Raw genomic sequence first — 115,343 nt, 5'->3', positions numbered from 1 at the left:
AGATTTCAATCTCACAAATAGCATTGTAAATACCATAAATTTAAAAATAAAAGCTACCGAAATTTCTTCCCTAACTGGCTTTTATTGCCAAAAGCTCCAAAACCTATGGCGATTCCATATGTTAAAATTTAATTACCCTATTTACCTTTGAGAGGTGAGCGCGTAATTTCTTAAAATATTTTCCAAACTTATGATACAAAGGAATTTATATTTAGTAATTTCGCGTTTTGAAAAAATATTGGCATTTTTTTGGGATTTGAATTACGAATCTAATTTTCAATAAATGTTAAGAAAAGTTACCGTTCATCGGATGGATTAGCTCCTTGGCGATGAAAATTTACTAAACAACGAATAGTTCATAATTTGCTGTTAACTTAAAAAGAAGTTTGTTTTTTGACCGAACCAAATTCACTTGAAAAGAAAGACACATACATGAAAATTCCTGATTACAAAAAAAGGGCAGCCTTAGCTGCAGAAAATTGGAAACGTCTACAGGCTCAAAAAAATCAAAAATCAACTGATTTTAAAGATTCTCCTAAGACTAGTACAGAAATGGAAGATCAAAGTATCGAGCGAACAATGGCTGATCTTATTGACAAACTAGCAATACCAAAAACCAAGGTTAAAGGCATTAGTATAGTTAAAGAACAAAAGACGAATCAAGAGCTTCGTGATAGCGCTTAATTTTAACTGACCAACACAAATTTGCTTTAATAATTGGTAGCTGAATTATATCAAGTAGCCCAATTTGCTTCAAAGTAATACCCACAAAAAAAGCCTTCCAACTAGGAAAGCCTTTCATTGGCCCACACCTACTTAAGGTAAGGGTTACAACACAACGCTACAAAGATAACAAAGCTTTTTAGATATTTAGCAAGCAAGTGATGCTAAATAAATCGAATCCTACATTTTTAGGTTCTTCAGTTTTTGGTAAACCATACTTTTCTATAAACTCAAAATTTCTGTACCTTACTTGACGTATTTGCTACACAAATTAAATTTTATATGGAACCAAAAAAAAACTCTAGCTCAAGGCGTAAATTTCTTAAAAAAGCAACTTTAAGCACAACAGCAATAACTATTGCACCTACGATTTTCGCAAATTCGAAAAATCAAAAACTACAATTAAAGAGAGTCTACGATAATTCTTCTTATGTAATTAACGACCAAATTAATTTAGGCTTAATTGGATCAGGCATACAAGGTATTAATGACACCAATACCGCAATAAAGGTGGCCGGCGTTAAAATAGTTGCCGTTTGTGATTTATATACTGGCCGATTGGATCGAGCAAAAGAACTTTGGGGCGGCGATATTTTTACTACTAGAGATTATAGAAAATTATTAAATCGAAATGATATTGACGCTGTAATTGTGGCCACACCAGATCATTGGCATAAAAAAATCGCCATAGATGCACTTAAGGCGGGTAAACATGTTTATTGTGAAAAACCTATGGTTCATAAATGGGAAGATGGTCAGGCTATTATTTCTGCACATAAAGCTTCAGGTAAAATTTGCCAAATTGGTAGTCAAGGCATGGCTTCATTGGGAAATGAAAAAGCGAAACAATTGTATGAAGATGGTGCAATTGGTGATATAGTGATGGTAGATTTTTATAGTGACCGATTTTCTTCTGAAGGTTCATGGCAATATCCTATTCCACCTGATGCTACTGCTGACTCTGTTGATTTCGACACCTTTCTTGGCAATGCGCCTAAGACCCCATTTGAATTAAAACGATTTTTTAGATGGCGTAACTACCAAGATTATGGGACCGGAATTGCTGGAGACTTATTTGTACATGCGTTTTCAACTTTAAACCATGTTATCAGTTCACATGGACCAAATAGAGCTCAAGCAACTGGCGGCTTACGTTATTGGAAAGATGGCCGTGATGTTCCTGATGTAAGTTTAACACTTTATGATTATCCAAAAACCGATACTCATGCCGCTTTTAATGCGGCCTTTAGGATCAACTTTATTGCTGGAAATGGTGGAGGTGGTGGCTTTAAGCTAACTGGAACCGAAGGAGAATTACATGTAGGCCAAAATTCAGTTAAATTAAAAAGAGCAAAATTAGGTTTGGTACCACAAGCCTATTCGCTGGTAGCTTATACTGAAGAAACGCAGAAAAAAATTATTGCCGATTACGATGCACAAAATTTAGGCAGCAGAAATTCACAGCTCAATACAGGTGAAACTTCATGGAAAGCATCAAACGATTACAAGGGAGGTCATTACGATCATTTTTATAATTTTTTCCAAGCCATCCGAGGTAAAGGTAAAATTATTCAAGACCCAACATTCGGACTTAGAGCCGGAGGTGCTTCGCTATTGGCGAACTATAGTTATTTTGGCAAAAAAGCCGTTATCTGGGACCCAACAGCCATGAAGATGATTTAATAATTGTTTCATTCGATTCACACCTAGTAATACTTAAATATTCGGGTATGATATACTAACCAAATGAGAATTCTGTTATAATTCAAACTAATTGCTGATTGGATGCCTTCAGGGTTTACATTTCGCATTCTATATCTTATTTTTACAATTCATAAAAACACATACATGACCTTACTTTTAATGGCTGCAGGAAGTGGTAGCCGATATGGAAAACTAAAACAATTTGATGATTTAGGCCCTAATGGTGAATTCTTAATGGAATTTGGCATATATGATTCTATCAAAAATGGATTTGAACATATTGTGGTAATTACAAAAAAAGAACATGTTGCGTTTTTAGAAGAACATCTTAGACCTCGTTTACCTGAAAATATTGAGCTTGATGTATTAGCACAAGAAGTTACAGATTTACCGCACGGATGCACTTTTGACGGTGAACGTCCAAAACCTTGGGGAACTGCTCATGCAGTTTGGACAGCTAGAAACGTTATTGACGGACCATTTGCTGTTCTTAATGCTGATGACTTTTACGGGCAACCAGCATATGAAAATGCCGCCAATTTCATGAGAGCACATCATGATGACAATTGCTATGCACTTGTTGGTTACACTTTAAAAGATACACTTTCTGAACACGGATCGGTTTCAAGAGGTGTTTGCGAGGTAAATGGTGATGATTTAGTATCTGTTAATGAACGCTTGAAGTTAGTACCAAAAGATGGTAGTGTTTATGATGAAGATTCAAAAAATACTTATACTGGCGAAGAGCATGTAAGTATGAATTTCTGGGTTTGCAAGCCTTCTATTTTTGAAAAAATTGAAAGTGATTTTAGAACCTTTCTTGCTGATGACAAATTAGCAAAAACTAGCGAACTCTATATTCCGAAAACTATTCAAGAAATGTTGCAAGCTGGTGAGATAGAAGTAAAAGTTGTTCCTTCGGGTGGTGAATGGTTTGGTGTTACTTATGCTAGTGATCGCGAAGTAGCCGTAGCTAGCTTACAGCAGAAAACAGATGCCGGAAAATACGTTGCTCCCCTTTGGCCATAAGGATGAGTAATTTCACAGATAACATATTAATTGGTTTGTTGGCTAATTTCTCAATAGCCAACAAAGAGTACACTTTTAAGCCATTAACTGATGGTTTTATAAATGATACTTTTTTGGTTTTAACTGATGATAAACCTTTGTATATTTTACAGCGGGTAAATCACCTTGTTTTTAAAAATATTGACGGCCTAATGAATAATATTCATAATGCCCTTGAGAATTTAGACGATGTTGATTACCATAAAATCACGCTCGTAAAGACACAAGACGGAAAGAGTTTTTACGAAAACAATGAAGACGACAAAGCGTATTGGCGCCTAATGACTTACATCAACGAAAGCACTACTTACAATACAACTGAAAACCAAGAAATAGCTTTTGAAGCTGGCCGAGTTATTGGAAAATTTCATGTTCTTTTAAACGACATTAAGGTTGACAACTATATCGATACCATACCTAGATTTCATGATTTAGAGCTTCGAAAATCTCAATTTGAAGAAGCTTTGCAGAATGCACAACAGCATAAAAAAGAGGTTGCAGCAATAGATATTGATTTTGCAATTGAAACGTTGTCAAAGTTATCCGCAATGCGTCAAGTTGAATTACCAACTAGAATTTGCCATAATGATACCAAACTAAACAATATTCTCTTTTCTCAAAAGGACAGTAAAGCACTTTGTCTTATCGATTTAGACACAATTATGAAAGGTAAGTTTCATTATGATTTTGGCGATGCCGTGCGCACCATTGTCAATACAGCACCTGAAGACGAACAACAACATGATAAAATCACTTTCAAAAAATCACTTTTTGAATCTTTTGTTAGTGGCATAGCTTCAAATGGAGCCTTTCTCTCTAAGGAAGAAATAGACGCATTGCCTTATGGTGCAATATTACTTCCATTTTTACACGGATTACGAGCACTTACTGACTATCTAAATAATAATATATATTACAAAGTAGCCTACGAAAATCAAAACTTAGACCGAAGCAGAAGCCTTTTTGACTTTACCAAAAAGGCCATAAATAATCTTGACTTCATGAAAGAAGTTACAACTGAGAAGCTTCTTAGTTAGTAGTTCCAAATTTATAGATACATACTGAATGATAATTCTCACCCGGTTCTAAAACAGTACTCGGAAATTCAGGGTGATTTGGTGAATCAGGATAATGTTGCGTCTCTAAACAAAAGCTACCCCTAGACTCATATGCTTTTTTTGATTTCCCTATAAAAGTGCCATTTAAAAAATTGCCAGAATAAAACTGCACGCCAGGTTCATTGGTGTAAACTTCTAGCGTACGACCACTTTCAGGCTCTACTACTTTGGCAGCTAAAACATGGCCGTCTGCATTTACAGGAAGACTATTCAGTACAAAATTATGATCATAACCTTTACCGTAATTTAATTGCTCGTTTTCAGCATCTATATCTTGACCAATTGGTTTCGGATTTCTAAAATCAAAGGCCGTACCTTCTACTTTTCTAATTTCACCTGTAGGTATTAAACCATCACCTACTGGTGTATATGCATCGGCATTAATCATCATTACGTGCTTATTAACATTGCCTGAAGATTCGCCAGCTAAATTAAAAAATGAATGATGTGTTAAATTGATAACCGTTGCTTTATCAGTTGTAGCCTTATAATCTATTTCTAATTCATTATCATCAGTTAATTGATAACTGACAATTACTTTAAGATTACCAGGGTAACCTTCTTCCATATCAGGTGATACTCTTGAAAAGACAATAGAATTATCCGAATGCTCATCTACATCCCAAACAACCGCATTAAAACCTTTTGTTCCGCCATGCAAGTGATTACCATTGTTATTGCCAACAAGTGAATATTTTGTTCCTTTTAATTCAAATTCACCATTGGCTATTCTGTTTCCATACCGACCAATAGTTGCACCAAAAAATGCTCCACCTGGCGCCATAAATCCTTCGAGTTTATCAGGCCCTAAAACAACATCAGCAAAATCACCATTCTTATCAGGCACATAAAGTGAAATTAATCGTTGTCCGAAATTGGTAAAAGTGACTTCCAATCCGTTGGCATTTGTCAATGTGTAAAACTTAGTTTTCACCCCATCAATATCTTTTTCAAAATCAGAAGGGTTTAATGAATGTAAGCTCTTTTTAGATGTAGCCTCAGTATTATCTTGCATAGTTGTTGATTTCTTATTTTGTTTACAAGAAGAAAATAGTACTGCAATTAATAGTATGGTAACGACTTTCTTCATTTTAGTTGTTTTAGTTGAATTACGAATGAACATTGTCATTCAATTATTTTAGCGGTTTTATCTGATACAAATTTTACTAACATAGGTATGGCAGGATACACCATATTATGTCCATAGCCATCCATCTCATATAGTGTAATATCTTCATGCCCCACCACCTTCATCATTCTATAAAAATAAGCAACCTCTTCATATCTTCCTAAAAGTTCACGCTCTCTATCACCAGTTATTAAAAGTGTGGCCGGTGCATCTTTTCGTACATGAAATAATGGCGCATATTTATCAATTGTTGGTTGCGTGCCCTCAATACCTTGTTCTTTTCGTACAGTAAAATGAGTTATTGTATGTCCGCTAAAAGGTATTAACCCAGCAATATCATTAGCATCAATATTAAATGCTGCTAAGTAACTTTTATCAAGACTAACCATACTTGCTAAATATCCCCCGGCTGAATGTCCTGAAACGAAAATAGCATCTTTTCTGCCTCCATATTTTTCAATAGTATTGAAGGTCCACGCAACGGCAGCAGCGGCATCTTTTATATATTCAGGTTGTTTTACCTTCGGATATAATCTATAATTTACAGTTACTACTATTACATTCTGTTTTAAAAGACCTTCAGGTATGTTTTTATTCCCAGCAGTAATTCCGCCGCCATGAAACCAAACTACAGTCGCCACATTTGTACCGTCTTTTGGGTAGTAAACATCTAACTTGCATCTTTCTGAAATATATGTATCAGTTTTAATGATATCATCTGCATAATACGGAATGTCTTTTTCAAGTGCATATTCAGTCTCTTGCGCAACAAGATTGGTTGCACCAATTACAAAACATAGGAAAAGTAAAATATTCTTTAACATCAAAAATTGCTTTGCTTTAAAAATAGTGACAATTTGGTTATCAAAATTGAACTAACTAATAATTCAACAGAATTGTTTGCTCTATATAATTTTTATACTTTGATACACTAATTAAAGTCGCCATTATGACAAAAAACATCAAAACGCTCTGCACCTTAGTATTATATTGTCTATTTCTCAGTCCAATTTTCGCACAAGACCACCCGAATAATGAAGGTTGGATTTCTTTGTTCAATGGAAAAAATTTTGATGGCTGGCAAGTTGGCGAAAATGCTGCTACCTTTTCAATTGTTGATGGCACTATAAAAGTAGCCGGACCTAAAGCGCATTTATTTTATGTTGGCGATGTTGAAAACCACGATTTTAAAAATTTTGAATTCAAAGCTTCAGTAAAAACCAAACCTGGCGCCAATTCAGGCATCTATATACACACGAAATACCAAGAAGCAAGTTGGCCTCTTCATGGTTATGAAGTGCAAGTAAACAACTCACAAGGAGATTGGAGACGTACAGGTAGTTTATATAGCATTGTTGATGTAAAAGAAACGTATGTAAAAGATGATGAATGGTATACTGAATATATTAAAGTGGAAGGAAAACGGATAATTATTAAAATAAATGATATTGTAGTAGTTGATTACACAGAACCCGAAAAGCCATTACGAGAAGGAAATGGCGTATACCGAGTACTGACAAGCGGCACTTTTGCCCTGCAGGGGCACGATCCAAACAGTGTTATTTACTATAAAGACATTATGGTAAAACCCCTTTAAGACGAATTTTTAATATTTTAATCTGATTTTAAAGAAAAATGTTTGCGCAATTGAATAAGCAATGTATATTTGCACACGCTTTGCAAAAAGCATTTGAACAAGATTTGAATCTGACTGTTGTCAGAGTTAGCCTTAGGCAAATAAAATCATTGGTCTGGTAGTTCAGTTGGTTAGAATACCTGCCTGTCACGCAGGGGGTCGCGGGTTCGAGTCCCGTCCAGACCGCAAAAGCCTTCAACACAAGTTGAAGGCTTTTTTTATTCACCGTATTTACATATTTCTAAAGTAGTCATCCATTTAAAATATTAATATATTTTACCGATTAGTTGTTATTGTAATAACCTAATACAAAGACCTCTAAAGGGCAAATTAATTCAAAAAAACTAATGGTGAAAAATAGACAAATAGAATAGCACGTACAACACTAAGCACATGCATAAATTTCGCAATACCTTCTCTTATAAATCTTTACAATACACCTATGATATTTAGCTATAGCATATGTTCCTTCATAACTGACAAATAAAAATAAAATAGGTTTATTATATATAAAGCAATGTGTATAATATTCTAATTGCTCAAGGTTTATGCAATTTAAAACAAATTGTAGTTATTTAAGACCACATTATTTATAGCAAATTTGTCATAGTATATTATATTGTTTTTCTACTTACTCCAAAAGCACAAAATTCCATTAAAAAGCATATTGCTTAATGGTAATAATTCCGATTACAAATATGGCCGCAAGCATTTAATTCAAGGTTCAAAGTATTCCCTAATTGCTTGAAAAATTATTGAGACTGCTTTTTTTCCTACAATTCTTACAAAATTATTATATTTAACGCGTCATATTTAGAAGAATCCTCTGACGCAAATATTGAACTAAACAAATAATATGAATCAGAATGACCTAAAAACGGTTAAATATTAATATGTAATTATATTAAATAAATAAAAACCTCTAAAAACCCAATCAATGAAATCAATGTTTATTAACAAATACGGTCTTATTTTAGTAATAATATTTTATTTTTTTTCCAATGTACAGGTTTTTGCTCAAGGAAAAAGCCCCTATATTTCAGGAAATAGCTACCCAGTCATGCATGTAGTTGAAGTATCATTTACAAGCCAGGCACAATACAATAGTAATTTTAGCGCCTATCTGGATGTAGATGTTTGGGTAAATTTAACGGGGCCTGGAGGCACCTATAAGATTCCTGTATTCTGGGATGGTGGCAATGTCTTTCGAGCCCGTTTAGTCGCTACTTCAACTGGAACTTGGAATTGGAGCATAGACGAGAGCAGCGTCACCAATTCAGATCAGGGTTTTATAGGGAATAATGTGAAAAGTGGTTCATTTAATGCCACTCCTGCGGGAAATACAAGTGCAAATCCTAATAACCACGGGTTTATAAGAGTTGCGGCCAACAACCGAACTTTAGAGTATGCCGATGGCGCGCCATTCTTTTATACGGCAGATACTTCTTGGTCTGCATTGACCGCGGTGTTTGGTTTTAATCAGGCAAATACCATAACCGATATATCTTTTCAAGACTATATTTTGGCAAGAAAAAACCAGGGTTTTAATGGACTTAATGTAATTGCCAGTTTTCCGGATGACACCTACTTGGATGAACTGGGAAGAAACCGAGACCAACCAGGGACTGAATCGGGATTGTGGTCAAATGCTACTGACAGGATGAAGGTAGGTCCTAACGGAGAAACACCGTTCGAGATGAAAGCCCCTCCAGAATCATTTACCCATTGGAATGATGAGGTCAACTACAAAAAAATCAATCCAACCTATTGGCAATCTGTTGACGAACGAATGCAGTTTTTGGCTGACCAAGGATTTGTGACCTTATTCGAAACAATACGACGGCATGAGCGTTGGCCCTTTCGCACCCAGCAGAGTGAAAAAGATGCCTTTTATAATTATGTCCGCTATCTATGGGCACGATATGGCTGTTACAACATGATTTTTAGCTGGGTGCACCATGATACGAATGCTTTTAATGTCTATCCCCAGTGGCGAGATGAATTGGTAAAACCTGCACACCTTAAATTAAGCGCAAGGCTAGGAAATCGGATGCCTTATGGACAACCTAGAACTGCAATGTCTTTTAACACATCTTTAAATAATTGGGAAAGAGATATACCTGATGCGCTTGACATTCAAAATGTTAGTAATGCTGAAAGGGATGAAGATATGCATAGATGGTTGGCAGACATATATTATTATCGACCTGACCAACCTAATCAACCGACAACGGTGAAACCTGCCCTTAATTTGGAGCCGTTTTACCCAGGTTGGGGTCTACATTCAAATAATGAGATAAACAATGGTCTAAATGATGCTACCATGGCGCAAATGCAGATGTATGGCTCGGTACTTAGTGGTGGCTTGGCAGGCCATGCATGGGGAGATGTATGGTATGCAGGTGCAGCATCTTCAACTTCGAATAGAATCGTTAGAGAAGACAATCCCCAGGTGAACGCATTGGGTGCATTCGTATCAGAAATTACTGGCCAGACAACAAATTTTGAATCACAGGCCATGGGCCATTTAAAAAGTTTTATATTGGATGCTGGCCATGAGTATGAGCGATTGATTCCGGCAGCAGAATCTAATCTAAACAACAACCAGAACTACGTTCAGACCTTATCCATATCTGATGATAAGGCATTTGCATTAGGATTTTTGACTACTAGTTATAGCATACCTACTTTAACAAATCTATTAACGTCAGAACCCTATCGGTTTGAATGGTGGGATGTAACCAATGGGGGTTGGACAAATGCAGGTGATCTAACAACTACTTCTGGAGGTCAACTTACAATTCCTAATCGACCAGATAACACGAAAAACTGGGCGTATCGTATTCGATCATTAGATTATATAAATGGAAATCCGACTCCAAATAGCACAGCAATTCGAATAAATACTGGAGGAACGGGAGTTAATTATAATGGAGACAACTATCTACCCGATAACCATTACGATACTGGCACTTCATTAGACAGACCTGAGACAGGCCTTCCAGAACCCTTTCAGTCCATCCGTTACAGCTCATCTGAAGTTATGAGTTATGATATTCCGTTGGACAATGGAGACTATACTGTGCACTTACATTTTGCTGAAATTTGGTTCGGAGCTACTGGTGGCGGAAGTGGAGGAACCGGTAGCCGAATTTTTGACGTAAGCATCGAAGGTCAATTAGCCGAAGACAATTTAGATGTGTTTGCAGAGGTGGGAGCTGAAACCTTACTAACTAGGACTCACACTGTAAGCATAACAGATGGAGTTCTAAATATCGATTTCGATTCAAGGAACGCCGTAGGTGGTGAAAGGCACCCCATTATTAACGCCATTGAAATTTTGGAAATTGAAGCTGGAGACCCTCCCATTGCAAATGCAGGATCCGACCAAACGACTACACTACCAAATAATAGTCTGCAACTTACAGGCTCAGGTAGTGATCCAGATGGCGGTAACATTACTTATTCTTGGTCCCAAAATTCAGGTCCATCTACGGCTACTATCACTGGAGCAACTTCGGCCACACCAACAATTTCGAATTTACAAGAAGGCTCATATATATTTGAACTTATCGTAACTGATGATGAAACTGAAACCACTTCAGATACGGTTACAATTTCGGTAAATCCAGAACCAAACACCAATAGTTTCGCGTTGCGCATCAACACTGGTGGAGCTGTGACTACCTATAATGGAAACAACTATATGGCTGATAACTATTTCGACACGGGAAGTACCTTAGATAGACCGCAAACAGGACTTCCAGCACCCATGAAATCCATACGATACAGCACATCTGAGATTATGGGCTATGATATTCCACTAAGCAATGGGGATTATACCGTTAACTTACACTTTGCTGAAATTTGGTTTGGTGCTACTGGTGGCGGTAGTGGCGGTATAGGCAGTCGTGTATTCGATGTGAACTTAGAAAGCACATTAGTTGAAGACAATTTAGATGTTTTCGCCCAAGTTGGAGCAGAGGCTGTGCTCACCAAGTCATACACTGTAACTATTACCGATGGGCAACTGAACATCGATTTTGATTCAAGAACCGCAGTAGGTGGGAATAGACACCCTATCATTAATGCCATTGAGATTTTAGGAATCGAAGATAATGGTACAGCTGGCGACCTAGTTGGTCACTGGCCATTAGATGAACAAAACGGCGCAATTGCGAGTGATATGAGTGGTGAAGACAATGACGGAACACTTGTAAATGGTGTAAATTTCACTAATGATAGTACAAATGGCCAAATAGGTGATGCCTTGTCTTTTGATGGATTTAACGATCATATTACTTTACCTAATATCGATGATGGAATGCAAACTGGCTTTTCAGTTTCCGCTTGGATTAATCCATCGAATACTAATGGTTACCAAGGAATTACTGGAACTAATTCTAGTCAAGGTTTCATGACATTTGTCCATAACGGCAAACTTGGTTTTGCCTTAAAAACCAATACAGGTCGTAAACTAATGAGTCATGGTACAATTGTTGCAAGTCAGTGGCAGCATATCGCAGTCACTTACGACGGCAATACCATGTCTTGGTTTGTTAATGGATTACCAGTAGGAACCTTAAACCACACAGGCACTCTTTTAGATCAAAACACAGGCTATATCGGCTATTCAGGTTATGCTCAAGAATATTTTAATGGAAAACTTGATGATGTTAGAATCTTTGAAAGCGCTCTATCGAATAATCAAATCAATGATATTTATTCAGAAAGCTTAACACCGCTTCCTGATAGTGTTGGCTATTGGCCATTTGACGAACAAAATGGTACAACTGCAAACGATATAAGTGGAGAAGGAAATGACGGACTACTTATAAATGGTTTTAATTTTAATAACAATAGTGCAAATGGCCAAATAGCAGGTGCGTTGACATTTGATGGATTAGACGACCAGATTAACTTACCAGATATTGATAATGACTTGAATGAAGGTTTTTCTCTGTCTGCCTGGATTAATCCAACTAATACAAATGGTTATCATGCAATTGCTGGCACCGATACATCATCAGGATTTATGACATTTGTTCATAACGGTAAGCTTACATTTGTTTTACGTACGGATACTGGTCGTGAGATTAAGGACTTTGGCTCAATTGTTTCAAACCAATGGCAACATATTGCTGTAACGTACGACGGAAGTACCATGTCATGGTATATTGATGGAATATTAGTTGGCACTCACGCTCATGATGGACAGGTATCAGATCGTAGTAATGGATATATTGGTTGGTCAGGTTATAGTAATGAATTTTTCGAAGGTATTATTGATGAAGTTAAACTATATAACGATGAACTATCACAAACACAGGTATCTGTTTTATATAATGAGAGTAATACAACATCAAGTAATTTAAAGGCAAGAATATGGCAAACATCCATAATAAATAATGGTTACCTTTCCGCTTTTGTTCATCCCAACCCTACCACAGGTAAATTTAGAATAACGGGTATTCCCATTGGAGATAAAGAGATAATAGTTACAGATTTCTCTAATCGTGTAATAATAACTCTAAAAACTGATGAACATGAACCCGAAATAGACCTTTCCATTTATCCTAAAGGTATTTACATAATTAAATCGTTGCAAAACAAATCAGAACAAATTTTAAAAGTTATTAAGGAATAAAGGAATATTTTTCTTATCAAGAATATGAACAAATGGTGACAAAGGTGTCGCGGGTTCGAGTCCCGTCCAGACCGCAAAAGCCTTCAACGCAAGTTGAAGGCTTTTTCTTTTTACATTCTAAATCTTTTTTGAAATTTCGATACTTGAATAAACTGATAAATAGACAATAGTAGATTCTCCACTATATTACCATCCTAACACATATAACTATTTGTTGGATATATTCACTTCTCCCATTGAATACCAACCTTCATCATTAATTCCCTCAATTGCTAATTTTACACGAGATTCAAACATCACTGGATCAACAATTGCTACCTCTATTTGATAATCTCCGAGTGGCATATCATTGGGTATGTATAGCTTATCCTCTAAATAAACATCACCAGGTAACCAATCTCTAATATCTACATTAAAAGAAAATACTTTTGTTGTTGTTTTATTCTTTAATCGAACTGCAAATTTATAGTCTTTATAAATTGGTGCTACACCTTTGTTTTCTATCCAGCCTTTAATTAATAACTGACCGTGAGGCTTTATCTTGGATGGATAAGAAAATTTTCTTAAAACAAATCGATATCCCATTTTCTTTAACCAATCGTTAACCAGCGGACTCCATCTTTCGGGAACAGGAGAGCTTTTAGCATTGAAGGAAGACACATGCCATTTTAATGCTTGTTCAAAAATATAATTAACGTCTTTTTCATCATATTTCTCATTTTCTAACCACCTTAAAAAGGTGTGACATATTTCCATTGTAATGGGTGCTTTTTTCCATGCTTCACTCATTCCACTTCTAATAATATCTTGAGGATATATATCTCCCATATGACTAAATGTAGGCTTATAACCTAAATCACCTAAACAATCTATTCGCCAACCTAAATTTCTCATATTTGAACCCTCCCCATTATTAGTTCCATCAGGCCAATACGCAGCTATATTAGTGCCTTTCACCAATCGTTCTGGACGGGGAGCGTCGCCATTTAAAGGCTGAAAAATTAAATGTGTTTTCTTGAAATTATCTAAATAAGAATTAATAAGAGATAATCTTGTTTTATCTGCTAGCAAATACATACCTGACCCTTCACCACACAATCCAACAATAGAAACATCAACAGCTTCTAGGTCTGGATGTCCATCATATCGTTGCCCAAGCGCCGCAATCATACCTCCAAAATAACGGATGTACTCAGGACTTTCAGGGTCAACTCTCCAGCTTTTAATTTTAAGATTTTCTTTACCTACTATTTCTTTATACCAAATAGGGGCATCTTTGACACCTTCACCATCATAGGGTGAAATACGAAGCATTAAAGTTTGCCCTCTTTCTGCTGACGTCTTTAGAGCCTTATCGATCAGATCCCAATTATAGACCCCTGGCCCCGTTTCAAGGAAATTCCACACAACACGATAATAGGCAATACTTGTATTCGGGTAGTCTTTATTTGATAAATCTCCATTAAATTCTTGATATTCTATAGGATATCCTTCGGTCCATCCATTTCCGGAATTTAATTCATCACCATTAAATCGTTGAAATGTTGTAAAACCAATTCCTGGATTATTTAAAACATCATTTATTTCTTTAGGATAAACCTTTACTACTTTCGAAGTAGTACTTTGTCCGAAAAGTGAAGTTCCGTTTGCTAAAAAAAGTAATAAACAAATAATTGGTAAAATCTTGTATTCCTTCATTTTTAAAGTCATAGTATTTATTTTTCGCGCAGAGCTTACCCTAAAAATCATCAAGTTGCGAAATTTTAGTATTTAACAAAAATAGAGTAGTACAAAAAGGGAAAGGAAAATTAATTCCTTTCCCCTCTTTCAATCAACTCAACACTCAATTTTCATATTGCTAATGTTTACCTTACGACAGCAATACTATTTATTATCCCACCATACTTTTGTGGTGTAACTATCACCATTACTCAAAGTAGACACAGCGGCTTCATAATTATCTTTATTTACCAATTGTTCTTCAGAAGAATAAATTAATCTTCTAGGAATCTGTTGAGCACCTCCTGCAAAGGGCCCAGGGTTCAAAACAGGGTAACCGGTTCTTCTCCATTCTGACCAAGCCTCTTGATTTCTTCCAAACAAATGAATCCACTTCTGCGTCATTATTTTTTCCAATTTCTGCTCTTTGGTCCCCGTCAGTGAAAATTCAGATGTGGCATAAGCTGTAGGTATGTCGGCTTCTAAAATATTAAAAGGCTCCATAGACATTGCTGCAAGCACGCCTTGTTTGTAAAAATTTTCAGCATCTACTTCTGTAAAGCCTGCCCAATTTTCAAGTGCCGCCTCTGCTTTAAAGAAACAAACTTCAGCATAACTAAATGCATACACTGGAATTTCATAACTATCATCAAAATAAATTGATGGTGTTGAAAACTGATTACGTATAATACCAGAATAGTAGTCATCAGTTTCTGCCACTTTTATGCCTTGATATTCAGGCAATAGACCAGCAACATTTGGCGCTACCAATAATGGTAATCTTGGATCGTCTGTCGCTACTAGCACATCAACAAACTTTTCAGCCAAATAAAACAAATCAGGACTACCCGACGAAAATTGACGTAGGTTAGGATTTCTATTACTTGTGATATCATTACTTGTTGGCACTTTTGCGTTCTCAGAATTATTGTCGATTAATAATCCAGACAAAGCACTTTCTACAGTAGCTTTTGCCAATGCTGCGTCTGCATATTTAATTCGCATACCTAATCTTAATTTGAGTGAATTTGCAAACTTTGTCCAAAGTGCAACATCACCATTATAAAAGAGATCTGCATTACCAAAAGATTCATCAGATGCATTTAACTGGGCCTTAGCAGCATCAAGCTCAACAATTAATGATTGATAGATACTTTCTTGCGAATCATACTTTGGCTGCGTTATTATATCTTCAATAGGTCTTGAAGATTCAGTATAAGGTATTGGGCCAAATTTATCAGTCAGATTCTGCCAAGTATATATCTCCATTATTTTCGCGATTGCGAGCTTTGTTCTACCTTTTGGATCATCTTCTAAGCCTTCAAGTAGTTCATGTTTAATTAGAGCTAAACTTCTTAATTTATCATAACTATCAAAATCAAATGGTTGTGCTATATACCTTGATTGGCCTAAGATTTGACCTCCTGCCCAATGCTGAACCCATGACCCTTGAATATTATTAGGCAACTCTCCTAGCTCAGACAAAATAATATTCTTTTGCACATCTGAAAGCAACAAACCAGGGTCTACAGAAACTACCGATTTTGGTGGTGTATTAAGTTCTTCAAAGTCATCAGTACAACCAGACTGCAAGAAAACAAAAGCTAAAAACACTGCAATTTGCAAGGTACTACTTACTATATTTTTATTATTCTTCATAATTTATGTGTTTTTAAAATCCTAAATTCAAATTAATTCCAAAGGTTCTCAATAATGGAAGTGCGGTAGATTCTAGACCTACTGAAGAATTATTCACGTTAAACGCACTTGCTTCAGGAGCAAAACCGTCAGTATGCCTTTCAAAATAGAAAAGGTTTCTGCCATAAATTGAGATTCCTATATTTTCAAAAGGAGTTTTTGAAAGAATCTTTTGTGGTAGCTGGTATGCAATGGTCATTTCTCGCATAGAAATATAACTAGCATCTTGTAACATTTCCTCAGAAATAACATCTTCTTTGGTACTTGCCACTACATTCCAATAATCTTGGGCGTTTACTTGTTGCGCATTTCTCACTCCTGTACTTACCCATTCACCGGCAACATTCTTTTCTGCAATCACACCATCGGCAACATAAGTTCCATCTCTACCTTCAACAGTTTTATTGGTGGTACCATAAATAATTTCTTCACGTAAACTTTGTGAATATATTTGCCCTCCTTGTCTTATATCTACAAGCGCCGATAATGACAAGTTTTTATATCTGAAAGTATTAGAGAATCCGCCAGTCCAATCTGGCAAAGCATTTCCAATACGGTGTGGAGATTTATCATCTGTTTTCAGTGGTAGACCACTTAAAGGGTCAATTAATATATTACCTGCATCGTCTTTCAACCAAGCAAAGCTTGTACCGTACAATTCGCCAAATGCCTCACCTGGTATTGCCAGAACGCTGACACCTCTATCATCACCAAGCAAAAAAGACTCAACCCCATCAGCCAAAGTGACCACCTGATTTTTATTTTTGGCAAAACTAAAAGATGTTTCCCAGCTAAATCCACTTTCTAATTCTATGGGCGTGGCAGTCACTAATGCTTCCAGTCCCTTATTCGTAATTTCTCCAGAATTGAACCTGTAATTATTATAATTAGTCGTTTCAGAAACAGGTACACTAACAATTTGATTTTCAGTACTAGCAGAATAATAGGTAAAATTAAACCCTAAACGATTTTGAAACAGATTAAGATCTGCACCAAACTCATAAGAGGTAGTCAGCTCATTTTTTAAATTTGGATCCACAATCGTTTGCGAAAAAGTAGCTGTCGGACGACCCACAAAACTATTGCTAGCAACAGAATAAGCGCCAGTTAGTTGATATGGATCACCAGAATTACCTGCCTGCGCAACAGACCCTCTTAATTTCAGAAAAGTCAAAAAAGGACTTGAAATATTTAAGGCATCACTTACTACTACACTAGCACTAACAGATGGGTAAAAGAACGAATTATTATCTTTTGCCAAAGTTGATGACCAATCGTTTCTTCCGGTAATGTCAACATATAGATAATTCTTATATGACATTTGTGCTAAACCATAAACCGATTGAATCTCTGATTCAACAAGATCGTATATTGGGGTAACCTGCTCTGTGTTCTGAATTATATAAAGGTCTGGCACTTTAAAGCGCTGCCCTGTACTGCCTACGCGTCTGAAGAATTTGCTCTGAAGACTTGTACCTGCGCTAAATTCAATATTAAAATCACTTATAGGATTTAGTTTAAAAGTAGCCAAAGCCTCAAAATTATTATCATTTACCCTATCAACAACTTCTACGATATCACCTCTTTGGTCTGAAGTTATACGGGTACCGATAGCTCGGTATTCATGCCTTTGAAATGTATAACTATCTGTACCACCTCTTAAATTTAAACTGATATTTTTAGCAAAATCATAGTTCAAATTTAAAGATGCCAGAATACGATCTCTTTTGTCAGAGTTTCTCGTATTATTGATAGTCCAATATTGATTCGCAGTAGAGCCATTAGTTGCATAGGTTTTTTCATTCCCCGGTATTGCTCTACTTCCTACACCTAACGCACCAGTCAACTGCTCGGCTGTCCATGTATAATCTGCAAGCGATTCTGCGGCAATACTTCTTGGCTGACTTACTAGCAAATATGCTGGGTTCGCTGCAGCATCACTCAATTGCGGTCTATTGACCCCCGTTTGAATAGAATAGTTAATTTTTGCATCAAGTTTTAACTTCGGTGTCACTTGAGCGTTCACCCTCAAATTAAAAGTATTCCTTTTAATTTCATTGGTCGGCACATAACCGTCAACTTTAAAATTTGAAAAAGAAGAAAAATAAGTTACATCTTCATTACCACCTGTTAAGCTAACCGTATTATTTTGTGTAATTTGAGTCTCAAAGTACTCTTGAAAAGTATTGGGTTGAGCTACATATGGTAGCACATTACCAAATTGGTCTTCATATAATTCATTATTAAATGGGGCTCCCCAACTACCTCTGGTTAGCCTATTTCTACCAGCACTAGCTTTAGGAATTCCAGTAAAACCTCCTGCGATAGCATCTGTCATACTATAAATAGTACCATCATCAGCTCTTAAGTGTGTGAAATCACCATTTAAACCTTGACCATATGTGTTTTGAAAATCTGGCAATATAGCCGCGTCTCCTACCGAGAAAGCACTATTTATAGAAACGCCTATACCTCTTCTTGCCTTACCTGATTTTGTCGTAATCAAAATAACCCCGTTGCTTCCTCTTTGACCATATAATGAGGCTGCATTTGGCCCTTTTAATACCGAAATACTTTTTATATCATCTTGATTGATACTTGATATACCATCACCATAATCAGTTCCACCCCATTTAATGGCCTCGTCTCTTACGTCATTATTCAACGGAATACCATCAACCACATATAAAGGTTGACCATTACCTACCAAGGAATTATTACCACGAATAATTACTTTTGAAGAACCTCCTACTCCAGATGCCGATTGCGAAATATTAACACCTGCAACCTTTCCTGAAAGTGCATTTGCAACATTATAAGCTCCTGTTTTTTCTAGTTCACCCACCTGAGTAACCGAATAACCTACTGATTTCTCATCACGAGATATACCTAAAGCTGTTACAACAACTTCATCTAGCTTAGCAGAATCTTCTAATAAAGTTATTTGAACATTTGACTGACCATTTAACTGTAGTTCTTTTGTTGCAAAACCTACATAAGAAATAACAAGTATCGCATCTGTATCGGAAACTGAAATTGAAAAATTACCATCAAAATCAGTTGTAACACCATTAGTTGTGGCTTTTTCCACAATACTTGCACCTATTAACGGAAGACCGTTCTCATCTGTGACAGTACCTTCTACAGCATGTTCAACAACCACCTCATCTAGTTCTTTTTGAAGTTTTGGAGTTTTTGAAGCCTGTTGCGTATTCTTCGTTAAATGAATTAGCTTATCTCCGCCTACTACAGAAAAAACTGTTTTCGTATTTTTAAATACGCGTCTTAGAATATCATTAATTGTTTCTTTCTCTGCCTTAACAGTAATTGAACGACCTAAATCAACATCCTTGGTTTTATAAACAAATCTAAACTCGGTAGTATGTTCTATTTCATCAAGAAACCGTTCTACAGAAACGTTTTCCATTTCAAGGGTAATTTTTGTTAGCTGTGAATACGAATTAGCTTGCATGTTAAACATGGCGATAAAAATAAACAGCGTACTAATTTTCATCTTTAGGTCATATTGGAACAAAGGAGGTGTACCTCCTAAATTCGTAAGAAGATTTTTCATACTTTTATAGTGTTTTTGTGGTTTATCATTTGCGATTAATCACTTTATAGTCGGGAAATGTTACAGCATTTTCCGATTTTTTTTCTCTTATACAATTGAGAAATCAAAGTGTCATTGATTGATGATTTAAAAGTTTATTCCATTGGCAATTAGTTTTAGTTTATTAATTAATTGTAATTATATCTTTGTTGATTGTATACTTTATACCATGATAGATTTTTAAATTTTCTAGTACTCTATCTAAGCTTACTTTACCAAAACTGGCATTGAACTTCACTTTTGATAGTTTTTGATTTTCATTAATGATAGTAACTGCATAATGGCGTTCCAGTTTTTTGAGAATGTTATCAAAAGACATATCTCTAAATACTAATTCTCCGTCCATCCAAGATGTATACGTATTTGTGACTACAGCCTCTTTTGTGAATTTTTTATTTATGGGGTTAAAACTTGCCTTAAAACCTGGGGCTAACATAGTAGCCGTATCTTCTTGATAAATTTTTCCTCTTTCATATAAGCCTACTGAACCTTCAACAAGTACTATCGCTGTTACACTATCTTCAGGATAAGCTTGAACATTAAATTGTGTACCTAATACCCGAATATTAATATCATTTACATTGACAATAAATGGGTTCAATGAATCTTTAGCAACGTCTAAAAAAACTTCACCTTCAACATAAACCTCTCTATTTTTACCTTCTAAGAATTGAATCGGATATCTTAATGAAGATCCTGCATTAAGATGTGCTATAGTACCATCAGAAAGTAGAATTTCAAAAGTTTTACCATGTGGAATATTAAGGGTATTGTACACCAATTTTTCTACAGGAGCCTCTGTACCTTCATAAATCAACTTACTTTTATTTTGTCTACCCAGCACAGCCCCTGATTTATCAAACACATCAACAACACTACCCTCATTTAAAACTTTTACCGTGCCATCATCAAGCTCTAATGTGATAGCATTTTCGTCAATTGAATTTAGTTTACCGCCGGTTGGAGACCAATAGATATAACTAACAGTAATAACTCCCAAAAAAACCGCCGCTACCGCGCTAACAAGTTTCCAGTTTTTTACTTTTTGTGTAGAATTTAAATGTTTTGAAATATCAGCCCATGTTGAATCTTTCAAATATTTTTTTTGCGACTCACTTTCAAAATGTGGTTGATTAGATTTGGCTGCAAGTCTGACTTGAAACTCATTAAGAAGCTGCTGCTCATCATCTGTCAGCGTACCTTCAATGGATTTCTCCATCAATTTTCTAAACTTTTTTTCCTGCATATAAGTATGACCCCAAAATGAGTTAATACTCACATTGATTATTCGTATTTAACATTTTATTAACAATTTTATTTTTAAAAAACCAATGAGAATAGCACTTCCCATTCTATATGATATGCAGCAGCAACTATGACTAAGGGATGAAAAAAATAAGAATTGTGGCAAGACTATGGCGTAGATACTTAATTGCCAATGAAATTTGATTTTCAACAGACCTTTTTGAGATTCCTAGTTTTGAAGCTATTTCATCATTACTATAGTCTTCAAATCTGCTCAACTCAAAAATTTCTTTACAACGTTGTGGTAGTTCATTCAAAGAATGCCCTATTAGACTTTGTGTGGCCTCTAAATCATACTGCCTACTAATATCGGATTCTGTAATGGGTTGTAGTTTTTCAATTATTTCTAATTGTACACTATCAAACTTTCTATTTCTATAATATTTAAAGCACCCGTTCTGTACAGCCTTAAAAATATAAGCTTCAAAGTTCTTAATTTCTATCTCTTCTCTTTTCTGCCACAATTTTATCCAAATATCTTGTACAAGATCTTTAGCAACACTTTCATCACCAACAATAATTTTTGCCTTAACAATCATTGGCTCCCAATATATTTCAAACAATTTTCGGAAAGCTTTTTTGTTACTTTCTTTAAATGCTCTTAAAAGCAATTTATTTGTTTGAACCTTTTCCAACGACATCTGAATGCTGACTTTAACTCTTTAAATGTAACGTTAAGTTGTCAATATTCAAAAGTGATAGATGCCCTTTCTTTATAATTATTATAATTTCTTAAAAAGAAATAAACATTATGATTAGAAAGTTATTTTTGAAGCTTAAAATGATTGTACTATTTAAGGAAGTTTGTTCGTAAAATTCATCATTCGTAGACAAAAAAAAATTCAAGTAAAAATTTTCATAACACTACTCTTTAATTCCAAAAACTAAAAAGAAATAACTATCTAATTTTCCATCAAAAGTTTTACGCAAAATATTGAATGCTTTGCTCAAGTGGCCTTCAACAGCTTTAATAGAAACCTTCTTGTACTCTGCAATTTCAACGTTACTTAACCCATCTTGTTTGCTCAGCAAAAAAACCTCTTTACACTTTGGTGGAAGATTTTGAATTTCTCGTTTTACTAATGTAATAACGCGTTCAAGTGAGCGCTCATCATCCTCTTTTACGGTATCTGTAATGGCATCAATATATTTTTTTTCTAATGGAAAAAATGGTTTTTGTTTTCGATATTGATCAATAAACTCATTATATACAGATTTGTACAAAAAACTATTAATCGAAAAATCAGTCTTTAATTTTTCCCGTTTGCGCCAAGTACGTACAAAAACATTTTGAACTATATCTTCTGCAAAATCTTGATCATGAATAAGGGTAAATGCATAAACACAAAGCTTATGGTGGTACGTATCAACTAAATAATTGTACGCCTTTGAATCACCACTTTTTAAAGCATTAATTAATAACGTGTTGTCAGAATAATCTTCAATCATATGATAATATAGCAGTAATACGCATTATTTATTACGAAAATAAAAAAAAATTACACAAATGAGTAGGGTATTGAAAAAATCGCACGTATTACAGAAAACAAGCATATTTAATGATTGCCCCTAAAACAGAAATTTTAATTGTAAAATTCATCACTAATCAGGCCTCTATTTCTGAATTAGATGAATTGGAGAAATGGTTACTAGATTCTGATAATGAAAAAGTTTTCAAAGCTTATGTTAAAACAAATTACGCCATTGATTACAACATGAAAAAGTTCGATTCAAAAAAGGTAAAGAACAAATTATCAGAAGAAATGGCTAATGAAATAAAAGTCATTAAACTGAAAAGAAGGCGCAAAACTATATACTATTATGCAGCTGCTGCTTGTATATTAGGGATTATAGCCTCAGCATATTTGTACAAATCAAATGCACCAATCAAAGCTATTGAAAGTGCCCCAACCACTGTTACAATAAACGATATTATTGAGCCGGGTACAGATAAAGCGGTATTAACACTTGAAGACGGGTCTAAAGTAGAATTAGGAAAATCAAGCTATTATGATACGCAAGATGCAAAAAGCAATGGTGAACAAATTGTTTACAATAAAGCTAAACTCAATCAAGCTGAAGTTAAATACAATTATTTGACAATACCTCGTGGCGGTCAATTTCACATTAAATTATCAGATGGAACACAGGTTTGGCTTAACTCTGAATCGAGATTAAAATATCCTGTAAACTTTATTGCAAACAAAACTCGAGAAGTTGAACTTATTTATGGTGAAGCCTATTTTGATGTATCACCCAGCACTGAGAATAATGGGTCAAAATTTAAAGTCCTTAATAAAAGCCAAGAAATTGAGGTTTTAGGAACCGAATTTAACATCAAAGCTTATAAAGATGAGCACAAAATATATACCACACTGGTTGAAGGTTCTGTAGCTGTGGGCAATGGAAATGAACAGCAGAAACTCTTGCCTAATCAACAGGCAAAATTAAATATTGAAGAACGCACCTTTAAAGTCTACAAGGTAAATGTATACAATGAAGTATCATGGAAAAACGGCATTTTTAGCTTTAGAGACAAACCCTTAAAAGACATTATGAAAGTAATATCACGCTGGTATGATGTTGATGTTGTTTTTGAAACGAAAGGATTAGAAGAAGTAACTTTTAAAGGAGTGCTTGGTAAAAATCAAAACCTTGAAGAAATATTATCTGCTATAAAAACCTTAAGTATAATCCAAAACTATGAAATACATGAAAAGAAAATAATTCTAAAATAAGAACTTATAGTATGACATAAAAGAAAGGGGACCGAGTAAACACCGGGAAAGTATTTATCTCTCAATCCCCTTGTATTGATTACTAATTAATTAAAATGTTTAACTAACTAATAACTACCAAATTTATGAAAATTAATTTGCACAATGTCTTATCCTATTTTAGGAGAGGATTATTAATAAACATTATGAGAACCTTTATTTTTCTAACACTTACCACGGTATTTAGTTTTGCACCTAATTCTATATTATCACAGAACTCAAAAGTCAAAATAGATGCCAACAAAACTATTAGTGTTGATGAGGTATTTGACATCATAATGAACCAGACAGACTACAAGTTTATTTATCAAGAAGGTATTTTTGATACATACCCTAAAGTTCATGTCAAAAAAGGAACCATTCTAGCTAATAAACTATTAAAAAAGAGTTTATCAAGCGGTGATTTTAACGTTGTTGTTACTGAGAATAATACTATTCTAATAGAACAGTCAGTAGTAAAACAGGTGAAAATTGTTCAGCAACAAGAAGTTACTGGCACCGTCTTAGATCAAGACAATCAACCACTACCTGGTGCAAACGTTATTGAGAAAGGCACAACTAATGGAACACAAACCGACTTTGATGGTAATTTTACTATTAACCTAACAGATGAAAACGCTGTTTTAGTTATTTCATACATAGGTTTTGCTGCCAAAGAAGTAGTTGTAGGAGACCAAACTGATTTTTCTATTACGTTAGAAGAAGATGCGGCTAGTTTAGATGAGGTAATCATAGTTGGATATGGTGCCCAGAAAAAAGTGAATTTAACAGGTGCTGTAGATGATGTCTCTGGTGATGTACTTATTCAAAGACCAGCAACAAATTCTGCAAACTTACTTCAAGGGCGTATTTCAGGTGTTGACGTAATTCAACCTAGTGCAGAACCGGGTCAAAATAACCCAATAATACAAATTAGAGGACAAGGTTCATACGGCGGCAGCAACGACCCATTAATTTTAATTGACGGAGCTGCTGGATCACTTGCTAATTTAGCACCTGACATGATTGAAAATGTTACTGTTTTAAAGGATGCAGCTTCTTCTGCTATTTATGGCGCACGTGCTGCGAACGGTGTTATACTTGTTACAACTAAAAAAGGTGAAAAAGGAAAACCTGTTGTCAGCTATAGAGGTAATCTTTCCATACAATCACCAACTGCGCTACCTGATTTTGTAGATAATTCTGCTGAATATATGCAAATGTTTAATACAGCATATTCTCGATCTTTCCCAGGAGAAACCTACTATCCGCAATCAGAAATAAGCAAATACCAAGATGGTACTTACCCATGGAACTTTAATTCAGTAGATTATTGGTTCAAAGATGCTACTGTACATAATCACAATCTGTCTATATCAGGTGGTGGTGAAAAAAGTTTATACAATTTTTCAGTATCTGCTCTAACCCAAGATGCAATGGCACCGGGGTATAAATTCGATCGTTATAATGGATTATTTAACTATTCTATAGATGTTAGTGATTGGTTAACCATGAGTACTTCATTTAACCTGACTACCACTGAAGATACGCGGCCACCTATGATGAACTTATTTGTACCAATGTACATTTATGCAACTTCACCTCTTAGCCCTCCTTATCTTCCTGATGGGCGTGTTGCAGGTGAAGCTTATGTAGGCGAACAACAGATTCAATACAGACAGTCGCCTCAAGAAGTATTTGATTTAATAGGAAACCAGTATTTCAACACCAACAATTTAAATGCACATTTAAATTTTGAAATCAAACCTTTTAAAGGATTGACTTGGAATACAAAGTTTGCGATGAACTATCAATACAGATATTTCAAAATGCATCAGAAATCATACAAAACATATTTTTGGCATAACGTAGATATTTTTCCAGATGACGGAATAGATGTTCTTCCAAACAATCAAAACTTTGATGCATTAAGTGCTGAAGTACCTGGCTTAACTGATGAGCATATGACCGAGTCTACTCCTACTATATTCTCAACATTAGCATATGACACTAAATTGGGTGCAAACCATAATTTATCTGCTATGGCTGGTTATGAACAAGTTAGTTTCAAACGTAGAATATTAAGAGCCAACAGACCAAACACGGTTGCGCCTCACTTAACAGAAATTCAAGCGTATTCATCAGATGGTGAAAAATTATTCAATTCACATTTTCGACTGGCAGGATTAGAACGACCTGAAGAATGGGCTATTCGATCATATTTCGGTAGAGTTGCATATAACTTCAAAGAAAAATATCTTTTTGAAGCGAATTTAAGATATGATGGTACTTCAAAAGTTTCTCCTGATTACAGATGGGGATTATTTCCTTCTGCTTCCGCAGGATGGGTAATATCCGAAGAAAATTTCATTAAAGAAGGTGCAGATTGGTTAGACCAATTTAAAATTAGAGCATCATACGGTAGACTAGGTAACCAAAATATTGGCTCATATCTATATCACAACAACCTGTCTATTAATTCTGTTTATGCTTTTGATGAAGACAATGAAGTTTTGCAAGGTGCAAATTTAACTTCGTTTAGAGATCAGAGTTTACAATGGGAAACTACAGAGGTGACTGATATTGGTGTTGATATTAAAATTAAGAATTCATTGTTAGGTGTCTCTTTTGATTATTTCAACAAGAATACTTACGACATTCTCGCTTCTGTTCAAATACCAAGAAGTACTGGGCTTGAAAACCCAACAGTAAATAATGGTGAAATGAACAATAAGGGTTTTGAACTTGAGTTGACACATGCAAATCATATTGGCGAACTTTATTATAATGCGAATTTTTTACTTACCAAGTACAAAAATGAAGTAGTTTCTATTTATACACCTAGCACTGGTAGTACAATTAGAGATGTTGGTTTTCCGTATGATGAATTCAATTTATATGTGTGGGATGGAATTTTCCAAGAGTCAGATATAGCTAGTGGTAATTACCCTATTCATGAAGGCAACCAAACCCCAAGAGCAGGTGATTTAAAAATGAAAGATGTAGATGGCGATGGCGATATTGATGCTGACGACCGAGTTCCGATTAGTGGTAGGTATCCAGATTTTACATATTCGTTTGGATTAAATTTCGAGTACAAACGTTTCGGACTTAATCTATTTTTTCAGGGAGTTCAGGGTAGAAAAGCGCTTTTACAATATTGGACACCTAATTCACCTTTTGGTTCAGGAATTCCACCAACGAAAGATTGGCGTAATGCATGGACACCACAGAACCCTACCAATGAAATGCCTGCATTACATATGGATGGTTATACAGGTGTGTCTGCATATGGTAGTTCTACCTATAATTTACATGACACTTCATATTTAAGATTGAAAAACGTGATGTTTTCTTATAATCTACCACAAGAAGTTACGCAAAAATTTCACGTGAAAGATTTGCTACTATATGTTTCTGCTGACAATCTCGTCACGTGGACAGGCTTTAAAAATCAAGACCCTGAAAGACACCTATCAAGTTTTTCTACAGTGTTTTTGAGTTGGCCTCAGGCGAGAATACTTAACCTTGGTTTAAATGTTAAATTTTAGTTTGAAATGATGATTATGAGAAAATATAATAATATACCAAAATGGATAATTAGTGCTGCCTTAGTGGTTACCACATTCTCTTGTGATAAAGATTTTCTAGAGAAAAATCCGTTAGATAGTTTGTCAAGCGAAACTTTTTGGCAAAATGAAGATCATGTAATTACTGGATTAGCTGGTGTTTATGCCACCTTAACAGACAATTACTTAGGCTATGAAAGGGTTTATTTTGAATGCCTTTCTGATAATGCTGCAAATGCTTTACCAAATTTTGAGCAAGCCAATTTATATGAAATGACCATAGGTGCGCTTAGCGCTGCATCGGGCGGGGCTTTAAATAATATGTTTTCACAACCCTATAAAGCAATAACGGCAAGCAACTATTTTCTTGCTAATGCAGATAAGGCTCTTGTTGATCCGCTGCTTACTGAAGCAGAATTAGATGTTTATAAAGCTGAAGTTCGGTTTGTACGGGCATTGGCCTATTTTGATGTAGTTCAGTTATGGGGTGAAGCACCGCTTTATACTGAATTTCCCGAAAATTTAGAAGAAATGTCTGTTCCTAAAAGTTCATCTGCTGATATTTATCAATTAATTGAAGATGATTTGAATTTTGCAATAGCAACCTTACCAGACGCCGCTTATTCAGGCCATGCTGTCAAAGGAAGTGCTCAAGGATTATTGGGTAAAGTTTTATTGACCCAAGAAAAATGGGCTGAAGCAGCTGATGTTCTAAAAATATTAATTGATGGTGGCAAATTTCAAATAGCTGATAGTTATAATGATATCTTTTTAAAAGCAGGGCAAGCAAACCCTAGTGTTAAGCGAGAGATTCTCTTTTCAACTAAATACAGCGCCAATGATGTACATAGAATTGATCCGGTACCGGCTGGTTTGTATCTTGAGTTAGGTCAGCAATATTATTTGCAACCATTTGCAGATTTAGCTGACGCCTACCAAATGTCAAATGGCGATGATCCAAGTTCAACGACTCTACCTTCAGAAAATTATGAAAATAGAGATCCGCGTTTAGATATGACGATAAAGTTGCCTAACGAATCTTGGCCTAACCATGTTCCTATTTTTTCTTCAACCACAGGTTTTGTCATGGAAAAATACGTTGACCTTAGTACAATGCCATTAACCTCTGAAGATGCATTTGAATCTGACAATGACTTTGTGCATTTGCGATACGCAGACATTCTTTTGATGTATGCTGAAGCCAAGAATGAAGCAACTGGCCCTGATGGAAATGTATATGACGCTTTAGATGAAGTACGTGGTAGAACAGGAGTAGACATGCCTGCTGTTGATCGCACAGTTAACGCCGACCAAAGTGTTTTACGCGAATTTATCAGAAATGAAAGAAGGGTAGAACTTGCTTTAGAAGGGCATCGATATTTTGACATTAAACGTTGGAGAATTGCGCAAGCCAATTTAGATGGCAAACCAACAACCAATGGCAATACCATGGTATTTAAAGAGAATAATTACAAATTACCCTTCCCGCAATCAGAACTTGATTCAAATCCTGAATTGGTTCAAAATGAGGGTTATTAAAAGTTAAAATGAAGTATGTAAAAGAAAACTAGTAAGCACACACATTACTATTTTTCTTTATAAAGAGAGTTGTTTTGAGTTAGTTTGGAAAGGACGTCCGGAATTGCATATAGCAAAATCCGGACGTATCTTTCTAACACTAAGAAATTTACCACAAACAAAATAAACCTACTTTATACTTAAGTTATATTAATGACCAAATAAATACATAATTTAAAGGCAACCTAAGTACTAAAAAACAAAGAACAATGATAAAATACATAGCAGCTACTTTTATAGTATTGATTTGCACCACATTTGTTTTTGCCCAAGAAAATGGCTTGGTCGCAAATACGAATAGCCCCTATTCAAAGCTAAAAAGTGTAAATCTTGAAGATGTAAAATGGACCAATGGTTTTTGGAAAGAACAGTTTGATATTGAAACCCAAAACACCTTGCCATACATGTGGAATTTATATCAAAACGATTCTATAACCCACGCTTATGCAAATTTTAAAATTGCTGCTGGCCAAATGGAAGGCAAACATAAAGGGCCATCTTTTCATGATGGTGATTTCTACAAAATACTTGAAGGCATGGCCACTGCGTATGCCATAACAAAAGATCCAGAACTCGATAAAGAAATGGATATTGCAATTGCATTGTTCGCAGAAGTGCAACGCAAAGATGGCTATATAAACACACCTGTTTTAATTGGCGAACGTTCGGGTAATATGAGTCCAGAGCAATTGGCAAAACAACTTGGTTTTGAAAAATATAATATGGGTCATTTAATGACCGCAGCATGCGTACATTATAGAGCTACGGGAAAGGATAATTTTTTAAATATAGCAAAAGGAGTGGCTGATTTTTTATATGATTTTTATAAAAAAGCATCACCTGAATTGGCCCGTAATGCGATATGCCCATCACATTATATGGGAGTTGTAGAAATGTACCGCACCACAAACGATCCACGCTACTTAGAATTAGCTAATAATCTTATTGATATTAGAGGCACTACCAATGATGGTACAGATGACAACCAAGATAGAATTCCCTTTAGAGAACAAACCTCAGCTATGGGGCATGCCGTTAGAGCCAATTATCTCTATGCAGGTATTGCTGATTTATATGCTGAAACTGGCGAAGAAATTTTACTGAACAATCTAAAATCTATTTGGGAAGATGTAGCGTATAGAAAGATGTACATAACAGGTGCCTGCGGTTCATTATATGATGGGGTGTCACCAGACGGAACGGTTTACAAACCATCAATCGTTCAGAAAGTACACCAAGCTTATGGCCGACCCTTCCAGTTACCCAATGCTACTGCACATACTGAAACCTGTGCCAATATCGGAAACGTATTGTGGAATTGGAGAATGCTACAGCTCACCGCCGATGCTAAGTATGCCGACATTGTTGAACTGGCTTTATATAATAGTGTACTATCCGGCATTAGCCTTGATGGAGATGAATTCTGTTATAACAATCCACTAAATGTTTCTGAAAAACTTCCTTTTGAACAACGCTGGGGAGATTTTCGTGAAGGTTATATTTCCAAATCAAATTGCTGCGCCCCTAATGTTACCCGCACAATGGCACAGGTTGGTAATTACGCCTACAATCTTTCCGATGAAGGGCTTTATGTAAATTTATATGGAAGCAACACCTTAAAATCTAAAACCCTAAATGGTGAGACAATAGAAATTGAACAACAAACTAATTATCCGTGGGATGGTAAGGTTGTTTTAAAAATTGTAAAAGCACCTAAGAAAGCGTTTGCTTTTAACTTAAGAATACCAGGTTGGAGCGAAGGCGCAACCATAAATGTTAACAATGAAAATATTGAAGCATCAATAGTTACTGGAAGCTATTCAAAACTGAATAGAAAATGGAAAAAAGGTGACACTATTGAACTCAATATTCCAATGCCTGTTCAATTAATGCAGGCAAATCCGTTAGTAGAAGAAACCAAAAATCAAATAGCTGTAAAACGCGGACCTATAGTTTATTGTTTAGAGTCTGAAGACATTTCAACATCCGTAGACATCAATAAAATTTTATTAGATGTAGATTCTGAGTTTACTACTAAAACCATCAATATTAGCAATAGAAATATCGTTGGTATTTCTGCAAAAGCTTTTGTTCAAAGTGACGATTGGACTAACAAATTATATCAACCAATTTCAAAATCAAATGAAGCAGTTGACATAACATTGGTACCGTATTATAGTTGGGGAAATCGTTCGCAAAAAGAAATGACCGTATGGATGGGTCATTGATTGAGAACTAATTATCACAAGATTGATGGAAAGAATTTTAGCAGAATATTATATCGAAACACCCTATGATGTTGAAAAAGCAGCAGCTGTATTGGCAGGTGAGCAATCTTCAGGAACCTTTGTTAATGTGCCCGGAGAAACAGCCGAATTAAAAGAACGTTTTGCAGCAAGAGTAGAAGATATTCAATTATTAGATAGTACCCCTGAACCCTCTATTCCAGGCAATGTTATTCCAAATAAAGCATACCAACGAGCTAAGGTAAAAGTGAGTTGGTCTGTTGAAAATTTCGGTTATAATCTGCCCGTTTTAATCAGCACACTTCAAGGTAACTTATATGAAATTAGTCAATTTACTGGGCTAAAATTAATGGATATGGAGCTTCCAGATTCATTTAAAGAACATTACAAGGGCCCAAAATTTGGCATTAAAGGTTCTAAAAAATCTTGTAATGTAACAGCAAGACCCATCATCGGAACTATTATAAAACCTAGTATTGGCTTATCTGTTGAAGATACTGTTACACTCGTAAAATCTTTGATTGCTGCTGGAATCGATTTTATTAAGGATGATGAATTGATGGGGTCTTCAGCAAATTCTTTTTTTGATGATAGAGTTAAGGCAATTATGAAAGTCATCAGAGAAAATGAGCAGCGCACGGGTAAAAAAGTTATGTATGCATTTAACATCAGTGACGAAATTGATGAGATGCAACGCAAGTACGACTTAATTGTGCAAGAAAAAGGTAGTTGCGCCATGGTTAGTATTAACAGTGTTGGGTTAGCTGGTACTAAGAAAATTTGTGACCAAGGCAAATTGGTTATACATGGCCATCGGAATGGATGGGGCATGTTAAACAGACATCCATTATTGGGAATCGAATTTCCGGCATACCAAAAAATTCAACGCTTAATTGGGGTAGACCAACTGCACGTAAATGGAATTGAAAATAAATTTTGGGAGTCTGATGCCTCGGTTGTTACTTCAATTAAAAGTTGCCTAAAGCCATTTTTAGGTGGTTATGAAATAGCTCCAGTAGTATCTTCTGGCCAATGGGGTGGGCAGGCATTTGAGACCTATAAAAGAACACAAACTACCGATTTGCTCTATATGGCTGGCGGTGGAATTTTGGCACATCCAATGGGGCCTGAATCAGGAGTAACTGCTTTAAAGCACGCCTGGAAAGGTGCTGTAGAAGGTTTATCTATTGAAGAAGTTGCACAAAAATCTGCTGAATTTAAGGCTTCGGTTCATAAATTTTCAAAACAATGAATCTAAAGAAACCATTATTACTATTATTCTACGGCGATGACTTTACCGGTTCTACAGATGCTTTGGAATTTTTGACCCTTGCTAGGGTAAAAACCGCTCTTTTTCTTAGAACACCAGAACCAAAAGATTTAGATCGATTTCCAGGTATACAAGCAATTGGATTAGCAGGAAAAAGCCGGTCAATGTCACCCTCAGAAATGGAAGATGAACTCACGCCTTCTTTTGAAAACATAAAACGTTTGAATCCGATGCACTTTCACTACAAAGTATGCTCAACATTTGATTCTGCACCACATGTTGGAAATATTGGTAAAGCTATAGAAATAGGTAGCACCGTATTTAATCAAAAAACGGTAATGGTTTTACCTGCAGCTCCGCATTTAGGTAGGTACTGCATTTTCGGAAATCTATTTGCTAAAATGGGGACTATAGGAGATGGTGAAATTTATCGCATTGATAGACATCCTTCTATGAGTAATCATCCAGTTACACCGGCTGATGAATCAGACTTAACATTACATTTAGCCAAGCAAACTTCTAAATCTATTAAACTCGTCAATATAAATACTATTGAGAATGGTTCTGATGCAATTCTCGATGCTGTTTCAAAAAACAAACAAACAGAAATTCTATTCTTTGACGGATTAAATAATTCACATTTAAGCACTATTGGTACTGCCCTTAATGAATTAGCAAAAGAGCAAACTTTGTTTTCAGTTGGGTCATCTGGCATAGAAATGGCACTAGGCTTAGCATGGAAATCTCAAAATATAATAGAAACAAATGCTTCTTTTAAAACGCTAGGCGAAGCAGGCCCCATTTTGGTCTTATCAGGTAGCTGCTCGCCTGTGACAGCTAATCAAATAACTTATGCTTTGGATAATGGATTTGAAGAAGTTTCTCTTACCAGTGATGCGGTTAATCAAGAGTATCATGCCAAAATAATTGAAGCAACAGCCAATCAATTAATTGCGAATTTAAATAATGGTAAAAGTTGTATTCTTCACACTAGTATTGGGCCGAATGATTCGCGAATAGCAGAAACAGAATTATATTTTAAAAAGCAAGGTTTAGAAAAAGATGACATACAAAAAGCATGTAGCAAAATGTACGGACGCATCTTAGGCCAGATTGCAAAAAAGGTGATATTCGAAACAAAGTTGAAGAGAATTCTTTTTGCTGGCGGTGACACATCGAGCTACGCGGCTTCAGAATTGAACATAACAGCTTTACAGATGATTGCGCCTTTGGCACCAGGCGCACCACTATGCAAAGCTACTTCAGATGATTTAAAAATAGATGGATTAGAATTAAATTTCAAAGGGGGGCAAGTAGGCACCCAAGATTATTTTTTAAAAGTTTTTAAAGGGAAAAAATTATGAAGAAAAGAACATTAGGATTTGTACATACCTCGGCAACATTAGTGCCTTTATTTCAGCAATTAACAAACGAGTATTTATCAGATGTAGACACGTTCAATATTGCTGATGATAGTATTATTAAAGATGTCATAAAAAAAGGAGAACTAACTCCAAATACAGCCGCAAGAGTCGTTAATCATATTCAAGCAGCTGAGGCAGCTGGTGCAGATGTAATTTTAGCCACTTGCTCATCTATTGGTTCAGCCATAGAAACTGCAGCAACATTATGTAACATTCCTGTTATAAGAGTGGATCAGGCTATGGCGGATGAAGCTGTACAAATAAGTGATAAAATTGGAGTAATAGCTACCTTACCCACTACTCTTGGACCTACTAGTGATTTGGTAAAAAGAAGAGCTGAAGCTGCTGGAAAAAAGGTAACAATTACATCAATTTTATGCGAAGGTGCTTTTGAAGCTCTAATGAGTGGAGATGCTGCAAAACATGATGAAACGGTTGCAACTGCACTAAAATCATTAATAAAAGAAGTAGATGTTATTGTTCTAGCTCAGGCATCTATGGCTCGTGTTGTAGACACCTTAACAGAAGATGAAAAGTCTATTCCTATTTTGGCAAGCCCTGCCATTGCGATGAAAAAACTTGCAGAAACACACCTAAAATAGGACTGACTTATGCAGAAGTACTTTCTTTGGGCTGCCTTACTATTATTTGCAATCTCTGGTTTTGGCGCTTTACAGGAAATTGAAACACTCTGGAAAGCAGCCTTAATTTTAGGCTTCTCAAGTTTAGCTATTGGGGTTGGACATATAAAATCTTTAGCAGGTTATCAATATACCTTCTGGATAATCACCGCAGTAATTGCAGGAATGTTACTTCCCAATTTCTTTTTAAATATGGGTGGTATTGATTTGCGAAACAAATGGTTAATTCTCATCATTATACAATTGGTAATGTTCGGTATGGGAACCCAAATGAGTATCAAAGACTTTATAGGTATCCGTAAATCGGGAAAGGGTGTATTAATTGCTTTAATAGGCCAGTTCACCATTATGCCAGTAATAGGTTTTATTATTGCCAAAACATTTGGGTTCGATGCAGAGATAGCGGCAGGTATTGTATTAATTGGCTCATGTAGTAGCGGTTTGGCGTCAAATGTTATGACCTATATCGCTAAAGGTGATTTAGTTTTATCCGTAACAGTAACCGCCATTTCTACCTTAACGGCCCCAATAATGACGACTTTTTTAATGAAACTATTTGCAGGGACATTTATTGAGATAGACTTTCTTAATATGATGATGCAAATAGTTAAAATTGTTTTAGTGCCATTGTTTGCAGCAATGATACATGATATTTTAAAAAATTATGGAGCCAAAACAAGAAAATTAATCACCTTTTCGGCTGCAATAGCAGGCATATGGCTACTCATAGCATTCATTTTTAGAAATGCCTCAGCATTATTAGAATCAAGTTCCCTTAGTTCTGCATTCGAAATAACAAACTTCATATGTGGATCATTAGTTGCAGGCTATTTATATAATCTGCTTTATAAAACGCTACCTAATTTAGACAAGTTCATGCCCTACCTCTCTATGTTTGGTATTGTATATTTTACCTTGGTAACCACAGCAGCTGGAAGAGATAATTTAATTGAAATTGGCGCTCTGCTGTTTGTTGCCGCTGTTTTACACAATGGTTTTGGATATTTCTTAGGATATTGGTTAAGTAGAGTAAGTGGTTTAAATAAAAAACAAAGTCAAACCATTGCGTTTGAAGTAGGTTTACAAAACGGGGGCATGGCATCCGGTTTGGCAGGAGCCATGGGTAAACTAGCAACGCTTGGATTAGCCGCAGCGGTTTTTAGTCCTTGGATGAATATATCAGGATCCTTGTTGGCAAATTATTGGCGAAAGAAGGATAATAGGTAATTCTGTCTACAAAAAGGGATAAACACAATTTCAATAAAACAAACTCGGTTTCCTATATTAAAAAAACATGGCCACTTTTTAATTGTTAAAATTATGAATCATTTCGGCGCGTAAATTGCCGACGAATTCAAAATATCATTCTAAATAATTACCAGTACTGAACATTACTATTTTTAGAACAATTATCAACTACAACGCTAAAAGCCCCTAAAATTAACATATTGACAAAATTGTCCATGTTTTTGAAGCAAATGTCCATTTCAAAAGATTTAAGTCAGATTAGGTTTGACAAAACTTATAATCAACTTAAAGAAAATGAAAAAACTCAAACTTTTAATGGCACTCCTAGCCATAGGTGTTTCATCTGTTTCATGGGCGCAAACACAAATTACCGGTGTTGTTCTTGATGAAGCCAACACACCTCTACCAGGCGCCAGCGTAATTGAAAAAGGAACAACCAACGGTGTTGTATCTGATTTTGACGGAAATTTTACCATCTCAATAAATGATGGCAAAACATTAGTAGTTTCTTACATAGGGTATGAAACTAAAGAAATACAATTAGATGGTTCTTCTAATTACAACATTCAACTTGGTGAATCTTCAACAAGCTTAGAAGAAGTTGTAGTTATTGGATATGGATCTGTAAAGAAAACCGATTTAACTGGGGCAGTTGCTTCAATTGGTTCAGAACAATTAACAGAACAACGCAAAACCGATCTTGGTCAAGCTGTTCGTGGTACAGTTGCTGGTGTTGATGTCAGAAGACTAAACTCTAAACCAGGATCTCCTTTATCTATTAGAATTAGAGGTAATACAGTAATTACCAACAGTAATCAAGCAAATGCAGATGGACAAAGTGATGATGTAACTGAAGATTTATCGAGACCATTATATGTTGTTGACGGAATCTTTTTAGATAATATCAACATATTAAACCCTGCTGACATTAAGCAAATGGATATCTTAAAGGATGCCTCTGCAACTGCAATTTATGGATCAAGAGGTGCAAACGGTGTTGTAATTATTACAACCAAAAATGGAATTGAAGGCAAAACTCAATTTTCTTATGATGCCTCATTTGGTGTAACCACTGCTACCAACCTTGCAGATACAATGACTGGTGATGAATATGTAGCATTTATCGATAATAATTTACGAGCGGAACAATGGAAAGCAGAATGGCTTAACAGTTCTACTCCGAATCCAACTGCAGCCGACTTTAATAATTATTCAATCAATAGAAACCAAGCGTTTTTCGATAATGGAGAAACAGACAATCTTGCAAATGGAAATTATTTTGATTGGATAGATTATATCACAAGAACTGCAATTCAGTCAAGTCACACAGTGTCTATGTCAGGTGGGCAAAATGGATTAGTATATAGTGGTTCAATAGGCTATTTAAAAGATGAAGGTGTTGTAGGTAATGACCAAGCATATGAACGTTATACTGCATCGACATCGTTATCTAAAAAAATGAATCGATTCACAATTGGTTTAAGAGCTTATTTATCATATTCTGAACAAGAAAGAGGTAGTAGAGAACTTTTTAGAAGTGCTTATAGATTGCCTGTAACTGCAGATCCTTATGAAGATAATGGTGAATTAATATTTTATCCTGATAATGAAGACCAACGTTTCGTAAATCCATACTATGAAGTAAACGGTGCATGGAAGGTTAACCAAAGAATATTAAATGTAATCTCAAATTTCTATGTGCAGTATGAGGCTAGTGATTGGTTAAATTTAAAAACTACTTTCTCGCCAAATTTAACATCATCAAGAAATGGAGAACATAGAGGCTTACTTACCAAGTCTGCAAGAAATGACCCTTCTAGAACAAGAGCATATTACGGTGTTGATTTAAGAAACTCTTACACCTGGGATAATACAGCTGATTTCAATTTTAATATCACCGAGAAACAAAAATTAGGTGCTACTTTAATTGCTTCTGTCTACTCAAATCAGTTAGAGGGCAACAATATTGAAACTAGAAATGTTCCTGATTTTCATGGTTTCTATAATACGAGTGCAGGTACAGATGTACGTGAATACAGTTCATATTATGAAAAAGAAACAACTGCATCAGTTGCAGGTCGTTTAAACTATAATATCAATGACAAATACCTATTCACTTTTACAGGAAGGTATGACGGAGCTTCTAAACTTGCAGAAGGCAACAAATGGAATTTCTTTCCATCGGCGGCTTTTGCATGGCGTGCAAGTGAAGAACAATTTTTGCAGAATGCTGATTGGCTAACTAACCTAAAATTCAGATTAAGTTATGGTAGATCAGGAAACTACAATACGGTATCTCCATACAAATCTTTTGCATTTTTAAATAACGCAAACTATTTATTTGGTGATGACTTAACCAATGGTAATGTAGTAAATGGCCTGTCTAACCCTGAATTAACGTGGGAGGTTTCAGATGAAATAAATTTAGGTCTTGATTTTGGCATGCTAAACAACAGAGTTAATTTCTCTTTAGAACTGTATGACAAAACTACCGAAGGTGCTATTTTCTCAAGAAACCTATTAAACTTAACTGGATATGAGAGTGCTGTTGGAAACTTTGGTTCTATGAAAAATAGTGGGGTTGAATTTACCTTAAACACCAAGAATATTCAAACGGATAACTTTAGCTGGAATACCAATATAAATTTCGCCAAAAACAAAAATGAGATTTTAAAATTAGAAGGCGATTTAGATTTACAAGTTTTTGGTAGACACAGCGCATTAATTGTTGGGCAACCTTCTGATGCAATATATTCTTATGAAAAACTTGGTATTTGGCAAATTGATGAAGCTGCAGAAGCTGCAGTTTACAATGCTGTGCCGGGTGAGTATAAATTTAAAGATCAAAATAATGACGGTACTCTTGATGCTGCTAATGACAAAGTAGTAATTGGGACAACCGCACCAGATTGGACAGGTGGTATGACGAATACCTTTAAATACAAAAACATCGATATGTCAGTTATGATGTACACGAGACAAGGGGTATTTGGGCACTCAGAATTTCATCAACATCATGATACAAACGGTGAAACAAGATTTAATAAAATAGATACCTCTTACTGGACACCAGATACGCCAAATGCTGAAAACCCACTACCTGGCATCGGCCCAACCGTAGGTGAGTATTTTTTCGAGGATATGTCTTTTGTTAAAATTGGCAATATCGGAATGGGTTATAATTTTCCAGATAGTGTTTTAGACAAACTTAAAATGACTAGTGCTAGGCTATCGGTTGATGTACAAAACCCATTTACGTTTTCAGATTTTAACGGACCGGACCCAGAAACTGGATTGCAAAACTCATATGATATGAGCTTTCAAACTAGAACTACATTGATCGGTTTAAAATTAGCATTCTAATAATAAAATTTAAGAAAATGAATACATATAAAAAAAATATAGGGCGGTTGCTTTTAGTTGCAACACTAGCTGTCACCACCTATTCCTGTAATAAATATATTGAGGAAGTAAATTATACCAATCTAACTGGTGAAGATTTTATTACTGAAGACAATGCAGACAGATTAGTTGTTGGTACGTACAGCGCACTACGTAATGTATACAAATACAAAGACGCAGGCTATGACCATACAATGTTGGGTACCGATATTTTCACTACTCAAGGAAATTTAAGTACAGACTTAAATGCTTTAAATGTTTATTTAAACCTGAATAGTAGCAACGGAAGTTTTGCTAATGTTTGGAAGAACAATTATAATGTTATTAGTAAAGCTAACATCGTTTTAAACAGATTTGCTAACGAAATTGTTTGGACCCCTTCAAACACAGCAGCTAGAGATAACGGCATGGCACAGGCAAAAGCGCTACGTGCTATGGCTTACTTTAACTTGGTTCAAGAATTTGGCGGCGTTGTTTTAATTTCAGATGAGATAGAAGGCATAAGTTCTGAATACTTTAGATCCTCAGAACAAGAAACCTATGCGCAAATTATCACTGATTTAGAAGAAGCAATTCCTGCATTAGAAGCTAGTCCCGAAACAGGAAGATTTTCAATAAGAGCGGCACAACACTTGTTAGCTAAAGTTTATTTAACAAGAGGTTACACAGCATTTGGTGATACAGGCGATTTTAATCAAGCAGCAGCATTGGCAGAAAGTGCAATTGGTGGTTATGACATCAAGTCGCAAACATATGCTCAGGTTTTTGATTATGACAATCAGGTAAATGATGAAATTCTATTTGCCATTCAGTACGGTGCAGGTGGTGATTACGAAGACAGAAACAATACCAAACATTCTACATTAATGTTTAGTGTTAATGAGCTACCAGGTATGACTAGACAAAACCCTTACGGTTTTCGTGAAGGAAGCGTTATGCCAACTGAATTTTTCTATTCATTATTTGATGAAAACGACACTAGAGATGATGCTACTTTCTATAGAGCTTTGCTAGCAGATGCAATTGACACGGTTGGCACTGATAACATTGCAGTTGGTGACACAGTTATTTACTTTCCAAAGCAAGCGCTTACAGCAGATAAATTGGCTGAAAAATTAGATAATTACTTTGTGTACCAACCAGATCAATACTATTACAATGAATCACCTGTAAATGTATCTGGGGTAAATTACCAATATACTAATAATACCGTTTTTGCCAACTTCCCAATTTTCAAAAAATTTGATGATGTCGGCTTTGATGAAGCAGAAGGTGGCTACAGAGATACTTTTGTATTTAGAATTGCTGAATCGCATTTAATTGCAGCTGAAGCATATCTTGGTGCAGGTAGTCCAGCACAAGCAGCAGCACATGTCAATATAGTTAGAGAACGTGCAACAGGTATTGCTAATCAATACCCAACTGTAACTATAGATGATATTTTAAATGAAAGAGCGTTAGAACTTGCCGGAGAAACAAATAGATGGTATGATTTAAAGCGTACAGGACAACTTCAAGAGCGCATTAATCTTTATAATCCACATGTAATTGATCATGGTGCTTTTGATCCATCAGTTCACTTATTAAGACCAATTCCTGCAACTGAAATTATATTATCTAATAATAATATAGAACAAAACCCAGGATACTAAGATTCATAGTACTAGTTGAGTTAGTATGTTTTCTGAAATGGGCAGATTATTTAAAATCTGTCCATTTTAATTTAAAAGAAGTACAGCATATTTAACAATCAAAACAACTATTAGAGCTAATGATTATATTTACCTTCTAACTCTTTAAATTCTAAACCACTTTCTCTAAGAAGTGATTAGTATAGTAATAGAAGTGAAATAAAGACCCAAAAACGGCTTACTAATTTTTTAAATAACTGAAGTCGCTAAAGAAAATTAAAGAAGTAAAATCATAAGTACTCGAATGAAACCGACCGCAAATTCCTTTTTCAAAATAATTCTCGCAGCAGTAATTTTATCATTTTATAGTTCTTGTAAAGAAACTAATTCAAACGCAGAGCCTATTAATGAAGCTGCAATGGATAGCCCTGTTGACAAAGTATATCCGCAATTAGATTCGGAAAACTCTAGATGGTTTTTCTTCTCATCAGCCAGCCGCCCATTTGGCATGGTTAATTTGAGTCCAGACACTGAAGTTGATGGTGCATGGGGAAGTGGATACCGTTACAAAGTAGATACAATTCAAGGTTTTAGCCACATTCATGCCTGGCAACTTTCCGGACTTTCTGTACTACCTGTTACAACATCCGAAGAAAATAAAGCTGAAATCTTTAAAGATTATAAATCAAAGTTCAGTCATGAAACGGAAAAGGTTTCTCCGGGGTATCATTATGTTGAATTAGATCGCTATGGAATAACCGCAGAACTTACAAGTACCAAACGCGTAGGCCTTCATAAGTACAACTTCCCAAAAGATAAAAATGCAGCAGTACTTTTTAATTTAAATGGCATGTTAGGCCCTAATGCTAATTTAGAAGGGCAATTAAATAAAACAAGTGACAATAGCCTTACGGGTGAATTAGTTATCGCGCCAACACATCGAAGACCTAAGTCAATAAAGTTGTTTTTTAGTATCGATTTAAACACTGAAATAACAGCAGTTGAAAAAGATTCAGAAACAGGAAATTACTTAGTTTCTCTTGCCAATAAAAACGAATCAGTATTAATGAAAGTAAGCATTTCATACACCTCAATTGAAAATGCTACGAACAATAAGCAAACTGAACTACCCGATTGGGATTTTAACCAAATAGTTTCTGACTCAAAAAAGGAGTGGAATGCAATGTTAGGTAGAATTACAATTGAAGGTGGTGATGAAAAAGCACAAAGAAGATTCTACACCGATTTATGGCATGCTTTGCAAGGGCGAAGAGTTATAAGTGACGTAAATGGTGCATACCCAGATAATACAGGTGACAGCTTCAGAATTGGCCAGTTACCACTTGATGCTGCAGGAAAACCAAAGTTTAATCATTACAATTCGGATTCATTTTGGGGCGCTCAATGGACTATAAACACTCTTTGGGGATTAGTTTACCCTGAAATAATGGATGAATTTGTGCATTCCCTTATGCAATATTATAAAGATGGGGGCTTAATTCCTCGTGGCCCTTCTGGTGGCAATTATACCTACGTGATGACGGGGTCTTCGTCTACTCCATTTATTGTAAGCGCCATACAAAAAGGAATTATTAAAGATAATTTAGAAGAAATATACCAAGCATTGAAAAAGAATCATATGCCTGGAGGCATCATGGAAAAAGCTGGTTACGAGCACAATACTGCACTAGGTGGTGGACTCAAATATTATATAAAAGATGGTTATGTACCACACCCAATACCTGAAGGTAAATTCGGCGGCCATCAAGATGGTGCTAGTCTTACCATGGAATATGCCTACCAAGATTGGACCTTAGCGCAATTGGCAAAAAAATTAGGCCACAGTGAAGATTATGACTATTTCACTAATCGATCTAACAATTATAAAAATGTATTTGACACAAAAATTGGCTGGATGCATCCAAAAGATGTTAATGGTAATTGGTCAGACAATTACAGCCCATACGAGCATGAACATGGTTTTATAGAATCGAACGGAGCTCAATCTACATGGTTTGTACCTCATAATATTGAAGGATTGGCAAATTTGATGGGCGGAAAAGAAAAAGCTGTTGAGAAATTAAATACTCAATTTGAAAAAGCTGAAAAATTAGGATTTACTGCTGGTAGTTCACATTCGCAAGAATTGCACCCAGAATATCGTGAAATACCTATTAACTATGGCAATCAACCATCAATGCAGACAGCATATGTTTTCAACAAATTAGACCGGCCTGATTTAACTCAATATTGGTCTAGAAAGGTTGTTGACAAAGCATTTAGCGGACTAGGCACTGCTACAGGTTACAATGGAGATGAAGACCAAGGTCTTATGGGAAGCTTGGCTGTATTATTAAAAATCGGACTTTTTCAGATGAACGGTGGCACCGAAGAAAATACGAAATACGAATTAGGTAGCCCTATTTTTGACCGCGCTACTATACAACTTAATAAAGATTATTACACTGGTGATTCAATTCAAATTAATACCATAAATAATAGTAGTAAAAATGTTTTTCTCAGTAAAATGAAATGGGATAATAAGCCATTAGAAGAATTTTATTTAAATCACAATCAACTTATCAATGGTGGAACATTGGAGCTACATATGTCTTCAGAAAGCGTAATAAAATAAACGGAGATTGATTTTCCATCTAAAATTGAATAGAATCTGCAATCAAATATAATATCAAGATACGTTTGGTTATAAAACTGTAAATTGTAAAATGCAATATAAGCGCGTTTTAAAATATATTTTTCTAAGTATACCGCTGCTATTTATTGGTATTCAACTTCATGCGCAAAATATCAAATTTGAGCATTACACAGATAATGACGGACTTTCTCATAACGCGGTGCGCCATATCATACAAGATGAAAATGGCTTCTTATGGCTAGGAACCTTTTCAGGACTCAACCGTTTTGATGGGTTCGAATTTAAAAGTTACACAACTTCATCAGAAACTTCAAATGCTATACAAAATGATGATATTACAGCATTAGAACTAGATACTGAAACAAATACGTTATGGATAGGTACACGTAATGGGCTTACTAGGTTTGATATGACGACCAATACTTTTAAAACTTTTTTGCCAAACCAAGCCAACCCTAACAGCATACAAGATCATGAAATACGTTCTGTTCATGTTGATCGATTCAAACGAGTTTGGGTGGGCACAAAAAATAAGGGAGTTTTTGTTTATTACCCTAAGCTGAACACATTTGAAAAAATTGATTTACCTGAATTTTATTACATCAAAGATATATTTGAAGATTCTAAGGGTCAAATTTGGATAGGCAGTTACAAGGATAACGGAATTGCAAAAATTACTTTAGACGAACAAGGAAATATTATATCAAAAGTAGAATTCAATTTAACCATTCCCAATTCATCCGAACTTAACCCCTATGTGAATTTTATTTATGAGAATAACAGCGCAGATATATTTATAGGTACTCGAGAAGGCCTTTATAAGTTAAACACTGCTAGTAACAAATTCGAAAATCTATTCATTGAAGATGTTTCAATGAGAGATAAAATTGGCCCCCATATAACGTCAATTGCACAAGCTTCAGATGGTAAATATTGGCTTGGCACTTTAGGTGGAATTCTAGTTACTGAATCGCTTGAAAATATTGCTAAACAAGAATTCACTTTACACTATTCTGAACTATCGGATGATAATTCTCTAGTAGATGATCTTGTCTCTTCTTTATACTTTGATGCTTCAGGAGTATTATGGATTGGCACTGAAGATGGTTTAGATAAATATGACCCGTTTGAAAACCAATTCAAAACCAACAAAGAAATTTCAAAATATATTCAAAATCAAATTCCACGAATTCGAGGCTTTGCAAAGACTTATGATGATAAAATAATTGTTGCCACAAGGCATAACGGACTATTTATATATCAAAACGGCCATTATGCGCCTCTCTACAACAAGCAAAAAGATATTGCAAGTATTTATTCATTTGATGGCCAAACGTTCTATTGCGGCCTCTGGAACGGAGAGGTATTGGTCTACGACTACGCAAAAAACACATCTAAAAAACACAATGTTGGTTTTCAAAAATCACCTGTTTTAGCAATTGCTAAAATTGGAGAAAATAAACTGCTAATTGGATCTCATGGCGAAGGTGTTTTAGCAGTACATATGAATTCATTTGAAAACTTTGAATTTGCAGGAACCACTATCGTAGACAATGAAATAAATAAAATAATTGTAGACGGCATTGACAAAATTTGGTTTGCAACACAAGCCGGAGTATATCTATACGACCCATTTTCAGAACAAACCAAAACATACGAAACTAACCCAGATAAGAATATCGGTTTATCGCATAGTAATGTAAGTGACTTAACAATTGATCCTGAAGGAAACATATGGGCTGCCACTAGAAACGGTTTAAATTATTTTGATAGACAAAATGATAATTTTACCGCCACTGAAGTACCCTTAGAATTACAAAACAAATGGATCACAGATTTATTTGCCGACACTAAAGGAGACCTTTGGTTAAATGTTAACAACAACCAAGTTGCTCGTTATAATACCGCTTCAAAAACTGTAAAAACATACCATACCAACAGTGGTAATCGATTAGACGTATTTAGCTTAAGTGGGTTTTATTATTCAGATGATAATAATGTTTTCTTAGGAGGAAAAAATGGTATCATATCATTTTCACCACAGGCTTTACTGGATAATAATTATGCGCCACCACCTATAATAACCAACATTAGAATTCAGAATAAAGAAATTGAAATAGGCAGCCGTTTAAATGGCCAACAAATACTTCAAGAAGACATTAATAAAAGTCGATTGCTTGAATTAAATAATGAGAATAAAAACTTCGCTTTTACTTTTTCTAGTCCCTCATATATTAATGAACGTTTTAATAAGTACAGTTACATCTTAGAGGGTTTTGATGAAACATGGAATACTGTTGATGTTAAACAACGTACTGTACAATACACAAATCTATTTTTTGGCGATTACATTTTTAAAGTAAAAGCAATGAACAGTAATGGTGTTTGGAGCGAAACTGCTTCTTATGATATTAAGATTTCACCGCCATTCTGGCTTACTTATAAAGCATTCGCATTACTATTACTATTGCTAGCAGTAATTTTCTATTTAGTTAGAAGGCAAATAAAAATTAGAATTAGGCTGAAAGAACAATTACTGATGGAAAAGGTAAAGCGTGAACGAGATGAAAAATTAAGCAATGAAAAAATTCGATTCTTTACCAATATCTCGCACGAACTGAGAACACCGTTAACACTTATACTAGGACCTGTAAAACAGTTAATTGAAGAAGGACGAGAAACCAACAACACCTTTCAAAATTCGAAATTTGAGCTCATCAATCGAAATGCAAACAGACTTCTAAACCTGGTAAACCAAGTACTAGATTTTAGAAAATCACAAGCAGACGAACTGAATCTTAAGGTCTCAAAAACAGATATTTTAGCACGTACAAAAGTGACCTATGATTCTTTTCAAGAATTGGCAGAGAACAAAAAAATTCAATTCAACTTTATCTCTGAAAATAAAAAATTAGAAGGCTATCTAGATTGTGATAAATATGACAAAATACTTTACAACCTATTGTCTAATGCGTTTAAGTTCACACACAAATATGGTAATGTAGATGTTTTTCTTTCTATGAACACATTTGAAAATCAAACATTCTTAGAATTAGAAGTGAGTGACAACGGAATTGGTATTCCTTTAGCTAGTCAAGAAAAAATATTCAACCGTTTTTATCAAGCAAAAAACAGCAAAGAGAATAACACAGGATCCGGTATTGGCTTATCATTAGTTAATGCCCTTGTAGAACTTCATAAAGGTTCAATAACCGTACAGAGCACAACAGATCAAGGCAGTGTTTTCATTGTTAAAATACCAATTGACCGAAATAATTATCAAGACAATGAGGTTTTTGAATATGAGAAAAATCAAGAGTTCGAAGAATCTCCACAATTAATAACCGCCAAAAAAATAATTCAAAGTACAGAAATTAAAGAGCGTATTTTAATTATTGAAGATAATACAGAATTAAGAAATTACTTGGTTGACTTTTTATCCGATTATTACAAAGTCTTTGAGGCAGAAAATGGTCAAAAGGCACTTCAAATTTGTAGCCAAATAAAACCAATAGTTTGTGTTGCAGATATAATGATGCCTGTAATGAACGGTTTGGAATTTTGCAATAAACTAAAAAATGATGCTTCAATAAGTCATATTCCGGTCATCTTATTAACCGCGTTGGCTGAAAGCGATGATAAAATAAAAGGTTATAATTCTGGAGCGGACGCATATCTTGTAAAACCCTTTGACCCCTCATTATTAAAAACGCGTATAGACAATATTATAAAATCAAGAACTGCGCTAAAAAGAAAGTTCTCGGCTGATATTGAAAGTAATGTTAAAGTACTAACGCATTCACCTATTGATGAAGAATTTATGCTAAATATCAATAGATTAATTGAAGAAAATATTGGCAATTTAGAGCTTAATTCAGGATTTTTATGCGCTGAACTCGGTATGAGTTCTTCCAAGTTATATCGAAAAATTAAAGAATTAACTGACCTTGCGCCCAATGAATTTATCAGAACAATTCGCCTTAAAAAATCAGCACAATTATTAAAAACTAAAAAATACAATGTATCTGAAGTTACAGATTATATTGGCTTCAATGACCCCCTTTACTTTAGCCGATGTTTTAAAAAACAATTTGGCTACCCACCTAGTCACTTGATTAAATAATTAAGAATTACATATTCACACAAACTAAAAGACCTCAATTTACATTGAGGTCTTTTAACTTAGTACTTCTAAATAAACAGCACAAACAATCTATTGCTTATAGATAAGATGGCGTTCTGAAGTAGCACCTATTTGTACCAATGCTATATAATAACCAGAAGGCAAATCACTTAAATCGATTTGATAATCTGTATTACTTACCTTTTTTCGTTTCATAAAATTCCCATCCATTCCAAAAATATTGACCATTCCAATAGTTGCTAATGGTAATACTTCTGGATCAACATTCAAAACATCAATCACCGGATTCGGATATAGTACAATAGTACTATTTTCAGTCGCTGTATCAGCCAAATCCGTTTCCTCTTGCACTTCTTCTTCCACTACAAGTTCACCGCCTTGAGCCGCCCAAAGTATAGCCTCTTTCATCATGGTTCTAAAGTTAACATCACTTTTAAAATCTTTAGAACTATGTCCTAATGCTGTATAAAAAGAACGTCCACCATCATACTCTTTATACCATGTAACTGGTCTAGCGGCGTCATAGCTATTTGCGCCAGTTGAACGTACTTGCAATAAATCTATATTTCCATTATATAAATAACCGCCATTACGCTCCCAATAGTAATATTCATCATTCTTATTCCATTCATTCGCACCCAAATGGGCAACAGAAGCATGTTCACCAACCACATCAATTATTCCACTGAAATTACTTGAGGTATGGTACGGTGAAACCTGTACAATTGCCCCTACCAAATCATTATACCATGACCAACTTCCATTCCTATACGTATCTGTTGCTGAATGCACCCCAACATAACCGCCACCGTTCTGAATAAAAGACTCGAATGCCTTCTCTTCTGAAGGGGTTAGAATATTTTCTCCTGTGGTGCTCATCCAAATCACAACATCATAATTGGCCAAATTTTCAACTGTGAAGACATCACTTGTTTGCGAATCAGCAACCACCCAATCATTATCTTTTCCGAATTCATTAACCATATCAATACCAGCCTGTATTGAAGAATGCCTATACCCCCCCGTCTCATGATATACCAAAATACTAACTTCTTGTTCTTCTTCAATTACCACTTCTGGTTCAATAGCCGTAGAAATTGTACTTGTTCCGTTAACCACTATTAATTTATCACCAAATACTTCGGCAATAGGTGCTACTATCTGCAAAGGCAACTTACAACGTTGTGACCAAACATCAGTTGCAACATCATATTCTGAAATATCATTATGAACTAGGTCTTCTCTGTTTCCACCAACTATAATTATTTTATTATTATGAACTATTGTTCCCGTTTGAAAATTTGAACGAGCGGCGGGTAAGTCTGCTTTTCGAATCCAGGCATCACTAACAGGATTATATTCATCTAAAAAATTGTGGTTTTGCACACTATCTGTAAGTACATTTTGACCACCTAAAGCATAGATTTTCCCATCAACAACAGCTGCACTTATATGGCTTCTAGGATTCGGCAGATTAGAAGCAATTTGCCACCCAGCAGTAATATCACTTATATCTAAAACAAGATGCTCATCTAAATTAGTCACCCCATCAGACATTAACCCTCCGAAATAATGAATTTTATCATTTTCAAAAGCGGCTGCACCTGCTGAACGAGCACTAGGTAATTGTGGCCCTACAGACCACGTATTCGTAATCGTATTATATACCTGCACCAAATTTGTTGTAATAGCAAGCGAATCGTTTTTAATACCTGCAATAAGCCAAATTTCGTCATTTACAGTTACAGCTGCCATATCTGAAACTGCAGTTGGCATTGGGGCACCAATTGACCATGTATCAGTAGCGGTATCGTACACCTCAGTTACAGATGAGGGAATTGAATCTGATAAAACGCCTGTAAAAACAAATAATTTATTTTCTACTTTAACACGCTGCGCATCCTCTTTACTATATGTAGAATTTGTAAGTTCACTCCAAACACAATCCTTTGGAGAAACAACTGTTTCTTCACGAAATATTTCTATAGCCGAAATTTTTGGCTGATTTACTGTTGCTCCAAAATCAATATTTAACACACTATCTATAACCGTTGCTGTGAACGTTTTAATAAGCGCAGACATTGGAACAGCTTCGGCACTTATATCAAAATCCGTAATTACCTCTTCTCCCTCTATTGTTGCGTTAAAAACACGTTTTCCTAAACCTGCAGTACCACCTCGAGTTGCACCCCAATAAATCTCCGCAAAATGTAATCTTATTTCATATTCTCCATTAATTACTGGAATCGTATAACCAAAAGCCTTTAGACTATTACTTGATGTTCGCTCAGTTTTATAAATTGAATCTTGTGTGGTTTCAAGAACATCCAAGATGTTATTATTTGCATATGGCTTACTACTTCCAACAAATAAAGTATCCGCAATAAATTGTATTGAATCATTTAATACAACAGCAGGCCCACCACTATTAATTCGCATTTCAAAAGCAGGAATAACCACAAGTGCTCTTTCAAGTATCTCAAAATTTACCGTTAAAAAATTACCAGATCTACCCGTACCTCCATCTTGATCAAAAGCTGTTGCTGTTAAGGTATTAGCTCCTAATTCAGGTGTCCACGGACGGTAGTCATCATCGTCATTTGCACCAATAGCATATAGGGGTAGATTTTCAGTATGATAATTTTTCACTAACTGGTAGTCAAACACAACACTTTCAGTCAATGAATCAACTTCTGCTCTAACATTTAAATTTGTAGTGCCAATTTCTTCAAGAATAAAAACTGATCCTTCGGAAATTTCAGCTATATCTTCATCTGTATCCGCATTTACCAATACTAATGAGAGCACATTCGGTGCTTCAAATTCAACAATACTATCTTGTTCTAAAGGAATTTCTTGTGCAACAACAATTTGACACAAACAAAATATGGCAAGTGCCATAGTATACTTTAAAAGTGCATTTTTCATACTAAAATAATTAAGTTCAATTCTTTGGGTAAAACAAAATTAGAACGAAAATATTTAATATGGAAATAAAAAAAACATAAGAACCTTTAAATTAAATATTTAAACCACTTCACCTACAGTGTTTATAGTACCGCAAGACACTTTTATAATGAAAAAAAATAGTGATTTACTTTTTTGAGATAAAATTAACCCGTCAATATGAGAGGAACCTTAGAATTATCCAAATTTTTGACGCTCCACCATAAAGGTATTTAGCACTTTTGAAAAATCAGACCGCACATCGACACCAACATACTTAATACGGTATTGCGCACATTTAAGTTTAAGCTTATCAAAATATGCTTCTACGTTTTTTTCATAAACATCTTTAACAGATTCAGCATATAAATCAATATGCTCACCTGTTTCTACATCAATAAACCGTTTGGGAGTATTCTCGAAATTAAAATTAATTTCTTTTTCATTATCTAGCAGATGAAAGAGTACTACTTCATGTTTATTATACTTTAAATGCCGTAGAGCTTCAAAAATCTTATCGTCATCTACAGTGGTTTGAAACATATCAGTAAATAAAAATATGAGACTTCTGCGTTTTATTTTTTCGGCAATTAAATGCAAATTATCATAGGTGGCTGTTTGCTTAGAAGGTGACGCATCAAGACTAATCTCATTTAATTTAGCCAATAACATTTGATGATGACGCTCACTACCTTTTTCCGCAGAATAATAATTATAACCGTCAGAATAAACACTCAAACCAACAGCATCTCGTTGCCGTTTAAGCACATTCATTAAGGCAGCAATTGCTAATACGCCGAAACCTATTTTATTCAAATTTTCTACACCAAGTTTTTCAACTTTAGGAAAATACATCGATGCCGAATTGTCTAATATCATATGACATCTTAAATTCGTCTCCTCTTCATATCGCTTGGTATAAAGCTTATCTGTTTTAGCAAAAAGTTTCCAATCAATATGCTTTGTACTTTCCCCCGAATTATAAATTTTATGTTCCGCAAATTCTGCTGAAAATCCATGAAACGGACTCTTATGAATTCCACTTATAAAACCTTCAACTACTTGATTAGCCAAAAGCTCTAAGTTTTGAAATAAAGTTGCTTTGTTTAATTCGGATTGTAGATTCATACCTCTAAGATAAGAAAGAGCATTTTACAACATTACTATTAGGGTAGAATTATCTGAGAGAAATTCATAAAAAAAGGTTCAATCATGACTTTTCATAATTGAACCTTCTTGAATTAAAAATAATTTTAATTCTTACAATGCAGCTTCTATAGCATCTGCATAAACTTGTTTAGGAGAAACACCAACTTGTCTAGTTACAATTTCACCATCTTTAAATACCAAAACCGTAGGTATATTTCGTACACCATATTTGCCAGCAAATTCTTGATTTGCATCTACGTCTACTTTTCCTACAACGGCTTTACCCTCGTATTCAGTACTTAATTCATCAATTACTGGACCTACCATTCTACATGGTCCGCACCATGCTGCCCAAAAATCAACTACTACTGGTTTATCACTTTTTAATACTACTTCTTCAAAAGTAGCATCTGTTATCTCTAATGCCATTTGATTTATTTTTTTAATTACACAAAGTTAGTCAAATATTGTGCTCAATACTTACTAACGTAGTATACCTTATATCTATTGCTATATTGGCGAAATTTATGACGCTATTACTATTGAAGCTGGAGTGATCTTTAAACTTAATTTAACTTGTATAAAACATCTGCTTCTTCTAATGTAGTAAGCAATTCACTACTTATCTGAACTTTTTGCTTTCTACTTATCAAATTAACTTTGATTTCATCTGTCATTTCATACACTACAAAATTCAATGCATGATCACCTTTATGTGCAGTCATTGTTTCTTTTAATTGACGAATACGGTCTTCTCGTAAATTATCGATGTTGAGATTTATGGTCAACTTTCTTGCATAGGCATCCATTACATCTTGCAATAACATAAAACTATTGAACTGCATTCTTGGATCTCCTTTCTTTCCCGTTTCACGATTAACCCATCCGTCTTTGACAAAAACCTTTATGTAGGCAAAAGAATTAATCATAAGAAAATGTCTGAATTTCAAATATTCTTCTCCAAATATTCTGAAATCAAAAGTATCTGTATAGTCTTCTAATGTAAATGAAGCCCAACCTTTGCCATTCTTTGAAATTCGGTGTTGCACATCAGAAATAACACCTGCAAAAGAAAGCTCTCTGTTTACATAATCAGGAAGATGGCTTACACAAGATACGCTAGCATTGCAAAAAGCTTTAATCTCCTTTTTAAAATCATCTAAAGGGTGCCCCGAAATATAAATTCCTACCACTTCTTTTTCTCTACGAAGCTTTTCCATTGTAGCCCATTCTTCACAATGCGGAACTTCGGGTTCAGGTATTTGTACTTCACTTGCTTCACCAAATAAACTTACCTGCGATGAATTTTTATTTTCTTGAAACTTTGAGCCATATTTAACAACCTTCTCTAAAAAAGTAATTCCATCATTTTCAGTAAGAAAATATTGCGCTCTGTTAACCCCGAAGGAATCAAAACCACCTGCAACTGCAAGGTTTTCAAAAGCCTTCTTATTTGCGGCACGTAAGTCTAGACGTTTGGTCATATCAAAAACCGACTTATAGGGCCCATCTTCATTTCTATTTTTAACAATTGTCTCAACAGCTGATCTACCTACGCCTTTTATTGCACCCATACCAAAACGAACTGCACCTTCTTTGTTGACGGCAAATTTGTAATACGATTCATTAACATCTGGACCCAAAACAACAAGACCCATACGCTTACATTCTTCCATAAAGAAAGTAACCTGTTTAATGTCATTCATATTATTTGAAAGTACTGCCGCCATATATTCAGCAGGATAATGCGCTTTCAAATAAGCGGTTTGATATGCTATATAAGCGTAACATGTAGAGTGACTCTTGTTAAATGCATAAGCTGCAAATGCTTCCCAGTCTTTCCAAATCTTTTCAAGTATATCTCTTGGGTGCCCATTCTTTTCACCACCATCTAAGAACTGCGGTTTTAATTTTTGCAGTAAAGCAAATATCTTTTTACCCATTGCCTTACGCAAAACATCAGCATCACCCTTAGAGAATCCTGCAAGTTTCTGAGAAAGTAACATTACCTGCTCTTGATATACAGTAATACCATAGGTTTCTTTTAAGTATTCTTCCATATCTGGCAAGTCATACTTAATTTCTGCTATTCCATTTTTACGTTCTATAAATGCTGGAATATAATCCATTGGTCCAGGACGATATAATGCATTCATTGCAATTAAATCATCAAAAACAGAAGGCTTCAAATCCTTCATATGTTTTTGCATTCCTGGTGATTCATATTGAAATATGCCTACTGTATCACCCTTTTGAAAAAGCTCATAGGTTTTTTCATCGTCTAACGGAAAATCATCTGGAACCAAATCTATACCGTGCTTGGCCTTTACGATTTTGACGGTATCCTTAATTAAGGTTAGCGTTTTTAATCCAAGGAAATCCATCTTCAACAGACCAGCGCTTTCAACAACCGAGTTGTCAAATTGTGTCACATATAAGTCTGAATCTTTTGCAGTTGCAACTGGAACAAAATTAGTAATATCACTAGGTGTAATGATAACACCGCAAGCATGTATACCTGTATTACGAACCGAACCTTCAAGCATACGAGCCATATTCACCGTACGCGACTCGAGATCACTACCTTCCGAAATATTTAGTAATTCATTGATTTTCTCTAAATCATCTGAACGGAATTTCTTCTTTAAATCTGCTTCTGAAACACCAAATATTTTACCCAGCTTAGACATGGTTGGTATTAACTTAGCAATTCTATCAGCATCTCCCAAAGGCAAATCAAGAACTCTAGCTGTATCTCTGATGGAAGATTTTGCGGCCATAGTACCGTATGTAATAATTTGAGCTACTTGATTGGCGCCGTATTTATTTATTACATAATCCATTACTCTACCCCGACCCTCATCATCAAAATCTATATCAATATCAGGCATTGATACACGATCCGGATTCAAAAATCGCTCAAAAAGCAGATCATACTTTAACGGATCAATATTAGTAATTGTCAGGCAATAAGCTACAACAGAGCCTGCCGCAGAACCCCTACCAGGCCCTACAGAAACATCCATATTACGCGCTTCACGAATGAAATCTTCCGTAATCAAAAAGTAACCAGGATAACCAGAATTCTTAATAGTATCTAACTCAAAATCGATACGATCTCTAATTTCTGAAGTAATTTCTGTGTAACGTTTTTTGGCACCTTCATATGTAATGTGACGTAGATATGCGTTTTCACCCCTATTACCACCATCTATATCTTCGGCATCTTTAAATTCTTCAGGAATATCGAATTTTGGAAGCAATACATCTCGTGCCAATTCATATGCTTCAACCTTATCAACTACTTCTTTAACATTTAAAATAGCCTCTGGCAAATCTTTAAAAAGCGCCTTCATTTCATCTGAAGACTTAAAGTAATATTCTTGATTAGGCAAACCATATCGATAACCTCTACCTCTACCAATAGGTGTAGCTTGTTTTTCACCATCTTTTACACAAAGCAAAATATCGTGTGCTTCTGCATCTTCTTTAGCGCAGTAATACGTATTGTTGGTCGCAATCAATTTTACCTTGTGCTTTTTGGCCAATGGCACTAACACCTGATTCACCCGATCTTCATCTTCCTGTCCGTGGCGCATCATTTCAACATAAAGATCATCGCCAAATTGTTCCTTCCACCAAATCAAAGCTTCTTCTGCTTGATTTTCACCTACATTTAGAATTTTACCAGGTACCTCACCATATAAATTCCCGGTAAGCACAATAATGTCTTCTTTGTATTGCTGAATAACCTTCCTATCTATTCTTGGCACGTAGTAAAAACCATCTGTATAAGCTATAGAAGACATTTTACATAGGTTCTGATAACCATTTTTATTCTTAGCCATCAATACTATTTGATAGCCATAATCCTTTACATTTTTATTTGTATGATCATCACAAACAAAGAACTCGCAACCAATAATTGGTTTTAATAGTTGACCATCCGCAGGCTCACCATGTTCTTCAGCTATTTTATTTTTCTCCTGAACTGTCTTGTTATGTGCTTTTACCTCCTTTACAAAATGGAAGGCACCCATCATATTTGCATGATCCGTTAAAGCCACAGCAGGCATATCATTATCCGCAGCAGATTTCACCAAACTTTTTATATTAATGGTGCTCTGTAAAACTGAAAATTGAGAATGGTTATGTAAATGAGAAAATGGTGCATCTGCCAAGTTCTCAAGATTTTCTTCTATTTCTTCGGATGAAACACTGCCCGTATCCTTTTTCCAAAGTGCATCTGCAATTTTTTTAGATGCTTTTTTAAGGTTAATATGCTTAAGACCTATTAACTCAATTTCTTTAGGATTAGCCTCAGAGAAATTTTTAAAATAATCAGGAGCTGCGTCAAGCTGTTCTAAAGTAAATTGTTCTTTTCTGATTAGCTCTAAAAAACATCGAGTAGTTGCCTCAACATCAGCAGTAGCATTGTGCGCCTCAGAAAAAGGTTCACCGAAAAGAAATTCATGCAACTCAGTTAGGGTCGGCAATTTAAACTTACCACCTCTACCACCGGGTATTTGACAAAGCTTTGCAGTGTGCTCTGTACATGTATCTAAAACAGGAAGTTCTTGAAGTGGATTCTCAACACCTAATCGGTGAAATTCTGCCCCCATGATATTCAAATCAAAGCCTACGTTTTGTCCAACAACAAATTTTGTTTCGGCCATTGCCGCATTGAACAACTCTAAAACCTCAGCCAAAGGAATACCATCACGCTGAGCCAAAGCAGTAGAAATACCATGAATCTGTTCTGCGTCGTAAGGTATATTGAAACCAACAGGCTTTATTAAATAATCTTGGCTATCTACCAAATTACCCATTTCGTCATGCAATTGCCATGCAATTTGAATACAACGTGGCCAGTTGTCGGTGTCAGTTATTGGAGCATTCCAGCGTTTAGGAAGTCCGGTAGTTTCAGTATCAAAAATCAGGTACATAAAAAATATTCTATCTATTAGAGAACTACCGAATCATCGGAAGAGCACCGCAAAAAAAAGTACCTGTAAAAATAGGAAAAATGATTAGTTAGAAAAAAGGTTATTGTCATGAGTTATTAACCCCAAACTATCAATCAGTTTTTCGTGCTTTATATTTAATTGGTATCTTCCATTTTTATAAAAATATGACCATGAAAAATCTATTTACCAGCCTTATACTAATATTCTTTTTCACCAATCTAAAGAGTCAAGACACTAAAAATCAACAACCTAATTTCATTATCATATTTGCTGATGATTTAGGATATGGAGATCTCGGGGTTTATGGGCATCCTACTATAAAAACACCCCATCTAGATCAAATGGCTTATGAAGGACAAAAATGGACAAACTTCTATGTTGGCGCCAGTGTTTGCACTCCAAGTAGGGCCGCAATTTTAACGGGTAGATTACCCATTCGAAGCGGCATGACAAGTAAAAAACAACGTGTGCTTTTTCCTGATTCTAAAAACGGACTACCTGCTAGTGAAATCACTTTAGCTGAACAATTAAAGGGGGTTGGCTACAATACTGCCGCAATTGGAAAATGGCATCTAGGCCATAAAAAGCAATTTCTTCCTACTAATAATGGTTTTGATTATTATTTCGGCATACCTTACTCAAACGACATGGATCATGTTGGAAAGGCTAATTATAAAGACAACGCTGAAATTGGGCCTGAAGCAATTTCTATTGAAGATTTTAATGTTCCTCTGATGCGAAATACAGAAATTATCGAACGCCCTGCCGATCAAAATACTATAACCAAAAGATATTCTGAAGAAACGGTTTCATTTATCAAAAAGAATAAGGATACGCCCTTCTTTGTCTATTTAGCACACAATCTACCGCATATTCCACTTTTTGCATCTAAAGAATTTTCAGGTAAAAGCGAACGTGGTTTATATGGTGATGTTTTAGAGGAAATTGATAACGGCGTTGGTAAAATCTTAAAAACATTAAAAGAAGAAGGTCTAGCGGAAAATACCATTGTTGTTTTTACTTCAGATAATGGTCCTTGGTTACCATTCAAAACGCACGGAGGTAGCGCTGGATTACTTAGAGCTGGAAAAGGATCTACTTGGGAAGGTGGAATGCGAGAACCCGGAATTTTTTGGGCTCCTGGAAAAATCAAACCGGGCGTCATTTCTGACATTGGATCAACAATGGACCTCTTCACAACATTTAGCAAACTAGCCGGAGCAAAAATTCCTAATGACCGCATTTTAGATAGTCATGATTTAGGACCTGTATTATTTGAACAAAAAGCTAGTCCTAGAAATAGTATTATCTATTATCGAGGTAACGAGATTTATGCCATACGACTGGACAATTACAAAGCACATTACATTACACAAGGCGTATATGGTCAATTTGGTGAAAGAAAAGAACACGACACTCCGATACTATATAATTTAGGCGAAGACCCATCTGAACAATTTGACATTGCAAGTAAACACCCTGAAATTCTTCTAAAAATACAAGCACTTAAAGATGAACATAAGGCCAAATTAGTAGCTGGCAAAGATCAATTAGCGGAACGCGAATAAGTATTAAATATCAATTACAACCGCAATACTTTAAAAACAATACAACTCATCCAATAATAGTAATACACTTATTTTATTCAATTATCTTGAAATTGGTTGTCCTTTTCAAGAAATGAAGTATATTTGCAGCCCTTTTACAAGGAATATTTTCTGCTTTGTCAGAAATGCAAAAAAATAATGAATTAATAACCAAGGGTCGGGCACCCTACAAATTAATGTGATATGCCAGTAAAAATTAGACTTCAAAGACACGGTAAAAAAGGAAAACCATTTTATTGGATCGTAGCAGCTGATGCACGTTCAAAAAGAGATGGTAAATACCTAGAAAAATTAGGAACTTACAATCCTAATACCAATCCTGCAACTATTGACCTTAGCGTAGACAACTCAGTAAAGTGGCTACAAAATGGTGCACAACCAACTGACACTGCAAGAGCTATTTTATCATACAAAGGTGTTATGATGAAAAAACACTTACTAGGCGGTGTTGCTAAAGGTGCGTTTTCAGAAGAACAAGCTGAAGAAAAATTCAATGCTTGGTTAGAAGAAAAAGGAAAATTGGTTGGCGCTAAAGTAGATGGTTTAGAAAAAGCTAAGGATCAAGCTAAAGCCGAAGCTTTAAAAGCTGAGAAAGAAGTTAACGATAAACGTGCCGCAGCAGCAGTTGAAGCTGCAGCACCAGAAGTTGAAGAAACAGCTGAAGCGGTTGCTGAAGAAGCGCCTGCAGCTGTAGAAGAAGTAAAAGAAGAAGCTGCTACTGAAGAGACAGCTGCTGAAGACAATTCTTCAAAAGAAGCATAATTATTAAAACGATATGCGCAAAGAAGATTGTTTCTATCTAGGCAAAATCGTTTCAAAATATAGTTTTAAGGGTGAAATTCTTGTCAAATTAGACACCGATGAACCCGAAGTTTACGAAAACATGGAATCAGTATTTGTTAACCTTTCAGGTGACAATCTGGTTCCATTTTTTATTAAAAACTGTCGCCTTCACAAATCAGCGTTACTACGAATAGATTTTGAAGATATAAACGATGAATCAGGCGCAGACCGCATAATGGGTACTAAATTGTATCTGCCTTTAGAATTTTTACCTAAACTTTCTGGCACTAAATTCTATTTTCATGAAGTAATTGGTTTCGAACTTCTTGACTCGGTTCACGGTAATATCGGCACTATCACCGCTGTCAATGACAACACTTCACAAGCCTTATTTGAAGTATTAAAAGGTGATACAGAATTATTGATTCCAATAAACGATGATATCATCACAAAGGTTGATCGTGAAAACAAAACAATTCATGTAACCACCCCCGAAGGATTGGTATCACTATATCTTGGTGATACCATATAATTTCATCTCTCTCATTGACCAAGGATATTTTTCATGTTTTTCATTCTTCAAATCAGAAGTTTGAATAATCTTCAAATATTTAGCCTCCATTGCATCAAAGGCCATAACAATATTTGATTGACTACATACACCTTTATCTACAGTGGTCCAATTTTTACCATCCTGAGAAATTTGCAATTCATACGCTCTAGGATAGGTAGGCAAGGGCGGTGGAGAACCTTCTCGCCAGCCTTGAGATATTCCTGGTGAAACATAGCGTAATTCTGAAACCATAGCAGGTTCAGGCAATTCTATTTGAAACCACATTCCTTTTTTCTGATTCTCTCCTGTAGACCAGCCTTCAAAATTAAACGCTCCAGCTGGCGCGGCCGATCCCCCCACGCGAGTTTGCACGGCATGACTAGCAGAAATTTTCCAACTTTCATTGGGCACCATTAGATGAGGTACAGAATTAACTAATTCTTCATACTTATAAAAACCATCTTGCCCGCTTGTTTTAGAACGTATTTTAATAACTTCTTCTTCACTTACAACGGTTGCTTCATTTGAAAGATTAGTTCTTATATACGAAGCTATTGAAGCAATCCAATCATCAGACTGCTCTTTATTACCTACCATTATTCCTGCCGGATAAGTCTTACCTTCTAACGGCCCTTGCAAACCATGCAGCAAAGTTTTTATAACATATTCTGGATGCCCTTGCACACGATTTGAACCTGCTAGTGGTGGTGCCATAATCAATCCTTCACCTACAGGGGCACCTAACCCATCATTACCATGACACTGTACACAAAGCTCATTAAATATCACCTGACCTTTATTTAGTTGATTCTTTTGTCTATCGGTAACACTTGCTCTAGAATCGTCCCACCAATTTTTAACTTCTTCCGGCTTCAAAATTTGAGATCCAATTGTTTGCACTCCCTTTGCTTTATTTGATTTAAGCAATATCTCTATCGCCGGTTTCAAATCTGCAACCTCCAACACTTTACCTGTTAACATGGCCTGTATAGCCACATCAACGTTTTCATCTTGCAACAAATTCAAATAAAGCTTTTCAAAAGACTTATTTCCCGCTTTATACAATGTTTCACTAGCGCGTAATGCTTGAATACGCATTCTAGGATTTTCATCTTGCAACAATTCAACTATTAATTCAGGTTTCATAGACCCCAAACCTTCTAAACTCCAAAGCGCATGAAAACGCCCTAGTAGATTATCACTTTGCTTTACCAATTTTTCCAATGCCGGAGCAACACTTTTATCCTTAGACAAAACAATAAGTTGCTGTGCTTTATCTCGCCACCAACCATTCTTATGTTCTAAATACTGAACAAGTTCTGCTGCTGTTTTATTAAGCATTGATGGTTTAGTTTTATCTCGTGTAAAATCATCATGAGTAATCCTCCAAATACGACCAAGACCTATAACCTTATCTAATTGATATTGCTTAATTTTTGCTCTTAAATAAGTTCCTTCTTGTGCCCAATTACCTTCTTGAATTATGCCGTGATACATATCAGTAACATATAAGGTTCCATCAGGAGCAGTTGTTAAATCTACTGGCCGAAAAAGTGGATCTGTAGATTTTAAAAATTCTGATTTTTCATCTTGATATGCATTATGTAAGGTTGTAAGCCCTTCGGTTACAACAGGATTTACTTGACGCACAATTCTTGCAACAGGCTCACCATAAAAAAGCTGACCATACATCTCTTTTGGCAATCGATCACCACGAAAAATATCATTGCCTGCTGCACCAGTTACTCTTGTTGGACCTCCAGTTCTTTCGCTTACACGATCCATACCTTCTTGCAAATCGGCAACTTCAACTACAGCTCCCCAAGGCTCTTCGAAACCTTCAGCATAATTCTCTTCGTATTTAAAATTACCATAATGCACTGGCAATTGAAATTGTGAAGGCAAACCACTTGCTCCTCCTAAAAATGATAGCTTTCCGTCATCATCATGTGTAACACCCCATTGCGCTCTATTAAAACCAGTGTTCTCACGAATAATTCCGTTGTCAGTCTCTCTAATTCTAAAAGCATTGTACGTACTATATAACCAGTTATCCATATTATAATACATAAAGGCTTGTTGATGTTCAACATTACCAGAACGACCATAATTGTCCGTAAAAAATTCCTTTTTATCAGCTTTGCCATCACCATCTGTATCTGAAAATTTGTAAACAATATCTTCGTCAGAATTCATAGTTAACACAGCATCTTTACCATAAGGCAATACAAATCGAGGGAAAATTAATCCGTCAACAAAAACAGTTCCTGTTTCATAAATACCGTCATCATCTTTGTCTTCCCATCTTGATATTATACTAGAAGGTTCTAAGGTTTTATCTGAATCTACAGTTAACATGTACGTTCTTAACTCTAAAACATACATTCTACCATCGCCATCAAATGCGATAGCCCCAGGTTGTTCAATTTCCGGCTCTGTTAGAATAGGCTCAATATGATACCCTTTTGGTAAAATAAATTTTTTAGCCTCTTCTTCAGGATGCAATGGAAGAATAGGAGCTTTTGGCTCTAAATCGATACCAGCCCAATCATCAGAAGTAACATCTACCCCTTCAGGTATTGTTATTTTTGGAAATGAATCTGACATTACACCAATTACTTTGTCTACAGGATGAGTTTGTTTCTCTTTAGGCACACAACTGCAAATCAATAAAATAGCAGAAAACACGCAAAAATTCTTAGAGGTAAATAAATTCTTTAGCATTAAGAGGAGATAAATAAATTGATAAAATACTGTTTGGTCTTGTTTTTCAACGGTTGAAAATAAGTATATTCAGTACAACTAACAAGCTTAAATTATTGAAATGGCATTGATGGGTACTCATAAAACAAATGCATTTTTTCTTTACGCTTTTATAACCTTATTATTTATTTCTTACTTCACATAATATAAAAAGGCAGTTTTTAAAAAAGGAAAAAATAAATATTGTAAAAATTAAAACTTTAAGCTAATGATAAGCGCGATAAATTAGTGTGATTCGTTATTAGACCTTCAGTGATTGAGAACAGAGAAAAAGGTAAATTATAAAAATTTTAAAATAAAAAAACCTGTTGCATAGCAACAGGTTTAGAGCTTTTATTTTTCATAGAAAACTTAATCAATAATAACCAAAGTACCTGTCATAACTGAATGAAACTGACAATTGTAGAATAAGGTATCAGGCGCATCCAAGGGCACCTCAAAAGTTACAGTACCGTCTTGTGTTCCGTTATTAGTCACCCCATTACTATAGGCATTACCATTCGTATTTCCTTGAACAGATTTAATAAAAAATGGATGTCCTGAGGCAGTTACAGCAAACGTATATGTCTCACCACGTTTTAGGGTTAAATCTGGATTTTCAAGATCTGTGACATCATCTGAATTAAAAACATATGAGGAAGCTCCATTGTTTGTAACCACAAAATCTTTTGACGCTTCTTCTTCCTCTTCTATTCCGTCATTGCTACCAATATTTCCTTGAGCAACCAATGTTCCCAAATCTTCAGCACTTGCATGAATATTTATATACCCGTCAACCGTTAGCACATCTGAATATCCAAAGACAGAATCATCGTCTAATACTGCTAAATTGGTATTACTAATACCTGTAGCACCATTTACCGGATTTAATGTAAATAAAATATCTCCGCCTTCTGCAGCACTATTAGCATGAATATGACCTGGATGTTCGCCATCTTCAGGTGTATTATTCAATTGAATTACAACAAGAGCTTCACCGTTCACTCTTTCAAAGAATGTAGCAGCTCCATCAATTCCTGGAACATCTACACCTCCAAGAACATAAGCTTTTGATGTACCTGTTAATTCATTTTGACCTATATCACCTTGTGCAACTAATGTCCCTAAATCTTCAGTACTTTGGTGAACATTAATATATCCATCATACTGCAAAAGCTGCTCATATGTTATGGCTGTACCATCATTAAGCATCGTTACAGGTGTAGAACTTTCTCCGTCACCACCATCAACAATTGCTAATGTTATTGCAATATCACCGCCTTCAGCAGCTGTATTGAAATGTATATGTGCTGGATGCATATCGCCATCAACAGTATTATCCAATTTCAACTCCACCACAGTAGAATCATTACTGAATAAAATAAATTTAGCAGCACCTGAAATATCAGGATTATCAACTGAGCCTAAATTGAAAGTTTTAGAATCTACGACAGTAATGACTTCTTCCATTTCCATCATTTCCTCTTCCATTTTTTCAACTTGTACTGCAGGTTCATCTTCGTCATCACTACAAGATCCAAAAAGAAAGAACGCAGTCAATAATGGTAATACAAAAAAAGGTTTTAGATTTAATTTCATAATTAGTGTTTTATTTGAATATTAGATAGTAAACTTTATATACGATGCATTTTAATAAAGGTTTGTTTTTTACGACATTAAACTCAATTATTAATTCATTTACATAAATCACAAGCACTTGAAAGACAATTTTTCATTTAAAGAATTTAACGTCAACCAACTTGGCAGCGCCATGAAAGTAGGCACAGATGGTGTACTACTCGGCGCATGGGCATCAATTTCAACCAAACCAAACACTATATTAGATATTGGAGCCGGTACCGGGCTTCTCTCTTTAATGCTTGCTCAAAGAAGTGAGGCAATGACTATTGAAGCATTAGAAATTGTTGAAGATGCATACGAACAATGTGTTGAGAATTTTGAATCTTCTCAATGGGCTAACCGATTGTTTTGCTACCACGCAGGACTGGATGAATTTGTTACAGAAATTGAAGAACCATATGACATGATTATTTCTAATCCTCCTTTTTACTCAGAAGAAGTATCTAGCGGAAACACTGCCAGGGACACAGCCAGACAAAATCAATCTTTACCTTTCGATGAATTAATAGAAGGTGTTTCAAAATTACTTTCTTCAGATGGCCATTTCGCAACGATAATCCCCTTCAAAGAAGAAGATAACTTTATAAAATTAGCAGCTTCTTTCGGTCTTTATCCTAAAAACATTATGAGGGTAAGAGGAAATCAATTAGCTGAAATAAAAAGAAGCCTTTTAGAATTTACTTTTACGAATCAAAAAACTGATTTTAGCGAATTGACAATTGAACTAGACAGACATGTATACACCGAGGCATATATCGATTTGACAAAAGACTTTTATCTGAAAATGTAACATTTATTAAATTTTAAGTTGCGTTTCATAATTAAATTACACAAAAAATTAACAATATGAAACCTGATTCTTTTAAAGCACCCGACTACTATAACCTTGACGACCTACTCTCAGAAGAACATTTACTCGTGCGAAGTACTGCAAGGCAATGGGTAAAACACCACATATCGCCCATCATTGAAGCGTATGCACAGAAAGCTGAATTTCCAAAACAAATCATTAAAGGTTTGGCAGAAATTGGCGCCTTTGGCTCATACATTCCAACAGAATACGGCGGCGCAGGATTAGACCAAATCAGCTATGGAATTATCATGCAAGAAATTGAGCGTGGTGATAGCGGAATTCGTTCTACTGCATCAGTACAATCATCATTAGTCATGTATCCTATTTACAACTACGGAACTGAAGAACAGCGTAAAAAATACTTACCAAAATTGGCTTCTGGTGAATGGATAGGTTGTTTTGGTTTGACTGAACCCAATCATGGTTCAAACCCAAACGGAATGGAAACCAAATTCAAAGATATGGGTGACCACTATTTATTAAATGGTGCTAAACTTTGGATTTCAAATGCACCATTTGCAGATATTGCGGTTATCTGGGCTAAAAATGAAGAAGGAAGAATACACGGGCTATTAGTTGAACGTGGCATGGAAGGCTTTTCAACTCCAGAAACACACAATAAATGGTCTTTACGAGCCTCAGCGACTGGTGAGTTAATTTTTGATAATGTAAAAGTGCCAAAAGAGAACTTGTTATCTGGAAAAAATGGCCTTGGCGCTCCATTAGGATGTTTAGATTCCGCCCGTTACGGGATTGCGTGGGGAGCTATCGGTGTAGCAATGGATTGTTATGATACTGCTTTACGTTACGCTAAAGAACGTGTTCAATTTGGGAAACCAATAGCCGCATTTCAACTACAACAAAAGAAATTAGCTGAAATGATTACTGAAATTACCAAAGCACAATTGCTAGCCTTTAGATTAGGACAATTAAAAAATGAAAGCAAAGCAACATCCGCTCAAATATCAATGGCAAAAAGAAACAATGTTGAAATGGCACTAAAAATTGCTAGAGAAGCACGGCAAATATTAGGAGCTATGGGTATTTCTGGCGAGTATTCAATTATGCGCCACATGATGAATTTAGAAAGTGTAATTACTTATGAAGGCACACACGATATTCATTTATTGATTACAGGTGCTGATATTACTGGCATTTCTGCTTTTCAGTAAATAATCGAATAATCAATATTTTTCATACGTCAATAGCAATTCATCATCTGCTATATCAGGGTTATCAACAAAGGTTAATTCTAAAGTTTTATCCTTTATAACATATTTGTATTGCGCCCCATTTTTTAGTGTAATCACATTTCCGTCAACACTGTAAGAACCAGCCGTATCTTTTAAGAATTGAAACTCTCCTGAGTTCTGAACAATTAATACGCTGCCCTTAAAGTTGATTTCATGGGTGCTAAAGTCAGGATTTTCACCAAAAGCACAAAAACAAGAGGCATTTGCCAACACCCAACTTCCTTCCAATTCTGTATGTACCACATCATCATTATCCTTTGTGCAAGAATTCAATGCAATGAATAATACAAATATGGCAGCTACTCGCTTCATTATTAAAAGATGGTGGTTTTAAATAGAACGTAAAAAAGCGAGGATAAATTATACTTAACAGCGTCTTTTTACCTAAAAAAAACTCCTAAAAATCATTTATGGCTCATTTCACAACACAATTAGCCTGTTTCACATCATTTTCTTTACAGAAATCAATGATGTACGTAAGTTTGACATGTAATTAAAAACGAAATAAAATTTTTTCATTTTCATATAGTGTTCTCGTAAAAGAGCTCCCATCGAAAGACGGAGCTCTTTTTAGTTAATACCTATTTGAAACGCTTTTTTAGAGTACTAGAACAGCTTCAAACTTTCGTTACAGTTACTTTTATAGATTTACTGATTGGAGTTTTACTTTTTTCTGCAAAATGATTGTAAGGCACCAAAACATTGGTTTCAGGAAAATATGCCGCCAAATTTCCAGAGGGAATATTATAGGGAATAATAAGAAACTTTGGTGCAGTTCTAATTTTACCATCATAATCGCTACTAATATCTACAACATCAAACTTTTTTAAGTTCATAGTTGCCATATCATCTATATTCATAAAAAGTACTCTGCGTTCATTATACACGCCTCTATACCTATCATCTAAACCATAAATAGTAGTATTGAATTGATCGTGTGACCGAATAGTCATTAACATGAATTCATTTTGTTTTAAATCATGCTGCGGCAACCTATTTATAGTAATCTGAGCTTTGCCGTTAGACAGCATGCTGAAATCTAAAGTGCGTACATTATTAGGCAAATAGTATCCTGCACCTTTTGAACGTTCTTCTGTACCTTCAAAACCTTTTACTACTTTATCAATATAACTACGCGTCAATTCGTAATCCTCACCAAGTGATTTCCAATCAACCGAATGATTTCCTTGAAAATAAGCATGTGCCAATTGTCCGATAATTTCAGGCTCACTCATTAAATTATCCGAAGCAGGTTTTAGCACCCCTTTTGATTGTGTGACCCGCCCCATACTATTCTCAACTGTAAAATGACGTTGTTTACCATTTTTAATGTCTTTTTCAGACCGGCCAATAGTTGGCAGAATCAATGCAGATTTACCGGTAACCAAATGAGTTCTATTCAACTTAGTACTTACCTGCACAGTCAATTCACATTGCTCTAGAGCCTCAGCAGTATAGGTTGTATCTGAAGCCGCCATTAGAAAATTACCACCAAGGCACATGAAAACTTTACCTTTTCCTTCATGCATAGCTTTCATGGCATCTACGGTATCAAAACCTTCTTTTTCAGGCGCTTTAAAACCCAAATGCTCTTCTATTCGTTTGTTTAAATCTTTATTTACAAAATGCATGATACCTACACTACGATCACCTTGTACATTACTGTGTCCGCGTACAGGGCAAGTGCCTGCATTTGGCTTTCCTATTGCCCCTTTAAGTAGCAATAAATTTATATACTCTCGAATATTTTCAACGCCATTTTTATGCTGCGTTAATCCCATGGCCCAGCAGACTACTATTTTAGATTTACTAGCTAAAAGTTGTACTAAGTCTTCAACTTGTTCAAGATTCACTCCGCTTAACCGTAGCAACTCGTCTTCGTCATATTGGGCTATGTCCTCAATTAAATCGTCATACCCTTCAGTATATTCTTTAAGAAAAGTATGATCAAAAACAGTTTTACTTTTAGCATCTAAGGCTGCTAACTTTTTCAATATTAATTTAATCAAAGCAATATCTTGGTTGATATTTACAGCTAGATGTATATCTGCAATTGAAACACCAGGTCTTACCCAACCACTTAAGTACTGCGGATTCTTAAATTCAACCAAACCAGATTCTTCAAGCGGGTTTATACTAATAACCTTGCCGCCGTTATTTTTGCATTTTTCAAGTGCTGATAACATTCTTGGATGATTTGTACCAGGATTCTGACCTGCAACTATAACAACTTCTGCTTCATACAAATCTTCAAGTTTTATTGACCCTTTTCCTATACCTAAAGTTTCACCAAGAGCTACACCACTTGATTCATGGCACATATTTGAACAATCAGGCATGTTATTTGTGCCTAATGCACGAGCAAACATTCCATATAAAAAAGCAGCCTCATTACTAGATCTTCCTGATGTATAAAAAATAGCTTCATCAGGCGAATTAAGTTTATGCAACTCATCAGCAATTAACTCAAATGCATTTTCCCACGAAATGGGCTCATAATAAATACTACCTGGTTTCAAAACCAAAGGCTCAACAAGCCTACCGAATTTATTTAATTGATAATCAGTGAGCTGAGAAAGCTCTTCTACTGAATATTTCTTAAAAAAAGCTGCATCAATCTTTTTAGTTGTAGCCTCATCAGCTAAAGCTTTTGCCCCATTTTCACAGTACTCAGCTACTCTAGAAGGCTCATCAGGATCTGGCCAAGCACAACTTGGACAGTCAAAACCATCTTTCTGATTCATTTCAAGCAATGCAGTCATTGAGCGAACAATACCCATTTCTTTAAATCCGTGCCGTAATGCTTCTTTTACCCCAAGTACTCCAGCAGCTATACGTACTGGGTTTTTAAGTGAAATACCCGTAAATTCTTGAGAACCACTTATTGATACATTTCTTCGAAATTCTTGCATTTGTTAAAGGTAATTATTTTGAAAAAAATTATACTTAATTGTGTTTGTGTATATGTTTGCTAACTTTAGTACTTTTAGCATGACTACCAACCTTAAAAATAGCACATGATTACGTTCACAAAACAATTTAAAAGAGTTTCAAATTCAATAACAATTTGTCTTTGTCTAATTATCAGCCTACAATCTTGTAAAGAAAAACAGCAGAAAGAAAATACTGAAGCGGAGGCTGAAGACGTGGTGGTTTCACCTGAATTTGAATCCATTTTTGATGGAAAAACACTCAACGGATGGGATGGCGATGCTACCTATTGGAGTGTAGTAGATGGTAATTTGGTAGGCGAAATTACTCCTGAAACACTATTAAAAACGAATACTTTTATTATTTATCAGGATAAGCATCCAGCCGATTTTGAGCTGAAATTAGAATTCAAAATTTCAGAAAATGGAAATAGTGGCATTAATTATCGCAGTGACCAATTAGACACTATACCTTTTGCACTGCGTGGTTATCAAGCAGATATTGATGGAAAAATTAGATATACTGGTCAAAATTACGAAGAGCGCAAAAGAGCTACTTTAGCATACAGGGGTGAAAAAGCAGAAATTTTCACGCAAGATAACGCTGATGAAAAAGGTTCTTTACGTGCCAATGTTGCAAAGAATTGTTGGCAAAGTCGTGAAGTGTTAGAACAGATTGGGAATATAGACTCGTTAAAGACCAAAATCAAAAGTGACGATTGGAACGAAGCTCACTTAATAATTAAAGAAAATCGCCTTCAACACTATATTAATGGTGTTTTAATGAGTGAAGTGATTGATAATGATAGCATCAATAGAATGTCTGCCGGAAAGTTAGGTGTTCAAGTGCACGTTGGGCCACCAATGAAAGTGGAGTATCGTAATATTATGCTGAAAGAATTATAAACCAACTATTATTTTACTTTAAGGTTTATTGAAGAGAGTTATTTTTAATTCTTTTCCTCAACTTTAGATGCAAGCATATCTTTCTCTTTTTGCTGAAAATGTTTAACGCTCGTTTTCACTTCAGCATATCTTGGGTCTTGTATATAGTCTTGTTTTATCATTTTAACGACCTCTATGCTCAGAAAACCAAATTCACTAACCACTTTACCATAAAAACGGTAAATGCCTTTACCCCTAAAATAATACTGCGCAGCCACGGGCGGAAAAAGCACCGCATCAAACACTTTACCCTGCTGATCAATCATTGTAGCAAAATGCATTCGTTTTCCATTATGAGTTTTCGTATTCTTAACGGTAACCAAATAGCCATAAATATCAATATGGTGGCCTAAAAAACGCTCTAAATCCTTTACGCATCTATTATTTTTTGGGGATTCCACTAATAATTCAAACGGACTACATAAACAAAAACCTATCAGCTCTAACTGTGTAAAAGCCATTTCAAGATCTGTGGTATGTAATTGTGGAATCTTAAAATCTTGATGTTTGGGCGGAAACAATTTAGGGTGATCAATTTTCACGTTTTTAGTAAGAAAAAGATGGGCTTTCCAGAGTAATTCATGCTTATTGACTTTTGTGAACCGAAAAGCATCAATACGAATTAGAATACTTACCTGATCAATGGTTATAAAAACTCGGTCTAAAAAATCTTCTAAAGAAGCATAGCTTCCGTTGGCTGTTCTATCTTTTATGATACGTTCTGATACGCGGTTCTCTAACTCATGTAAATACCCGAAACCAAGATAAATAGCCTTACCATAAATTACATTGGCATTAAAACTCTTATTAATACATGGTGGATTAATTGCAGCACCCAACATACGAGCTTCATGCACATAAAACTCTGAGCGGTAAAAACCACCACCATTGTTAAGTACAGCTACCATATACTCTAACGGATAATAAGCGCGTAAAAACAAGGTTTGATAACTTTCTACCGCATAAGAAGCAGAATGGCCCTTTGCAAAAGCATAGCCAGCAAAACTAGCAATCTGCTCCCAAACCTCTGAAATAAGCTTTTCTTGATATGACTTACTTCGGCAGTTCTCAAAAAATTTCTCTTTTACTTTTTGAAATTCTTCGCGCGAACGAAACTTTCCGCTCATACCACGGCGTAACACATCTGCCTCACCAAGATCAAGATTAGCAAAATGATGTGCTACTTTAATTACATCTTCTTGATACACCATTACCCCATACGTATCTGGCATAATTTCTAGCATAACAGGATGCGCTCTTTCTTTATCTCTACCCGGATTTCGATGCCGAAGAATATACTCTCGCATCATACCACTTTTTGCAACTCCGGGTCTAATTATAGAACTCGCTGCCACCAAACCTAGGTAATTATCAACCTCTAATTTCTTTAAAAGCATACGCATAGCTGGTGATTCTATATAAAAACAACCCATACACTGTGCACTCTTGATTAATGCGTTAACCGACTGATCAGTCTTAAACCTACGCACATCATGAATGTCAAATTTGTTGATTTCTTGCGGTTGATTATAGGCTATAATATCTAGCGATTCCCGTATTTTCGACAATCCGCGCTGCCCAAGAATATCAAATTTAAAGAGCCCCACATCTTCAGCAATTACCATATCAAACTGAACAGTCGGAAAACCTTTGGGCGGAAGATGGGTAGCAGCAAACCAGTGCAGTGGTTTTTCACAAATTAATATACCCCCAGCATGAATACTTAAGTAATTTGGCATGTCTATTATTAAACGACCGTACTTAATAACCAAACGCGATACCTCATCAAGTTGTGAGAGGTCATATTTTCCACCAGAGAGCATGTCAATTTCACTTTTCGGAAGTCCAAACACTTTTCCAAGTTCGCGAATAACACCCCGCTCTTTAAAAGTCACATACGTACCTAAGAGTGCCACATGTTCAAATCGATCAAAAATATATTGGGTAATAGTAGGCCGATCTCGATGTGAAAAATCAATATCAAAATCAGGCGGATTGGCTCGATACAAATTCATGAAGCGTTCAAAATACAAATCGAGCTCCATTGGATCTACATCAGTAATACGCAAAAGGTAGGCTACAATACTATTTGCGCCACTGCCTCTACCTACATAGAAAAAATTTTGTTTGCGAGCATAGCTGATAATATCCCAATTGATAAGAAAATAAGAGACAAAACCCATGCTTTTGATAAGTTGCAGCTCTTTTTCTACACGCTCAAGAACGCCATCTCCCCCATCAGGATACCGATAAGACAACCCTTCTTGGCACAATCGCTCAATCATCACCTCATCTTCTTGCTTAGTAGCATTATAGGTTTTAAGGTTTTGTGGCTCTCGTTCTTTAGAGAAATCAAAATGAATTGAACAAGAGTTCAGCAAACGCTCTGTATTCTCTAAAATAAAGGGGAATTCTGAAAAGGCAGCCGCTAAGTTCATTATCGGAAACATTTTCTCGTTTTCATTGGCTTCTTCCGATTTTTCCAACTTACTCAATAGTATATTGTTATCAATAGCACGAAGCAATCGATGTGCATTAAAATCAGCTTTATTGCGAAATGTAACAGGTTGCTGTACCACCAATTTATCTTTCAACTTTGCCAAGCGTGAAAAAGGAAGCTTTCGCAAATCGGCTATTGAAATTCCGATATACTCGTTTTCAGCAAATGTTATTTGCTCATTCTCAAGCACCTTCTCAAAAGGATAAACCACATAAACACCTTCTAATTTTGGGGCAATTAGCGGTAGTTTTTTTGTTTCATGTAAATGTTCTGAAAGAAAATTATTCAGCACCAAATACCCTTCATTATTCTTGGCAATACCTACAAAACACTGATCTACTCCATTTCTAAAATCGATTCCGAGTATAGGTGTCACATTATATTCAGCTGCTTTACGCACAAAATTGAGTGCCCCCGAAGTATTATTAATATCAGTCATCACCAATTGCGTTACATGATTCTCTTGAGCAAGCCTCAAAAGTTCAAGCTCAGAAAAAGTTCCGAAGCGAAGGCTGTAATATGTATGACAGTTTAAATACAAATTGGTTATTTATTAATGATGATTGAATGATGGTTGTTGGCTGAACTTAAATACTACAAACAGACAACTATCAAATTGTCTTTACTGCTTTCGATGTGCCAATATAGTTGGCGGCTGCCCGTTAAACGGATTATGCATTCGCTCTATGGTACGCGCATCCATAGCTGCTGCCCGTATCACACTTTTATCACCATATTTTTTTCGAATATGATCCATAGCCTGATAAAGATTCAAAGCCTCTTCAGTATCTTCAAATAAATTTATTTGGTAGTTACCACTGACTAAATGCGTAAACCGGACACCTATTAAGCGCACCAATAATCTTCGGTTATATAGCGTCTTAAATAGCTCTAATATCTTTGGAATTAAAATATGATCGGCACTAGTGTACGGTATTCGCATTTGCTTTGAATAGGTATTAAAATCAGAATACCGAATACGCACTGCAATACAGGCGGTCAACTTTTCACCTCGTCTTAACTGATAAGCCAAGTTTTCAGTCATTGCAATTAAAATACCGTTCAGTTTTACTGTATCAATAGTGTCTTTATCAAAAGTACGTTCGGTAGAAATAGACTTTCGCTCCCAAAACGGAATAACAGGCGTATGGTCAATACCATTGGCGCGTTTCCAAATTACAGCTCCGTTTTTACCCAATACGCGCTGCATAACATCCATAGGCATCTCTTGTATAGTGCCTACTTTTCGTAAACCTAGATTTCGGAGTATTTGATAGGTTTTATCACCCACCATGGGTATTTTTTTAATAGATAATGGTGCCAAAAAAGGCTTTTCAAATCCGTAGTCTATTTTAAGCTGATTGTTTGGCTTAGCTTCGTTTGTAGCTACTTTTGAAACTACTTTATTACCAGACAAGCCAAAAGAAATAGGCAAGCCTGTTTCTTTTATGATTTTTTGTCGTAATTCAGATGCGTATTTATACGAACCGAAAAAACGGTCCATTCCTGTGAGATCTGCATAAAACTCATCAATGCTTGATTTTTCAAAGAGCGGCACATGTTCTTTAACAATTTCTGTAACAAGATTAGAATGTGTACTATACGTACCTGCATTACCTTTAATTCGTATAGCCTCAGGGCATAGTTCTTTTGCCATCTTCATGGGCATACCTGAATGAATACCATATCCACGAGTTTCGTAGCTACAAGCTGCTACTACACCACGATCACTCAGACCGCCAACAAGAATGGGTTTATTCTTTAATCGACTATCTAAAAGGCGTTCAACAGACACAAAAAATGTGTCTAAATCAAGATGCAAAATGGTTTTATTCATGCGCTTCAAAACAGGAAGCTAATATATGGATTATTTCCAATTTTTTGGATTATTTCCATATATTTCAATCTAAAAAAGCACCTCGCATTTTGCAAGGTGCTTTTTATCCTTAATTTGTAAATTGTTCTACGCCTTGGTATTAATCAAATGCAAAGCCTGTAGAAATTCTAAAAATTAATGCATAAAGGCTTATTAAAATCAAAAAGAAACTAAACCATGCAAGAACCTTCATATAGTTCTTTTGGATAAAACTTCCCAAATTTCTAAATCCTTCTAAATAAATCTCCTTAATAAACACTGCTTAGATTAGTAAAAGGCATATTCTAATTTTCATATTCAAGAGTACAATTTTCTACTAGTTTACAGGTATTTTTTGCTCTAAATCACAATGATACTCTAGCAATTGAATATATTGTAATAAAATATTGTTAGGTGAATTTAAGAATTATCAAATTATTTATGTTGCTATATTGTTGGATACTTAGCCCGTCATTTGGACAGGAAAGTTCATTAGCTACAATAGACAGTCTTGAGAATTTATTAGGATTATATGATACTGAATTTCAAAGAGCGTACACACAACTTGATATTGCAAGAGCTGCTTCTGGACTCGACTCAGTAAAAGCATACGATAGTGCTCATAAAGCGCTTTCCTTCTTTAAAAAAAGTAAAGATTCTTTTGGTTTAGCTAGAGCTTACGCCACAATAGGATATATAGAGTTTGACTATAGTGAAATGAGCATTTCAGAAAATTATTATAAGAAAGCAAAAATCCTTTTTGAAAACCAAATGAAAATTGATTCTTCAAAAAAGCTAATAGACCTTTGGGCAAATACTGTTTTAAACCTTGCTGCTAGTATTGGAAATCAAGGAAGAAATGATGAAGAGTTCACCTATCTGACAGATTTAGCTCCTATTGTAAAAAAATATGAAAATCATAAAGTGTTAGCTTTAATCAATTCTAACATTGCAATTACGTTTTTTAATAATGGTGATTTCGAAAAAGCATATCAATATTTTAAAGGAAATGAAAAAAATTATGAACGAACTGAGGCCTATTCTCAATTTGCAACAGATCGATTAATTTTTTCTAGCAGTCTTATGAGCATGGACTCATTAGAAGCAGCTAAAAAGGAACTAGATAATGCTAAGAAAATACTTAAAAAGACACCCGACTCTCCTAGGTGGCATTTACTCCACCAACAACTAGGTGAATACTATTTAGAAAAAGAAGACTATAAAGCGGCACTCAACGAATATGATATTTCAACCGCACTAATTAAAGAAAAAAAATTTTACGGTGCCCTACCACAACAATATTTAGAATATACAGAACTATATAAAAAAATGGGGGATACTGCCAAAGAAAAGGCATATATGCTTAAATTCTATAAAGCCACTTCAGGCAAAAATGAACCCGACGCTTTATATGCATTGAAAGAGCTTGCTAAATATGAATACCAAGATAAAAACTATAAAAAAGGCATGGAGTATGCTGTTTCATTTTTTAACACCAATGATAGTATCAAAAGAGACGAAATCATTCAAGAGACAGCGCGCTTAGAACAGTTATATCAAAAAGAAAAAAAAGACCGTGAAATTGCGGAACTACAAATACTAAATGATAAAACAGATTTAGACCTTGAGAAAAAAAAATCACAAAACTACCTACTTTTTATACTACTTGGTACTATGCTTTTTTTACTAGTTTCGGGTTATTTAACTTATCGAAATCGACAAAAAAAGAATTTATTAAAACAAAAAGAGCAAGAACAAGTAATTCAAAATTTAAAATCAGAACAAGATCGGAATTTATTTGGTATAATGATGGAAGGTGCAGAACAAGAACGAAAGCGACTTGCTGCGGATCTTCATGATGGTCTTGGTGGAAGATTATCTGGTATCAGCATCAAATTATCAAAGCTTTCGGAAATCGCAAAAACAACAAAAAAACTGCCTGAATTAGATGACATTCTTGAGAACATTAACGATTCTTTACAAGAATTACGAGGAGTAGCTCAAAATCTAATGCCAGAAACACTGTTAAAATATGGTCTTAAAGCAGCCTTAGAGGATTATTGCAGCACTCTAAAGGATAAAGACACGAATATTATACTTCAATTTTACAACACGGAAGAAATTAAAGAACAAAATACAAAATTGACTATTTATAGAATTATTCAAGAACTAATTAACAATGCTTTAAAACATGCCCAGGCTACCGAAATATTAGTACAATTTATTCATGACAAAGACAAAATAGATATTACTGTTGAAGATGATGGAATAGGGTTTAAACAAAACAAACTCAATAAAACAGGAGGCATGGGACTTACAAACCTCAAAAATCGTGTTCATTTTTTAAATGGAAAAATGGATATTCATTCATCAACTAATGAGGGCACATCTGTTAACGTACTAATCGAAAAAATATGAAATCAGAAAAAATAAAGGTAATAGTCGTTGATGACCACCCGTTAGTGATAGAAGGATTGCGTACTTCTTTAGGTGAAGACGATTCTATTGAGGTTATCAAATGTTTTAATAATGCAGCCGATTTATTTTCTTCTTTAAAAATAATTATTACCAATGTAATAGTGCTAGATGTTAATTTGCCAGACATGAACGGCGTAGAAGTTTGTAAAAAAATCACAAAAAAACACCCTCACATTAAAATTATTGGTCTTAGCACTTACAACAACCCTAGTATTGTAAAACAAATGATTAAAAATGGTGCTAAGGGTTATCTATTAAAAAATGTCACATCCAAAGAACTGGTTACCGCAATACATCAAATTCATAAGGGTCAATCATATTTTAGCGGTGAAATCCATACTATCTTGGCCGATTCAATTTTTAATACTAATGCAATTCCAAAATTGACTCGCCGTGAAAAAGAGATTTTAATTTTAGTATCAGAGGGTATCACTACACCACAAATCGCAAAAAAATTAGTTATTAGTCCGCTAACCGTTGAAACCCATCGTCGTAACTTAATTCAAAAAATGGGAGTAACTAATGCTGCGCAATTAGTGAAAATTGCAATTGAACAAAAATTAATATAATACTGACTTACTCATTCTCAAGTATTTTTTTCTACTGGTTTTCGAGTATTTTTTTGCTCTTTTTTTCTTGTAATCTCATAATGCTACATATTGTATATAGAAAACTATAAGAGAATAGCTATGAGAAATCGATTGTTGATATTTTTACTTTTAACCTTTTTAACAACAGGCTGTCAAAAAGATAGTCCAATATCAGAACCGCATAAACCCAATGAAGGTGGTAGCGCAAATATTCCCACTTCAGATATTTCTTCATATGACCCAGATCAACTTCCAGAAAAAGCTGCTATAATTGAGAATCTTCTTGCCAATGGAAGCTTTGAAGAAAATGACAATACATGGATTTTATGTGGTTCATCGACAATAATAGAATCAACAGAGGCCCGAGACGGCGCGAATTATTTAGAATTAAGCAGTCAAAATAAATGCGATTTAGACAATAGATCATTTGGCACTTTATACGCCAATGCATATCATCCATTGAATATTGATAGTATTCCCGATAAAATCCATGTTTCCTTCTATGTAAAAGCATCAACCCCATTAACACTATTAAACAATCCTTTAGGAGTATCTCTTTTAGGGAACACCTTAATTTATGATGGTTTTGAAAGTAAAAGTGTGCAGTTCTTAAATACACATGGTGATATTATTGGAACTGATTGGACACTTATAAAATTGTCTTTGGATAAAAATGAAATTGAGGCTTATTTAGGTAAATTGCCGCCTAAATGGCTCTACTTTGATGTTTCATCCACTTATTACGATTTGGAAAACATAACACTATCAATTGATAAAATTAAAGTTAGCTACGAAAAGGAAGTTACCCAACCCGAACCGATGCCATCTAACTTATTAAACTATCCTGGGAACGATGAAATTTTATTCATTAACTCAGACACTCAAGTCGCTTCAACCATGAAGTTAAATGGAAGTAACCTAGTGAATTACGATAATATTTCAACAGAGGTTATTTCGAGCATTCCCTACTGGTTTGATGACAAACAAATCACTCTAGGCAAAACGGTTTTTAACCCTTTGCCAAATACTGACTCACAAATAATACCGAATAGTCAAACTGAATTATATCGCATTAACTTAGCAACCGGAGATGAAACGCTTTTGTTTGAAACTTTAGGAAGCCCAGGAAGATTTGAATTTGATGGGTCTATCTACAATCAAGATGCATTAGACCTAGAAGTCAAACGAGTAGCATGGGACGCCTATAGAAAAAGAGGTGCATTGACTGTTTGCGGAAATAATCGAAGCCTAAGTAATGTATCGGATGACTACTGCGTAATTTACATTATTGATGAAAATGGCAAAGTTCTAAGTAGTGACACAGAAGGTTTCAATGCAGCTTGGTCATCTACCGGAAAGCTTTCTTATGTAAATGGATCATACTTAAAGGTAGCCGATGTATCCAATGACGGCACTATTCATTCAAATATTGTTTACGAAAGTAATTCTGATTTATTTGATGTAGTAGACTGGTCTCCAGACGGAAATAGTCTTGTTTTTATGGAGCGAGGGGGCGATTTTGTTGGATCAACATATGCAAAAGCTATAAAAACTATAAATATAACTACAGGAAAAATAAAGGAACTTGTTTTGGTAGACCACGGCAGCGCTTATCCTAATGTATCATGGTCAAATGATGGTAATTATATTATTTATTCGCTTTTCATTCCAAGTAAAGCGGACTCCAATTTAGGTAATAATCAAATTTGGTGGGTGGAGATAGCCACTAGTAAAACAGGACCGATTACCACAAACATTAATGCTTTTGGTGGAACTTTTAGAAAACAATTCTAAGTGTGGACAATTATCTACCAACGCTTCTATATTCATTTTGGCTATATCTAGTAGAAATTTTCATGATAAAAAATTGCGACTTTCTATCTAATTATTTCAATAAAAAGCACCTTGCGCTCCGCAAGGTGCTTTTTATCCTTAATTTGTAATTTGGACTAGCCTTGATGTTAATCAAATGCAAATCCTGTAGATATTCTAAATATCAATGCATAAAGGCTTATTAAAATTAAAAAGAAACTAAACCACGCTAGAACCTTCATATAGTTCTTTTGGATATAACTCCCCAAATTTCTAAATCCTTCTAAATAAATCTCCTTAATAAGTAATGTTGTCTTCATAACCTCTTCATTTTATCGTTACATACTTATAACAACACAAAGGTTATGCTACCCTAAAGGATTTGTCCAAATACTGGCTAAACAACGGATATTTTAGTTAAAAAACACTTTTTTAAGTAATTTAAACATCAATAGTTTGGCACAACCCCACATTAAAAAGTTTAACGCAGGGTATCAACCAAACTAACTCAAAATCTGACATCGCATCGAATTTCAATTATAACATAACTAACAGAAAACAACTACTGTTTAATTGTTAGCACAACACTATTGATTACTGAATTTTAAAACTAAAAATCTCCGATTGAGAAGTATTGCCTGCTTTATCTTTTGTTATTACTTGCCAATAATAAGTCTGTCCTGAAACTATATTTGTAGCTATTGAACTTTGGACAGTTGCTCCTATACTTGTATCGGGCGTGGCTATTGTTCCAAAAAGCACTTCAAATTCGGCTATATCATTATCAACATCATCACCTTGCCATTCAAGCGTTACGGAAGTTGTAGCAGCAATAGATTCACCTCTTTTTGGATTAACTGCTGCCGCAGGAAATGGCGCATAATTCAACACTCCAGCACCGGCATTATAGAATTTCCATTTAGCACTAGCTGGTGCAACTTCTGAATTACTACTTCTTGAAACAACATACCATTCATACGGTGTATTACTTTTTAGTGTAATATCAACATCATTCGTATTTGATTCTGTTTTTTGAGTATCACCATTTTCAAGATTCTTAAGATTTACCTCATAGCTATTAGCATTTTGTGCAGCTTCCCACTGAAAGGTTATTGTACTTTGAGAATCACCAACTGCAGCACCTTCTGTGCATTCAGAATTGTTTTCCGGAAAAACCAAATTCACACTACCTGGATCGCCAATTGGGTCAATAACAGAGCCATCATCCTTACTTCCGGGGCATGCAGTTAAAATCAATAGTAATAGCAGCGACATTGTTAACTTTATTACTCTCATTGTTTTATTATTTTAAATGTTCTTGCTTCTCCGTCTACCTGAACTGATAACACATAAACTCCCGCAGTTAGGCTTTCAGCATCAAGTTTAATCTCACTTGTATTTGGCGCTATATTCTTTTGCAGAACCAGTCTACCATCAAAAGTATTCAACTGTATTGGTACTGATTTTTCATACGTTTTACCAAGTGCTACTGAAATTTCTCCGCTTTTTACAGGATTTGGATATACAATAATTACATCGTTCAAATCAAAATTCTCTTCATATAAACCTTGGCAAATTTTATCGGTTTTAACAGTCAACTTTGTCATAGAGGCTCTCAAAGGGATAGTCAACTCTGACTTACTGGTCACAATCACCTCATCATTAAATGAAATGACATATTCATCAGCACCTGATAAATTTAACTGAACCGATTTAGCACTTAGATTGATTTTTGAACTCACTGAGAGTGCTTCTGGCTCAGAAATATTCACATCAAAACAACTTTCATACCCCGTCTCACCTTGAACTGTAATACACACAACGTAAGACCCGCTTTCTAAATCTGAAAAAGAAACTGAGCTCGTAAAACTATCTGTTTTACTAACCGCACTTCCGGTTAGTGTTGCTGTATAATTGTAATTTGCTTGTGCCGCAATAGTGATACTACCGTTATTGCTATCAATACACGATTCATCTTTAGCAGCCACACTAAAATTGTTGTTAGGTAATGAGAAAATTGGACACCCGGCGACATCAACTGCTGCACCAAACGGTGTATTTGGGCACTGATCATCTGCATTAAGCACACCATCATTATCATCGTCATTAGGATTATTAGGAATGCCCTCGCCAAGATTTACTGTAAAGTTCTTAGTAGACCCATCTTCAGCAGTTACCGTATAGACAACTGAATTGCTAAAATCATTTGCAGTTGCACCACTCTGTTGATTTACACCAGAAATAGAAACTGTAGCACTAGCTGAATTCGCAAACGTTGCTATTAAATTTCCAGGATTAATATTGTTTGGAAGATTTACAGAGATCACATTTCCACTAATTGAAGCTACCGTTGGAGGAGAAGTTATGTTAAATCTAAAATCAGTAATCTCTTTTTCACTACTCAATGTACTACGAGAACCTACTGTATACCAAACACCCCATTTACCATCTGGAATTAACCCCGACGCATTGCCTGACGGACTGATTTTATCAGCAGCTATATTAATGGCTAATATATCTTCACTAGTACCATTGAAGGTATCAAATATTATCTTATCATCGGTTTTTGAATAATTTGGAAAACCCAATTTATTATTCTCATATACCGTTTTGACTTCACCTGTTTCAATATTGGCCGTTATCACTTCGTACACACCGTTTAACGTGTCAAAATAATCAAAGGCTAAAATATTACCTGAAGTTTTAGAGAACGAAGGATTACCAATACTAACACCTTCTGGTAGATTGGTAAATATTTTCTGAATACTACCATTAGCATAACTATTGCTCTGATTATCCCACACTTTCATTGCGCCAACATCCCAGTATTCAATATTTTGACCATCACTATTTTGCAAACTATTCAATGCATCATAAATAAGATATTGCCCAGAATAATCCCATTCTAATGCATCAGGATATAATACTTCCCCCGTAGTAACACCATCTGCAGAAGTAGGATTATACAACTCGAAAGACCTTGAATCTCCATTTACTAAATCAGAAATAAATATAACATTCGACTGGTCATTCAAAACCGCAGCAAGCTTAGTACCATCTTTTGATAGTGACACGGCAGCCCAAATAGGTTCTTCTGAAATTACTGTCTCTTCAACATTATTTAAATCTAAGCTTATGGCATTTACTGTGTTATTTTCCGTTACATATATTGCAAAACTACCATCATCAGCTACACTTGGCTTTCTAAAAATTCTGGTAGTCGTTAATGGAAGAAATTCTGTTGCCTCTGTATCAGAAACATATAATGTATTAGGGTTTTGCTCATCGATATCAAGACTTAGAATAAAATCATCGCCATTCGCAATAGGAATATCTTTATCAATATCAGTGCCTTCACCATCAGTAATACCTACCGTATCAAATGCATTTTTAACAGCAATTACTTCAGGTGAATTATCACCATGTAAATCTATGGCTGATTGAATAACAGCAAGCCGAAGATCTATAAATTGTGATGATACTGTTAAATACGTTTCTAAGGCACGGTAGTAAATTTGCTCTGCTTTATTCTTACTTATATCAGTTGCAACCAAATAATAGGCTCTATTGACAATACCACTATTAAGATGAACCCCCCCATTATCTTCACTACCCGTATAATATTCGGTCATGTCTTTTGGCTGCCAACCTGTTTCATTAGAACTTACACCGTTATTAGGGTTCTGCATGTCGCGCATTGCACCAGAAGCAAAATAGTCTCTATTAACAATATCTTCACCCAATAACCAATCATCACGATCAATCATTGTTCCAAAAATATCAGCAAAAGATTCATTAATTGCACCAGACTGATTCAGGTATTCTAAATTTGCTGTAGCCCCTATAACACCATGAGACATTTCATGACCCGAAACATCTAATGAACCTGCAAAAGGAGAAAAGGCAACTTTACCATTACCATAAAATATTGCTTTTCCGTTCCAAAATGCATTATCATACCCACCGCCATCATTCGCAGCCACATTAATAAAAGAAATAATAGTACCACCTTGGCCGTTAATCGAATTTCTATTGAATGTATTTTTAAAATATTCATAAGAAACCTCAGCATTATAATGAGCTGAAACTGCAGTAGGATTATTCCAGTTATTACTTGTGGATGTCACATGAAAAACTGTAACACCTTCAACTGGAGCTTCATTTTTTAAATCAAAGGTTACAATTGCTCCGACTGGGTTATCAGGTAATTCAGATTGTGCTGCATTGAACATTGATTCTGAAGTGTTAATCAAATAATTAACCCCTTCAATATTGTAGGTGTTAAGCTGTCTGTTTACCCCATTTAAATCATTACCATTACCATTTGAAGGAGGTGTAAACCCTGCTGAATGGGAATGATTCTCTTTTTTTAAGTCATTATAAAACGTACAGGTATGATAATATTTATTTAGTATTCGACCAGTTTGTGCATCTACAAAATACTCCCAACGATCCATAAGATTCGGATAAACCGTTAAGTGTCTTGCTAAAATGTACTCACCTTCAAAAGGATAAATTAATAGTTCTTCTTCAAAATCAGTATCAGTTAAAAAGGAATTGTTTTTAGCTGAACTATTTTGATTCAACACAACACCTAAATCTATTTCAACTTGCTTTAATGCATCAGTAATTGATAATTTTGGCACTGTATTATTAATAATTGGTGTTGGTTGATTTCTACCATTTAGGGCACTTACTTTTTTACTCTTATCTAAATGCAATACCACCTCACTGCCATGAACCTTTACCCCTTGAAACACTTGTTGCATTTTAATATGGGTTTGACCTAAACCATCTATCTTACTTGAAATTTCTACAAACTCAGAAGTAGGGTCGTTAATTTGAAGTAAATGTTTCACATCTACCAAATAGTCTTTGGCTACATTTTCTACAGATTGTTTTCCTATTAATGAAACTGACTCTTGGTTTGCCTCACTTTTTATAAATAATGGTAAGCCCTTTTCCGTTTTATTAAGTACTTGATGTTCATATTTAGAACCAATTGAACCCCTATTAAAAACTGAAGGCATTTGAAAATTTGTGCGCCCAGTTTTTAAGCTTTTTTCATTTTTATCTTTTGCTATCTGTAGTGTTTTAAACTTTTTCACCATACCAGCCTTAGCTGATGTGCCTTTTTGATGTTTTTTATCATCAAAAGTATCTTGCGCTGTAATTGTAAGCGTTAAAAAAGTGCAAAAAACAAATGTTAGTATTTGTAGTTTTCTTTGCATAACAGGTTTATTTGATTAGTTCTTTAAGCTGGTTGTGAAAATCTAAATACTCATCTGATATTTCATGATTGTTTGACCCCCATACTATTTTATAACTATTATCTAGGTTAACTTCTTCTAAAAAATAATAATGATTGCCTGGATGGTTAAAATCAAGGTCAGCAAATGATAGCTCTTTTAATTTCAAAAAATACGTTTTTGCTTCCTTTCTCGAAATTGATTCTAGCTTATTCACTTCTTTTGTTAAAGAATTGGAATGAAAAATCTGTCCATTTTCTAAAAGCCAATATGAGTCAACTGCACCTGTCATTCCCCCACCAGAACCAAAAATTAATTGTTTTTCAGGTAATTCTTCAAAAGTGTACTGCTGTGATTTACATCCTAAAAAAGAAAGCACAAGAATACTAGAGAACAAAAGTGTCAGTTTCATCTATTTATTTTTTACATGAGTTTATTATCCGCCAATCTGATACGTCACCGTTAATCTAACCACGTTCAATTTACTTACCAAACCATTTGATTGATCACTTGATAGATTAGTAATACCTATACCCCCAGAAAAGTCAATGTTTAATGAATCAAATAACTTTACCCCTGCGCCAATATTCAAACCGCCATCTAATGTCTTATAGATATCAGAGCTTTTATTGCCAATATTCAGTTTATTGCCATTAGATTTTGCAGAAAGCATATAAGCTACATAGCCACCACCAATTGCATAAAGTCTAGCCGCATCGCCTAAATCTACAACATAAACCTTAACGTTTACAGGCATTTCAACAAAAGACGTTTTTATTTTCGTGAAATTAGTTGCATTGGTTGACTCAATACTAAAGGTCTTTTGTGAATATAATAACCCAGGTTCTAATGATACATTGTCGCCTAGCTCTATTTCATAACCAAAACCAGTATGAAAAGCAAAACCTGCATTAAACAACTCTTGACCAGCATTTGTATTTCTATCTTTTAGAGTCCAACTAGAAACTCCCAAACCAGCTTTTACCCCAAATTGAGCTTGTGCATTAAAACCTAAAAACCCAATTACCATTACTATAAGTACTTTTTTCATAATTAAATGTTCTTTGTTATTTATAATTAAAAATTTCTCTAATTTGATGGTAGCAAGGTATTTTGAAAAGCTTGTTTGTGAAATACCACGTTGTTTGTATTTTTTTCTACTGGTTTTCCAGTATATTGATTAGGTGGTGTTTATTCTACCATATGGATAATGTATATTGGCTCTCGATAAGTCAAAAACCAAATACTGAAATGCGTTCAATAGTATTGCTATTCTTACTTTTTTTATCATTTGCGATTACTGCCCAAAACGGACGTGAAGTGCGAATTGATAGCTTAGAAAGTGCTTTGACATTAGCAGAGCATGACACAACGCGTGTTAATATTATGAGCGAACTGGCGCGTAGTTACGGAGGGGTAGATTCTTTAAAATGCTTTGAATATGGATTTAAGGCTATTGCGCTAAGCAAAAAGAATAACTACCTAAGAGGTATGGCCGATGCAAATATTAATGTGGCGGGAGGATATCTTGACTATTTTGACTCAGATAACGCAATAAAACATTTTTTAATAGGAAATAATTTTGCTGATAAACTGATAGCAAAAGACTCTTCTGCAAGAAATATGAAAATCTGGTTACGTGGTAATTATAATTTAGGTGTTGCTCATGGTTATCAAGGCAACGTAGAAAAAGAAATTGAAATTATTGCAATGACAATACCCATTGCTCAACAAATGGGCGATAAAATATTTGTAGCGAATGCTAATGCTAGTCTAGCTATAAAATATGGAAACCTTTCTCTTTTTAATAGAGCTTATGAAATGTTTAAAATAAGCCAAAAACAGTATGAAGAAGTAGGCACACCAGAAGACATGCTATATCACAGTCTTTCTTTCACCTCTTGTTTATTTGAATTGGATTCACTAGAACAAATGAAATCAGTACTTGATATTGCTAAAGTTAATTTAGATAAGATACCGAACTCGTTCTATCAAGGCCCCTATTACGGTGAGCTTGGTTTATACTATGGCAAAATAGGTCAATACAAAAAAGCACTTAAAGCTCTAGACCAATCATATGATTTTTGTAAAAAAAATAAAACAAATTATTATATAAAATTACTTTATCAAAGATATGCGGATATCTACGAGAAAATGGGTGATTTTAACAATGCAAAAACATATACTATAAAGTATATTAACTTTAATGACACGAATCACACTAGCGATGAAATAGTAGGTTCATATTACAGACTAGCTAATTATGAAGCTGGATTAAATAATTACAAACGAGCCTATGATTACCTAAAAGGTTATGTAAGCGCGCGCGACACTCTTCGCGTAGTGAAATTAGATCATTCTATGCAGCAGCTTGAAATGCAATATAAAACTGCTAACAAAGAAAAAGAGATTCTTTTACTAAAAAATGAGAAAAATGAATCTGCCTTAGCTCTTGAGAAGCGAAAATCACAAAGCTATTTACTAGGCACAATAGCAAGTATATTGGCACTACTATTATTTATAGGATTTTACGGTTATAATTCTAAGCTTAGAAAGGCAAGAAAAAAAGAAATTCAACAAAAAACAGAAGTTTCTAAATTAAAACAAGAACAAGAAAATAAGGTGTTCTCGGCAATGATTGAAGGTCAAGAGAAAGAACGAAAACGTCTTGCGATTGATTTGCATGATGGCCTGGGTGGAAGATTATCAGGTATTAGTCTTAATTTATCGAAACTAGACAAAGACGAACCAAAAGAATATCCAAAAGTACAGTTACAAAAGGTCATGAAAGACCTTGATGATTCTTTGACAGAATTGCGTTCAATTGCCCGTAATATGATGCCAGAAACATTGGTGAAATTTGGATTACAAGCTGCGCTTAAAGATTATTGCAGTAGTATGACGGGTAGTGGCACAAAAGTAACTTTACAATTCTATGGATCCGATCAAGGCATTAGTCTAAATCAACAAGTAACAATGTATCGCGTGATTCAAGAACTTATTAATAATGCCATTAAACATGCTGATGCCTCTGAAGTACTTGTTCAATATATGCGAGAAGGCAATAAAGTTGATATTACCGTTGAAGATAACGGCGTAGGCTTCAGCAAAGAAAACAATATTAAAAAAGAAGGAGGAATGGGGCTTTCTAATCTTCGCACAAGAGTAGCCTATTTAAAAGGTGATTTAGAATTTCACTCTGAAAAAAATGAAGGTACCACTGTTAATGTTCAAATTACCGTAGATGCAGCATAAACCTATAAACACTTTGATAGTTGATGATCACCCAATGGTGATTGAAGGTCTTAAAACCTTGTTAGGTGATGATGACCGCGTTGCTATTAAAACACATTTTGTAAATGGAACCGACACACTTTCATTTTTAAAAGAAGACACTGTTGATGTTATTCTATTAGATGTCAATTTACCTGATATTAATGGTGTAGAAATGGTCACCAAAATACTTAATATTAGAGCAAATATTGGCATTATAGGGCTTAGCACCTATAGCGAACCAAGCATTATAAATCAAATGATTAAGAATGGCGTAAAAGGCTATTTACTTAAAAATGCTACGGCTGATGAGTTGGTGAATGCAATTACTCAAGTTCACCAAGGTAATTTTTATTTTGGCAGTGAAGTGCAAAAAATTCTTGCTGATTCGGTTACACAAGAAAGTCGAGACTTACCAAAGCTAACCCGTAGAGAAAAACATGTGCTAACCCTAATTGCAGAAGGCAAAACAACTAACACCATAGCTGATGAGTTATTTATTAGTCCGCTTACAGTAGAAACGCATAGGCGAAATCTAATGCAAAAATTAGAAGTTTCTAATGCGGCATCACTTATAAAAATTGCTGTTGAGAAACAGTTGATTTAGCAAACCCAGCTATCACCAAATACAACTCTCCCAAAAAATTACCTGCTTTTAGGTATTTTTCTCTACTGGTTTTCTGGTATTTTTTATGCTTTTTTTTCAAGTGTCCAATGAATTTTACATCTTGTTCATTGAAAGCTTTTGTTTAGAGAAACGTAGAACTCTTAATTATCCACCAAACACGACATACCCCCCGCAATATCATGGCAAAAAAAACAGCCAATTCATGATAAATAAAAAGGAAAAACCTTTAGCAATAAAAATTATTTGTACGCTTGGCTTTATTGCAGTATTACTTGTTTTATTTTCCATTTACACCATGCCCAATTATCTTATTGATAGTTGGTACCCTCCTTATTTAATTCTTTCAGCATTAATCATTATGGCTTGTATGGTTGCATTCTGGCACATGAAAAGATGGGCAATTTATCTCTATGCTGCTTTTGTTGTCTTAAACCAAATGCTTTTATTTCATATGGAAGTCAGTTCTATATACTACATGATTCTTCCTGTAATCATTATTATCATTGGCACAATGCACTTAAAAAATAGCATTCAATAACACCTTCTGGGAAACGGAAATTTTTAAGCAACCTTTATCTATTTCCTTTGAAACAAATTTAGGAGTCCTTTGTTTTCACATTCTTTCGAATACTTCAAACTATAACCGTTTTTAAAACGGCCTAAAACACCACAATATTTAACTGGAATAATACTAATAAAAAAAATCTCAATATTGTGTTTCCTCCATATTACTTAAGCAGATAAGAGATATCCTAAAAACAAGAAAATTCAAAAATCTGGAAGCCTTTCTAAAACCAGTTCTCGTTTCACCACTACTTCGTAATTAATTTGCTATTTTTAGTAGGAAAATTTTCCAAAAAAAATACTGCAAAATGCTCATACTTAAAACCAAACACTTTAGAATATTATTTTTATTAATTCTAATTCTATCAACATCCTGTAAAGAAAAACAATCAAAAAAATCGGAATTAGTTAAAGACGAACCAAAGAGTGAATGGACACCCATTTTCAACGGTAAAGACCTATCGGGCTGGACCATGAAAATAAATGGATATCCGTTAGCAGAAAATTTTGGCAACACTTTTAGGGTTGAAGACGGCATCTTGAGCATTCGCTATGATCAGTACGGCCCTGAATTAGGTGAGCGTTTTGGAGCACTCTTTTACGACAAAGAACTTTCGAATTATAGATTGAAAGTGGAATACCGATTTGTAGGCGAAACTGCTTCTGGAGCACCCGAATGGGGTTATCGTGATAGTGGCGTTCAAATTCATACCCAACCACCTAACACTGTACAACTAAATCAACGTTTTCCTATTTGTTTAGAATATAATCTTCATGGCGGCAACGGCACCGATGATAGACCCTTGGGTGCAATTTGTGGGATTGGCACATTTGTAGAAATCGATGGCGCAAAAAGCACCTCTTTTTGCAACCCCGCAAAAGTAGCTCGAACTTTTCACGGAGATCAATGGGTAACCGTAGAAATCGATGTCAGAGATGGTATAATGAAACATTTTGTCAATGGAGAAGAAATCATGAATTATTCAAACCCCACTTATGACCCTGAAAATGAATTCGCAAAAGAATTGATAAAAGATGGTGACCTAACAGTGGATAGTGGATACATTTCTTTTCAGTCAAACAGCCACCCGATTGACTTTAGAAAAATAGAACTACTAGAGTATTAACGTCGATATTACATTGAAAATGAAAGTATTAGTCTCTTTAAATTTTCCTTCATTGGGAATAGAAATGCTTCGTAAAGAAGGTCTTGAAGTCACTACTTGGACTGAAGATTTACCGATGAGTAAAGAACAACTTATTGCAGCCACCAAGAAAAATGATATTCTACTTTCTGCAAGTATTTATAATTTGGATGCCGATTTTCTTGAACAAAACAAACACCTTAAACTAATCTCACAATTTGCAGTAGGGTATAATAATATTGATGTAAAAAAAGCTACTGAATTAAACATTCCAGTTACAAATACACCCAATGCCATGACAGATGCTACTGCTGACATTGCCTTTGGATTATTGTTGGCAGTATCGCGAAAAATGTTTCACATGCACAAGAAAATAATAAACAATGAATGGGGACATTTTCGACCACAGGCCAATTTAGGAGTAGAGCTAAAAGGAAAAACTGTAGGCATTCTTGGTATGGGGCGTATAGGTATTGAGTTTGCTAAACGTTGTGTTGGCGCCTATGGCATGAAAGTGTTATACCATAATCGTAAACCGAATAGGGAAGCAGAAAAAGAATTAAATGCCACATATGTTTCTTTTGATGAATTATTAGAAAAGAGCGATATCGTTTCAGTTCATTGCGCCCTCACTGAAGCTACCAAAGAGAAGTTTAATAGCCAGGCCTTTTCAAAAATGAAACCTTCATCTATTTTTATTAATACCGCCAGGGGTGGAATTCATAATGAAACTGATCTTATTGAGGCATTAAATAACAAAACTATTTGGGGAGCAGGTTTAGACGTAACCAACCCTGAACCCATGCAAGCAGACAATCTATTGTTAAATATGGAAAATGTTGCCGTATTGCCTCATATTGGTTCAGCAACCGTTGAAGCTCGCAATGAAATGTCTAGGCTTGCTGCATGGAATATCATTCAATTCTCGAGAGGAGAGACACTAACCAACCAAGTATAATGAGTAAAACTAAAATTGCAATCGTAACCGGAGCTGGCTCAGGAATTGGCAGAGCCGTAGCAATAGCCTTAAACCAAAATAACTGGACAGTCATTTTAGCTGGTAGGCGTGAAAATCAACTTCAAGAAACGGCTACACTATGTGAAAATAAAAACACTTTGGTTGCACCTACTGATATTACCAATAAAGAAAGTGTTGCACAACTTTTTCGGCAAGCAAAGGAAAAGTACAACCGGTTAGATTTAGTTTTTAATAATGCAGGTACTAATGCACCCGCTATACCCTTAGAACAAATAAGTTTAGAAGATTGGAAAAATGTTATTGACACCAATTTAACTGGGGCATTTTTTTGCACACAAGAAGCGTTCAAAATAATGAAACATCAGAATCCACAAGGTGGTAGAATAATCAATAACGGTTCTATTTCTGCACATACACCTAGGCCTCAATCAGCACCGTATACTGCTAGCAAACATGCAATTACGGGTCTCACCAAAGCAACGGGCTTAGACGGCAGACCATACAATATTACATGCGGGCAAATTGATATTGGCAATGCCGCTAGCGCCATGACACAAAGTATTGAAAAGGGAATTCTTCAGGCAGATGGCTCAACAAAAATAGAAGCAACAATGAACATTGATGATATTGGCCGTACTATTGTATATATGGCCAGTTTACCTTTAGACACAAATGTGCCCTTTATAACCATTATGGCAAATCAAATGCCCTATTTCGGTAGAGGCTAATTACAGACTTAATTCAACTTTACCTCCGGTTTTTGTAGCCTTAAAAATAGCATCAATAATTTTCATATCCTTCACCCCTTCTTCACCATCTAAAGGCACTAAGGGTTGTTTACCATCAAAAATTAGTTCAGCCATACCGTCCATCTGTAAAGCTTGATGTGTGTAGTGCGGTTGAGTCAACTCACCTTTATGCGTACGACCTTTTATTGGTCCGTAACCTGTTGATGGTTTCATTTCTAACCAACCTTCAGAACCTGACATGAAAAACCTATCTAAATTACCAATGTTATATGATGAAAGACAATTAGCTACCGCTCCGCTTGCGAAGCCCATTTGAAATTGAATGGTTTCATCTACACCTTCTTTAAATTTAACAGGATCAGTTTTAGTTTCTTGCGCAGTGACCCATATAGGTTCTTCACCTAAAATGTATCTGGCACCATTGATTGAATAGATACCAATATCCATCATGGCACCACCACCTGCAAGTTCTTTATTCAGTCGCCATTGTGTAGGATCACCAATTACAAAACCAGATTGTCCTTGAAAAAATTTAGGTTTACCAAACTCTCCATTTTCACGCATTTTAATTAAGGCCATTGTTTTTGGCTCATAATGCATACGGTACCCTATAAGAAGTTTAACATTAGCTGCTTTACAAGCATCAACCATTTTCTGACCTTCTTCGGCATTTATCCCCATTGGTTTTTCACATATTACATGCTTACCTGCTTTGGCCACCCTAAGTGTTTGGTCACAATGCAATCCGTTAGGGGTAATTATATATACTGCATCAATGTCATCATTATTTTTAATGGCATCAAAATTTTCATAGTTATAACAGTTTTTCTTTGGAATGCTATATTTTGACTGCCAGTCTTTTATTTTAGATGGAGTGCCACTTATGACCCCAACTAACTTTGCCTTTTTACACTCCAACATTGCTTTTGCAACACGACTACCATAACTGCCCAAGCCCATAATTGCTACTCGCAAAACTGGACCATCATATGGCTCTTCTACAGCAGCAAAAAGTTTAGAGGAATTAAATATTAGTGGAACACCTATTGCTGAAACCGTAACCTTTTCAATAAAACTTCTTCTTGAACCCATAGTGTATCTTATTTGTTCTAAAAATAGTGTTTTAACTTATTCGAAACAATTGTACATCTCTGATATTTAATGATATATTAAAAAAAATCTTAGCATTAAAAAAACCCTTCTTAAAAAAGAAGGGTTTTCAGCACTTTAATTGTGCTTTAAATTCTCGGGGTGAATTCAAAATCTCTCACTCGTCTTCTAATAAAAAAAAATTCTTCAAACATTAAGTTTATTTGTTTGGGAAAAATATTCTAAAAGTTGTTCCTTCACCTAAGGTACTTTCAACTTCTATCTTGCCTTTCATTAAATCGACTTGGTATTTGGTAAGATATAATCCCATTCCTCTTGCTTCTCCATTATTACCTAAGGTTTTATAGAGTTTGAATAGCTTATTTCCATTCTTATTTAAATCAATTCCTATTCCATTATCCTCGATAGATAATATCGAATGTGTTTTATTCTTTTCTGCACTAATTATTACCACTGGAATCTTATCAGGCTTTCGAAACTTGATAGCATTAGACAAACAATTTACTACTATATTCTCAAGATAAGCCGATAATGCTTTTATTTCAAAATCGTCACCAATTTCATTAATTATTTTTGCTTTTTCATTCTTTACTAGACCTGTCAAACGCTGTTCTGCACGATATATAAAATCATTAACAACCAAGAATTCTTTCTTTAGTTTATTGTTGTTACTAATGGATACTATCTCACGTAAACCTTTAATAGTTTCCGTCATGTTCTCATTACCATCTTTTAAGATTGACAACAATTTTTTTCGCTCAATTTCACAATCTTCCTTTTCTATAAAGTTCAACAATAAAGTAATATTAGTAGCGTGCCCTTTTAAATTATGAGAAACCATGTGGGTGAAATTCACCAACTTATCTACATTTTCATTCGCATCATTTACTTGTTTAAGCAAATTTTCACTTTGGTTATTACGAGCCGAAACATTAACTAGCGTAGTAATTATCCTTTTGTTTTCATTAGAGTTTGAAATTATTCTACCGAACAAATTGATTTTACGCTCTTCTCCGTTTTTAGCTGTATAATTCAATTTAGTTAGTTCAAACATATTAGTAACAGATAATTGTTTCAACATGCTTGATTTATCTGAAGCATCACTTAAAAGTTGAAAACTTTTATACGATTTACCTATTAACTCCTCAAAACTATACCCAGTCACATTACAGAACTCATCATTAACTTCAAGAAACTTACCTGTTGAATAATCTGTAACAGCCATTCCTATTGGTGATGCCTTAAAAAATTGTTGATACTCAAAATTTGATTCTACCGCCTCTTTCTTTTCATTTTTAATAGCTGCAAATTTCGAAGTAACATCTTGTATCGTGCCTATAATCCGAGCGCATTTTCCATCTTTAAACTTAGGTCTTCCTATAGCATTTACCCAAATCGTACTTCCGTTAGCTGAAATTATTTCTAAATTTTCATCCCATGGAGTACCACTATTAATAGCTTTATGAATTGAAATTTCCATTTTATCTCTTGACGACCCTTTTTTAAAAAAGTTAATCGCAGTTCTTAAAGTCAGTAGTGAGTTATGTTGGATTTTAAAAATATCTTTAACTTTAGGAGACAAAAACACTTCCTCTTTTTCAACGTTAAATTCCCAACTTCCAATTTTTGCAATATTCCCATTTTGTCTTAAGAGCTTATTAGTATGATTTAGCTCTATTTGTAACTTCTTAGTCTCTGTTACATCTTTAATACTAACTACTACCCCTATATTATTACCATAACCATCTTTCCATGGATTTAAATACCAAATAAAACTACTTTCATTTCCTTCTTCAATAACTCCCTTATCTATAATCTGAATATCCTTTAACCCGTCTAATGCGTATTCTAATTTTGTTTTCCAATTATCTGATAATCCAGGAAAAATGTCCAAAATATTCAGTCCTTTTACATCTTTATTTAAGAATGAAAACTTACTAAACCATTGTTCTGAAGCATCAATTAAACAAAAATTTGTATCAAGTAGAGCTATGGAAGATGGGACTTGCTCTAACCAGGTTAAGTTCAAATTAGAAATGGGATTATTTTTAATCATTATGTAGAATTATTTACTTTTTATAGTATTTTTCTTACAATATATGATTATCACATTAAATTAATACTCTTATGTTGGGAAAACACGAATACCTGTTGTGAAATATTTTTATCTTGTTGTATGTATCTGAATATTAATCGTTTATTTCGAAGTATTTTTGAATAATGGCATTAATCTTTTCTTCGGACAAGGGCTTTAACCAAATACCATTTATTTGACCGATATTCGCTGCCTTTTCTTCATCTTTAGGACTCAAGGACGTTGTTAATAATATGATAACCGCATTGTCTTTATCTTCTCTTTCTAATTCACTGTAATTTTCCAGAAATTCCCATGCACTCATTATAGGCATATTAATATCAATAAAAATCAATTCTGGAATCGGGTTTTCTGGTATTTTTAAATACTCTAGCGCATCTATTCCACTTTGAAAATCAACAACATTCTTAGCACAATTAGCATAGGCGATAAACTTTTTATGGATAAAGTTTGTTGAATAATTATCATCTAATAATAAAATTGATTCAAGTTGTTTTGGCATCTGTTAATTTCTATTAAAAGTGAATTAGAAAATAATATTCTAGTTCGATTGGTTATTATTCAATTTTCAAAGGAAGAATGAAAGTTTTTAGGACTACAAAATATAGAATAATTATAATAAATGTATGAATTTATTTACAAATAAGTAAAATTCAACACAACTTGAGTAGTTAGTTTATACCTTTAAGGCATTCAATTAACAAAAATTTTAATTTATTAGTATTTCAAATATTACTCGTCTATAAGAATTTCAAGTAATTGTATTGCAGTTTCACTAATTTTAGTACCCGGACCAAAAACCGCAACAACGCCAGCATCAAATAAAAATTGGTAATCTTGTTTAGGCACCACTCCACCAACTATTACCATAACATCTTCACGCTTATACCTTTTTAGCTCCTCAACTACTCTAGGCACCAATGTTTTATGCCCAGCAGCTAAAGATGATACTCCTAAAATATGAACATCATTTTCTACTGCTTGTTTTGCCACTTCTTCTGGCGTTTGAAATAATGGACCAATATCTACATCGAAACCTAAATCAGCATAACTAGTAGCTACTACTTTTGCGCCACGATCATGCCCATCTTGACCCATTTTTGCAATCATAATACGTGGTCTTCGGCCATCTTGTTCAGCAAACTTGTTGGCCATTTCTCGTGCTTTTTTAAAGCTATGGTCGTTTTTTATTTCTTTAGAATACACCCCTGAAAATGAATTAATTGTTGCTTTATGCCGCCCAAAAACTTCTTCTAAAGCTAAACTTATCTCACCTAATGTTGCTCTAACTCTGGCCGCATTTACAGCTAAAGCTAACAAATTAGAATCTACCAACCGTACGTTATTGCTGCTTTTTTGATCTGCACCAATTTTAATTTTAGCAGCTTCTGTCAACTTTCTTAGCGCAATTTGAACATCTTTTTCACTCCGTTTCTTTTTGGTAGTAGCCAACCGCTCTAATTGCTTTCTGCGCACTTCTTTGTTGTCAACTTCTAATATCTGAAGTTCATCTTCAGCGTTACGTTTATATTTATTTACACCAACAATAATATCTTGCTCACTATCTATTCGAGCTTGTTTTTTAGCTGCTGCTTCTTCAATACGCATTTTAGGAATTCCGGCTTCAATAGCTTTTGTCATTCCACCCAAGGCTTCAACTTCTTCAATTAAATTCCATGCCTTTTTGGCAAGTTCATCTGTTAAATATTCAACATAATAACTGCCTGCCCATGGATCTACGGTTTTAGTTATATGAGTCTCTTCTTGAAGAAACATCTGTGTTTCTCTAGCTATTCTTGCTGAAAAATCAGTGGGCAATGCAATGGCTTCGTCTAATGCATTGGTATGCAAACTTTGTGTACCACCAAAAACGGCAGCTGCAGCTTCAATTGTAGTTCTAGCCACATTATTGAATGGGTCTTGTTCTGTTAAGCTCCAACCGCTGGTTTGACAATGCGTTCGTAAGGTCAATGATTTTTTATTCTTCGGATTAAACTGTTTTACCAATTTAGTCCACAACATTCGCCCTGCACGAAGTTTAGCAATCTCCATAAAATGATTCATTCCAATTCCCCAGAAAAAAGATAACTGAGGTGCAAAATCATCAATATCTAAACCCGCTTTTAGGCCAGTTCTAATATATTCTAATCCATCAGCCAAAGTATAGGCTAACTCAAGGTCTGCAGTGGCACCGGCTTCATGCATGTGATATCCTGAAATGCTTATACTATTGAATTTCGGCATAAACTCACTGGAATATTCAAAAATATCAGCCACTATTTGCATGGACGGTTTTGGCGGATAAATGTATGTATTACGCACCATGAACTCTTTTAAAATATCATTCTGAATAGTGCCCTTTAACTTATTTAATGGCACATTTTGCTCTTCAGCAGCTACAATATAGAAAGCCATAATTGGTAAGACCGCACCATTCATAGTCATTGACACAGACATCTTATCTAAAGGAATATCTGCAAACAAGACCTTCATATCTTCAACCGAATCTATAGCTACCCCTGCATTACCTACATCACCAATTACCCTTTCATGATCACTATCATACCCTCGATGCGTAGGCAAATCAAAAGCAACTGAAAGTCCTTTTTGCCCTCCCTTTATATTTCTTCTATAAAAAGCATTGCTCTCTTCAGCAGTTGAAAACCCTGCATATTGTCTAATTGTCCAAGGTTTTCTAACATACATTGTAGAATACGGTCCGCGTAGGTACGGCGGAATTCCAGCAGCAAAATCTACATGCTTAATTGCTTTTATATCGTCTTTAGAATATAACGATTTCACTTGAATTCCTTCAGCTGTTTCAAAAGTTGATTCACCTAATTTTACTACCTGTTTTGTATTAGAACCAGTTTTTTTTAAGACGATATGTTGAACACTTTTTCTACTCATCATTGAGTCTTTTGTGTTCAATTTTTTCCGCTAGACGCTTCTCAACTATTGGCACTACTTCAGTTTCACCAAAATCAATATTTGAAAAAGGACCGACATTAACCACATCTTTCATTGTATCAGATGCATTGCTATATTTATTTGTCCCAATTAATATAAGCTCATTGTTATCAAATTTTTCTTGCTCTAAAGTCGCACTTGCCTTTATTTCATCTTGTATAACACTTTTTTTCAATTGTTCTAAAAAACCACCAGAAGCTTCAATTTTTTTGAAGAGCACTAGGGCATTTTCAGCTAACTCTTGAGTTAATGACTCAATATAATAGGTGCCTTCTGCTGCATTCTCAATTTTATCAAAATAACTTTCACTTTTCAAAATCAATAATTGATTTATGGCTATTCGGTCACCAAACTCATTTGGTTCATGATATACTACGTCATACGCTTGATTGTAAATTATATCTGCACCACCTATAACCGCAGACATACATTCAGTTGTGGTGCGCAACATATTAACATTATAATCATACAGGGTTTTGTTGCGCCTTGATGGGGTTGCACTAATAAAACATTCTTCATTTATGCCATATTCACTTGCTAAAGTTGCCCACAAAAGTCGCAAAGCACGAAGCTTCGCAATTTCAAAAAAGTAATTGGACCCAACAGCGACTTTAAACTGAATATTGATAGTAGCTGTATCAAACTGATTTAAATATTCATTTGCATGTGCTAAAACATATGCCAATTGCTGCGTTATTGTTGCTCCAGCATTTTGATATACTGTAGCATCTACTGAGATAACTTTATTGGTACCTGTACTCAAAAGATTTTTCAATAAATCAAAATCTGCCTTTTGATTCACAAACCAATTACCCCTTTTCACAAGGTGTGAAACGCAATCAAAATGCATATAGACATCATGTACTGCGCGCGAAAACTCTAAAATCAAATGCCTGTTTTTATCAGTCACATAACGAAAATCAAAATGCACAGTGATATTCTTCAAATCGATAGAACGCAACAAAATATTAAAATCTAAAACTTCAGTTAGAATAACGAACCTTAGACTTTTCGCACCCTTTTCAACAGCCATCACCGCCCTCGAATTAGCCTTTTCAGCGTCGGCTACCTCAATAATTTGACCTATTAACCAACCCTCTTCCTTTTTACGAATTTCATGCGCAACACTGTTCTCATTAGTATAAAACGGTTGTACAGATATTCCTTCCTGAGACTGCCACACTAGAGTACTAGCATAATCTAATCCATTTAGATCAGCTTCTATTTTTTGTGTCCATTCCGCGGTAGAAATCTTCGGGAAATCATCAAATAATGAGAATTTTGGCATTTTATAAATTCTAGATACTGAAACAGTTTAAAGATATTTAAAAACTTAGTTTTCAGCACAAACTATTGGATTAATAAAAAATACAGCACTTACTTTCGGAAGTTAAGAAACTTAAACTGTATAGCACGATATTTATAGTTTATGATGGTTAGATTAAGTAAGCAAAAACACCTTCAATGACAAAACCACTGAATCTTATTTACTTTCATGGTTAAGGTTATTATTTATAATTTCATGAATTCTAAAGAAAGGATGTAATATACAATTCATTAATCTCACTGTATAATGATTAAAATTGAATACAAAATGAAAAACGATTACGTATCTCACACGTACAGAATGAGGTTAATTTTCATTATTATCTTCTTTCAATTTGTATTAAGTATTGAAGCGCAGAAACCCAGTACCAGCGCTGAAATTCCGCAGACTGTATTAAAATTGAGTCCTACAGACAATAACCCCAGAAATAGCGAAGGCGATTTTATTGAATTAAAAGATGGTAGATTATTATTCATTTATACGCATTATGATGGAGATTCCTCTAATGATCACGCCTCAGCCTATTTAGCCAGCCGAATTTCGAATGACCGCGGAAAAACATGGAGCAAGAAAGATGCCCTTGTACTTAAAAATGAAGGCGGAATGAATATTATGTCTGTATCACTCCTTCGTCTACAAACAGGGCAAATTGCATTATTTTATTTAAGAAAAAACTCAGATTCTGATTGCATACCAATAATGCGCATATCTAATGATGAAGCCAAAACATGGGAAAATCCTATAGCATGCATTCAAGATGATAGAGGTTATTTTGTTCTAAATAATGACAGAGTAATTCAACGCTCAGATGGGCGAATGTTTTTTGCTGTAGCCAAACACAATTCACCTAACGGAAAGTTTTCAGGGAAGGGTATTATTTATTGTTATCGTTCGAATGACCAAGGAAAAACATGGCAGCGAAGTAAATCCGTACCAAATCCTGATAGTATAACTTTTCAAGAACCTGGATTGGTTTTACTAAAAGATAGTTCCCTCTTAATGTTTATACGAACAGATTTGGGTACCCAACTTTTTTCTAAATCAACAGATGGGGGCAAAACTTGGAGCGATGTAACCAAAAGTCAGTTAGTTTCACCTGTTTCGCCGGCAACCATTGAACGAATACCTTCAACCGGAGATCTATTAGCAGTTTGGAACAACAACTTATCAACCAATAAAGAAATCGCTAAACAACGAATTCCACTAACCATCGCCATTTCAAAAGATGAGGGTATCAGTTGGCAACATATTAAAAATATAGACAGCAACCCTGAAGGTTGGTTTTGCTATACAGCTATGCATTTTATTGACAACTCTGTAATGCTTGGGTATTGTGCAGGCACCAAATCAGCTCATTTAACAGAAAGCCATTTAACCAAAATAGATCTAAATTGGGTCTATTACTAAATCTATGGCCTAGTTGCATAGAAAATAATTAAGCTAATTAGGTCAGTAGAACTTGAAGTTTAAGACAACTTCTAGCAATTTTTTCTAAAAATCATGTTGTATCTAAAATAAAAAAGCCGAGATATAAATCTCGGCTTTAACCTTCTGTACTCGAGGTGGGAATCGAACCCACACTCCGAAGAACTGGATTTTGAATCCAGCGCGTCTACCAGTTCCGCCACTCGAGCATTTCAAAATAGGAATGCAAAACTATAAAATATTTTCGTTTAGCCTTTAAAATTAGCAACAAATATCCTTTAGCAACACAAATAATTGTCTAAATTTGCACTTCCTTAGAAAACAGGGACTTCCGAGTCATTTGTTTAACCCATTGGAGCAATAGAATTTAGTTATGGCATATCTAGTTCCCGAACCTAAAATATTCGCCTGTTCAAACAGTCGTGCGTTAGCAGAAAAAATTGCTAAGGCTTACGGTATGAGCCTTGGTAATGTTGATATCTCAAGATATAGTGACGGCGAATTTCAACCTTCTTTTGAAGAATCTGTTCGTGGAGCACGGATTTTCTTGATTGGATCAACGCATCCGAGTTCTGAAAATCTAATGGAAATGCTATTGATGCTTGATGCAGCAAAGAGAGCATCCGCAAGACATATAACTGCAGTGATGCCTTATTTCGGATGGGCGCGTCAAGACAGAAAAGACAAACCTAGAGTACCTATTGCCGCAAAGCTTATTGCAAAAATGCTTGAAACTGCAGGGGCAACCAGAATTATCACCATGGACCTGCATGCTGATCAAATTCAAGGCTTTTTTGAAAAACCTGTTGATCACCTGTTTGCATCAACAATGTTTCTACCGTACTTAAAAGGGCTAAATCTCGAAAATTTAACGATTGCATCACCTGATATGGGTGGTTCTAAAAGGGCATACGCATATTCTAAAGCACTTTCTTGTGATGTAGTTATATGTTATAAACAGCGGGCAAAAGCTAATGTAATTTCGCATATGGAATTGATTGGAAATGTTGAAGGTAAAAATGTTGTTCTTGTTGACGATATGGTTGACACCGCAGGCACATTAACAAAGGCTGCTGATTTAATGATGGAAAGAGGAGCAATTAGCGTTAGAGCAATTACTTCACACGGTTTATTATCGGGTAATGCCATTGAAAGAATAGAAAAATCTCAACTGAAAGAATTGATTATAACAGATTCAATTCCTGTAAAAAGAGATAGTGACAAAATAAGAGTATTGAGTTGTGCCGAATTATTTGCAGATGTTATGCAAAGAGTTCACCAAAACACCTCAATAGCATCAAAATTTTTAATGTAAGTAAGTTTAATTTAATATATATCATGAAATCAATTACAATTAAAGGATCAGAAAGAGAAAGCGTGGGCAAAAAGGCAACAAAGGCCCTACGTAATGCTGGACAGGTTCCTTGCGTAGTATACGGAGGGGAAAAACCATTACACTTTTCAGCAGATGAATTAGCATTTAGAGATTTAGTGTACACTCCTAACGCGCATACTGTAAAGGTTGATTTAGGTGAAGGCAAATTAAGAGCGATAATGCAAGACATTCAATTTCATCCGGTTACGGATAAAATTATGCATATCGACTTTTATCAATTATTTGATGACAAAGAAGTTACAATGAACATTCCTGTTCAACTTGAAGGAAATTCTCCTGGTGTTCGTAATGGTGGTCGTTTACTTTTCAGAAAAAGAAAATTGGCTATTAAAGCATTACCAGACAAATTACCAGATTTCTTTAACGTGGATCTTTCTAAGTTAAAAATTGGAGACAATATTACAGTTGAATCTCTTTTAAACGATGATTTTTCAATTTTACATCCTGACAACACCGTAGTAGTTCAAGTGAAAACTGCACGTGCTGCTGTTGTTATTGATGATGAAGATGAAGAAGGAGAAGGAGAAGAAGGTGCAACTGCAGAAGGAGCTGAAGCACCAGCTGCTGAAGGTGGAGAAAACTAGAAACTACGTTTCTTGATTTTACAAATAAAAGCATCCGCCAATTTGGTGGATGCTTTTGTATTTTTATCCTATTATAAAACGATATGTTTTCTTTTTTCAAATCTTTATTTAATTCAAAAAAACTCATTTTAGAAGAAAACCCTATGAAAAAATACTTAATCGTAGGCTTAGGAAATATTGGCAGTGAATACGCCGAAACACGCCATAATATTGGCTTCAAAATCTTAGATCAACTTTCTAATTCTGAAGAATTCACATTTGAAACTCGAAAATTAGGCGCTATTGGCAGCTTTAAAATTAAAGGGCGCACTGTTATTTGCTTAAAACCATCTACCTATATGAATCTTAGTGGTAAAGCTTTAAAATATTGGCTTGAAAAAGAAAATATTCCACTAGAGAATTTGCTAGTTATTACTGATGATTTAAATCTGACATTTGGTACTTTACGAGTAAAAACTAAAGGAAGCGATGGAGGTCACAATGGCCTAAAGGATATTCAGAATGTATTACAATCAGCCAGCTACAATAGATTCCGATTTGGGGTTGGAGCTGATTTTGCAAAAGGCCGACAAGTTGATTATGTACTTGGTGAATGGAATGAAGATGAAAAAGCCAAGCTTAAAGAACGACTAGAGCGTTCTTGCTTAGCAGTTCGTTCTTTCGTACTTGCTGGCATTAAAAATACCATGAATGAGTTCAATGCAACTTAGATAAATCAATAGATTCTAAAATCAAATATACCTGAATCTGAAGTATGATTATCTCCGTCTTTGGTCACTACTTTCCAATAATAAACTGTATTGGCTTCTACGCTTACTTTTTGCTCGGTAACATCTGCACCTAAACTTGCTAAAACAGAAATTGGTGGCGACACGGTATCAAAATAAATATCATACTCAACGATATCATTATCAACATCAGAACCTAACCAACTAAGTGTAACTTCATTATTGATGTCTTTAAAAAGAGATTTACCTAATTCAGGTGCAATTATTTCAGCAGAAAAAGGTGGTCTTGAGGTTTCTGAACCTGCATTATAAAACTGCCAAGCAGCACTAGACACCTTATTCGTTACCTGCTCATTTTTTGATAATACTACCCATGAAAAGGTAGCGCCTTTTAAAATCGGAAGTCTTGCTGATAATGCCGGAGTGCTTATGGTTTGTGTTGAATTGGCATCGATATTGGTAACACGTAGTTCATATGAAGTAGCGTATGTAGCTTTCTGCCATTTAAAATCAACTTCTCTAGTAGTTGCACTTATATCATTACCCACCGTGCATTCTGAATTCTTATTCGGAAACACCAATAAAGCTGCCTCTGGCAGATTCACAGGATCTTTCTTTTTGCAACCAGCAACCACAAAAAAGGCTAACAACAACACTCTAACTAATCTCATAGCTTAATCAGTTTAGACGTTCCATTAACATTTTCTCCTTCATAACGCATATAATAAATACCAGATGGTAATCCCATTAGGTCTACCTCTAATTGATCTGATTCGCTAGTAAAATCCTTACCTCTGACAAACCTTCCGTCTGCAGCAAATATTCGGACTTTCACATTTTTACCAACCCCACCTAAATAAATCTTTGTGAAGTCATTTGCAGGGTTTGGATATACAACCACATCCGAAGCACTAAAGAAAATTTCTTCATGAATACCTTGACAGACAAGTGCGGTTGAAACCTTTAATGTATTTACCCCTCTTTTAAGTGACAACTTAATTTCTGATTCTTCAGTTGTTATTAGAGTTCCATTCAACTCTATATTATAAGAATCGGAACCTTGTAATTTTAAACTCACAATATCACCTTCATTATTCACATTCGCATTTACGCTCAATGAATCAGGCTCAGTAATTACTACTTCAAAACACTGTTCAATATAATTCATTGCTCCTTCAGAAGCTGTTAAGCAAACCGTATAAATACCAGAGGCTAAATTTGATATCGTATGTGAGTTTGTAAAATTCTCTGTCGTATTTACACCTTTACCGATTGTAGTTATTGTATAATTCAATGCAGCAGTAGCTGCAATCTTTATCTGTCCATCATCACTTGATCGACACGACTCACTCTGTGCAGTTAAATCAAAATTATTTTTAGGAAAAACAGATACGGCACAGCCATTTGAATCAACTTTAGCACCTTCTTCTGTACCTAAACAAACATCATCTCCATCATCAAACACCCCGTCTTTATCAGCATCTGGCCTAAATTCACCTTCAATACAAATATCTAGAGAAAAGGCTTTTAACACGCCACCATCTTGCGCTGCAGCATCGCTAATTTCAAGAGTCCATTCACCGTAAATTGATTCTCCATTAAAAGTACTCAAACTACCAATTGGGCGAACAACACCCGTAATTGCCGGATTTCGACCACACACAAAGGCAGAGCCAGAATCATCAAAAGTTGCATTAATATTATCTGAATCACCACAACTATTCGACACCAAAAAAACCTTTGTACCCGCTGGCGAGATTAAACTCACCGATAAATCTGAGAAAAAAGTATGGTCAATTTCTAGATTTACATTAATATCAGACAAGGGCAAATCTTCAAAAAATGAAATTTTTGAGGTAATGGTTGGCGTACCTGTTGGTGAAATTTCTATTGGCAAACTAGTAGCGGCCTTATTTGCACAATTAAACTCTATTGTTGTAAAGCTAAAAGGGTTGCTAAACACACCTTCCCCACAAGCATTCATTGGTTTTACTCTCCAAAAATAAGTTTCTTCGTGAACTAAATTTAAAGGAGTATATGAATTTTCAGGTTGCGTAATATCTTCAATAATATTGGCAAAAAGTAAATCGGTCGCAATTTCCACCTCATACATGGTTATTGATGAATCTGCTTGCCATTGCAACACAGAACTTACTGAAGCATCTACTGCAGCATCAGCAGGTGAATTTAAAACCACTTCAGCAAAAACACTATCAAATATATCTATATCTAAGGTCACCTTTTTAGAAACAGTTGCTGAGGTGGCAACAAGTACCACTTCATAATTTCCTTCAGGTACATTCTCGGTATTTGAAAAGACAACATCTACAGGCGTATCAACGGTCGCCATGGGTGGTGTAAAAGAAACTACAAGATTTGGTGGCGCCGAAAAAACACTAAAAGTAACTTCTTCATTAAATCCCAAATAGGTTTCATAATCAAATGTAGTGCTAATTGAATCTGGCTGGCAAACATCATACTCTACTTCAGAAAAATTCAGAACCACTTCAGACTCTGTAATTTCAAAATCAGCTCCATTCACTGCCAAAAATATATTGTCATTGGCTTTCACCATAACCCGTGCATTAGTAGCTGAAAGTCCTGGTACAACAAACTGATGTGATCCGTTATTTGCAATATTAGTTGCCATTGTAATGGGAAAAGTTGCACCTGCATCTATTGACAGAAAAATATCTACAGTAAGTGCATTTACTGGTGCTAAATCAGTATTAGCCACATCCCAAGTAACCTCCATCACATCACCAGCCACATATACTTCGTTTTCTGCTTGTGACGTTACCAAAAATGGACCAGCATTATTTACTACATCTACATGAACTAAATCTGCAGTAACCTGGCCCCCACCTATTGCATTATCTCTAACCGTAAGAGCGAAATTCATATCACGCTCAATATCTGAAACAGACTCCCAAGCTGAATTTATTGGTGGTACTGTTTGCGTTAAATTACCGGAAAGTATACGTGGTAATTTTGGAAAGTATCGGACTGAATCTACACTTGGTCTTTGCGATCTAAAATTTGCTCCACTCGGATTATTTGGCCCAAAATTAGCCTGAGTTATTATTCCGTCATCAATTTGCTCCCAAGTATATGTCAAAACATCATCAGTGTCGATATCTGAAGCACTACCAGAAAGCACAAAAGCTGTAGATTTTGGAATTACAAAATTGCCCGTTGGCGTAATTGATGGTGGATTATTTGTCAAAACGGTTTCTTGCGCACAACCTATGCCATCTAAATAATCAGCAATTTGTACAATACTGTTATAATGAAAGTAATCATCACCACTTGAAGCAACATTATCAACCCCTGAAATACCAGCATAACCCATTATAGTAGACCCACTTCCTGGCTCTGTTTGCACCGCAGTATCTTCATCGTCAAATGACCATGTATGATTTGCACCTAACTGATGCCCCATTTCATGAGCAACGTAATCTAAATCAAAAAAATCACCCTCAGGATTCGGGTGTGACGCAAAGGCGCTTCCCTTTAAATTATCAACACAGACCGTACCTACTACTCCAGCATTACCATTAGCAGTGTCTTTATGAAACAAATGACCAATATCATAATTTGCTGTTCCTATTTCATCTGTAAAAGTTGATTGTGCTTGAGCGTTCAAATTTGAACCATATGGATCTGTATCTGAATCTAAATAAATCACCTTATCGGTAGTGGCTATTAATTCTAGTGTCACGGCTAAATCAGACTCAAAAACCTCGTTAATTCTTGTTACCGTAGCATTTATTGCCGCCAAAGCACTAGCAACTGTACCCCCGTGAAATTCAGTATACTCGCCAGTTGCAGAAACAGCTAATCTAAATTTTCTCAAAACCTGACCATCAATTGGTTTCGCAGCACTTGCCTTAAAATTCACAATTTTATTTGCACTTGTCTTAGTAGAACATATAAAATCAACATCTTTCTTTTGAAACGAATCTCTAGTATAAACCACATAACTTTCATTCGCTATTTTTTGCATAAAAGTATTGCTCGTGCCATTACCATGAACTATCATTGCTTGAACTCCATTATGCGAAACACTAAACCTAACTTTATCACCGGTACTTTGCAATCCATACCCGGTATATGATTTTATTGAAGGATACTTAGCAGAAAGTTTTGCATCCATTACCGGAGTTTCTTTCACATTGAAAGCAACAAGTTTACCATCAACATCAGGAAAATAAACGGTATTTGAATTATTTTTAGCGAAAGAAATACTTTTTAAAGCATTTAAAAAGTCACCTTTGCGTAATGAAAAGTGCAACCCATCATTAATATCAAGACGATCCATTCGCTTTGCAGACTTTAAATCTTGCTCAGCAGCAGGCATCCAATAATTACTTTGAGATGACCCGTAAAAGGATAGAAATAATATGGTAATTGAAAAAACTAAACGTAATTTTGCAACCATAATGGGGGTTTAGCCAAATTCAAAGATAAAACTTTTATCCTTTTCCTATTGTGATCATAGTTCAAAACATCTTAAAGTACGATAAACAAAAGGATACTGCCCTAACTATAGGTACTTTTGATGGGGTTCATATAGGCCATAGAATGATATTAAACCGACTAATATCGCACACAAAAGACACCGAATTAAAGTCAACGCTACTTACTTTTTTCCCACATCCCAGAATTGTACTACAAAAAGATTCTGACATTAAACTATTAACTACAATTGATGAAAAGACTAAAATTCTAGAAAGTCTTGGCTTAGACATATTAATTGTTCACCCCTTTACCAAAGAATTTTCGCGGCTCTCTGCTATTGAATTTGTTCGAGACTTATTAGTAAATAAATTACAAGCTAAAAAAATAGTCATTGGTTACGACCATCGTTTTGGCAGAAATAGAAATGCCAATATTAATGACTTAATTGGCTATGGCACTACTTTTGGCTTTGAAGTAGACGAAATTCCGGCGCAAGAGATAGATGAAATCTCAGTTAGTTCTACAAAAATCAGAAGGGCACTTGAAGATGGTGATGTTGCCACAGCAAATTCTTATTTAGGATACCCGTATATGCTAACTGGTATTGTAACCAAGGGAAAAGGAATTGGAAGGCAATTAAATTTCCCAACTGCTAATTTGTTCATTGAAGAGTCTTACAAATTGATTCCTAAAAACGGGGTGTACATTGTAAACGCCACTATTAATAACAAGGTTGTATCAGGTATGATGAACATCGGCTACAATCCTACAGTTAATGGTTTACAAAATCAACCAGGCGGAAGACAAGGCAAAATTGAAGTACACTTTTTCAATTTCAATCAGGATCTTTACGATCAAACCATTCAAGTAAACATCTTACATCGTATAAGAGATGAGCATAAATTCGATTCAGTTGAAGCGCTCAAAAAACAATTAGAGAAAGATCGAGAAACCTCGATTTCATTTTTGTCTGACTAAATGTTCAATAAATTACTTTTTACCAAAGTAGACAATAGCCAACTAATTCTATTTAGAATTTTTTTCGGTCTATTGATTGCCTTAGAATCTTATGGGGCAATAATTACGGGTTGGATAAAAAGAACTTTAATAGAACCGAAATTCACCTTTAATTTTATAGGTTTTGATTGGCTACAACCCTTACCCGGCAATGGCATGTATTTCTATTTTTTTATTATGGGTACCCTTGGCATTTTTATAATGCTAGGATATAAGTATATTTTTAGCATGATTGGTTTTACACTGCTTTGGGCAGGAGTGTACTTTATGCAAAAAACATCATATAATAATCACTATTATTTGTTGCTTTTAATTTCGCTAATCATGTGTTTTTTTCCTGCAAATAAGAACTATTCTTATGATGCAAAGCACACCCCAACGCTTAAGAGTGATTCAATGTATTCGTATGTAAAATGGGTGATTGTATTTCAGCTTTTCATCGTTTACACTTACGCCGCAATCGCAAAAATGTATGGTGATTGGCTTGACTTCAGCTTTATTAAAACATTAATGGCTAACAAAGCCAACTACTATGTCATTGGCGAAATATTACAACAACCATCGATCCATAAAATAATTGGATTTACAGGCATCTTTTTTGACCTCTTGATTATACCAGCACTATTATGGAAACCCACAAGAAATTTTGCTTTTGGCGTTTCAATTTTTTTCCACCTGTTTAATTCAATAGTTTTTCAAATTGGCATATTTCCGTATTTATCGTTAGCATTCATCATTTTCTTTTATGAACCAGAAACAATTCGGAAAACATTTTTCAAAAAAAAGACACCCTTTTTATCCACAGAAATAAAACTTCCATCATACAAAAGTCTACTCTTGATTTTAGGGGGAATCTATTTCTGTATACAACTAGTACTTCCTATTCGTCATTATTTTATTAAAGACAATGTATTATGGACGGAAGAAGGTCACAGACTTAGTTGGCGCATGATGCTACGCAGTAGAACAGGTCAAGTAAATTTTAAGGTGACAAACAAAGAATCGAACGAAAAACATTTCGTCAATTTAAATGAATATTTATCTAAAAAACAACTGAGAAGAATTGGCGGAAACCCAGATTTTATTTGGCAACTTGCACAACGAATTAAAAAAGAACACGCCGCAAAAGGTGAAGATATTATGGTTCATGTAATTTCAAAAGTTAGCGTAAACGGCAAACCATATAAAACATTTATTGATCCAAAAGTGGATTTAGCAAATGCCAAATGGAATTATTTTTGGCATAATGAATGGATATTACCTTCTGAAATAAAATAACTCTTTAAAACTTTATTGCGCGCTGACACAATTGCAATGGCATTCCCCATGGGTCGCGCATCATAACCAAATGGCTACCATCAGCTTTCTTAACTTCCTCAAAAAATGATGCCCCTTGCTTTTCAAGTCGCAATCTATCTTCTTGGGCATTTTCTGAAACAAATGCTACATGAAAAATAAGCGGATGCTTATCTGTAAAATCAGTGATTGTCTCATCTGGCCTATGATACAATTCTACCACAACTCGGCCTGTAGAATCCGCTAAAAAAGTCATAAAAGGTGGCTCATTTTGTTCATCTACAACTACCAACCCTATATTTTCAACATACCAAGATACCACCGCAGTAACATCAGTAACGTTAAGTGCAAAATGTTCAAAAACCATTCTTATTTATTTTTTGAATTCCTATAATCGTAAATATAATTCTAAAATCATCTGATTACCTTAAATTTGCCCTTTAAATAACAAATTTCAATGCTACAGTTACAGGTCATTCGCGATAATAGAGAAGAAATCACAAAAGCTTTGAACAAGCGAAAAATTGATGCAGATTCATTGTTGAATAATGTGTTACAACTCGATGAAAAACGCAGAGACACACAAACTAAATTAGATGCTACTCTTGCCGAAAGCAATAAATTGTCTAAAGAAATCGGCGGTCTATTTAAAAGTGGAAAGGCAGCTGAAGCTACTATTTTAAAAGAAAAAACTGGTGCATTAAAAGAAGAATCAAAACAACTAGGTGATGATTTAAATTCTATTGCTGAAGAATTGCAGAATTTACTTTATCAAATTCCAAATGTTCCACATGACTCTGTACCTACTGGCACTTCTGAAGATGATAACGAAGAGATTTTCAAAGAAGGCACAATACCTGTATTAGATAGCGATGCGCTGCCCCACTGGGAACTCGCAAAAAAATATGATATTATAGATTTTGAATTGGGAGTTAAGATTGCCGGAGCAGGTTTCCCTGTTTATAAAGGAAAAGGTGCCCGTTTACAACGTGCATTAATCTCATACTTTTTAGACAAAAATACAGCTGCTGGCTACACCGAAATTCAAGTGCCACACCTAGTAAACGAAGCATCAGGTTACGGTACCGGACAATTACCTGATAAAGAAGGGCAAATGTACCACATCACTGCTGACGACTTATACTTGATACCAACAGCAGAAGTACCAGTTACCAATATTTTTAGAGATGTAATTGCAAATAAAGATGAATTTCCTATTTGCTATACAGGCTACACACCTTGTTTTAGACGTGAAGCAGGCAGTTATGGCGCACATGTAAGAGGTCTTAATAGATTGCACCAGTTCGACAAAGTTGAAATTGTACGTGTAGAACATCCTGAGAATTCTTACGCTGCATTAGATGGCATGGTTGAGCATGTAAAAGATATTCTTAGAGAATTAAACTTACCGTATCGAGTTTTAAGATTATGTAGTGGTGATTTAGGATTCACAGCTGCCCTAACCTATGATTTTGAGGTTTTCTCAACTGCCCAAGATCGCTGGCTTGAAATTAGTTCTGTTTCAAACTTTGAAGCATATCAAGCCAACAGATTAAAATTGCGATTCAAAGACGAAAATGGAAAAAGTCAATTAGCCCACACACTAAACGGTAGCGCATTAGCTTTGCCACGTGTTTTGGCAGGCATATTAGAAAACTGTCAAACGGCTAATGGAATAAAAATTCCAGAAGTATTGGTGCCTTATTGTGGTTTTGACACCATTGATTAACAAGAACTTAAAGTCGACATTGCCCTTTCTGCGTATCTTTACAAAAAAACTTGCATTTGAGATTACTCATCTTTCTTTTTGTTTTTTGTTCGTTGCAATCTATTGTGGCGCAAGAAGATTTTCTTGCAATGCAATATTTTAACGATGGTGATTTTGAAAAAGCGGTTGTCTTTTACGAAAAACTAGTTGAGAGAAGTCCGAGACGATCAGACTATGCAGAAGGACTTGTTAAATGTTTTCAGCAGCTTGAACGCTATGATGATGCTACTAAATTTTTAACAGAACAACTATCTGACAAGAATGCATATCCCACTTTTATTATTGAATTAGGCTATAATTACACGTTGCAAAACAACACTTCTAAAGCAACCGAATATTATGACAAGGCGATTCATAAAATCAATGAAAACCCTAATTACGGTTACGGTATTGGTTTACGATTTCAAAAATATGCGCTTTTGGATTATGCGGCTAAAGCCTTTATTAAGGCGATGGAATTAAATCCGCAACTGGATTATAATTTTCAATTGGCCCGAATTTATGGTGAGAAAGGTGAAATTGAGCAAATGTATGCTTCCTATTTAAAGCTGATTAGTGAAGGCAAAGTTTCGCAGTCTCGAGTACTTAGAAACATCAATGATTTTGTTAATGAGGATGCTGAAAACAACAATAACATCCTGCTTAAAAAAACATTATTAACCAATGCTCAGAAAAGTCCGGATCCACTTTGGAATGAATTATTGAGCTGGCTCTTCGTACGTCAAAAACAGTACAGTAGTGCTTTTAGACAAGAAAAAGCAATTTACAAACGTACCGATGGCGCTACAATTCAACGCTTAAATACACTTGCAACTGTTGCTTCTGAAGGCGAAGACATAGAAACAACTAAAGAAATTTATCAATTTATTATTGATAATGCTTTTGATGACATCATTAAATTACATGCGCAGCTTGACCTAATTGAGTTACAATCTTCTGAAGCCGAAGAAAATGAATATGACGATATTCAAAAAAAATATGATGATTTAATAACAAAACACGGTTATGAAAATCAGACGTTACAACTACAGGTAGATTACGCTAACTTTTTGACATTCAAATACAACAAACCTTCTCAAGCAATTGAAATTCTTAAAAAAAGCTTAGAATTACCACTAAAAATTAGAGGTAAAGCTTTTGTTAAAATGGCCTTAGCTGATATTTTGGTATTCGATAAAAAATTCAATCAAGCATTAATATATTATTCTCAAATTCAAAAAGACCTAAAAAATGATGTGTTAGGTCAAAATGCTCGTTTTAAAGTAGCACAAACTAGTTTTTACAAGGGTGATTTTGATTGGGCTTTAACACAACTGAAAGTACTAAGAAGTTCTACTTCACAATTAATTGCAAATGATGCCATGCAATTGAGTTTATTAATTTCAGATAACTCTTTAGAAGACTCAACACAAACTGCACTTAAAAAATATGCTCGAGCCGACTTATTAGCCTACCAAAATAAAGATAAAGAGGCCATGATAGTACTTGATGATATTTTACAAAATCATAAAGGTGAAAAAATAGAAGACGAAGCACTTTTAAAACATGGTAATCTTTTAGAGAAGCAAAAAGATTATGAAGCTGCGAAATTCAATTACACTAAAATCACGGAATTCTATGCGAATGGAATTTTAGCCGATGATGCTCATTTTGCACTTGGAGAACTTTATAGAACCAAATTAAATTTACCCACTAAGGCGATGGAAGAATATGAAAAGATAATTTACAACTATCAAGACAGTTATTTCTTTCCGCAAGCTAGAAGACATTTTAGGCAGCTAAGGGGTGATAGTATAAATTAACTTCATAAAAATTTTAAAGTCAAATCGTCTTTACTATTAAAAACAACAAATCTTAAACAATGTACATTTATAACGTTACAACAAATATTGATGAATCAGTTCACACGCAATGGCTAAAGTGGATGCAAGAAATACATATTCCTGATGTATTGTCGACCGGCAAATTCACAAGTGCTAAAATGAGCCGCGTTTTAATTGAAGAAGAAATGGGTGGACTAACGTATTCTGTTCAATATACAATTGCCGACAAAAAAACACTTGAAAAATACTATATTGAAGATGCTCCTAGATTGCAAAACGAGGTAATGAAATTATTTTCGAACAAATTCGTATCATTTCGTACTGAAATGCAAATTGTAAGTGAACACTAAATGGCTAAACACAAAAAATCTTTTAAAAAATCGAAGCATGATGGGCCTGTAAAAGCCAAAAAGCATCTCGGGCAACATTTCTTAAAAGATGAAGAAATTGCAGCGAAAATTGCCGATACACTTACCTTCAATAACTACAACAATGTTATTGAAATAGGCCCCGGAACGGGTGTATTGACCAAATATTTTCTTCAGCAAAAAGTGAATTTAGTTGCAATGGATCTAGATCGTGAGTCTATTGCTTACTTAAACACTAGTTTTTCCTTAGAAAATCCACTGCAACAAAAAGGAAAACTTACGGTTGTAGAAGCTGATTTTTTACAATTTGATTTATTATCCTTATTTAATAATGAGCAGTTTGCCATTACAGGCAACTTTCCGTACAACATTTCTACGCAGATTGTTTTTAAAATGTTAGAAATAAAAGCGCACGTACCCGAATTTACAGGTATGTTTCAGAAAGAAGTTGCTGCACGTATTTGTTCATCAAATGGCAGTAAATCATACGGCATTCTATCGGTTTACGCACAAGCTTTTTATGATGCCGAGTATTTATTTACAGTGCCACCAGAAGTTTTTGACCCACCACCTAAAGTTGAATCTGGTGTATTGCGGTTAACACGAAAAAATGATTTCAAACTTCCAGTGGATGAAAAATTATTTTTGCAGGTCATAAAAACAGCTTTTAACCAACGTAGAAAAACCTTACGCAATAGTTTAAAATCGTTCACACTTTCAGATAATCTCAAAGAAGATATTATCTTTACCCTTCGACCAGAGCAATTAACAGTTGCTGATTTTGTTGGGCTAACAGAGAAAATCGCAAATGACACCCTTTAAACTCACAGACGATTTATTAGAAGAAATTGAGCAACTC

General features: G+C 35.0%; 76 protein-coding genes and 2 tRNA genes (1 of these 78 only partly in view). 45 read left to right on the top strand and 33 right to left on the bottom strand.

Annotated elements, in window-relative coordinates; all coding sequences use genetic code 11:
* The first annotated feature begins 393 nt into the window (after positions 1-393).
* The 4 genes from JQC67_RS05765 (at position 394) to JQC67_RS05750 (ending at position 4,532) form a co-directional block, all read left to right on the top strand.
* Positions 394-684 carry a hypothetical protein gene (locus tag JQC67_RS05765; protein WP_203251895.1) on the top strand — a complete coding sequence of 97 codons (291 nt, stop codon included), beginning with the start codon at positions 394-396 and terminating at the stop codon, positions 682-684.
* Between the two features lie 321 nt (positions 685-1,005).
* Entirely contained in the window at positions 1,006-2,406 is a 1,401-nt protein-coding gene (locus tag JQC67_RS05760) for a Gfo/Idh/MocA family protein (RefSeq protein ID WP_203251894.1), read from the top strand.
* Between the two features lie 165 nt (positions 2,407-2,571).
* Entirely contained in the window at positions 2,572-3,456 is an 885-nt protein-coding gene (locus tag JQC67_RS05755; RefSeq protein WP_203251893.1) for a nucleotidyltransferase family protein, read from the top strand.
* Positions 3,457-3,458: 2 nt separating this feature from the next.
* On the top strand, positions 3,459-4,532 hold the full coding sequence (locus tag JQC67_RS05750; RefSeq protein ID WP_203251892.1) for a phosphotransferase enzyme family protein: 1,074 nt from the start codon (positions 3,459-3,461) through the stop codon (positions 4,530-4,532).
* Here the strand turns inward: JQC67_RS05750 and JQC67_RS05745 are convergent.
* Together JQC67_RS05745 and JQC67_RS05740 are read right to left on the bottom strand one after the other, a co-directional pair.
* Positions 4,525-5,703 carry an aldose epimerase family protein gene (locus JQC67_RS05745; RefSeq protein WP_203251891.1) on the bottom strand — a complete coding sequence of 393 codons (1,179 nt, stop codon included), beginning with the start codon at positions 5,701-5,703 and terminating at the stop codon, positions 4,525-4,527. The two genes, JQC67_RS05750 and JQC67_RS05745, sit on opposite strands and share 8 nt — an antisense overlap.
* 35 nt (positions 5,704-5,738) lie before the next feature.
* Complete coding sequence (locus JQC67_RS05740; RefSeq protein ID WP_203251890.1) at positions 5,739-6,566, bottom strand: alpha/beta hydrolase; 828 nt, start codon at positions 6,564-6,566, stop codon at positions 5,739-5,741.
* Positions 6,567-6,691: 125 nt separating this feature from the next.
* On the opposite strand from JQC67_RS05740, the gene JQC67_RS05735 reads away from it, so the two are divergent.
* From JQC67_RS05735 to JQC67_RS05725, 3 genes are all read left to right on the top strand, one after another.
* Positions 6,692-7,339: a 3-keto-disaccharide hydrolase gene (locus JQC67_RS05735; protein WP_203251889.1), complete on the top strand. Its 648-nt coding sequence runs from the start codon at positions 6,692-6,694 to the stop codon at positions 7,337-7,339.
* Positions 7,340-7,490: 151 nt separating this feature from the next.
* A tRNA-Asp gene (locus JQC67_RS05730) sits at positions 7,491-7,564 on the top strand.
* Between the two features lie 751 nt (positions 7,565-8,315).
* Positions 8,316-13,025, top strand: a complete 4,710-nt coding sequence (locus tag JQC67_RS05725) for a malectin domain-containing carbohydrate-binding protein (protein ID WP_203251888.1) — start codon at positions 8,316-8,318, stop codon at positions 13,023-13,025.
* A gap of 207 nt (positions 13,026-13,232) precedes the next feature.
* Here the strand turns inward: JQC67_RS05725 and JQC67_RS05720 are convergent, their stop codons facing one another.
* From JQC67_RS05720 to JQC67_RS05695, 6 genes are all read right to left on the bottom strand, one after another.
* The gene (locus JQC67_RS05720; RefSeq protein ID WP_203251887.1) at positions 13,233-14,723 is read right to left on the bottom strand and encodes a DUF4832 domain-containing protein; all 1,491 of its coding nucleotides are present in this window, start codon (positions 14,721-14,723) and stop codon (positions 13,233-13,235) included.
* Positions 14,724-14,909: 186 nt separating this feature from the next.
* Positions 14,910-16,403 carry a SusD/RagB family nutrient-binding outer membrane lipoprotein gene (locus tag JQC67_RS05715; protein WP_203251886.1) on the bottom strand — a complete coding sequence of 498 codons (1,494 nt, stop codon included), beginning with the start codon at positions 16,401-16,403 and terminating at the stop codon, positions 14,910-14,912.
* 13 nt (positions 16,404-16,416) lie between these two features.
* Positions 16,417-20,016, bottom strand: a complete 3,600-nt coding sequence (locus JQC67_RS05710) for a SusC/RagA family TonB-linked outer membrane protein (protein ID WP_203251885.1) — start codon at positions 20,014-20,016, stop codon at positions 16,417-16,419.
* Between the two features lie 163 nt (positions 20,017-20,179).
* Positions 20,180-21,274: a FecR family protein gene (locus JQC67_RS05705; RefSeq protein ID WP_203251884.1), complete on the bottom strand. Its 1,095-nt coding sequence runs from the start codon at positions 21,272-21,274 to the stop codon at positions 20,180-20,182.
* Between the two features lie 160 nt (positions 21,275-21,434).
* Positions 21,435-22,001 (bottom strand): RNA polymerase sigma-70 factor, encoded by a 567-nt coding sequence (locus JQC67_RS05700; RefSeq protein WP_203251883.1) that lies wholly within the window; start codon positions 21,999-22,001, stop codon positions 21,435-21,437.
* A 223-nt stretch (positions 22,002-22,224) separates the two neighbouring features.
* Positions 22,225-22,809 carry an RNA polymerase sigma factor gene (locus JQC67_RS05695; RefSeq protein ID WP_203251882.1) on the bottom strand — a complete coding sequence of 195 codons (585 nt, stop codon included), beginning with the start codon at positions 22,807-22,809 and terminating at the stop codon, positions 22,225-22,227.
* A gap of 110 nt (positions 22,810-22,919) precedes the next feature.
* On the opposite strand from JQC67_RS05695, the gene JQC67_RS05690 reads away from it, so the two are divergent.
* The 12 genes from JQC67_RS05690 to JQC67_RS05635 all read left to right on the top strand — a co-directional run bounded on the left by JQC67_RS05690 (position 22,920) and on the right by JQC67_RS05635 (position 47,904).
* Positions 22,920-24,098, top strand: a complete 1,179-nt coding sequence (locus tag JQC67_RS05690) for a FecR family protein (RefSeq protein ID WP_203251881.1) — start codon at positions 22,920-22,922, stop codon at positions 24,096-24,098.
* A 185-nt stretch (positions 24,099-24,283) separates the two neighbouring features.
* Entirely contained in the window at positions 24,284-27,667 is a 3,384-nt protein-coding gene (locus tag JQC67_RS05685) for a SusC/RagA family TonB-linked outer membrane protein (RefSeq protein ID WP_203251880.1), read from the top strand.
* 15 nt (positions 27,668-27,682) lie between these two features.
* Positions 27,683-29,224, top strand: a complete 1,542-nt coding sequence (locus JQC67_RS05680) for a RagB/SusD family nutrient uptake outer membrane protein (protein WP_203251879.1) — start codon at positions 27,683-27,685, stop codon at positions 29,222-29,224.
* Between the two features lie 248 nt (positions 29,225-29,472).
* Complete coding sequence (locus tag JQC67_RS05675; protein ID WP_203251878.1) at positions 29,473-31,491, top strand: aceric acid hydrolase; 2,019 nt, start codon at positions 29,473-29,475, stop codon at positions 31,489-31,491.
* A gap of 25 nt (positions 31,492-31,516) precedes the next feature.
* On the top strand, positions 31,517-32,761 hold the full coding sequence (locus JQC67_RS05670) for a ribulose-bisphosphate carboxylase large subunit family protein (RefSeq protein ID WP_203251877.1): 1,245 nt from the start codon (positions 31,517-31,519) through the stop codon (positions 32,759-32,761).
* Positions 32,758-34,143 carry a four-carbon acid sugar kinase family protein gene (locus JQC67_RS05665; protein ID WP_203251876.1) on the top strand — a complete coding sequence of 462 codons (1,386 nt, stop codon included), beginning with the start codon at positions 32,758-32,760 and terminating at the stop codon, positions 34,141-34,143. Before JQC67_RS05670 ends, JQC67_RS05665 begins: the two co-directional genes overlap by 4 nt.
* Positions 34,140-34,805 carry an aspartate/glutamate racemase family protein gene (locus tag JQC67_RS05660; protein ID WP_203251875.1) on the top strand — a complete coding sequence of 222 codons (666 nt, stop codon included), beginning with the start codon at positions 34,140-34,142 and terminating at the stop codon, positions 34,803-34,805. The genes JQC67_RS05665 and JQC67_RS05660 overlap by 4 nt, the downstream gene beginning before the upstream one ends.
* Positions 34,806-34,814: 9 nt before the next feature.
* Positions 34,815-36,071: a bile acid:sodium symporter family protein gene (locus tag JQC67_RS05655; protein ID WP_203251874.1), complete on the top strand. Its 1,257-nt coding sequence runs from the start codon at positions 34,815-34,817 to the stop codon at positions 36,069-36,071.
* A 315-nt stretch (positions 36,072-36,386) separates the two neighbouring features.
* Entirely contained in the window at positions 36,387-39,455 is a 3,069-nt protein-coding gene (locus JQC67_RS05650; protein ID WP_203251873.1) for a SusC/RagA family TonB-linked outer membrane protein, read from the top strand.
* 17 nt (positions 39,456-39,472) lie between these two features.
* The gene (locus JQC67_RS05645) at positions 39,473-41,146 is read left to right on the top strand and encodes a RagB/SusD family nutrient uptake outer membrane protein (protein ID WP_203251872.1); all 1,674 of its coding nucleotides are present in this window, start codon (positions 39,473-39,475) and stop codon (positions 41,144-41,146) included.
* Positions 41,147-41,429: 283 nt separating this feature from the next.
* Positions 41,430-43,760, top strand: coding sequence for a GH92 family glycosyl hydrolase (locus tag JQC67_RS05640; protein WP_203251871.1), 2,331 nt, complete (start codon positions 41,430-41,432; stop codon positions 43,758-43,760).
* 91 nt (positions 43,761-43,851) lie between these two features.
* A complete protein-coding gene (locus JQC67_RS05635; protein ID WP_203251870.1) occupies positions 43,852-47,904 on the top strand; it encodes a hybrid sensor histidine kinase/response regulator transcription factor in 4,053 nt (1,350 codons plus the stop codon).
* A 90-nt stretch (positions 47,905-47,994) separates the two neighbouring features.
* On the opposite strand, the gene JQC67_RS05630 is transcribed toward JQC67_RS05635, so the two are convergent.
* From JQC67_RS05630 to dnaE, 4 genes are all read right to left on the bottom strand, one after another.
* Entirely contained in the window at positions 47,995-50,853 is a 2,859-nt protein-coding gene (locus JQC67_RS05630; RefSeq protein WP_203251869.1) for a ThuA domain-containing protein, read from the bottom strand.
* 216 nt (positions 50,854-51,069) lie between these two features.
* Positions 51,070-51,999: a DUF58 domain-containing protein gene (locus tag JQC67_RS05625; protein WP_203251868.1), complete on the bottom strand. Its 930-nt coding sequence runs from the start codon at positions 51,997-51,999 to the stop codon at positions 51,070-51,072.
* 132 nt (positions 52,000-52,131) lie between these two features.
* Complete coding sequence (gene trxA, locus JQC67_RS05620) at positions 52,132-52,449, bottom strand: thioredoxin (RefSeq protein ID WP_203251867.1); 318 nt, start codon at positions 52,447-52,449, stop codon at positions 52,132-52,134.
* Between the two features lie 137 nt (positions 52,450-52,586).
* Positions 52,587-56,966, bottom strand: a complete 4,380-nt coding sequence (gene dnaE, locus JQC67_RS05615) for a DNA polymerase III subunit alpha (RefSeq protein WP_203251866.1) — start codon at positions 56,964-56,966, stop codon at positions 52,587-52,589.
* 191 nt (positions 56,967-57,157) lie between these two features.
* On the opposite strand from dnaE, the gene JQC67_RS05610 reads away from it, so the two are divergent.
* From JQC67_RS05610 to rimM, 3 genes are all read left to right on the top strand, one after another.
* A complete protein-coding gene (locus JQC67_RS05610) occupies positions 57,158-58,555 on the top strand; it encodes a sulfatase family protein (RefSeq protein WP_238934494.1) in 1,398 nt (465 codons plus the stop codon).
* 222 nt (positions 58,556-58,777) lie between these two features.
* Positions 58,778-59,356 (top strand): 30S ribosomal protein S16, encoded by a 579-nt coding sequence (locus tag JQC67_RS05605; protein ID WP_203251864.1) that lies wholly within the window; start codon positions 58,778-58,780, stop codon positions 59,354-59,356.
* Positions 59,357-59,369: 13 nt separating this feature from the next.
* Positions 59,370-59,909 carry a ribosome maturation factor RimM gene (rimM, locus tag JQC67_RS05600; RefSeq protein ID WP_203251863.1) on the top strand — a complete coding sequence of 180 codons (540 nt, stop codon included), beginning with the start codon at positions 59,370-59,372 and terminating at the stop codon, positions 59,907-59,909.
* Here rimM and JQC67_RS05595 read toward each other — a convergent pair.
* Both JQC67_RS05595 and JQC67_RS05590 read right to left on the bottom strand, forming a co-directional pair.
* A complete protein-coding gene (locus JQC67_RS05595; RefSeq protein WP_203251862.1) occupies positions 59,886-62,654 on the bottom strand; it encodes a DUF7133 domain-containing protein in 2,769 nt (922 codons plus the stop codon). The two genes, rimM and JQC67_RS05595, sit on opposite strands and share 24 nt — an antisense overlap.
* 390 nt (positions 62,655-63,044) lie before the next feature.
* Entirely contained in the window at positions 63,045-64,271 is a 1,227-nt protein-coding gene (locus JQC67_RS05590) for a hypothetical protein (RefSeq protein ID WP_238934493.1), read from the bottom strand.
* A 118-nt stretch (positions 64,272-64,389) separates the two neighbouring features.
* Here JQC67_RS05590 and JQC67_RS05585 point away from each other — a divergent pair, with 118 nt between their 5' ends.
* Together JQC67_RS05585 and JQC67_RS05580 are read left to right on the top strand one after the other, a co-directional pair.
* Positions 64,390-65,103, top strand: a complete 714-nt coding sequence (locus tag JQC67_RS05585; RefSeq protein WP_203251861.1) for a tRNA1(Val) (adenine(37)-N6)-methyltransferase — start codon at positions 64,390-64,392, stop codon at positions 65,101-65,103.
* A 56-nt stretch (positions 65,104-65,159) separates the two neighbouring features.
* Positions 65,160-66,338: an acyl-CoA dehydrogenase family protein gene (locus JQC67_RS05580; protein ID WP_203251860.1), complete on the top strand. Its 1,179-nt coding sequence runs from the start codon at positions 65,160-65,162 to the stop codon at positions 66,336-66,338.
* Between the two features lie 12 nt (positions 66,339-66,350).
* On the opposite strand, the gene JQC67_RS05575 is transcribed toward JQC67_RS05580, so the two are convergent.
* Both JQC67_RS05575 and JQC67_RS05570 read right to left on the bottom strand, forming a co-directional pair.
* On the bottom strand, positions 66,351-66,731 hold the full coding sequence (locus tag JQC67_RS05575) for a hypothetical protein (protein WP_203251859.1): 381 nt from the start codon (positions 66,729-66,731) through the stop codon (positions 66,351-66,353).
* 305 nt (positions 66,732-67,036) lie between these two features.
* Positions 67,037-69,331 (bottom strand): FdhF/YdeP family oxidoreductase, encoded by a 2,295-nt coding sequence (locus JQC67_RS05570; RefSeq protein WP_203251858.1) that lies wholly within the window; start codon positions 69,329-69,331, stop codon positions 67,037-67,039.
* 105 nt (positions 69,332-69,436) lie between these two features.
* On the opposite strand from JQC67_RS05570, the gene JQC67_RS05565 reads away from it, so the two are divergent.
* Complete coding sequence (locus tag JQC67_RS05565) at positions 69,437-70,255, top strand: 3-keto-disaccharide hydrolase (protein WP_203251857.1); 819 nt, start codon at positions 69,437-69,439, stop codon at positions 70,253-70,255.
* A 44-nt stretch (positions 70,256-70,299) separates the two neighbouring features.
* Here JQC67_RS05565 and JQC67_RS05560 read toward each other — a convergent pair whose 3' ends face one another.
* The 3 genes from JQC67_RS05560 to JQC67_RS19035 form a co-directional block, all read right to left on the bottom strand.
* Positions 70,300-73,335: a DNA polymerase III subunit alpha gene (locus JQC67_RS05560; protein WP_203251856.1), complete on the bottom strand. Its 3,036-nt coding sequence runs from the start codon at positions 73,333-73,335 to the stop codon at positions 70,300-70,302.
* Positions 73,336-73,416: 81 nt separating this feature from the next.
* Entirely contained in the window at positions 73,417-74,631 is a 1,215-nt protein-coding gene (gene dinB, locus JQC67_RS05555) for a DNA polymerase IV (RefSeq protein WP_203251855.1), read from the bottom strand.
* A 139-nt stretch (positions 74,632-74,770) separates the two neighbouring features.
* A complete protein-coding gene (locus JQC67_RS19035; RefSeq protein WP_317198359.1) occupies positions 74,771-74,929 on the bottom strand; it encodes a DUF6747 family protein in 159 nt (52 codons plus the stop codon).
* 134 nt (positions 74,930-75,063) lie between these two features.
* Here JQC67_RS19035 and JQC67_RS19185 point away from each other — a divergent pair, with 134 nt between their 5' ends.
* From JQC67_RS19185 to JQC67_RS05540, 3 genes are all read left to right on the top strand, one after another.
* Positions 75,064-77,067 (top strand): tetratricopeptide repeat-containing sensor histidine kinase, encoded by a 2,004-nt coding sequence (locus JQC67_RS19185; protein WP_203251854.1) that lies wholly within the window; start codon positions 75,064-75,066, stop codon positions 77,065-77,067.
* Entirely contained in the window at positions 77,064-77,696 is a 633-nt protein-coding gene (locus JQC67_RS05545; RefSeq protein WP_203251853.1) for a response regulator transcription factor, read from the top strand. The genes JQC67_RS19185 and JQC67_RS05545 overlap by 4 nt, the downstream gene beginning before the upstream one ends.
* A 120-nt stretch (positions 77,697-77,816) precedes the next feature.
* Positions 77,817-79,511 (top strand): PD40 domain-containing protein, encoded by a 1,695-nt coding sequence (locus JQC67_RS05540; RefSeq protein WP_203251852.1) that lies wholly within the window; start codon positions 77,817-77,819, stop codon positions 79,509-79,511.
* A gap of 167 nt (positions 79,512-79,678) precedes the next feature.
* Here JQC67_RS05540 and JQC67_RS19180 read toward each other — a convergent pair whose 3' ends face one another.
* From JQC67_RS19180 to JQC67_RS05520, 5 genes are all read right to left on the bottom strand, one after another.
* Positions 79,679-79,849 carry a DUF6747 family protein gene (locus JQC67_RS19180; protein ID WP_317198358.1) on the bottom strand — a complete coding sequence of 57 codons (171 nt, stop codon included), beginning with the start codon at positions 79,847-79,849 and terminating at the stop codon, positions 79,679-79,681.
* 274 nt (positions 79,850-80,123) lie between these two features.
* Positions 80,124-80,825 (bottom strand): fibronectin type III domain-containing protein, encoded by a 702-nt coding sequence (locus JQC67_RS05535; protein ID WP_203251851.1) that lies wholly within the window; start codon positions 80,823-80,825, stop codon positions 80,124-80,126.
* Entirely contained in the window at positions 80,822-84,760 is a 3,939-nt protein-coding gene (locus JQC67_RS05530; protein WP_203251850.1) for a M4 family metallopeptidase, read from the bottom strand. The genes JQC67_RS05535 and JQC67_RS05530 overlap by 4 nt, the downstream gene beginning before the upstream one ends.
* 7 nt (positions 84,761-84,767) lie before the next feature.
* Positions 84,768-85,190: a hypothetical protein gene (locus tag JQC67_RS05525; protein WP_203251849.1), complete on the bottom strand. Its 423-nt coding sequence runs from the start codon at positions 85,188-85,190 to the stop codon at positions 84,768-84,770.
* A gap of 24 nt (positions 85,191-85,214) precedes the next feature.
* On the bottom strand, positions 85,215-85,829 hold the full coding sequence (locus tag JQC67_RS05520) for a porin family protein (RefSeq protein WP_203251848.1): 615 nt from the start codon (positions 85,827-85,829) through the stop codon (positions 85,215-85,217).
* A gap of 200 nt (positions 85,830-86,029) precedes the next feature.
* Here JQC67_RS05520 and JQC67_RS05515 point away from each other — a divergent pair, with 200 nt between their 5' ends.
* From JQC67_RS05515 to JQC67_RS05490, 6 genes are all read left to right on the top strand, one after another.
* Positions 86,030-88,033, top strand: coding sequence for a tetratricopeptide repeat-containing sensor histidine kinase (locus JQC67_RS05515; RefSeq protein ID WP_203251847.1), 2,004 nt, complete (start codon positions 86,030-86,032; stop codon positions 88,031-88,033).
* On the top strand, positions 88,023-88,658 hold the full coding sequence (locus tag JQC67_RS05510; RefSeq protein ID WP_203251846.1) for a response regulator: 636 nt from the start codon (positions 88,023-88,025) through the stop codon (positions 88,656-88,658). The genes JQC67_RS05515 and JQC67_RS05510 overlap by 11 nt, the downstream gene beginning before the upstream one ends.
* A gap of 223 nt (positions 88,659-88,881) precedes the next feature.
* A complete protein-coding gene (locus tag JQC67_RS05505) occupies positions 88,882-89,217 on the top strand; it encodes a hypothetical protein (protein ID WP_203251845.1) in 336 nt (111 codons plus the stop codon).
* A 334-nt stretch (positions 89,218-89,551) separates the two neighbouring features.
* Complete coding sequence (locus JQC67_RS05500) at positions 89,552-90,370, top strand: 3-keto-disaccharide hydrolase (RefSeq protein WP_203251844.1); 819 nt, start codon at positions 89,552-89,554, stop codon at positions 90,368-90,370.
* A gap of 19 nt (positions 90,371-90,389) precedes the next feature.
* Positions 90,390-91,346 carry a 2-hydroxyacid dehydrogenase gene (locus JQC67_RS05495; RefSeq protein WP_203251843.1) on the top strand — a complete coding sequence of 319 codons (957 nt, stop codon included), beginning with the start codon at positions 90,390-90,392 and terminating at the stop codon, positions 91,344-91,346.
* Positions 91,346-92,095, top strand: a complete 750-nt coding sequence (locus JQC67_RS05490) for an SDR family oxidoreductase (protein WP_238934492.1) — start codon at positions 91,346-91,348, stop codon at positions 92,093-92,095. Before JQC67_RS05495 ends, JQC67_RS05490 begins: the two co-directional genes overlap by 1 nt.
* Here the strand turns inward: JQC67_RS05490 and JQC67_RS05485 are convergent, their stop codons facing one another.
* The 5 genes from JQC67_RS05485 to JQC67_RS05465 form a co-directional block, all read right to left on the bottom strand.
* Positions 92,096-93,208, bottom strand: a complete 1,113-nt coding sequence (locus tag JQC67_RS05485) for a Gfo/Idh/MocA family protein (RefSeq protein WP_203251842.1) — start codon at positions 93,206-93,208, stop codon at positions 92,096-92,098.
* 217 nt (positions 93,209-93,425) lie between these two features.
* Positions 93,426-95,282: a PAS domain-containing sensor histidine kinase gene (locus JQC67_RS05480; protein WP_203251841.1), complete on the bottom strand. Its 1,857-nt coding sequence runs from the start codon at positions 95,280-95,282 to the stop codon at positions 93,426-93,428.
* Positions 95,283-95,415: 133 nt separating this feature from the next.
* A complete protein-coding gene (locus tag JQC67_RS05475) occupies positions 95,416-95,823 on the bottom strand; it encodes a response regulator (protein ID WP_203251840.1) in 408 nt (135 codons plus the stop codon).
* Positions 95,824-96,053: 230 nt separating this feature from the next.
* Positions 96,054-98,231, bottom strand: a complete 2,178-nt coding sequence (gene scpA, locus JQC67_RS05470) for a methylmalonyl-CoA mutase (RefSeq protein ID WP_203253197.1) — start codon at positions 98,229-98,231, stop codon at positions 96,054-96,056.
* Positions 98,224-99,579: a methylmalonyl-CoA mutase subunit beta gene (locus tag JQC67_RS05465; protein WP_203251839.1), complete on the bottom strand. Its 1,356-nt coding sequence runs from the start codon at positions 99,577-99,579 to the stop codon at positions 98,224-98,226. The genes scpA and JQC67_RS05465 overlap by 8 nt, the downstream gene beginning before the upstream one ends.
* Before the next feature lie 306 nt (positions 99,580-99,885).
* Between JQC67_RS05465 and JQC67_RS05460 the strand changes: the two genes are divergently transcribed.
* Positions 99,886-101,025 (top strand): sialidase family protein, encoded by a 1,140-nt coding sequence (locus tag JQC67_RS05460; protein WP_238934491.1) that lies wholly within the window; start codon positions 99,886-99,888, stop codon positions 101,023-101,025.
* A 147-nt stretch (positions 101,026-101,172) separates the two neighbouring features.
* Here the strand turns inward: JQC67_RS05460 and JQC67_RS05455 are convergent.
* Positions 101,173-101,252: transfer RNA gene (locus tag JQC67_RS05455), tRNA-Leu, on the bottom strand.
* Between the two features lie 164 nt (positions 101,253-101,416).
* Between JQC67_RS05455 and JQC67_RS05450 the strand changes: the two genes are divergently transcribed.
* From JQC67_RS05450 to pth, 3 genes are all read left to right on the top strand, one after another.
* Complete coding sequence (locus JQC67_RS05450) at positions 101,417-102,358, top strand: ribose-phosphate pyrophosphokinase (RefSeq protein WP_203251837.1); 942 nt, start codon at positions 101,417-101,419, stop codon at positions 102,356-102,358.
* A gap of 23 nt (positions 102,359-102,381) precedes the next feature.
* A complete protein-coding gene (locus tag JQC67_RS05445) occupies positions 102,382-103,023 on the top strand; it encodes a 50S ribosomal protein L25/general stress protein Ctc (RefSeq protein ID WP_203251836.1) in 642 nt (213 codons plus the stop codon).
* Between the two features lie 83 nt (positions 103,024-103,106).
* Entirely contained in the window at positions 103,107-103,733 is a 627-nt protein-coding gene (gene pth / locus JQC67_RS05440; protein WP_203251835.1) for an aminoacyl-tRNA hydrolase, read from the top strand.
* A 5-nt stretch (positions 103,734-103,738) separates the two neighbouring features.
* Here the strand turns inward: pth and JQC67_RS05435 are convergent, their stop codons facing one another.
* Together JQC67_RS05435 and JQC67_RS05430 are read right to left on the bottom strand one after the other, a co-directional pair.
* On the bottom strand, positions 103,739-104,422 hold the full coding sequence (locus JQC67_RS05435) for a hypothetical protein (RefSeq protein WP_203251834.1): 684 nt from the start codon (positions 104,420-104,422) through the stop codon (positions 103,739-103,741).
* Complete coding sequence (locus JQC67_RS05430; protein ID WP_203251833.1) at positions 104,419-108,192, bottom strand: reprolysin-like metallopeptidase; 3,774 nt, start codon at positions 108,190-108,192, stop codon at positions 104,419-104,421. Before JQC67_RS05430 ends, JQC67_RS05435 begins: the two co-directional genes overlap by 4 nt.
* A gap of 50 nt (positions 108,193-108,242) precedes the next feature.
* On the opposite strand from JQC67_RS05430, the gene JQC67_RS05425 reads away from it, so the two are divergent.
* Positions 108,243-109,190, top strand: a complete 948-nt coding sequence (locus JQC67_RS05425; RefSeq protein ID WP_203251832.1) for a bifunctional riboflavin kinase/FAD synthetase — start codon at positions 108,243-108,245, stop codon at positions 109,188-109,190.
* Complete coding sequence (locus JQC67_RS05420; protein ID WP_203251831.1) at positions 109,191-110,507, top strand: HTTM domain-containing protein; 1,317 nt, start codon at positions 109,191-109,193, stop codon at positions 110,505-110,507.
* A gap of 4 nt (positions 110,508-110,511) precedes the next feature.
* Here the strand turns inward: JQC67_RS05420 and JQC67_RS05415 are convergent, their stop codons facing one another.
* Positions 110,512-110,892: a VOC family protein gene (locus JQC67_RS05415; protein ID WP_203251830.1), complete on the bottom strand. Its 381-nt coding sequence runs from the start codon at positions 110,890-110,892 to the stop codon at positions 110,512-110,514.
* A gap of 90 nt (positions 110,893-110,982) precedes the next feature.
* Here JQC67_RS05415 and serS point away from each other — a divergent pair, with 90 nt between their 5' ends.
* The 5 genes in view from serS to mgtE are tightly spaced (at most 59 nt apart) and all read left to right on the top strand, a layout consistent with a single transcriptional unit that may run on beyond the window.
* Positions 110,983-112,254, top strand: coding sequence for a serine--tRNA ligase (gene serS / locus JQC67_RS05410; RefSeq protein ID WP_203251829.1), 1,272 nt, complete (start codon positions 110,983-110,985; stop codon positions 112,252-112,254).
* Between the two features lie 56 nt (positions 112,255-112,310).
* Positions 112,311-114,095, top strand: a complete 1,785-nt coding sequence (locus tag JQC67_RS05405) for a tetratricopeptide repeat protein (protein WP_203251828.1) — start codon at positions 112,311-112,313, stop codon at positions 114,093-114,095.
* 59 nt (positions 114,096-114,154) lie between these two features.
* The gene (locus tag JQC67_RS05400) at positions 114,155-114,466 is read left to right on the top strand and encodes a DUF4286 family protein (RefSeq protein WP_203251827.1); all 312 of its coding nucleotides are present in this window, start codon (positions 114,155-114,157) and stop codon (positions 114,464-114,466) included.
* Entirely contained in the window at positions 114,467-115,306 is an 840-nt protein-coding gene (gene rsmA / locus JQC67_RS05395; RefSeq protein ID WP_203251826.1) for a 16S rRNA (adenine(1518)-N(6)/adenine(1519)-N(6))-dimethyltransferase RsmA, read from the top strand.
* A protein-coding gene (gene mgtE / locus JQC67_RS05390) for a magnesium transporter (RefSeq protein WP_203251825.1) crosses the window boundary here: on the top strand, positions 115,293-115,343 show its start. It continues 1,302 nt past the right edge of the window; only the first 51 of its 1,353 coding nucleotides appear in the window; its start codon is at positions 115,293-115,295; its stop codon lies off the right edge, out of view. Before rsmA ends, mgtE begins: the two co-directional genes overlap by 14 nt.

The organism is Aurantibacter crassamenti (assembly GCF_016811105.1).
Taxonomy (GTDB): domain Bacteria; phylum Bacteroidota; class Bacteroidia; order Flavobacteriales; family Flavobacteriaceae; genus Aurantibacter_A; species Aurantibacter_A crassamenti.
The sequence above is the reverse complement of the archived record's forward strand: the minus strand, read 5'-3'. Positions and strand labels throughout refer to the sequence as shown.

What these genes read in the sequence shown, in the direction of transcription:
- JQC67_RS05535 (WP_203251851.1), bottom strand. Translation starts at nt 80,825, where the DNA reads ATGAGAGTAATAAAGTTAACAATGTCGCTGCTATTACTATTGATTTTA.
- JQC67_RS05505 (WP_203251845.1), top strand. Translation starts at nt 88,882, where the DNA reads ATGATAAATAAAAAGGAAAAACCTTTAGCAATAAAAATTATTTGTACG.
- JQC67_RS05570 (WP_203251858.1), bottom strand. Translation starts at nt 69,331, where the DNA reads ATGCAAGAATTTCGAAGAAATGTATCAATAAGTGGTTCTCAAGAATTT.
- JQC67_RS05760 (WP_203251894.1), top strand. Translation starts at nt 1,006, where the DNA reads ATGGAACCAAAAAAAAACTCTAGCTCAAGGCGTAAATTTCTTAAAAAA.
- trxA (WP_203251867.1), bottom strand. Translation starts at nt 52,449, where the DNA reads ATGGCATTAGAGATAACAGATGCTACTTTTGAAGAAGTAGTATTAAAA.
- JQC67_RS05435 (WP_203251834.1), bottom strand. Translation starts at nt 104,422, where the DNA reads ATGAGATTAGTTAGAGTGTTGTTGTTAGCCTTTTTTGTGGTTGCTGGT.
- JQC67_RS05610 (WP_238934494.1), top strand. Translation starts at nt 57,158, where the DNA reads ATGAAAAATCTATTTACCAGCCTTATACTAATATTCTTTTTCACCAAT.
- JQC67_RS05590 (WP_238934493.1), bottom strand. Translation starts at nt 64,271, where the DNA reads ATGAAATTAAATCTAAAACCTTTTTTTGTATTACCATTATTGACTGCG.
- JQC67_RS05450 (WP_203251837.1), top strand. Translation starts at nt 101,417, where the DNA reads ATGGCATATCTAGTTCCCGAACCTAAAATATTCGCCTGTTCAAACAGT.
- JQC67_RS05485 (WP_203251842.1), bottom strand. Translation starts at nt 93,208, where the DNA reads ATGGGTTCAAGAAGAAGTTTTATTGAAAAGGTTACGGTTTCAGCAATA.
- JQC67_RS05630 (WP_203251869.1), bottom strand. Translation starts at nt 50,853, where the DNA reads ATGAAAAATGCACTTTTAAAGTATACTATGGCACTTGCCATATTTTGT.
- JQC67_RS05720 (WP_203251887.1), bottom strand. Translation starts at nt 14,723, where the DNA reads ATGAAGGAATACAAGATTTTACCAATTATTTGTTTATTACTTTTTTTA.
- JQC67_RS05685 (WP_203251880.1), top strand. Translation starts at nt 24,284, where the DNA reads ATGAGAACCTTTATTTTTCTAACACTTACCACGGTATTTAGTTTTGCA.
- JQC67_RS05430 (WP_203251833.1), bottom strand. Translation starts at nt 108,192, where the DNA reads ATGGTTGCAAAATTACGTTTAGTTTTTTCAATTACCATATTATTTCTA.
- JQC67_RS05715 (WP_203251886.1), bottom strand. Translation starts at nt 16,403, where the DNA reads ATGAAGAATAATAAAAATATAGTAAGTAGTACCTTGCAAATTGCAGTG.
- JQC67_RS05635 (WP_203251870.1), top strand. Translation starts at nt 43,852, where the DNA reads ATGCAATATAAGCGCGTTTTAAAATATATTTTTCTAAGTATACCGCTG.
- JQC67_RS05580 (WP_203251860.1), top strand. Translation starts at nt 65,160, where the DNA reads ATGAAACCTGATTCTTTTAAAGCACCCGACTACTATAACCTTGACGAC.
- JQC67_RS05520 (WP_203251848.1), bottom strand. Translation starts at nt 85,829, where the DNA reads ATGAAAAAAGTACTTATAGTAATGGTAATTGGGTTTTTAGGTTTTAAT.
- JQC67_RS05705 (WP_203251884.1), bottom strand. Translation starts at nt 21,274, where the DNA reads ATGGAGAAATCCATTGAAGGTACGCTGACAGATGATGAGCAGCAGCTT.
- JQC67_RS05625 (WP_203251868.1), bottom strand. Translation starts at nt 51,999, where the DNA reads ATGAATCTACAATCCGAATTAAACAAAGCAACTTTATTTCAAAACTTA.
- scpA (WP_203253197.1), bottom strand. Translation starts at nt 98,231, where the DNA reads ATGAGTAGAAAAAGTGTTCAACATATCGTCTTAAAAAAAACTGGTTCT.
- JQC67_RS05515 (WP_203251847.1), top strand. Translation starts at nt 86,030, where the DNA reads ATGCGTTCAATAGTATTGCTATTCTTACTTTTTTTATCATTTGCGATT.
- JQC67_RS05675 (WP_203251878.1), top strand. Translation starts at nt 29,473, where the DNA reads ATGATAAAATACATAGCAGCTACTTTTATAGTATTGATTTGCACCACA.
- JQC67_RS05490 (WP_238934492.1), top strand. Translation starts at nt 91,346, where the DNA reads ATGAGTAAAACTAAAATTGCAATCGTAACCGGAGCTGGCTCAGGAATT.
- serS (WP_203251829.1), top strand. Translation starts at nt 110,983, where the DNA reads ATGCTACAGTTACAGGTCATTCGCGATAATAGAGAAGAAATCACAAAA.
- JQC67_RS05665 (WP_203251876.1), top strand. Translation starts at nt 32,758, where the DNA reads ATGAATCTAAAGAAACCATTATTACTATTATTCTACGGCGATGACTTT.
- JQC67_RS05680 (WP_203251879.1), top strand. Translation starts at nt 27,683, where the DNA reads ATGAGAAAATATAATAATATACCAAAATGGATAATTAGTGCTGCCTTA.
- JQC67_RS05695 (WP_203251882.1), bottom strand. Translation starts at nt 22,809, where the DNA reads ATGATTGAAGATTATTCTGACAACACGTTATTAATTAATGCTTTAAAA.
- dinB (WP_203251855.1), bottom strand. Translation starts at nt 74,631, where the DNA reads ATGAATAAAACCATTTTGCATCTTGATTTAGACACATTTTTTGTGTCT.
- rimM (WP_203251863.1), top strand. Translation starts at nt 59,370, where the DNA reads ATGCGCAAAGAAGATTGTTTCTATCTAGGCAAAATCGTTTCAAAATAT.
- JQC67_RS05510 (WP_203251846.1), top strand. Translation starts at nt 88,023, where the DNA reads ATGCAGCATAAACCTATAAACACTTTGATAGTTGATGATCACCCAATG.
- JQC67_RS05530 (WP_203251850.1), bottom strand. Translation starts at nt 84,760, where the DNA reads ATGCAAAGAAAACTACAAATACTAACATTTGTTTTTTGCACTTTTTTA.
- JQC67_RS05545 (WP_203251853.1), top strand. Translation starts at nt 77,064, where the DNA reads ATGAAATCAGAAAAAATAAAGGTAATAGTCGTTGATGACCACCCGTTA.
- rsmA (WP_203251826.1), top strand. Translation starts at nt 114,467, where the DNA reads ATGGCTAAACACAAAAAATCTTTTAAAAAATCGAAGCATGATGGGCCT.
- dnaE (WP_203251866.1), bottom strand. Translation starts at nt 56,966, where the DNA reads ATGTACCTGATTTTTGATACTGAAACTACCGGACTTCCTAAACGCTGG.
- JQC67_RS05525 (WP_203251849.1), bottom strand. Translation starts at nt 85,190, where the DNA reads ATGAAACTGACACTTTTGTTCTCTAGTATTCTTGTGCTTTCTTTTTTA.
- JQC67_RS05750 (WP_203251892.1), top strand. Translation starts at nt 3,459, where the DNA reads ATGAGTAATTTCACAGATAACATATTAATTGGTTTGTTGGCTAATTTC.
- JQC67_RS05650 (WP_203251873.1), top strand. Translation starts at nt 36,387, where the DNA reads ATGAAAAAACTCAAACTTTTAATGGCACTCCTAGCCATAGGTGTTTCA.
- JQC67_RS05415 (WP_203251830.1), bottom strand. Translation starts at nt 110,892, where the DNA reads ATGGTTTTTGAACATTTTGCACTTAACGTTACTGATGTTACTGCGGTG.
- JQC67_RS05700 (WP_203251883.1), bottom strand. Translation starts at nt 22,001, where the DNA reads ATGTCGTTGGAAAAGGTTCAAACAAATAAATTGCTTTTAAGAGCATTT.
- JQC67_RS05710 (WP_203251885.1), bottom strand. Translation starts at nt 20,016, where the DNA reads ATGAAAAATCTTCTTACGAATTTAGGAGGTACACCTCCTTTGTTCCAA.
- pth (WP_203251835.1), top strand. Translation starts at nt 103,107, where the DNA reads ATGTTTTCTTTTTTCAAATCTTTATTTAATTCAAAAAAACTCATTTTA.
- JQC67_RS05690 (WP_203251881.1), top strand. Translation starts at nt 22,920, where the DNA reads ATGATTGCCCCTAAAACAGAAATTTTAATTGTAAAATTCATCACTAAT.
- JQC67_RS05725 (WP_203251888.1), top strand. Translation starts at nt 8,316, where the DNA reads ATGAAATCAATGTTTATTAACAAATACGGTCTTATTTTAGTAATAATA.
- JQC67_RS05595 (WP_203251862.1), bottom strand. Translation starts at nt 62,654, where the DNA reads ATGCTAAAGAATTTATTTACCTCTAAGAATTTTTGCGTGTTTTCTGCT.
- JQC67_RS05660 (WP_203251875.1), top strand. Translation starts at nt 34,140, where the DNA reads ATGAAGAAAAGAACATTAGGATTTGTACATACCTCGGCAACATTAGTG.
- JQC67_RS05565 (WP_203251857.1), top strand. Translation starts at nt 69,437, where the DNA reads ATGATTACGTTCACAAAACAATTTAAAAGAGTTTCAAATTCAATAACA.
- JQC67_RS05670 (WP_203251877.1), top strand. Translation starts at nt 31,517, where the DNA reads ATGGAAAGAATTTTAGCAGAATATTATATCGAAACACCCTATGATGTT.
- JQC67_RS05480 (WP_203251841.1), bottom strand. Translation starts at nt 95,282, where the DNA reads ATGATTAAAAATAATCCCATTTCTAATTTGAACTTAACCTGGTTAGAG.
- JQC67_RS05420 (WP_203251831.1), top strand. Translation starts at nt 109,191, where the DNA reads ATGTTCAATAAATTACTTTTTACCAAAGTAGACAATAGCCAACTAATT.
- JQC67_RS05640 (WP_203251871.1), top strand. Translation starts at nt 41,430, where the DNA reads ATGAAACCGACCGCAAATTCCTTTTTCAAAATAATTCTCGCAGCAGTA.
- JQC67_RS05495 (WP_203251843.1), top strand. Translation starts at nt 90,390, where the DNA reads ATGAAAGTATTAGTCTCTTTAAATTTTCCTTCATTGGGAATAGAAATG.
- JQC67_RS05400 (WP_203251827.1), top strand. Translation starts at nt 114,155, where the DNA reads ATGTACATTTATAACGTTACAACAAATATTGATGAATCAGTTCACACG.
- JQC67_RS05540 (WP_203251852.1), top strand. Translation starts at nt 77,817, where the DNA reads ATGAGAAATCGATTGTTGATATTTTTACTTTTAACCTTTTTAACAACA.
- JQC67_RS05445 (WP_203251836.1), top strand. Translation starts at nt 102,382, where the DNA reads ATGAAATCAATTACAATTAAAGGATCAGAAAGAGAAAGCGTGGGCAAA.
- JQC67_RS05740 (WP_203251890.1), bottom strand. Translation starts at nt 6,566, where the DNA reads ATGTTAAAGAATATTTTACTTTTCCTATGTTTTGTAATTGGTGCAACC.
- JQC67_RS05605 (WP_203251864.1), top strand. Translation starts at nt 58,778, where the DNA reads ATGCCAGTAAAAATTAGACTTCAAAGACACGGTAAAAAAGGAAAACCA.
- JQC67_RS05735 (WP_203251889.1), top strand. Translation starts at nt 6,692, where the DNA reads ATGACAAAAAACATCAAAACGCTCTGCACCTTAGTATTATATTGTCTA.
- JQC67_RS05655 (WP_203251874.1), top strand. Translation starts at nt 34,815, where the DNA reads ATGCAGAAGTACTTTCTTTGGGCTGCCTTACTATTATTTGCAATCTCT.
- JQC67_RS05755 (WP_203251893.1), top strand. Translation starts at nt 2,572, where the DNA reads ATGACCTTACTTTTAATGGCTGCAGGAAGTGGTAGCCGATATGGAAAA.
- JQC67_RS05500 (WP_203251844.1), top strand. Translation starts at nt 89,552, where the DNA reads ATGCTCATACTTAAAACCAAACACTTTAGAATATTATTTTTATTAATT.
- JQC67_RS05460 (WP_238934491.1), top strand. Translation starts at nt 99,886, where the DNA reads ATGAAAAACGATTACGTATCTCACACGTACAGAATGAGGTTAATTTTC.
- JQC67_RS05645 (WP_203251872.1), top strand. Translation starts at nt 39,473, where the DNA reads ATGAATACATATAAAAAAAATATAGGGCGGTTGCTTTTAGTTGCAACA.
- JQC67_RS05465 (WP_203251839.1), bottom strand. Translation starts at nt 99,579, where the DNA reads ATGCCAAAATTCTCATTATTTGATGATTTCCCGAAGATTTCTACCGCG.
- JQC67_RS05475 (WP_203251840.1), bottom strand. Translation starts at nt 95,823, where the DNA reads ATGCCAAAACAACTTGAATCAATTTTATTATTAGATGATAATTATTCA.
- JQC67_RS19180 (WP_317198358.1), bottom strand. Translation starts at nt 79,849, where the DNA reads ATGAAGACAACATTACTTATTAAGGAGATTTATTTAGAAGGATTTAGA.
- JQC67_RS05575 (WP_203251859.1), bottom strand. Translation starts at nt 66,731, where the DNA reads ATGAAGCGAGTAGCTGCCATATTTGTATTATTCATTGCATTGAATTCT.
- JQC67_RS05745 (WP_203251891.1), bottom strand. Translation starts at nt 5,703, where the DNA reads ATGAAGAAAGTCGTTACCATACTATTAATTGCAGTACTATTTTCTTCT.